This window comes from Pseudomonas profundi (genome assembly GCF_008638305.1).
In the GTDB taxonomy this organism is placed as follows: domain Bacteria; phylum Pseudomonadota; class Gammaproteobacteria; order Pseudomonadales; family Pseudomonadaceae; genus Halopseudomonas; species Halopseudomonas profundi.
On record NZ_VTPZ01000007.1, the window covers coordinates 57,672 to 172,280 of the forward strand.

Consider the following 114,609-nt stretch of genomic DNA (forward strand, 5'->3'; position numbering starts at 1 on the left):
GATCAGCACCGCCAGACCGGTCATGAAGCCGCCCGTCGGGCCCATTGCCTGGCGGGCAAAGCTGTAGCCGCCGCCCGCAGTCGGTATCGCCGCTGACATCTCCGCCAGCGACAACACCAGCGTCAGATACATCAATGCCATGAGTACCGCAGCAATCGCAAAACCGGCCCAACCCGCTTCGGCGATGCCAAAGTTCCAGCCCGCGAAATTACCCGAAATAACATAAGAAACCCCCAGACCGGCGAGTAGAATCCAGCCTGCGGTCCCGCGCTTGAGTTGCCGTTTGGCAAGGTATGCCTGATTGTCTGTTGACATAATTCCCTCTACTTTTCTGGTTTGAATGACTTCGGTTGAAAGCGCTTGATTGGCTCTGCGTGCTCGCTAACGCTGGTTCAGTTAGCGAGCAAAAAGTTTGTGCCACTGCCGTTATGCTCGATGAGTTCGTCCTGAGTCCGGTCCTTGAGCTGTATGCCGGAGAGCTGTAATCGCCGTGCTTCACGCAGCAGATACAGCACGCGCCGCGCGGCTTCGGCATAGGGCAAGCCTGCTGGACGAACGTTGGATACGCAGTTGCGCGCGGCATCGTTAAGACCGGGGTGGGGATTCCAGGTCAGGTACAGGCCAAGGCTGTCTGGCGAGCTGAGGCCGGGACGCTCGCCGATCAGTAGCAACACGGCGCGGGCATTGATCAGTTCACCGATGTCATCGCCTATCGCTACGCGGCCCTGCTCTACCACCGTGACCGGGGCCAAGCTCCAAGGCTCTTTTTCGTCGCGCAGCAGCGCCAGCAAGGGCGCGAGAAAACCCGTGGCATTCTGCTGTACTGCCAATGACGACAATCCATCAGCAATGACGATAGCCAGATCACTACGCGTGGCGGTAACCGATTCGGGCAGTGCGATCAGTTGCGCTCGGGAGGCGTCGTCAAGCAGGCGGCCCAGATCGGGACGTTGCAGGTAAGTCACCCGGTCCGCCGCCTGACTGTGCAGGCGCAGGGGCGGCGTGTCTGCAGGCAAAGCCTCCAGCGTTTGCAACTGGCCGCAAAGCGCCTCCAGATCAAGGGGCAAGTGCACTGCATCGCGGGCCTGAGCGTGGCTCAGCTGGAAGGCCAGCAGTTCGCTGGTGGGTAGGCTGATGCCGGCGCGCCCCAGGCCAATACGCGCATCGGTGAACTCGCGCAGGCTGCGCCAGGGATTGTCGACTACCTTGCCGTTCTGCAGATGCTGCCGGTCTGGCTGATTCATGCGCGACCTCCCGGCAGGGCCTTGAGCGAACGGGCAAAAGGCTCCGGCACCGTGTCGTGCAGAACGTGGCGATCGGCATCCCGCATGATCTGCATACGCGTCAGCCACTGCTCGAATTCCGGTGCCGGCCGTGAGCCCAAGACGCGGCGCACGTATAACGCATCGTGAAACGAGGTGGTCTGATAATTGAGCATGATGTCGTCGGAGCCGGGAATGCCCATAACAAACGAACAGCCCGCTACGCCGAGCAGCGTGAGCAGGTTATCCATATCGTTCTGGTCGGCCTCGGCGTGGTTGGTGTAGCAGACGTCACAGCCCATGGGTACGCCGAGCAGCTTGCCGCAAAAGTGATCTTCCAGCCCGGCGCGGGTGATCTCCTTGCCATCGAATAGATACTCCGGGCCGATAAAGCCCACCACGGTATTCACCAGCAAGGGGTTGAACTTGCGCGCCACCGCGTACGCCCGCGCTTCGCAGGTCTGCTGGTCCAGGCCGTGATGGGCATTGGCCGACAGCGCACTGCCCTGCCCGGTCTCGAAGTACATGACGTTATTACCGACGGTGCCCCGCTTGAGGCTCAGCGCTGCTTCCTGTGCCTCTGCCAGGGTATTGAGATTGAAGCCGAAGCTGCTGTTGGTTGCCTCGGTACCGCCAATCGACTGGAACACCAGATCGACCGGCGCGCCCGCTTCAATACACTCGATAGTGTTGGTGACGTGGGTCAGCACGCAGGACTGGGTCGGGATCTGGTACTTGTCGATCACCTCACCCATCAGCTTCATCAACTTGATGGCCTGGGCCACGTTGTCAGTCGCCGGATTGATACCGATGACCGCGTCACCATTGCCGTACAGCAGGCCATCGAGAATGCTCGCAGCAATGCCATTCACATCATCTGTAGGGTGATTGGGCTGTAACCGAGTGGACAGATGCCCCGGCAGGCCAATGGTGTTGCGAAAGGCCGTGGTCACCTGGCATTTTTTGCCTACCAGAATCAGGTCCTGGTTGCGCATGATCTTGCTCACCGCCGCGGCCATCTCCGGCGTGACGCCGGTGCGTATGGAGCGCAATACCTCGGGGGTGGCGTGATCGCTCAGCAACCAGTTGCGAAAATCCCCGACCGTCAGATGGGCAATGGGCGCGAAGGCTGCGGCATCGTGCTCATCCATGATCAGTCGGGTGATCTCATCCTGCTCGTAAGGCACCAGCGCTTCGTTCAAAAAGGTCTTGAGCGGCACGTCAGCCAGGGTCATCTGCGCCACGGCGCGCTCTTCCGCCGACAGCGCCATCACCCCTGCCAGCCGGTCGCCAGAGCGCTGTGGTGTAGCCTTGGCCATCAGTTCGGCCAGACTGCGGAACTGATAGGTCTTGCTACCCAATGTGTAGCGGTAAATATGGCTCATGAAATACCTCAGGCACAGATCTTGCTGCTAACATGCGGGAACGTCGCACAGCGTTAGCAATTGATATCTGTAAGCCTGCGATAACCGTTCCAGTCGACTATCAAGTTTTGGCAAAATGCATTTTTCGCAGGTAATTCAATACCTAGCACTCAAGCCAGAACACATGAAGCGCAACTGACCCTGTCGAAAAAAGCAAAAGTGCCCAATCATGCAACCACCCTCAGCGTCCAATGCACCAGAACGGAGCACTCGCGTGGCGCAGGACGCCGACGAGCACGCCCACAATCTGACCAATTGGCAACAGGAATATGACCAATTGGGCGGAGGCCGTTTCTATGGGCGCATCGATGAGCTCGCGCTGGATGGCTTTCAACTGTTCAGGGAGCACACCAACCGCTCCCTGCGCCAGCAATGCAATGTGTGGAAGGATTCAGTCTGGCTGGGTATACCCGCGCAAACGGCAGACTGCCGCATCAACGGTTTGCAGGTAGGTAGCGATCAACTGATGTGTCGCCCCGGCGCGCGTGATTTCGAACTGATTACCCCAGATGCCTTTGATATCTACGGCATAGTGGTAAAGGAAGAGGTGCTTTTGCGCGCAGCTGAACGCGAAGGACGCACGCTGGACCTTGCCAGACTGGAACAGGCCCCACGCCTGACTGTGGCGCAGCAGCAACTGGACCAGTTGCGCTATCTGCTGGAGCAGGTGGTCATTCACAGTGCCCTGGGTTTCAATAGCGAATTGAAGCAGGAGCTGGCCACCAGCGCTCTGCTAGCCCTGATCAGCGAAGATCAACTACAGACGGAAACCGCACCCAGCTTTGCCCATCGCAACCAGGTAGTGGACAAGGTCAAGTCCTACATCGCCTTACATCCGGATGCCTCCGTGAGCATTACCGAGCTGTGCGAGCTGACCCACGTCAGCCGTCGGACCCTCCAATACAGCTTTGAAAGCATTCTTGGCATCAGTCCCCTGCAGTTTCTGCGCACCACCCGCCTCAACCAGGTACGTCGTGCCCTGAATGTGCGACAGCCGGACCTCTCCATCGCCATGATCGCCGCTAACTGGGGGTTCTGGCATCCCGGCCAGTTCGCTCGGGACTACAAGGCACTGTTCGGCGAAAATCCATCTGAGACGGTGAAAAAACACCAGAGCGCCTAGCGCCCCTTCAACGTGAACTTTTCTGCCGCGGGCCGACGGGGTCGCTCGTTTCAGATCGAGGACGGGTGGCGACAGCTTCTCCAGACAAATGCGCCGGAGACAGGTCACCTGAACGTAGCCAGCCTGAACGCGCAGGTGAAGCGGATTGCTACGCCGCACTCAAACCCGCCGCCCTGCCCCGCGCCGCATGCAGCTTCTTCAGGCTCTCGATCATCCGGTGATGCCTGTCCAGTCCTTCCAGCTTCATGCTGGTGGGCGTCAAACCGAAGAAGCGCACGCTGCCCTCTACCGAACCGATGACTGCGTCCATGCGCTCGTTGCCAAATATGCGACGGAAGTTGGCCTCGTAGTCTTCCAGCGCCAGCTCATCGTCCAGCTCTACCTCCAGCACCGCATTCAGCGCCTGGTAGAACAGCCCGCGCTCGGCGGTGTTGTCGTTGAATTGCAGGAAGGTTTCGACCAGTTCTTTGGCTTCTTCAAACTGCTGCAAAACGAGGTAGATCAGCAACTTGAGTTCGAGAATAGTCAGCTGCCCCCAGGCGGTGTTGTCGTCAAACTCGATGCCGATCAGCGTGGTGATATCGGTGTAATCATCTAGCTCGCTCTCTTCCAGGCGATCGACCAGCGCTTGCAGCCTTTCTTCGTCCAGGCTGTGCAGGTTGAGGATATCCTCGCGGAAGAACAGCGCCTTGTTGGTGTTGTCCCAGATCAGATCGTCGACCGGGTATACCTCGGAATAACCCGGCACCAGGATGCGGCAGGCGGTGGCACCCAGGTCGTCATACACAGCCATGTACACTTCCTTGCCCATGTCTTCGAGGATGCCGAACAGGGTTGCGGCTTCCTCGGCGTTGGCGTGCTCGCCCTCGGCGGAGAAGTCCCATTCGACGAACTCGAAATCCGACCTGGCGCTGAAAAAGCGCCAGGACACCACACCGCTGGAGTCGATGAAGTGCTCGACAAAATTGTTCGGCTCGGTCACCGCCTGGCTTTCAAATGTCGGCGCAGGCAAGTCGTTCAGGCCTTCAAAACTACGGCCCTGCAGCAATTCCGTCAGGCTGCGTTCCAGCGCGACTTCAAAGCTCGGATGCGCGCCGAAGGAGGCAAACACGCCGCCGGTGCGCGGGTTCATCAGGGTGACGCACATCACCGGGTAGGCACCGCCCAATGAGGCATCCTTCACCAATACCGGGAAGCCCTGCTCCTCCAGCCCCTGAATGCCGGCGAGAATGCCGGGATACTTCGCCAGCACGGCCTGCGGAACATCGGGGAGCGCGAGCTCGCCTTCGAGGATCTCGCGCTTCACCGCGCGCTCGAAGATTTCCGACAGGCACTGCACCTGCGCTTCGGCCAGCGTGTTACCGGCGCTCATGCCGTTGCTGAGGAACAGGTTCTCGATCAGGTTGGAGGGGAAGTACACCGCCTCGCCATCGGACTGGCGCACATAGGGCAGCGAGCAGATACCGCGCTCCATGTTGCCGGAGTTGGTATCGTACAAATGCGAGCCATGCAGTTCGCCGTCGGGGTTGTAAATTTCAAGGCAGTACTCATCGAGGATCTCAGCTGGCAGTGCATCCTTGCGGCCAGGCTTGAACCAGCGCTCGTTCGGGTAATGTACGAAGGACGCATTGGCGAGGTCTTCGCCCCAGAACTGATCGTTATAGAAGAAGTTGCAGTTCAGCCGCTCGATAAATTCACCCAGCGCCGAAGCCAACGCGGCCTCTTTGGTCGCACCCTTGCCGTTGGTAAAGCACATGGGCGACTGCGCATCACGGACATGCAGCGACCAGACGTTGGGCACGATATTGCGCCAGGAGGCGATCTCGATCTTCATGCCCAGCTCAGCCAGAATGCCGGACATGTTGGTAATGGTCTGCTCCAGGGGCAAATCCTTGCCCAGCACACGGGTGCCCTCGCCTGTCGCAGCAAGGGGCATCAGCAGTGCCTGGGCATCGGCGTCCAGACTCTCCACCTCTTCGATGACGAACTCGGGCCCGGTTTGCACCACCTTTTTCACGGTGCAACGGTCGATGGAACGCAAAATCCCCTGGCGATCCTTGTCGGACATATCCGCTGGCAATTCGATCTGGATCTTGAAGATCTGGTTGTAGCGGTTTTCAGGGTCAACAATGTTGTTCTGCGACAGGCGGATGTTGTCGGTGGGAATATTGCGCGTGTTGCAGTACAGCTTCACAAAATAGGCTGCACACAGCGCCGATGACGCCAGAAAATAATCGAACGGACCCGGCGCCGAGCCGTCGCCCTTGTAGCGGATGGGTTGATCGGCCACCACCGTGAAGTCATCGAACTTGGCCTCAAGCCGAAGATTGTCGAGAAAGTTGACCTTGATTTCCATGGGGGGCACCAGAATGACGAGCGGGACGAATTGGCCGCCATTATCCGGCTTTTGAGTGGGAAGTCATGCGCTGGTCATCAGGTACTACATACAGGGCGCCTGGATACGCAGTGTGGAACGGACCGTCACTCGGCTGGCTTTGGGACGCCCCGCTCCGTATAGTCAAACCTCCCCTTTCAGCACGGCAGCCAAACCACGCCCGCCGCTGCAGAGACATCAGCATCTTTACATTTCCGTTTGAATTCCTGGCAATCCAGACGTCGACCCGAGCACTCAGCTATGCGTTTACACCGTTTCATTTCCAGCAACATGGAAGCAATCCTGAAGGAATGGGAAGATTTTGCTCGTGTGATTCAGCCGACCGGCGGGAACCTGGATGTAACCGATCTCAGGGATCATGCGCAGAATATGCTGGAAGTGATTGTTCTGGACATGGCGACAGAACAGACCGAATCGCAGCAAACGAGGAAGTCGCAGGGCAACAGTCCCAAAACTGGTCGCGACACCGCAGCAGAGGACCATGCCGATGAGCGCCTTGGCGCAGGCTTCTCCATACGCCTGTTGGTGGCCGAGTATCGCGCATTACGCGCCAGCGTCTTGCGTCTGTGGTTGAGAGATATCGCCACAGGCATGCATGAAGACAAACACCACGTGGATGACATGATTCGATTCAACGAAGCGATAGATCAGGCGTTGGCAGAATCCGTTGCGCGTTATTCGGAAGTGGTCACCGAGAACTCGAATATTTTTGTCGGGATGCTCAGTCATGATCTTCGCTCGCCATTGCAGGTAATGCAGTTCGGCGCGGCAAAACTGAAGAAACTGGAAGAGGCCGCCGACACCCCGAGCCGACTGGCGCCGGTGATGATTTCCAGCATATACCGCATGAAAGAAATGCTGGATAACCTGATGGACTTTACCGAAAGCCGCCTTGGAACGGGGCTGAAGATAAGTTTTGGACCAGCGGATCTGGCAGCCACCTCCCATCAGCTCGTCGAAGAATTTCGCTCTGTTCATCAGGATCATAGCTTTCTGCACCGCGTTTCGGGCGACTGCACCGGCACCTGGGACGTGCTTCGCGTCGCGCAGATCTGTCAGAACCTGATCAGTAACGCCTTGCAACATGGCGATGCGAATGGCGAGATTGAGGTGGCCTGCGAAGGCAGCGATGACAAGGTCATCCTGACCGTCAAGAATGACGGCAAACCCATACCCACATCGGATCAGAACGCGATCTTCGAAATCTCGACCCGCAAACATTATGCGCAGGGCAACCCGAATCGAAACCTTGGGCTGGGCCTGTATATCGTCAAAGAGCTGGTCACGGCTCATAACGGCAGCGTCCATGTGGCGTCCAGCCAGAGCGCCGGAACGATCTTCAGCGTCGTGTTACCGCGAAACCCTGGCGATCGCTCCGAAGGACGTTGAGCGCGCACTTTTCCCACCCTCGCGCACAGGCTCAGTGGCCACAAGCGCTATAGCACCGGTGAAGACCCCGCTGTCGTAAGCTGAGACATCAGCTTGCGACAGTACACACCCTGTCTGGGTCCTGCTCCGCTGATCTCATGCGCCTGTTTTACGCGTGGTCTTGGGTGCTGTCTCTAAGCGTTGCCGCCATTGCGACGCAGATTCGATGTCACCCACCTCCTCCGCGGCGCGCGAGGCGCCTTGCAGCGTGTTGTAACGCTGGGGCCAGGTTTGGTCCGACTGTTCGTAGGCGGCCAGCGCCTCGGTCGGGCGGTCCAGCGTAAGCAGCAAGTCGCCGAGGGCCTCATAGGGCGGCAGCAGCGCGCCTGGCGACACGGGGTGTTTTTCTACGGTCGATTCAAGCTCTCCGGCGGACTCCATCAGCTCGACGGCGCGTTCGGGATTACCTTCCGTGTTTGCGATCCACCCTGCGAGGATCCTGCGGTCTACCTCCAGATAGACCGCGAAACGTGCGTCGGCGGCTGACTTCGCCTCCTCTACCAGCGTGGCCATGCGCTCTTCGGCTTCGCGGGCGGTATCCAGATCACCGCTATGTACAGCGCCCAGGCCGCGGGCAAACCAGCTCAACCCATCGGGCCAGGCGAACTTGTCCCAGCTGATGTAGCCAGGTTCGCGGGGCGTGACCGCCGCTGCGGCATCCCAGTTACGCGCTTCGACAGCCAACCTGGCCGGGATCGACGCCAAATGGTAGGCGCCCGGAAAGTTGCCCTGATGTGGCCCGTTGGCCTGTGCCGTTTTCCAGACAGTTTCAGCTGCCTCATCCTCTCCGCGCTGGAGATGCCCGTAAACGAGGTAGTCCATAGCATGAATGTAGTGAAACGATGTGGCATCACCTTCTTTATGACCTTTTGCCACGTCAGCTGACCGGCGGTTCCATTCAATCGTGCGCGGCCAATCACCAAGCCTCACATAGATGTGAGAAGGCATATGCAAGGCGTGAGGTACTTCGGGTGCGATCTCGCCGTAGGAGTCCACGATTCTTGTGGCATTTGCGCCGCGACCATCAGCATCGGTGGCATGGATGCTGTAGTGCACCGCGCCGGGATGGGTGGGTTCGGTTTCCCAGGCTGCACGCAACACACGCTCGGCCTCGTCATGCAGGGCTTGCGGGTTATCGGCGTACAGAGCGCGCGTCAGCCGTGATAAAGCGTAAAGCGTGGCCACGTCGAGATCCTCCGGAAAGGCCTGGTAGGCCTCTTCCATCCCTGCTATCCACCCGGACAACCGTTCTCTGACTTGCCCGGTTTCCGGCTCGAAGAACGCAGCCGTTGCCTCAATCAGCAGTTTTTCCCGCTCATCCTCAACCGTTTGCCGGGCTTGCTCGATAGCCTCCCTGCCCCGTCTGATTTCTGCCTCACTCGGCGTTGTGCCCCACAGTGGCTGCAATATCGATGTGGCAACGCCCCAGTGAGCAGCAGCGCAGCCAGGGGCCTTTTGCGCAACGGCTTCGAACTCGGCAAGCGCCTGGGTATACATCATGTGGTGCATCATGCCCAAGGCGTGATCGACATCGGGACGTAAATGCTCGGCACAGTTGGCCTGGAAATTGACAGTACCGATGGCTTCCTCGGCGCTGGCAGGAAAAGCGACATTGAGGGAAGTAGCGAGAATCGCGAAGCGTAGGTAAGCGTTCATGACATCTCTCCAATAAACCGTGAAGGTATGGAGCCGGCATGTCGAAAAACCAATCAGGACCTGAATACAGTACTACCAGTGCTGGGCTCTGCATGCGCAGCTTGTACTATTAACGCTAGGCCGATTCTGCCCGCATGGCGAGACGACGATCCGCACGAAAGCATATATGCGAATAAAGCATTCTTGGATACTTCTGCACACCAACCAGGAGCTGATGACACGGCCTCGTACTTCAAGACCCGGTCCGAACTTCAGCAGCTCCCGTCGTGCGGTTTGGGTTTAAAGCTTGGTCACAAAAGTGCGCGCCTGGTACAGAGCAAAGCCGCTGAGTACGATAATGACGGCGACGGCGAGCATATCAGCCCCCGGAAAACCCCAAAAATCAGACATGGTATCTCCTTGGTTGTGGTGGGTAATGCTGGCGGTCAGGCCAGCGCGGTGTCACGCATGCGCTGCCGACCGAAGTCGTTGAGGCGAAACTTGAACAGCACTCGGCCAGCGCCGAAATAGGCCTCGTCGTCGAGCTTCTCCTCTACGCTCTCGATAATGCCGCTGGAGAACAAGTCGGTCAGCGTGACGCGAGTATTGCCGCGCCAATAGGCACCGCTGAGACCAAACTCGCTCATCAACGCATCGGTGACTTGCCAGTCCCAGATGCCATCGTCCTGCTTGGCATCGATCAGCTGCAGAATCCGGCCTTTCATGTGCAGTTTTTTCATGGGTTGCTCCTCTGATTACACGTTGGCCGAACTGGCAGCAATGGTGGACGTTTCGCTGTCGCTGGAAACGGCACGCACGACTTCGAGTACTTCGTTGTTTTCCGTGTACATGACGAACCCGCCCGTGACGAACAGGACCAGGCCTGCAAGGAAGTTCCATTCGGGAAACTTGAGGGTGAACGCCGCGAGGAAAATCACCGCAAACAGCCCGTACAGCGCCGCAATCGCTTGCCCGCGCCCTACTCCGATCAAAGGGAAGGACTTGTACCAGGAGACGTAGCAGAAGGCGAAGGTCACGCCCGCCAGCGTCAGCCAGCCCAAGGCAGCCCAGTTGAAGGTCGCGACGACCAGCTCCACCACCGGTTGGTCGGTGAAGAGGAAAATCGCGGGCAGAATCAGCACCACCCAGTAGAGGACTTCAGCCGTGAAGCGCACGGTAATGCCCACATCCGGGTCAGCCACATCCAGTCCGCGTCCGGCAATTGCGCCTTCAACACCCCAGCCCAACGCAGCCATCGCGCCACCCAGATAGCCAAGCCAGCCGGCCTCGCCAGTGCCGGTAAGCTCACCGATGATGCCGGGCGCATATACCGTTATGCCGCCTGCCAGGATGATGAAGATACCCAGCGCGGCGCGCCGTGTGATCTTCTCCTGATACCAGAGCCTGGCCAGCGTGGCGCCGATGATTGGATACATCAGCGCCGAGATGGCCGCGAAGGCGCCGCCGATATAACCCATCGCCAGATACGAGCCAAAGATAGCCATTGGGCCACCAAAGATGGCGCCTATGAAGAACCATTTGGATATATAGCGCATCTGTTTGATGGTGCGTACGTAATCGCCCCATTTGCCCAATACCCCATTCCAGACAAACAGAAAGAACAGCACGGCAATGGCATTGAACGTGGTCAGTACGGCCGCTGCCAGCAGAAACTCGGCATTGGTCTCGTAGCTCAGGTCAACGTATGGCGCTTCAAACCAGACTGCAGAGCCCGGCACATACCAGGCGCCCCAGAGCACGGCGCACCATAGCGCCCACATGAACCCCCAACGGATGCTGCTGGAGGTGAAACGCGAGCGTGCCTGGCTCAGGCTTAACTGACTCATGCACTCTCCTTGGCTGAGTGAGTCGGCTCTTCGTAGAGGAAGGCTTCCAACGAATCGTCCAGTGCATCCATCCAGCGCGTGTGATGTGCGGGCGCCAGAGTGCCGGTCAAGGTCGAGCGGTAGCTCTTGTTGCGATAACCGAGGATGTCCGCTGCCTTGTGGTGCTCCCACTCCTTGAAGATCTCGGCCACGCCGGTCACGTCGAACGCTGGGTAGTCAGTGGGCTCAAGCAGATCGAGGATGTAGGCTGCCTGGAAATCGATCGCCTGGAAGGGATCGGCCACCTGCTCTTCGCGGCTGACCCATTCGTCGCAATCGGCCTGCATCGCCGCCGTTGCTGGCAGCTTGATGCGACCGAGCATCAGGTCGCGGGCATACCAGGCCTGGGCATCGAACATGTTGAAGGTGTAGTACTGATCCTGCATGCCGAGGAACATCAGCTGCGGACAGGCCAGGGAAACGATGCCCTTGTACAGACCTTCAGGGTACAGCCGGTTGTGCGTGGTCAGCGTTAGCTCATTGGGCAGGAACGGAAAGTGATGCTGATACCCGGTACACAGGATGATCGCGTCCACTTCCTTGCTGGTGCCGTCCTTGAAGTGCGCCGTCTTGCCAACCACTTCGATCAGCAGCGGCACTTCGGCGAAGGACTCCGGCCAATCGAAGCCCATCGGCTGGGTGCGATAGCTGAAGGTGACCGACTTGGCTCCGTACTTGTGGCACTGGGTACCGATGTCTTCGGCGGAGTAGCTGCTGCCGATCAGCAGCAGATCCTTGCCTGTGAATTCGCAGGCGTCGCGGAAATCATGCGCGTGCAATACGCGGCCGGGAAACTGCTCCAGACCTTCAAAGTACGGCGCGTTGGGGGTCGAAAAGTGCCCAGTGGCGACGATCACATGGTCGAACTCTTCAGTGCTCAGTTCGTCCTGCTTGAGATCGCGCACGGTGACCGCGAACTTACCGGTCGCTTCGTCCTGCGCTACCCAGTGCACCGCCGTGTTGAAGCGAATGTACTGGCGCACGTTGCTCTTGGCCACGCGGCCCATGATGTAGTCACGCAACACAGCGCGCGGCGGGTAGGACGGGATAGGCCGGCCGAAATGTTCTTCGAAACTGTAATCGGCAAACTCGAGACCTTCCTTGGGACCGTTCGACCACAGGTAACGATACATGCTGCCGTGGACGGGCTCGCCGTAGGCATCCAGACCGGTGCGCCAGGTGTAGTTCCACATACCGCCCCAGTCGCTCTGCTTTTCATAGCAGACGATCTCGGGAATGTCAGCACCGTCACGGCGGGCAGCTTCGAAAGCACGTAGTTGGGCCAGGCCGCTCGGGCCGGCGCCTAGAATAGCGATTCTTAAGGTCATAATGACTCCAGTTAACAGCGATGCATCGTGCGCCAGGCGAGAACAGCCCGGGCGACGATTAACAGCGGAAATGAGCGCAGCGCAGACCGTCGAGGGTCCGGCCATGAGGCTCCGCAATGGGCGCACTAACGTCGGGTCTACCGATGGCGCATGTAATGAAGGCAGCATCTGTCGGATGAAACAGACGGCCGGGGGCGGGCAGGCCGCCGAGCTGAAATACGAGAAATCGAGAATACGCCGGAGGGAAGCGCTCGAACTGGTCAAGCAGAGGAAAATACTTGGTAACTCGTATGCCAGGGGCGGCACCTTAACATATTTCGGGTATCGCTGTGTTTATACCGCTGGCACACTGCCCCTATTGACGTGAATCACTTGCGGAGCCGACCCACGGCGTTGAACCGATGAATATGACACCCACCTCCACCAGCCTTTGTCCCCTTTGTGCCGGCGCAAACCAGTGCACCTCTGCCGCGGCCTCAGATACCGGCGGGCCATGCTGGTGTTTCAACGTGCCAATAAGTAAGGAAGCACTCGCCCAGGTGCCGGGCGAACAGGCCAACAAAGTCTGCCTGTGCGCTCAATGCGCCGCCGGGCTGTACCTGGACGACGAAACGGCAGGCGCGCCACCGGTCTGACAGCGCTAACCCGGCGCCCTTTGCACTCGACTCATCTTCTATGCCGGCACTGGCGCATTCTCGGCCATAAGCCCCTGTTCCTTGGCGGCTTCCCAGAATTCCTTTGGTACGGTGGCCGACATGGACGCCACGTTCTCTTTAATGTGCTCGGGTCTGCTGGCGCCGTGTAGAACGGATGAAACGACGTCCGGTGCATTGCAGAAATGTAACGCTGCGGTACGCAGATCCACTTCGTGCTGCTCGGCCAGCTGGCGATAGCGTTCCCGCTTTTCGCGTATCTCAGCAGGCACGTCCTTGCTGTAGTTGAAGTACTCATTACCGGCGAGATAGCCGGAGTTGAGCGGTGCGCCAAGCACAAAGGTCTGGCCCTGCTCGCTGGCAAGCGGAAACAGATCGTTCAGAGCGTCTTCGTGCTTGAGCAGTGAGTACTGTGTAGCCAACAGAATCACATCGGGATCGGATCGCTCTATCGCTGCGCGCGCCGGCGCCAGTTCGTTCACGCCCATGCCCCACCCCTTGATCAGTCCTTCCTCACGCATCTTGATCAGTTCGGGCATGGCGCCTTCCACCGCCTGGTCCATATATTCGGTCCAGCGCTCACCCAGATCCTTGTTGTCTGGAGAAAGGTCATGAATGAATACCATGTCCAGGCTCGGCACGCCCATGCGCTGCAGGCTGTCTTCGATCGAACGGCGCGTGGCGCTCGCACTGTAGTCATACTCGTAATTGAAGTGGTTCACGCCTTGCCAGTTGTCATGGGAATAGCCGGCTTCCGGCTTGAGTATGCGACCGGTTTTGCTCGATAGCAGATAGTCGTCCGGCATCAGCGGTGATAGCAGCATCGCGTGGCGGCGCTCACTCAGCCCCAGGCCGTACCAGGGGGAGGTGTCGTAATAACGGATGCCCTGATCCCAGGCTGTTTTCAGTAAATCCAGAGCATGCTGTTCGGACCATATTCGGCGTGAGTCACCCAGGCCGACAGCACCGCCCAGCCCGACACGGTACTCGGGCCTGTAGCGGCGCGCGTTGCCGGTATTGCGGGGCAGCGCGTTTGGTGCGGTGGCGGCTGGCGAAGATGAGGACTGGGCAGCGGTTGTGTCCGTTGCGGGAGATTGGGCACTGGCAAGCAAAGGTGCCATGGCGAGACCGGCGGTGCCGATGCCGACGGTCGAAAGAAATGCGCGGCGCTGCATGGAAAACCTCCATGGGACAGGGACATGAATGGCTGTGATAACAAAATTGTGACGTCGTCATTGGCAGGGTGGTTCCATCACCGGCTCACCGCAAAAACTCCACAATCGCGTTCTGAAAGCCTGGCTTGACCAGCACACTGGAATGGTCGCCGGGCACCACCTTCAGTCGCGCACCGCGGATTGCTCTTTGCAATTTCTGAGGGTGGCTGGCGAAGGGATCACTGTCGCCAGCGAGAATCAGGGTCGGCACAGTGATGCGTTCCAGCGGGATGCGTTTGGAGTGGAAGGCAAGGGCCTGGGCAGCCATGGCTTTGCGATCGGCCCAGACCATATCCGCGAGCAAGCGAAAGCCTGCCAACGTCGGATCACGGATACTCCAGCGGCTGGCGAGCATGGCGTTGGCTAATGCTTTCCGACCGCTCGCCCGATAACGGCTATCCAGATGCAGGGTGGCGCCGCCAATGCCCCCCGCTACCACCCGGCGGATACGCTGTTCCTGCGTAGCCGCCAGCAGTGCGACCGTAGCGCCCATGGAATAGCCAACCAGGTCGATCTCCTCCAGGCCCAGCTCATCCAGCAGGCAGCTTATGTCTTTGGCCATACGGGATTCGCCATAGGAGGCGGGATCATGTGGTTTGCCTGAACGCCCATGGCCCCGTGCGTCCAGCGCGATCACGCTGCGTCCGGCCAGGTTGAGCCGGCGCACTATGCCGGGCACCACCCAATTGACGCGCATATTGGCCACATAACCATGTTGCAACACGACTGGCGGCAAGGCCGATTTACGCAGCCAGGCCTGATAATAGATCTCTACCCCATCGAACGACTTGAAACGACTCATACGCCCCCCGGAACTTGCGCCTGTTATGGCTCGAGTATTGGACGGCGGGGCTAGAGTAAAAAACCTAATTTTGTGATTTTTGATACATAACCGGTCTTGGCGTCGGTCCCCTTGGTCCTGAGAATCGCTGCCATGACAGCGTGTCGCTACTCGCGAAGCTCCAGCCCCATGGTCCAGAAATCAATTTCCAGTCGGATCGCGTCGCTGAATATTCGCGCCAGCCGCTCGAAACGCCGGGGCGTTACATCGGCCAATTCACGGTTCAGCCAGTCGATTTCGGCACGCATGGCGTCCTGGAATTCCTCGCTTTCGTACATGGCGATCCAGGCATCATAAGGGTTCTGCTTACCGCGTAGGGTTTCCGCGCGGCTGTTGAGCCAATTGGCGATTTCCCCATAACCGACAAGGCAAGGCGCCAGCGCGACGTGCAGGTCCAACAAATCCCCACGGTTACCGGTATCCAGCACGTAGCGGGTGTAAGCCAGGGTCGCCCGCGCTTCAGGCAGCGCGTGCAATTCCTCCTCGCTGATGCCCCACTCCTTGCAATACTGAATGTGCAGCCCCAGCTCCAGGTCGACGATTGCCTCAAGCCCTGCTTTGGCCTGCCGCAGGTCATCCAGCGTCGAGCTCTTGTAGGCCGCCAGGGCAAAGGCGCGAGCAAACTGAATGAGGAACAGATAATCCTGCTTGAGATAATGACGAAACGACTCCGGTGCCAGCCTGCCCTCCCCCAGCTGACTGACGAAAGCGTGGTGGATGTAGGCATCCCATTCGCGCTGGCAGTGCTCTCTGAGGTGATCGAAGGTATAGACCATCTATTTATCTCTCTGTTTCTTATAACGAATATCGTGACAGGACGCACCCTGGCACAGCCGGCGCGAACGCAATCGCGCCGCGCACGTCGTGCCACAAACAGGGCGGCAAGCCTAGCGTCTGTTGCGCTCGTCGATGCTTAAAGCCCCTGGCCCCACGGCAGCCAGCAGCAACAACCCGCCAATCATCGAGATCTCTTTCCAGAAGCTGTTCCACTCTCCCTCGACCCAGAACGGATGGAAGATAAACGCCGTACCCAGCGTGAACAGAATCAGCAAACAGGCCGCGATCCGCGTCTGGAATCCGATCATCACCGCCAAGCCGGCGAATAGCTTGATAGCGAACCCGACCCACACGGCAACGGCCGGCAGGCCCTTCGATGCTGCATACTCGACGGGCATATCACCCGTCAGCAAAGCGAAACCACCCAGGAAGTAAATCAGCACCAGAAGCACACGGCCTATTGCCATAACGTATTGGTTGTGAAGGTTCTCAAGCATTGAAGTCACCCGTCGTGGTTGGTTGTGAGCGTTGCTACAAGCGTAGTGGTGATGACTGGTTGGTCAATGCGGTACCGCAAAACCCGGCGCTGTTACTTTTGCACCGTTAGCAAGCCGCGGACCACCGAGCCAAGGGGTGTAGCGCGCCCATGCCACACCCTGTCGGCGCGTCCGAACGCGGCCCGAGCCGGCTCGCCAACCGCAGGATCAATCCGAGTTTCCTGGGGGTGTAGCGCGCCTGCGCTACGCCATGTCCGCGAGCAGGCGCTCGCCAACCCCTGATCACCGAAGCGTATTTTTCATGGGAAAATACGCTCGTTCCGCATAAGATCACGGGCAATTTCAACTTTTTCGATTATGGCTATTCCGATGTCCTCTCCATCTGACCTCGACCGCGACGTAACACGAATCGCCAGGATCGACGCTGTCTCGCTTATCCTCAGCATGGTGAAACACACCACAGGGATGCGCTTCGCTGCCGTCGCAAGAGTGACCGATTCCCGATGGGTCGCCTGCGCGGTGGACGACTCTATCGACTTTGGGCTGGAGCCTGGCGGTGAGCTGGTACTTGAGACGACCATCTGTAACGAGATTCGCGATCACCGTCGCCCGGTGATATTCCGGCACGCCAGTGAAGACAGTGTTTACTCTGTGCATCACACGCCAAGGCTCTATCAGCTGGAAAGTTACGTATCCATCCCCATCATCACAGCCGACGGTGAGTTCTTCGGAACACTCTGCGCCATTGACACCGCTCCCGCACAATTCGATGAAATGGCCGTTCTGAATACCTTAGGCCTTTACGCACAACTAATCGGGCTCCAGCTGGACATGCAACAAGCCCAGGAAACAACACAGGTTGCGTTGATCAACGAAGAAGAGACTGGTCGTCTGCGCGAGCAGTTTATTGCCGTTCTGGGCCACGACCTGCGCTCGCCGCTCACGGCAATCGGTATGAGCTCCGAGTTACTGGAAGCCAAGCTCACCGGCGAACGCGAGCGCGAACTCGCCTCCGGTATCAAACAAAGTTCACGGCGAATGAGTTCGCTCATTGAAGATGTACTGGATTTCTCCAATGGACGCCTTGGTGACGGCATCCCCGTCAAGCGCGAAGTAACCAGTGACCTGCTCGCAGTTCTCAATTCCGTCGTAGACGAGATCACGGTCTCTCATCCTGAGGTCTCGATAAAGAGTCATTTTTCAATAGAGTCGCAGAGCTTTTGTGACGCCGGCAGAATAGGCCAGTTACTCTCGAATCTCCTGATCAATGCAGTCACCCACGGCTCTCCCGATTCGCCAGTCGACGTCACAGCAAAGACAGAGAACGGCGAGATCGCCCTGTCGGTAACCAATAGTGGCCCCGTTATTCCCCAGGAACTGATGTCGCTCTTGTTCCAACCCTTTACCCGTTCCAACGCAGGCGGTAGAGGCAAGGGACTGGGATTGGGTTTATACATTGCCTCCCAGATTGCTGCGGCGCACGATGGCACCCTCTCGGTCTCCTCTACTCCGGAGAACGGCACCCGCTTTGTGGCGAGATTGCCCAACGTTGTTGAAAGAGTAGCGCTGCAACCAATCGGTAAGTCAGCCTAGAGGCCTGCATTCCGGTTGTGTATGGCGCTATGCGCCACGCCACACCCAAATAATGCTCGCCGTTGAGCAGTCGTTCAACAACCCCTGTGGCAACCCGGACGTCCTGATGGATGTAGCGCTGCGCTACGCCATGATGCCGGTCAGTCGCCACTTGCTCTCCCCTGCGTCATCAAGGTAACTTCACCGGCAATACCATTCTGCCTCTTCTACCGCCCCGGGCCGTGCGAGATGTGAGCTGCCTCATATCTGTCGTTCAGATGCTTGGCACCCTTGGATTCATTACGCTATACGAGCATCCGGTCATGCATAACAAACATTCCTTTCTTTCAGGCGGCGGAGAAATGGGAGCGCGCATGCGTGCGCATGAGTGGGCCAGGACACCGTTCGGCCCGCCCGATACCTGGCCACAATCGCTCAAATCAGCCATTTCGACCTGTATAAATTCGCCTGTGCTCGGCGCCGTGCTGTGGGGCCCTGACATGAGAATGTTCTATAACGACGCTTATATTCAGTCCATGGCGGAACGTCATCCCCTTGCGCTGGGCTGTCCTGTGGCAGAGGTATGGGACATGTCATGGAAGGCCGTCGAATTGCCTTTCTGCAGATTGATGGAAACTGGAGAAGGATTCGGTCGTAGAAAGGTGGAGCTGCCGATGGTTCGCCATGGTCAGCTTGAGACCACGTTCTGGGACATCACCGCCAGCCCGATTCGCGGCGAAGACGGCACCATCGTAGGTCTGTATAACCAGGGCTTTGAAATCACCTCGAGAGTCATCGCCGAACGCGAGCGTGAGGCGGCGGAAACGCAACTACGTCAGCTTAATGGCAGGTTGACTGAGGAAGTGAGCATCCGCACGGAAGAGCGGAACCTGATGTGGGACACCGCTCCCGACTTGATGGTCATTATTGATTTCAAAGGCATATTCCAACGCGTCAACCCATCCTGGACACGGGTGTTGGGCTATACAGCGGTTGAATTGGTTGGACATCACATCAATGAGTTCGTGATACCGGAGGACCATTCCGCTGCAGTGAAGGCCTATGAATCTGCGGCGACGGGTCACCAGCCGCGCATCATCAACCGCTACAGACACAAGGATGGTTCAGTGCGCTGGTTTGCCTGGGCGGCAGCGCCCGCTGGCAAGCTGACCTATGCCACAGGACGGGACATCACGCTGGAAAAGGAGCGCGAGGCCGAACTGGAAATAGCCCAGGAACAGCTACGCCAATCGCAGAAAATGGAGGCGGTGGGCCAGCTTACCGGCGGGCTCGCGCACGATTTCAACAATCTGCTGACAGCCATATCTGCAAGTCTGGAGCTTATCAGTCTGCGGGTCAGCCAGAACCGTCATGACCAGCTGGACCGGTATGTCTCGGCAGCGAAGGAGGCATCCAAGCGCGCAGCATCGCTAACCCATCGTCTGCTCGCGTTCTCACGCAGGCAGACACTGGCCCCACAATCGGTCGACCCTGACCAGCTGATCAAGGGCATGCTTGAGCTTATATGCCGGACTGTCGGGCCCATGATAACGGTGGAACACATTAAAGCACCGCAGCGGTGGACCGCCCTGGTGGACGCATCCCAACTTGAAAACGCCCTGCTCAATCTCTGCATCAATGCCCGCGATGCGATGCCTGGAGGTGGCCAGATTCTTATCGAGACTAGCAGTCTTGTCTGTGGCAAAAAGCGTGCGCTTGAGCAGGGTATGCCGGCAGGAGAGTATCTGCAGCTCACGGTTAGCGACACCGGCAGTGGGATGTCTGCCGACATCGCTGCAAGGGCGTTCGACCCTTTTTTCACGACCAAGCCCACCGGAATGGGAACAGGCCTCGGGCTATCGATGATTTATGGCTTCGCCAAGCAATCCGGCGGGCAAGTACGACTCACTTCGACGCCCGGTGCAGGAACGCAGGTCGCTATCTATCTGCCTCGTTATTCCAGCATAACCGGGACTGAAGGAACACCCGCAAGCGACACAGCTCCGCCCATTGTTGCTGCAAGAGAAACTATTCTGGTCGTTGATGACGAGGCCGCCGTACGCATGCTGGTGACCGACGTTCTGCATGACCTGGGCTACAAAACCGTTGAGGCCGAAGACGGTTTGGCAGGCCTGGAGATAATGCGATCGGACCAGCGGATTGACCTGCTGGTGACGGATGTCGGCCTCCCCGGGGGAATGAATGGTCGACAGCTCGCCGATGCAGGGCGCGTGATACGGCCTAAGCTGCCAGTGCTGTTCATTACCGGTTATGCCGAGCAGGCGCTCTTCGAGGACGCCAACGCCGAAAGCGAAATGGCAGTACTGACCAAACCATTCGCCATTGCCACGCTTGCATCCGGCGTTCGTGAGCTGTTGAAGCGTTAGCGTAGCAACCCCCTTCTTCGCTATCATGTTGCCGCTAATAAGAGGCAACGTAGATGGAACTACAAAGACAACTATGGTTATTACTGCTCGTTATGTTGACATCGACTGCAGCCTGGGCGGCCCCGCAGATTGAAATCGACGAAGGCCCGGTCGATCTGACAGACTTTCGCATCGCCTATCATGTAGATGAGTCCGAGGTTTTGACCTACGAGCAGGTCAGGCATCTTCCGTTCGCGGAGATCGATAATAAAGCCTCACTCGGCACGGATGCCAAAGTGACATGGTTCAAACTTGTGCTGACCAATGCCACCGGAGTGGAGCAACGTCTGTTCGTCCACCTGCCCCATGCGTATCACGTCCAGTCGGTGGAGTTTTACGAGGAGCGCGGCGGGACGTTGCTGCGCCGGGAACGCCTGGACCTGAACGACTCGCCTGTCAGCGATCTGATGTACCGCGGCACGGCTGTTTATCCATTCACCCTGTCGGCCGATCAACCGACCGTGTTCTATCTGCGCAGCCATTCCTACTCGCACCAGTGGTTTGGCATCGAAGTTCTGGATGAATACGCATCGCGGCATACCCTGGTCAGCGTTAACTTCGATATTGCCCTGATGGTCGGCATGTTGCTCTCGCTGGTCTTCTACAACGGTTTGCTCTATTTCGCTACCAGCAGAAAAGAGAACATCTTCTATTCGCTATACCTGATCTCGGGCTTGCTGTGGATTGCGCTGTCTTATGGATTGGTAGCCAATGTCTTCGATGTTTACGGCAGTCACGTATTCAGATTGAACATCTCGTTGATCACCATGCCGATTTTTTTGCTGCTGTTCATGATGGCAATCTTCGAGACCAGGAAAATTTACCCGGCCGAACATCGCTGGCTTCAAGCTCTTATCGTTTTGCTGGTCGGCAATCTGGGCTGGGGCATCTATGACATTGCCGCCGCGCTGGAGCCGGCAAGTTCGCTAGCGGCATTGATGATGGTTGTTACTTTCTCGGTGAGCATATCGCTATATCGGAAAGGCAATCCGTTGGCGAAATATTTCCTGATCGGTCACAGCTTTTTCGTGGCATTCAACATCATTGCTGTCCTTTTCTATAAGGGCATCATTCCCGTCAGTTATCTGAGCTTTCATGGTGTGGGCATCGGTATTGTGCTCGAAGCGCTGACACTGGCCTTTATCATTTCCTATCGCATCAGAATTCTGGAAAACATCCGCTCCTCGCAAGAGGAGCTGAAAAAGCAGGCTTCAACCGACCCGCTGACCAAGCTGCACAACCGCCGATTCTTTTTCTCCGAAGCCGATTATCTGCTCGATATTGCCAAAAGCAACCAGACGCCCATGTCGCTATTGGCGCTGGACATCGACCACTTCAAAACCGTGAACGACACACACGGCCATGCCTGCGGCGACCAGGTAATCATGGCGCTGGCGCGGCTCCTGAGAGAGCACAGCCGCGAAAAGGACCTGATTGCTCGTTTCGGCGGAGAAGAGTTCGTCTTACTGCTTCCCGGTGTGGAACTGGTGGATGCACAACGCTGTGCTGAGCGTGTCCGCATCGCAGCCGAAACGCTTGAAATAAGGAGCGACACTGACAAAACAGTGCGAATAACCGTCAGCATCGGCGTTGCGGAAATCAGCATAGGACATGAGCCGATCGAAGCAGCCCTCGGCCGCGCAGACCGTGCGTTGTATGTCGCCAAACATAGCGGCCGCAATCGAGTGAGCACTGACAGACCAACGCTCGAGACGCTACAGGTGGTTTGAACTGTCGTACCTTGCTCACCGCCTGGTTTGAGGCGGTGAGCAAGGTACGACAGTATTCGCTAGGAATCAGCTTGCGCTCACGCAGCGTAGCGATCACATCGAAGTATGTATCGTCGCTGGCCTGCTAATCAATGAATCCGAGCTTCCAACCCTGGACATGTCGTGACCCCGGCCGAGGTCCGCATCGGTGCGCCAGGCGATACGAGCTTGCTGATATCGGCTTCAGCCAGCCCTTGTTTTGCGCCGATCTCCTTTCATTGCGGTCGCCTTCAGCTGTCTGCTTCTTCAGCTGAATGTAGGTGAGCAGGAGCAGAGCCTTTTTCGCCTCAGATAAGAATATGCTGATCCTTAGTGGACGCTGTTCCACCTATACAGTCGGCACGTGAATGAACTCAATCTGGTACTGGCTTCCCCTTCCCACCCGCAACTGTTCCGCTTTGCGAGACACAGGATTCCTCCAAAAGCATCCTTATCGATATTGACAACTGCTCTCTATCGCATTTGACAATCATTCTCATTGCTTTTTACTATTACGCCTTGCTGATAACGCCTGCCCGCAGGCTTTCGTAACCACGCTCAGGAAGACGCAATGAAACCCGCAACCTTCGCCACACCCCACGCCCTCGCTATTGCAGTAGCCGCCTCACTCTTACCGGCCGTCTCGTTCGCCCAGTCGGACAATGTGCTGAAAATGCCCTCCATGCAGGTAGTCGGATCCGAGCAGGATGCGATATCGCGCCAGACCGGCGCGGTGGTGATCGTCGATAGCGAAGAGATCCAGCGCATCCAGCCGACGTCTACCGAAGATGTTCTGCGCCGACAGCCGGGCATCAACACCAAGACCGAGGAAGAGTCGGCGATTGTCAGCAATATCGGTATCCGCGGTCTGTCGGCCAGCGAGTCGAAGTCTTTGGTTCTGGAGGATGGGGTACCGGTTGCACCCGGCCTGTTCATTGGGAACGACCGCTATTACAACCCCCGCATCCAGCGCATGGACGGCATCGAGATACTCAAGGGCTCCTCCTCTCTGCGTTACGGACCCTCTACCATTGGCGGCGTAATCAACTACATCACCAAGACGCCGGTTGACGGCGTCGGTGTGTCGGCGCGCGTCGGTTCGTGGAATACACGCGAGGTGACTCTGGAAGCAGGCGGACGGAATGACGCGGGGAATGCTTCCGCTGGTCTGGTCGCGACCCACGCGCGCAGCGACGGTTGGCTCGATCGGGACTATGAAATGACCGATCTGATGTTCAAGGCCGGTATCGCTCCGAATGAAAACCATAACCTGGGCGTGAAGCTTTCCTGGCACGAGAACGATGCAAATATCTCCTACCGTGGGATGTTCCTGGGCGACTACCGCGCGGGCAAAACCTACAACCCGGCGCCGGATGATTACTACCTGACCGACCGCAAGGCGATAGATGTCAATCATGAGTGGCACCTGAACGATAGGGCGACCCTGAAAACCCTGGCTTACTGGAGTGAGCTGACGCGGGACTACTGGCGCTACGGTGTTGACACTCCCGCCTCCAACGCGGCGGGCCGCTGGGTCTACACCGACGACCTGACCGGCAATAACCGTGCCTTCGAACGCTACGGCATCGAATCACGGCTGTCGCTCGACCACGACCTGTTCGGCTGGATCAACGAAGCCGAGTTCGGCGTACGAGTGATGAAGGAAGAAGCAGATGATCGCCGCATCCGGGCTACGCGGGCCAACGACCGCAGCGGCATCAATGACCGCCACAGAATCGACTCCGCCGAAAGCGTCGCAGGTTACGTACAGAACCGGATCGTCTTCAATGACCGCTTCAGCGTCACGCCAGGTGTGCGGATTGAGTCCTACGAACAGGAGCGCCGCGTCAAAACGGAGGACGATGCCTCGGCCACGACGCGCAACACCGAAGTGCTGCCCGGCATTGGCGCGACGTACCAGCTGATTCCTGAAGCGCAACTGTACGGCGGTGTATACAAGGCATTTTCTCCGGCATCCAACGGTGTAGCACTTGATGGTCTAGCCGACCAGAAGCTGGATGGCGAACGCTCAGTGAATTACGAGTTCGGGGTACGCGGCGCGAGCGGCGTGATCAATTACGAGCTGACAGCCTTCTACATGGATTTTCGCAATCAGGTGGTCACCGGCAACAGTGATCCTAATCTGTCGCAGTCCAATGCCGGCAAGACTGAGCATTACGGCCTTGAAGCCGCACTGGGCGTAGCTCTTGGCCACGGCTTCAGCGTCGACTCCAACCTGACCTGGGTACCGGTGTCCGATTTCACCACGGGTGAGTTCGAGGGCAACCGCCTGCCCTACGCACCTGAATACATCGCTAACCTTGGCCTTCATTACGTCCAGGGCCCGTTCGCCTCATCGCTCACTGCACACTATCGGGGCGAGCAGTTCGGCAGTCCCGACAACGTCAAGGCAATACCGGCGGGTGCTGAGGGCGGGATCTGGGGCGGTGAAATGTCCTCCTATACCCTGTTCGATCTGACCACGCGCTATCAGGTTAACGAGCAGTTCGGCGTGCAGGCTGCGGCCAAGAACCTTACCGACAAGCGCTATATTACTGGCCTGCGTCAGGGTGTGTACGTCGGGCCTGAGCGGTCGTTTGAAGTGGCGCTTAATTACGATTTCTAAGCGGCATTCTCCAGCAAACAGCCAGCGCACCTGTCGGCTGTTTGCTGCGCTGAGCATTCAGCTTGGTGTACCTCTATTAGAATCCTTACGAACAGCTCGGCGGTCTTGAACTTGGCAATTTAGGGCGTGTCGTAATCGCTAAGAAACCGGTAATTCGAGCATTCAGGGATAGCGTCGAGGAGACAGCAGTACGCTCCGGAAAGGGGGGCGTGAAGTGTATCCAGCGACATCGACTTGCTGATCAAGTGCGAGGAAAAACAAGGATTCTGACATGGATATCAATCGCGTATCGCCCGAGCGTATAGGGAACAAGCATTACGAACTTATCATTATTGGATCCGGGTTCGGCTCCACTTTCTTTCTGAACGAAGCGGTCAAGCACATCGCCGGCAGAGCTCTGGTGATCGAATGGGGCGATCATTATCCTTGGGCCGCCCAGGTCCGTGACCAACGAAACAGCGATATTCCCCAGGATTCCACCTACGAGAACCGCGGCGACAAGCCCTGGAACATGACCATCGGCCTGGGCGGCGGCATGAACTGCTGGTTTTCCCAGGCGCCACGCCTGCACCCCAAAGACTTTTACATGAAAACCCACTTCGGGGTGAGTAACGACTGGCCGGTCGACTATGACGAACTGAAACCTTACTACTGCCAGGTCGAGACCATGATGTCGATTGCCGGCGATCCGGCGATGGCACGAATTCTGCCTCGCAGCATGCCCTACCCTCTGCCGCCACACAGGGGCACCACAGTCGACGAAATGATGAAGGCGGCAATGCCCGAACACCATTTTATCGTCCCCACGGGGCGCGCCAGCGTGGTCAACAATAAGCGCGGAGTGTGTTGCTCCAATGCAACCTGTTATCACTGCCCGGCCAATGCCAAGTTCACGGCCGAAAATGGCTTCCCCTCCTTGTTCAGCCATCCAAAGGTGGACGTTTGCCTACGTTCGGAGGTCAAGTCGCTGGACTATCGGGGCGATACCATCACTGCGGCAGTGTTCGAGTCAAAGGGCAAGCAGTACAGGGTTTACGGAGATATGTTCGTGCTGGGGGCCAATGCCATCCAGGCGCCCGCTATTCTGTTGCGCTCGGATATTATCTACGGCGAAACGGCCCACAACCTCCACGAACAGATAGGGGCAGACGTTGAGGTCTATCTCGATGGTCTGGCTGCTCTGAACGGCAGCACCATCAGTACCGGGCTCAATTACTACTTCTACGATGGCGATTTCCGGAAGGAGCGCGGCGCCAGCGTGGTCGGGTTCGAAAATCGCTGGCCCCATGGGTTGCGGCTCGAGCCAGGCAAATGGCATCACCTCCTTCCGCTCAACATCGTAACCGAGGATTTGCCAAGCCTGGATAACAGGGTGACGGTTGATCCTGACACCGGCAAGGCCATCATCCACCACACCGGCCCATCCGAGTATGGCCGCAAGGGGCTGGACCATGTACTCAATAATCTCGACGAACTGCTGGCGGCGATACCGGTGGAATCCATCCACTTCAGGCGCTGGCGGATAACCGAGTCGCACGTGCAGGGCACGCTGCGTATGGGTGAGGACGGAGATGGCTCGGTAGTCGATCATAGCCTGATGCATCATCGCAAACGCAACCTGATGGTCGTGGGCAGCTCGACCTTCCCTACCTGTTCGGCCTCCAATCCCAGCGTAACCGTAGCGGCGATGTCCATCCGGGCGGCCGATCTGCTCTATGGCAAGGGAGCGTTAGCGTGAACAGGCGCAATTTTCTGATTTTGTCTGCAGCCACAGCAAGCGCAGCCGCAATAGGCGGGACCGTTGCCGTGCTGGATGATCCCTATGCCTATATTCACATGCTGCTGCGCGGGTACGTTGGCGAATTCACCATGGACGAAGAGCAGGCGCGTCAGTTCGTGGATGCATTCAGCGAGCATTACGGTACTGAGAAAGTGCTGGGCTTTGTTGCTCTGCACCGCCTTCGCAAGGCGACGCCACTAAGCACTGAATATACCGACGCCAAGGTTAATCTATACGAACGTCGGCTTGTGTCAGATTTCATGACCTCGACAGACTTTTTCCGCCAGTATCAACAGGGCGGCGTGCCGACAGTCAGCTTCACAGGCTTCAAGCTTCCCTGCAGCAACCCCTTCGCTCAGCGGGTTTCTTGACAGGAGCAAACAACAAGCCCCCGCTCAGCTGAGCGTTCCCGTTTTCAACAGGAAATCAATCAACAGCCGGCTGACCTCTTCCGGTCGCTCCTGCTGCACCCAGTGCCCGGCGTTGTCGATCAGGTGTTTACCCTGTAGCCGGGGCACCGTGCTGGTCATCGCCTCGATGTCCTCGCCGGTTATCTTCAGCAGGCCAATCGCCCCACCGATGACAGGATCCAGCTGTGCAGGTGCAGGTGCAGTTGAAGCCACCACGCCCGGTTGGCATTGATTCGGGATCATGGCATCATTGTGCCATCCACCTGTTAGTATCGCGCTGAAAGCTACGGGACCTTGCCGTAAGGGCCTGTACCGATCTGATTAGCGTCAAGATCGAAGCTCGCATCACAGGCGTGCGGGTGTGTACGCCTGAAGAAAATGTTTGGCCGCGCTATATCAGGGAAGATTTATCGGTTAAGGCTACAGCCGCTAATGTAGCCATATGGACATCTAGGGACTAATCAATGAAATGCGTTAAAATCGCCGGGCTTTTCTGTGCCGTAACTTTGGCAAGTGGCTGCGCCACTGGCTTGAACTCCATGCAGGAGCGCGAATACCGAGCCATGCAGTCAGAGAATGTTTTGGTAGAAGAGAAGAGCCCCACCGCGGGAGCGGTTCTGGGTATATTGCCAGGCGGCGGCTCCTTTTATGCGCGTGAACCAGCATTAGGGATAGTAAATCTATTGTTCTGGCCCTTATCCATCCTATGGGACCCTATCAGTGGGCGCGACGGCGCCATGGCGATCAACTACGATCTCAGCAAACAAAAACTCAAGCGTGATTTGGCAAGCGAGATGTCCGAACTGGACAATCAGCTGACACTGGGTCAGGTTACCAATGTCGAGTATGTGGCTGAAAAAAGAAAGGTCGAAAAGAAGTACGACTTCCAGTAATCAGATTGATATTAGCTAACCAAGCGGCCTGAATCCGGGTCGCCTGGTCATATCGTTCCGCTGTTACTTAGTGAAACCGGTTCACATGCGGGTCCGCATGCGCCGGTTCTCAGTGCCTAAAAGACAGCGGATATTCACTTCAGGAAATCGATCAACAGCCGGCTGACCTCTTCCGGTCGCTCCTGCTGCACCCAGTGCCCGGCGTTGTCGATCAGGTGTTTGCCCTGTAACCGGGGCACCGTGCTGTCCATGGCCTCGGTGTCTTCTGCGGTTATCTTCAGCACGCCGTCCAGCGCGCCGGCGATATAGATCAGCGGCTGGGTGATGCGCGCGCCGTCCCAGAACGGCGTCTGTGCCCAGTTCCGATCCATGTTGCGATACCAGTTGATGCCGCCGCGGAAGCCGGAATGCTGGAAGTGGTCGATGAAGGTGTCCAGATCCGCTTCAGACAGCCAGCCGGGGAGCTCGTCGGGGGTTGTCAGGTTGTCGACAAGCCGGGTGTTCTTGTCGAAGAACACCATATTGGTCTTCGGTTGAGCCGTATTGATGCGCGATTCGGCCGCCCCGTCATACAGGATGCCCAGCAAACTGCGGCGTACGTCCGCGTCCAGCTCCGCTTCTGCCCGACCTGGCGTTTGGAAATACGTCTGATAAAAATGCGCTTTCTGCGAGGCCATTTCGTAACGTACCGCTGGCCTGATGGACTTGCGCTGCATGAACGGAACGCTCAGCAGCCCTACCCGCTTGAACATGTCTGGACGCAGCAACGCGGCGGCGGAGGTAACAATCGAGCCCATGTCATGTCCGACAATGGCGGCCTGCTCTTCCCCCAGTGCATTGACCAGCCCTACTACGTCGCCCACCAGATCGAAAATCCCGTAATCGCTGATTTCGAGAGGCGTTTCGGTATATCCGTATCCGCGCTGGTCGGGGGCAACCACCCGGTACCCTGCCTCAGCAAGCGCCGTAATCTGATGCCGCCAGGTATACCAGGTCTCCGGCCAGCCGTGCAGCAGGAGGACCAGCGGCCCCTCCCCATGCTCGACGTAATGCATGCGGATGCCATTGGTGTGAACGTAAGCATGCTTGAAAGATGTCAATATGCGCCCCCCGGTAAAATGACGACGATGAGCGAATGCCGGCCCTGCCCGGTTACGGCAGCTTACCCCGTCCGAGCTGCTGAACCTGTTCGACCCGTTGCCGTAACTGCGCTATGGCATCGACCATGTGCTGCTTGAGATCGGTATTGCGCTCATCCTGGACTTTCAGCATAGACGCTGACATATCGAGGGTTTGCAAGGGGGTGGACAGATCGTGAGCCAATCGACGCACCGCTTGGGTATGCGCCTCTCGCGCCGCCGTCGCCTGGGCGAGGCATATTTCCAGCAAGTCGACTCGCAGGCGTTGGGCGACGGCGATATCAGCGTCTGTCCAGCGTGTCTGATCGCCGGAGGACGCATCCTGCTTGCGGAACCAGAGCAGCCAGCCTGCCTCGCTGGGGCTGAACCGCACAGCCAGTACGCTGCAGAATGTATCGTCCTCGCGCGCTTCGCGGCCTTCCGCCGCGCGCTGGATACAGACCTGTTCCTGATCGCCCGTGTCTAGCAGCGTTTCAGCCAATTGGAGAGCAAGATAATCAAGCTCTCCTGCGGTGCTGGCAGCCTCTCCGTTACGTGTTACCGCTGCGGCTTCGCACGGCAGGAGATTGGCAATGTTCAGGTCAGCTGCTGTCAGGGCTGCGAGAAGGTTGTCGTTCTGCCTCAGACGGTCGACCAATTGTCTGTACTGCGGAGATGTGTCGTGCACCCGCACGGCATTTACCAGGTTCACCTGAATCGCTTGTGCCATGAATTTTCCGATATCTATTGTTATGAGATCTGCGTTGCGGAGTGTAGCGCGAGATGATTGGTTAAGCTCAAAGCGTGCCCATATGCACAGCACAAGCGCAAGCACTCATGAATTGGAACTGACGGCTGGTCAGGTTAGAGTGTCTCGCTTTTCACCCAGTATGCAACCTGAGTGATTGTTTCAATGGAACGGCTCGGTTTCGCGAGTATCTGTATTCTAGGCAATCAGCTCAGCATCCAAGCAGCCAAGAGATCAAATGGATACTACATCCGCGCCACCGGCACCTTCGCAAGACGTATCGCAAGGGTCCACGACCAAACGCAGTCATTTGAATTTCCCAGTCGTTGGCATCGGCGCATCGGCTGGGGGACTGCAGGCGGTTTTGCGTTTTTTCGAGCACATGCCCAACGACAACGGCATGGCCTTTGTCATCATCATGCACCTCTCGCCGAACCATGAAAGCAACGCCGGCAAGATCATCCAGAATGTCACGAAAATGCCAGTAAGGCAGGTGACCGGGCCGGTACCGATCGAGAAGAATCATGTATATGTGATCTCGCCGGCACTGGATCTGACGATGCATGACGGGCATTTGCGCGTAAGCAAGCCAAAGCCCAAGCGTGGCGGCCAGATCGCCATTGATCTGTTCTTCCGGACGCTGGCTGATACACATCACGAACATGCGTTCTGTCTCGTACTGTCAGGAACGGGCAGTGACGGTGCGGTGGGTTTGTCGCGCATCAAGGAGCAAGGCGGAGTCACTTTGGCGCAACTGCCGGATGATGCGGAATACGACGATATGCCGCGCAGCGCCATCGCCACCGGAATGGTTGATCTGGTACTACCGGTCGCGGAGATGCCGCACAAGCTTCTCGAGCTCTGGCATAACTCCCGCCAGATAAAAATGCCGGCGGACCTCAGTGCTGAGGTGCGTGCACCCACCAACGAGGAAGAAGCGATTGCTGCCGAGCGCGCATTACGTGACATCCTTGCCCTGCTATACAGCCGCACCGGACATAACTTCAAGCATTACAAGCGGGCAACCGTGCTGCGGCGCGTAGAGCGACGTTTGCAGGTCAACACGCAGCCCGACCTGCAATCGTATCTGGGCTACCTGCAGGCGAACCCGCAGGAGGCTGACGCGCTGTTGGCCGATATGCTGATTGGCGTGACCAACTATTTCAGGGACCGCGAGGCTTTTGAAGCACTCGAACGGGACGTGATACCAGAGCTTTTCACAGATCAGAAAGCGCCTGCTCAGACCAGGAGCACCGAAATTCGCGTCTGGTCAGCCGGCTGTTCCACGGGAGAGGAAGCCTATTCGTTGGCGATGCTGCTGGCAGACCAGGCACGCATCGAGCAGAGTCCTGTCAAATTGCAGATTTTCGCCACCGATATCGATGAGCGTGCCATCTCGATTGCCCGGGCGGGGGTCTATCCTGAATCCATTCTCACCGATATCGCGCCCTCTCGATTACGCGAACACTTCGTCAAGCATGACAATCGTTACCACGTCAAAAAAGAGCTTCGCGAAACGGTGTTATTCGCTCCCCACAGCCTGCTGCGGGATCCTCCGTTCTCCCGCCTGGACCTTATTACCTGCCGGAACCTGCTGATCTATCTTGACCGCGACGTTCAGGAGCACATCCTCAAGACGTTCCACTTTGCGCTCAAGCCCGGCGGCTATCTGTTTCTCGGCGGCTCCGAATCGGCCGACATGTGTTCCAGCCTGTTCAGCCCGGTCGACAAGAAGAACCGAATCTTCCGCGCACGCACTGGTCAGGTGCCGAACCGCTCTATATCTGCGATGCCTGTCAACACGGCGGGAGTCACGCGCCCATCTGACGGGCGCAACGCGAGTGGCGAACAGCTGCGCAAACGATCCTACGCCGAAATCCATCAACGCGTATTGGAGGAGTACGCCCCGCCCAGCGTGATCGTTAATGCTGACGCTGAAATTGTGCATATGTCCGACAATGCAGGTCACTTCCTGCGCTACATAGGCGGCGAACCTTCACACAACCTGCTCTCGCTGATCAGGCCCGAACTGCGCGTCGAATTACGCACTGCTATTTTTCAGGCGGTCCAGTCCAGACGCAGTGTTGAAGCGCGCCGGGTGCGGTTGAAGCGCGACGGACGTGCTTTGTATGTCAACATGATTGCCCGCCCGTTTCGCGACGAGGATTCGGCTAGCGATTACATCCTGGTGCTTTTCGATGAAGTAGAAGACACCATGAGCCGCGAGAGCACCGAATCCCATGAGGAAACCAAGGACAGCGTGTTGTTGCAACTGGAAGCCGAATTGCAACGCACCCAGCTCGAACTTCAACACACCATCGAACAGTCGCGGGTATCTACCGAGGAGCTCAAGGCATCCAACGAAGAGCTGCAGGCCATCAACGAGGAGTTTCGCTCGGCGACTGAAGAGCTGGAGACCAGCAAGGAGGAGCGTCAGTCGATCAACGAAGAGCTGATCACGGTCAATCACGAGCTCAAGATAAAGGTTGAGGAAACCGACAAGATCAATGATGACCTGCAGAATCTGATTACCTCCACCGACATCGCCACGGTGTTCGTCGACAGGGGCATGCGGATCAAGTGGTTCACGCCGCGTGCCAAGGACCTGTTCAGCATGCTGCCGGTCGATGCCGGCCGACCGCTGATGGATATCACGCACCGCATGGATTATCCGGAACTGATGTCGGACGCGACCCAGGTATTCGAGTCGCTGCGACCGATAGAACGCGAAGTGCCGGCACAGGACGGCCGCTGTTATCTGGCGCGACTGCTGCCCTACCGCACCACTGAAGACCACATCGAAGGCGCGGTATTGACCTTCATTGATATCAGCGCTCGCCGCGCAGCAGAGCAGGAAGTGCGCCTGGGCGAGGAGCGTATGCGACTGGTAGCCGATAGCACCGAAGACTACGCCATCATCGTGCAGGATGCCGACGGGGTGATTACCAGCTGGAATAAAGCTGCCGAGCTGACCTTTGGCTACAGCCGGGACGAAGCCATCGGCAGTCATAGCAGTCGGCTGTTCGTGCCCGAAGATCAAGCTGCCGGCGTACCGGAGGATGAGCTACGCAGGGCCCGAGAAAGTGGCCGAGCGGAGGATGAACGCTGGCATATGCGCAAGGATGGCTCACGTTTCTATTGCAGTGGCGTAGTGACCGTACTGAACGGCGAGAGCTTTCAGGGCTACGTGAAGATCGCGCGCGACCTGACTGAACGACAGAAGCAACAGGATGAGCAGCAGGAGCAACTGGCTCAATCGCAGAACGCTATCCAGCTGAAGGATGAGTTCTTCGCAGTTATGTCACATGAGCTGAAGCATCCGCTGAACCTCATCCAGCTGAATGCGGAGCTGCTCGGCCGCTTGCCGGTCACCCGTACAATGCCGGTGGTTGGCAAGGCCGTGAGGACAATAAGCGACGCAGTGCGCAGCCAGGTGCGCATCATCGATGATCTGCTCGATGTGTCGCGGATCGCCACCGGCAAGCTGAACCTCCAGCGCGGTCCGGTGGATCTGGGCAAGATGCTCAGAGGTATCGCTGAAGTCGTCCAGGCCGATACCGAAGCAAATCCACTGGTGTTAGAGATTGACGATAAAGAAGAGCCCCTGGTGCTGCATGCCGACCCGCTCCGCGTTGAACAGATCATCTGGAATCTGATCAACAATGCGCTGAAGTTTTCCAATGCCAATGACGAAGTGCACGTCCGCGCCGCCCGGGAGCAGGGTCAGGCACGTCTCGACGTAATAGACAGCGGACATGGCATAGCGCCAGAGTTTGTCGACAAGGTATTCGACCTCTTTGGTCAGGTTGAAACGCAGCACGCGCGGCTGCACAAGGAGGGACTGGGCATCGGTTTGTCGCTGGTGCGCCAGCTGGCCGAGGCCCACGAAGGTCGGGTGCAGGTGCGCTCGGGTGGAATCGGCAAGGGCAGCCACTTCACCGTTTGGCTGCCGTTGTACACCGATGAATCCGTGGATTCGATTGCACAGGAAGCCTCCGGTTCTGATGGCAGATTGGAGGGTATGCATGTCTTGCTGGTGGACGATGCCGCAGAAGTGGTCGAGGTCATGGGCATGCTGCTGAATGCCGAAGGCGCTCAGGTAAGCAGTTTCACCGATGCCTCGCAGGCGTTGCAGGCGGCAACCAAACGCCCTCATCATTTCGATCTGATCATGTCGGATATCGGTATGCCCGGCATGGATGGTCATGAACTGATCAGGGCCCTGCGGGCCATCCCCGGTTATGCCAGCGTACCGGCAATCGCACTGACGGGTTACGGCGGAAGCGAGGATGCGAAAAAGGCACTGGCCTCAGGTTTTGACCGGCATATGGGCAAGCCAGCCACCTATGATGGGCTGATGGACACCATAAGAGAGATCAAGCTCAAGCGCTGAGAGGAGATCAAACATGGCGATGAATGATACCTACACAGCCCAGGCACCTTCCCGAGCCGAGGTTGATGCCCTGCAGGGCGCGACGGTTATCGAATTCGGCACCGGATGGTGCGGCCATTGCAGTGCTGCGCAACGGCATATTGCCTCGGCGTTCGCCGGACATCCCGTTCTGCGTCACCTGAAGATCGAGGACGGGCCGGGCCGTAAACTCGGCCGCTCGTTCAAGGTCAAGCTTTGGCCGACGTTGATATTCATGAAGGATGGGGAAGAAGTTGAGCGGTTGGTCAGGCCAACCGATGCAGAACCCATCCGCCAGGCAATGGACCGGATTGATCCATGACTGGCGGTCGTGGGGGCAGCTCTACCGGCTAAGGTATCAGCGCGGCGAACGGCGGATGGTCTTGACCAAGTCTTCCGGGGTGATGGAGCCGACAATATTCTGTCCGCTACCCGGGTTCTGTCCGCTGCCCGGCTGCGCCATGTTGAAGATGTTGCTGCGCATCTTGCCGATCACGTGCATCTCGCAGGGTTTGCAGTCGAACTTCAGGGTCAGCACATCGTCTCCATGCACCAGCTGCATCGGCGCGACCTTGGTACGCACTCCGGTAACGCCCTTGGCCTGCTTCGGGCACAGATTGAAAGAAAAGCGCAAGCAATGCTTGGTGATCATCACCGGCACTTCGCCAGGCTCTTCATGGGCCTCATAGGCCGCATCGATCAATTCGACGCCGTAACGCTGATAAAAGGTTCGCGCTCTATGGTTATAGACGTTAGCCAGAAACGTCAGGTGCGACTGCGGATACACTGGCGGTGGAACACTGACCGGCTTGCGGCCGCCGTGCGGAAACGCCGCAACGCGCGCTTCGCTCAACCGCTCGATCAACTCACGGCGTAATGCCTTGAGCTGTGAATTGGGAACAAAGGGCACAAAGTCACCGGCGATCTCGACCTGCTCGGCGTGGTACTGCGTTGTGCCAAGCTGACCGAGCAGGTCGCGTAGTTGATCCAGCGCCTTCGTCTCTTGCTTGGCGGGCTCGAAGGGTCCGCTCAGCTCACCCGAGGCGACGACGCCCTCCTCGCTTACGGCGCTCAGTTTAAAGCTGTCCGCACCGGGTTCGACCTGCCAGCGCAAACCGATACGGCGTTCCGCAGAAACCTTCTGCAAGGCCTGTTGCCAATTGTGATCCAGATTACGACTAAGGGTTTGCGGCAGCCGGCCACGGCGCAGCGGCTCGGGCAGCTCGTTCGGCTCGATGCGGTATTCCCAGCGCGGCTGCCCGTCCTCCTCGAACTGGCGCAACGGCTCAGCCACATTCGCTCGGAAGCCGACCACCTCGCGTTTGACCATCACGTTCAAGCCGTCGCCATTGGACAGCGGCGTATCGGTCACCGCCAGCAGGTCGTGCTTGCGCACCTGCTGCAGTTGACCAACGGCCAGGCCCGTAAAGGTCGGCGAATCAAAGGCACCGATATCAATCTTGCGATCGGTAACAAAGTAATCGGTGCTGCCGCGGTGGAAGGTCTTGTCCGGATCCGGCACGAAGAAATGCTCGGTGCGCCCGCTGGATGCGCGCGCCAGATCCGGGCGCTGCTCAAGAATGGCATCCAGCTGCTGCCGGTACCAGGCGGTAATGTTCTTCACATAACCCATATCCTTGTAGCGCCCTTCGATCTTGAAGGAGCGAACGCCTGCACTGACCAGGGCATCCAGATTGGCGGACTGGTTGTTGTCCTTCATCGACAACAGATGTTTTTCGTAGGCGATCACACCGCCGCTTTCATCTTTCAGGGTGTACGGCAACCGGCAGGCCTGGGAACAATCACCACGGTTGGCGCTACGGCCGGTCTGCGCATGCGAAATATTGCACTGACCGGAAAACGCCACACACAACGCGCCGTGAATGAAGAATTCGAGGGTGGAATCGACTTGCTGGTGGATCGCCCTGATCTCCTGCAGGTTGAGCTCGCGGGCCAATACCAGCTGGGAGAAGCCGGCCTTATCCAGGAACTGCGCCTTGTCCAGACTGCGGATATCGCACTGGGTGCTGGCATGGATCTCGATTGGCGGGAGATCCATTTCCATAACGCCCATGTCCTGGATGATCAGCGCATCCACGCCCGCGTCGTACAGCTGATGAATCAACTGCCGCGCCGGCTCCAGTTCATCGTCATGCAGGATGGTATTGAGCGTGACGAAGATGCGTACATGGAAAAGCTTGGCGAAACGCACCAGCTCGGCAATATCAGCCAGGCTGTTCTCGGCATTGTGCCGGGCACCGAAGCTCGGGCCGCCGATATACACCGCATCCGCGCCATGCAGGATAGCCTCACGGGCAATGGCCACATCCCGGGCCGGGCTGAGGAGTTCGAGGTGATGCTTGGGAAGGGACATGGGAGGCTACCGCGCTACGTGGAAGCCGGCAATTGTAGCTGGGTTGGTTGCGTGCTGCACGGTCGGGCGATCGTTGGGAGGACCATGGCGGGGTTGCCGCCATGGTTGGTTGGTTTAGATTGACCTCGTTATCAGAGCGGGCAGGCGCGCAAACCCGGCCGTTGCCCGACGGTGAAGTCGCAACCGTAATTGGAATCCGCTACAACGGTGGGATCCAACACTTCGTCACCATCAGGCTTGTCGGTGACTACATCGCCATTTACCCATGCCAGCCAGTCTTCGACCAGCTCTCGGTATTCACCAGCCGAGAAGTCGCAATGACTAGGCGCCCGAATTGCACGCTGAACCAGAAGATTGTCGTTGCCATTCTCCTGAGCCCCCTCACGGTAAAGTTGCTGGTGACGGAACGGCACATAGAAATCGCCCAGAGTATGCATAGTCAGTACGGGAACATCGAAGTCACCGTTAACCAGGGGGATCCAACGCACCCCGTCATCACGCAGCGGATTGGCGTCAGGATCGGCACTGACTCTGGCGATACGCTCATTGAACTCGATTTCTTCAGCGTCTGGCTCTGGATCGTTAGTCCAACGATACACCTGGTCTACGTTGCCGTAGCCATTGCCGGCCAGGATGCCGTTTACATCACCCGTTCGCCCGCCTGTAGCCAGCACGACATTCTGGAAAGAACTGGCAAATCCATTTTCGAAGATTGGCCGCTCGCCCCCGGTGAGATTGCGCGCTATTGCTATGAGCCGCTCACCTTCCTGGCCCCGGGGATCCAACCAATTAGGCGTAGTTCCATTCATCGTAAACAGCGTACTGACCATTTCCGGCAGCAGTTCCTGGAACTCTGAATAGTCTCTGTCGCCGAAACCGCTCAGCTCCATCATCACCCTCGGGTAATCACCCAGCCACTGGAACTGATTCTGCTCCGCCTGGCACAAAGGCGCAGCGCCAGCGTAGTTGACCTTGAACTGGGTCCGCTCCATGTTCTCACGGTCCACCGCTGCGGCGGCGATATGGCCACCCAAGGAAGCGCCGGAAATCAAATATTGGCTGGGCGCGGGAAGCCTCTGGCTATAATCGCGCTCAACGTACTCCATGATATTTAACGCCAGCTTGTTGGTATCCTCGATACCCGCTCGAGCATCGTACCAGTTGGCGGAATAGGAAGACGCTGCCCAGGCGTAGCCCGCGTCGATGACCGCCTGGCGCCAGGCAGCGCCCGGCATTGAAAGACCCAGCTTAAGATTTTCGCCACCGTAGCCTCGCGTCCACATGATGAGACCATCACCATCCCAGCCCTCAGGCACTTCAAATGAGTAGAGTGCAGCACCCTGCAGGCCCTCATATTCGCCGAAATAGATCCTGGCGCCCGCAAGCGCGGCAGGAAGCGTTGCTGGAAGCTCCGCTGTAAAAGAGCGCTCATCATGCTCCCGGGTAACTTCTGGCACCTCTGGTGTAACGGGTGCGGGCTCATCAGAATCACTATCACCGCTGCTCAAACAACCGCTCAATACAATCGCCGATAACGCCATGGTTACGGCGGTCAAACGCCATTGATGAATGCGCAAGGTAAACCTCCATTTTTCTTTTAGTTGTTTGCCCAGGCATGCGAGCCAGAGCGCTCTAAGAATAGTCAAGCGCTCAGTGAAGCGCGCTTCGATCAGCACGTTTGATACTTCCACTAACCCGGAAGCAATTATCCGCTTTCGGATAGAACCGAAACTCAAAAAAAGCCTCATATGCCCGCCCATTACGGTTGTGCCGACTGACTCACAGCCTTCCCCATCGCTATTCGAGACAATACGTGCCATCTAAAGGTGACGATCGAGCGCTTATCGTTAGCTCTGCAACGGACTTGCACAAGGAACAACGGATGTTTTCATCTGCAAACACCCCGCATTTCACCCTCCGCATTCAAGGTGATGACCACGACTTCAAGGTGCTGGCTTTCAATGGTCAGGAGAGCCTGTCAAAGCCCTACTCCTTCGAGGTTGAACTGGTCAGCGAACAACCTGACCTGAATATTGAAGACCTGCTGCATGTGCCGGCGTTTCTGAACTTCGCTGGCGAGAGCAAGGGCGTTCACGGGCTGATCCACAGCATCGCCCAGGGTGAAGCCGGCAAACGCCTGACCCGTTATCGCCTGACGCTCGTGCCGCACCTTGCCTATCTGCAACATGCCCGTAATCCACGCATCTTCCAGCACCAGACCGTGCCGCAGATCATCACCAGCGTTCTGCACGAGCACGGCATCCATGGCGAAGCATTTCGCTTTCAGCTCCTCAATGAAGGTCCGGTGCGCGTTTACTGCACTCAATATAACGAAACCGATCTGCACTTCATTCAGCGACTATGTGAAGAAGAAGGCATCCACTATCACTTCCAGCATGCGCCAGACGGACATCTATTGGTTTTTGGCGACAATCAAACTGTTTTCCCCACGCTGGCACCGACCGGTTTCAATCAGGGCAACGGCATGGTGGCCGACGAGCCGGTGATCAAGCGCTTCGCGCTGCGCCTGGAAACGCGCCCCAGCCGTGTCACCCGCCGCGACTACGACTTTGAAAAACCACGCCTGCTGATGCAAAGCGATGCTCGGAGCAAGACGCTGCCTGACCTGGAGGATTACGATTATCCCTGCCGGTTCACTGACCGCCAGCGCGGGAGCGAACTGGCTACGATCAGTCTGGAACGCCACCGCAGCGACTTTCGACAGGCGAGCGGTGAAAGCGATCAACCCCTGCTGGTCAGTGGCCACTTTCTCGCTCTGAACGGGCATTCGCGGCAGGATTGGAATGACCTATGGCTGCTGACCGACATTCGGCACGAGGGCAAGCAGCCGCAGGTGCTGGAAGAGTCCGTTATTAGCGACGTTAAATCCGAAGATGGTTTTACGCAGGGCTACCGCAACCATTTCGCTGCGACACCCTGGGACGCTCCCTATCGCCCGCCGCTGGTGCACGCCAAACCACGTATTCGCGGCAGCCAAAGTGCCGTGGTAACGGGTCCTGAAGACGAAGAAATACATTGCGATCAATACGGGCGCATCAAGGTGCAGTTTCATTGGGACCGCCTTGGCCAGGCCAATGACAAGACCAGCTGCTGGCTCAGGGTGGCAAGCAGCTGGGCTGGCGATCGCTACGGCAGTGTAGCCATCCCCCGGGTCGGTATGGAGGTGTTGGTCAGCTTTCTGGAGGGCGATCCGGATCAACCGCTGGTTACCGGCTGCCTGTACCACAATGAACATCAGGTTCCCTATGACCTGCCCGACAATAAAACCCGCACCGTCTTCAAAACCCTGAGCAGCCCCGGCGGTGACGGCTTCAACGAGCTGCGCATCGAAGACAAAAAGGACGAAGAACAGATCTTCATCCACGCCCAGCGCGACTGGGACCAGAACATTCAGCACGATCAAAAGATCCACGTCGGCAACGAACGTCACGACCGCGTCGAAGCCAACAGCTATGCCGAACTTCTGGCTGAACAACACCACATCACCCACGGCGACCGGAAAACCGAACTCAAGGCTGACGATCATCTCACCGCCGGCAGCAACCAGCACATCCAGCTTGGCAAAGCGCATCTGCTCAACGCCGGTCGCGAAATTCATCTCAAAGCCGGACAGAAGATGGTCATCGAAGCCGGCGCGGAGCTGACCCTGCAGGCCGGAGGGAGCTTCATAACCATTACCCCGGCCGGGGTGAGTCTGAATGGGCCGGCTATCCGCTTGAATGCGGGCGGTCATCCAGGTCAAGGCTCGGGAGCTAATGTGTTGCGTCCAGCGGTTCCTGTGCCGGCAGATACCGACAAGACAGGTGAACTGACCAGGCCAGCCGGGGCCAACGCCACGCCAATTGCACTTTCCCGACCAACTCTTGCCAGCGCTCAACGCTCCATGGCACTGACAGCGCGTGAACTGGGAGCCAGCCGCTGCCCTGTTTGCGAAGCCTGCATGGAGGGTGCATGTCCGGTATAACAAGCGTTGCCGAGCCAGCCAAGAACTGGATCACTGAACAGCACCGAATGGGTCGGGACCTGTTCATGGTGATAGACCGTCTTGCCGAACCAGACCCGATTCCAATGCTGTTCGCAGCGGGGGTTATGGTTGAGTACATCAATCTCTATCAGGGTACTGAATGGGATGAGATGGCCGAAATCGGCCCCTGGCTTGTAAAGCTGCCGGACGGGCAAGCCGGAGCCATAGCGGGCTTCTTGGAAACGCCACAGCGCAACTGGGGCTGGCTGGCCAGTGCGACAGAGCTGGAGCTCTCGACGTTTGCAGCGCACTGGCGTGAGCGGATCGTCATCAAGGAGCAGGGAATGACAGCGCTCTATCGATTGCAGGACAACCGGGTGATCGCTCACCATCTCGCTTCGTTAACACATGACCAGGTGCCCTTGCTACTGGGCCCCGCCAGTGCCGTTCTATGCTGGAACGGCCATGCCTGGCAAGCGACCAACAACAATGCCCCCGCACATTACACCTCCCCTTTCGATCGCCCATGGCAGGATGTGCCTGAACCGGCGCAGGTGCTTAGAGGTATCCGGCGCAAAAACCTGCAACAGTGGTTGTGGGAGGAACATACATTGGCGACAACGCAGCTGGCATCCACCGAGTCACTGCTGCCATGGCTGGATCGACAACTGGATACTGCTGAACAGTGGGGCTGGGAAGAAGCTGAACAAATTAAGTTTCTGCTGCACCATCAACTCGACCCCAAATTGGCACAGGCTCCGTTCTGGACAGCAAGAGATGAAGAGCCCCCTGAAAAACATTACCAGCGCTGTCAGCGGGACATCGCCAGGCAAACCCGGAGCCAGGCATGAAAAAACTTTTGTTACTGCTACCCCTCGTGTTGCTCACCGCCTGCAACGCAACAGGCTCAATGGTCAAGGAAAGCGCCTTATCTTTAACCGAGCGCGAAGGCCGCGAAAGCTTCACGCTTGCCGGCAAGTTACCCGCGAACTTTCTGATCCAGGCCACTGCCCAGTTCAACCCACTTAATCCAGAGCGCTGCCAAGTGTACAACATGGGGCAGGGGCATAACGTAACCCGGGATACACGCACGCAATACCGTACCGAATTTCAGGATGAACCGTCCTCTTTCAGTTTTGATATCCCGCTGACTTATCACATTGGGCTTTGTGATATGGAGTTGGGCGGAGTCGGGCTTCTAATACGCGGTCGTTACGGTGAGGCGAGCTGGCAGCATCACCGATCCACCGGGGGGATTGGTATCGCTGATACGCGTCCAGCGGACGCACCGGAGTTTGCTTCCAATGGAACACAGACGCTCCGAGGGATTTGCACTTGGCTATTCCAAATAAGCAAACTCCGGCTGGAGCTCAGCAAGGTCCTTAGCTGCTCGAAAACTGACGAGTCGTGGAAACTGGACCCGGACTTCGTTAAGCGTCGTTCTATCGGCACCACGCTGGGGCGCGATGAGCTGGCTGGAAAGACAGTGGTCCTGAATCTTCGTGTGAATCCCAAAGAAGAGCCATCTATGCACCGCAGATGGATACAAACCGAGGCGGGCTGGAAGCCTTGCACTGGGACAGAACAGTCCGGCAGATGCCAATCCCCACCTGTTTTCAAGCCTTTTAAGATGGGTGAGCAAAAATGCACTGTTTACCCGGCCTGCAAGGAGTAACCACGGATGGCTACTATCAGATTCGAGCAATTGGAGTGTCCCAAGCGTAAGCAATGGGTGAGCTTTCGCCTGGTAAATGAATCTGGGGACGGACAACCCTACAGCGGGCTTCGTTTCAAGCTATATGATGCACTCGGCACAGAATATCCCGGCAAGCTGGACGAGGACGGTTTTGCGCGAGTTGATGGCATATACCCAGGACCCGCCCTGCTGAGCATCTCTGAAACATATGGCGGCGGAGAGGACTGGTACGAAACTCTTATCGACCGTAAAGCCTACCCTCTTCCGATAACTGCGCTTCAGGTATTAGCAGAACAATCACCCGCCGGCCCCCGAAAAGCCAACGGATTGACCTGGATGGCCGAACAGCGCGCCGCAGAGGAAAATGCCCGATTCTTCCGCGTTGAAGTCAGCGATTTTGTATCAGCCAACAAGCATCTGCCGGCCCCCGATACGAAATGGGGACCGCGCCCCAGCGCAGCATTGAAATCTGCAGCAGGCGAGATGGAAGGTGTAGCTCTAGAGCCAAACCAGCACCACGTATTCGAGATCAAAGCATTACGCGCTTACAGCCCGCTGTTTTCTTTGGCGCCGGAGTTTAGTGCGTTGAACGCCTATCACCTGGCTGTAATGAGCGTGTTGTCATACGCGCCATTCGGCGCCAAACCAGGCTTTGTGGAGTCCTATAAACCCAGCCCGCCGCCATATGATGCCGCAGGCAGTATCGGCCATGTATTAAGCGAACAATTGGCCCGATTGGAAAAGCCTACGCAGTTCGATACCGCGAGCTATCACCTGCTTTGTGAAGAAGTACCTTACTCCAAGCGCCTTGAGGTGGTGCCCTACGATCCGGCGCGATATCCGCAGCAACAGGAAGGGAGCACTCCGGAAAGCGTGCACTTTCTTCACGATAAAGACACCGAAACACAGGCATTTGTCACCCACAATGACCAAACGATTCTGGTGTCAATCCGAGGTACTGTGGGATTTCGCGACTGGCTGAGAGATTTCGATGCGCGGCAGATATCTGCTGACGGTATGGAAGGCCAGGTCCATCGTGGCTTCTACGGCGGCTTCTTGGCAGTTCAAAAATTTCTCGAACCCTATCTGGAAGATTTTTATACCAGGGGCCAGACAATCTTGATCAGCGGCCATAGTCTCGGCGGGGCAATCGCCCTGCTCGTGGCTCAATGGCTTAAAACACTACCCGCCGCTCCGAAGGTAATTCTCTACACCTACGGTGCCCCGCGCGCCGGCACTACCGCCTTTGTTGAAAGTGCAAGAGACCTGGTTCACCATCGTCTGATCAACCACAACGATCCTATCCCCAGCGTGCCCTTTACCTGGATGGATGCCGAATGGAAGCTGGCCCTGCCCGGCACGGTCTCACTGCTGGCTTCGATCGGAGCGCCATACGCGGGCGTTGCCCTGCTGCTGGGCGGCCTGCTTAATCTGAAAGGGCATGATTATGGTCATCATGGCGAGCAGAGACATTTCATGCCCCGCAAGAGAGGCGGCGGTAGCGAAGCATCAGTCTTGTGGCAGCCGGGTGAAGCAATCGAACATATGGCCGGCGCAGAGCTTGCCGCCAAGCTGGATCTTGAGCGGGATGAAGTAAAACGTGGCAACCTTCTGCTCCAGATGGCTGGCGTCGGTCATCATTCCTCAAATACCGGCTACGCCCGAGCGGCGCTTGCCAACCTGCTGCGCTGGAATGCCAGCCTCAGCCGCAATGGCGCACTTTTCACCGAGGAGGACCTGCAGGCGTTACAGCCGCAACTGCGCGGGCTGGAAGAATATTTGAGCAACTGGGAAGCCGGTAGCTTCCAGGCGTTTGAGAAACAGGTCCGCGCCCGCCACGACACGCGGTTCTACAATATGTCAAAAACTGAGCGAGTTCAGGCCTATCACGGTGGCGTAGAGATGGCCCGAGACGAACAAATGGAACAACTGGCCGGGTTGTCGCGCGCCCAGGAACGGCTGTTACAGCAGGCCCAGCAGCCGGTAACACCGCGCTGCGTTTTCGGGGATCGGGCAAACCACGAAGCACTACCCCGATTGCTCAGCGAGTGGCGCCAGTTGGCCGATGTAAAACAGGCAGAGCAGCTGGCCGTGGAGCTGGCCCGAACGGAAGAAGCATTCGCTTGAGGTAGCCTGCCTTATCGTTAAATCGCGGCACCCGGTGCGCCTCGCTGATATTCCGATCAGCGAGGCGTTTTACATTCTGCGCAGGATTACTCGCCCCAACGCCCCGGAGCATAGGTGAACACCGGCAGCGCCAACGACCAGCGAATGGCGCTTAGCCGTAACGCCAACCCTACGCTGAAAGAGGCGAGCAGGTTGATGTCTTCGTTTACGCCCAACCGCATCAGTCCGAGATACAGCAACGCTACGAGCAAGGAAACGCTGGCATACAGCTCCTTGCGCAGTACCATCGGCGTGCGATTACACAGCAGATCCCGCAGGATGCCGCCGAATATACCAGTGGTGATACCAGCCATGATCACCACCGGTGTCGGATAGCCGAGCCTGAGCGCGACGTTGCAGCCAATGACGGTGAAGGCAATCAGGCCCATGGCATCCAGCACCAGAAACAGCGAATGGAGATGGTGCATGAAGCGGGCAATGACCATGGTCAGCAGGCCGGCAGAAATGGTCAGGTAGATATACATTGGATGCTGGGTCCAGGTAACAGGGTAGTTCCCCAACAGCATGTCGCGGACGGTGCCACCGCCCAGCGCGGTAATAAAAGCGATGAAGGCCACGCCAAACATGTCCATATTACGCCGGCCTGCGGCCAGGGCGCCGGACATGGCTTCAGCGGTGATGGCTATCAGATAGACGTAGATAAGCACACAGTACTCCTGCAGCTGTGTCGCCTCTCCCCCTGTCCGTTGTACCTGAGAGTTACACAGTCATAGACTGCTTGCCCCTTCGGTGGGTTGTCTGAACAACCTCTCTCCAGCTGGCGTTACGGAGACGTTTTCGTTTGTCTCCGGTAAGATTCGCAGTACGTCTGCCTGAGCGATTATGGGAGTTTGCGCCTTCGGCGGAGACTCGAAGCCTCTCTCTCCTGCGAGCCGGCGATTATACAGAAAGCCGAGCGCATTCATATGGTCGCTAAAACCCTGCGCCTTGGAAGATCTCAGCCAGCACCAACCGTCGATACCGGTGTCATTTGCGATAGCGGTCACCCAACAGGACAGGTAATGAATTCAACCGTCAGCATAAGTAATCAGCGTCTGGCACAAGCCCTGGAGATCCAGGCCATCGGCGTCATCTATCTGGATATGACGGGCCGGCTAGTGGGCGCTAACGATGCTTTCCTCGCTGCAACGCAATATAGCCGTGATGAATTGCAGTCGGGCCAGCTGACCTGGCAGAGGCTCACCCCGCCAGAGTGGATTGAAGCATCGGAAAAGGCATTTGCTGAACTGAGAAGCTGTGGCGAGACCACGCCATACGAGAAAGAATATATCCGCCGTGACGGCTCGCGCTGGTGGGCTTTGTTTGTCGCGAAAATGCTCGACGACGATATCGCGTTCGAATTCACCATCGATATTACCGATCGCAAGTTAGCCGAACAGGCGCTCGAGCGAAGCGAACAACGCCTGCGCTCGCTTATCAACACGATTCCACAGCTGGTCTGGCGCTCAGCGCATACCACCGACTGGGTGTGGACCAGTGAGCAGTGGACCAAACACACCGGCCTATCCAGCAAACAAAGCAAGGGCAAGGGCTGGCTGGCTGCGGTGCACCCCGATGATTATGCGCGCGTGATCGCTGGCTGGCACCCCTGCCCCAACGCCCAACGGGCCGAGTTCGATTGCCGGATACGCAACGCAGAATCAGGTACTTATCGCTGGTTTCAGGGCTGTGCTACGCCTGTCCACTCGACTAGCGGCGAGTTGCTGGAATGGGTGGGCACCTTTACTGATATCGATGACCAGGTATGCAGTCGCGAAGCGCTTGCCCAGAGTCGAGACTTGCTGGAAGCCCGCGTTGTAGAGCGTACCAGCGAGCTGCAGTCGGCTCTGGATGAACTATCCGTCGAAGTCAGCGAGCGCAAGCAGGCCGAGGAAAAGCTCGTTCAAAGCGAGAAGCTCAAGGCGATAGGACAGTTGACTGGCGGCATCGCGCACGATTTCAACAACCTGTTAGCAGGAATCAGCGCCAGCCTGGAAATCATGCAACAACGTATGGCATCGGGCAGGACAGAGAATCTGGAGCGTTACAGCAGCATGGCGTTAACCTCAGTCAAGCGGGCTGCAGCCCTCACCCATCGGTTACTCGCCTTCTCTCGACAGCAATCACTTGCCCCCCGTTCGATCTCACCAAAACAGATCATCGCTGAGCTCGAGGAGTTGATTCGTCGCACTGTGGGCCCACATATTCGCATCAGTTGCAATTTCGCGGCAGGCGGCTTTGTCATGTGCGACCCCCAGCAGCTGGAAAACGCGCTTCTCAATCTGGCGATCAATTCGCGTGACGCCATGCCAGACGGCGGCACCCTCACGATCAACACCCGCCATTGTCGATTCGATCAGCGGCTCGCTGACGAGCTGTCGCTGCAAGCCGGCGAGTACGTATGCATCTCGGTCACTGACACCGGCGAAGGAATGGATGCCAATGTGGCCGCCCACGCCTTCGACCCTTTTTATACCACCAAGAGTATTGGCGACGGCACGGGCCTGGGTCTGTCCATGGTATATGGCTTTACTCAACAATCCGGCGGATCTACCCGTATCCAAAGCGAGCCTGGGCTGGGCACCACGGTCAGTATGTTCTTCCCCAGCGATACTGGTCCGACGCCTGAGGCCAGAAAGCAGGTTCAACATGCTCTGCCAGAAGCCAATGGGGAGAACATTCTGGTGGTGGACGACGAAGCGCCGGTTCGCGTACTCGTCAGCGAGGGGTTACGCGAGCAGGGTTATCGAGTCAGGGAGGCCGAAGACAGCGAATCAGCCTACCAGTTACTTGCACAGGACGAAGCAATAGACCTGTTGATTACGGATATAGGCCTGCCGGGTGCTGTTAATGGCAGAGCACTGGCGGAAACATTCCGCTCGAAACTTCCTGGTTTGAAAGTTTTGTTCATCACCGGTTTTGCCGCTGACCCACAGCTTGAAGCAGCAGCAAGTTTACGCAGCACCGCGCTGTTGACCAAGCCATTCGCGATGGTTGATATGACTGAGCGTGTGCACAGTTTGTTGACTGAAGAGGACTAGTTGTTCACTCATCCACCCTCCGTCTGAGGCATGCCGTCAATCTGGCATGTCTTGTCCCCATGCGAAACCTTAAAGAAAAATCGGCATTACCAAAACCTGGACCACAACACCTAGGAGAGCGAATACTTGATGACCTGCAGGGACCAGCTCCGATTAGCTCATAGTACAAAATGACATCATATGAGCACTATCTTTTGACAGACCTGTTGGCGCTTATACCGCTGTGCGGGATCGCCACCCCAGATCGATAACCAAGCACTTCATTCGCATCTATAAAATCGCCCCAATGGGTTAATTTATTGATTCAGCGGCACATACATCAGACCTGCTTCAAACTTTCACCATTTATCAAGCCCACCATATCGCGTACAAATAAACTTCAAAAGACAGCCATCTCAGCTCTGTCCAGAACTTATACCCCATACGGGTGGACTTTCCTCTCAACCGTTGACGTGTGCAAATACAAAGTTAAGACTCTGATTCCGGCCGGCGGTAGTTCGATGTCCTGGCCATCATGGAACCGTAATACGTTTTGATAATCGAACAACTCAATGGAGTTACAATGAATAACAAGAAATCGCCGAAATCGGCACTTTCCCTGCTCGCTGCAGGCGCATTGTTCCTTTCTGCTTCCGCTATGGCAGCTAACCCAGTCCCACCACCGACCGATCCAGGAACTCCTGACGGTGGCTATCAGCGAGGACCGGATCCAAGCGTCTCAATGCTCGAAGCCCGAAACGGTCCCTTCTCGGTAAGGACCGAAAGTGTTTCGAGCTTCACCAGCGGTTTCGGTGGCGGCACGATTCACTACCCCACCAATACCACCGGCACCATGGCAGCTATCGTTGTCATTCCCGGGTTCGTTTCAGCTGAGTCTTCGATCGAATGGTGGGGCCCTAAACTGGCTTCCCATGGCTTCGTGGTCATGACCATTGATACCAATTCCGGATTCGATCAGCCACCGAGCCGCGCTCGCCAGATCAACGCTGCACTGGATTACATGATCGATCAGAACAACTCTCGCAGCAGCGCTGTGTCAGGCATGATCGACCCTGAGCGTCTGGGCGTCGTAGGCTGGTCCATGGGTGGCGGCGGCAGTCTGCGCGTAGCCGCTGAAGGTCGCCTGGATGCGGTTATTCCGTTGGCGCCGTGGGATACCACCAGCTTCCGCAGCGTGAATACGCCCGCTCTGATATTCGCTTGCGAGTCAGATCTCATTGCGCCGGTCAGCAGTCACGCATCGCGGTTCTACAACCAGATACCGGCCAGCACACCAAAGGCCTTTGTCGAAATCAATAACGGCACCCATTATTGCGGTAATGGCGGCGGTTTGAATGACGATGTGTTGAGTCGCCTGGGTGTCTCCTGGATGAAAGTCCATCTGGACAAGGATCAGCGTTACCAGCAGTTTATCTGCGGACCCCGTCACGAATCGGATCGTGACATATCCGAATACCGTGGCAACTGTAGCTAAGCAGCATCTTGCTAAAGTCGACCCTGAAGCTGTTATGGCTTCAGGGTTTTTTATTCAGGCATTAACCTTTTGTTTGCCCTGAAACAAATCCTCCCCGGCTTTTTAAGCTCGAAAGCTTTCCGGTTGCCATATCGATTACCAGCAGCAACAGTAAACTCGCCCCGAAGACCGGGAGTGACAATCCCAGCAATACTGCAACAAGTACTGCACCCGCTTTTCCTCTGGAGGATAACCGCACCCAGGCCTGTATCACCCCTCCCTGCCCACTGTCTCGTAACGGACGGCGGCGCCACCAAATGATATATCCCAGCGCAACCATCGTTACTACGCCTAGTGCAGACACAATAAGAATGATCTGATTAGCCAGACCAAACAGCGTCCCCATGTGAGCGTCGATCCCCCAACGCGTAAGTTTGCCGGCGACCGGGAAGTTTGCAAATTCGATTTCGTCAGTAACTGTCATACTGTGCGGGTCGATGGCAACGGCATCCACTTGCGTGGGCCAGCCGCGATCGATCTCCACGACACTCCAGGCTTGGTCCGGAGCCTTCGCCGGCGTGATTTCCAGCTTGGTTGCATCAATGCCAGCTGCCCGGGCCGACGTTAATATCGCGTCAATCAATGAGTAATCGACGGCTGCTTCGGTTCCCACTGTTTCCTGCAGATGGTGCGCATGTATATCGGCGGTGCTGTCCTCCCCCGCGAGACGTGTGGAAAGACCTGGCGTGGACATCCCGAACGCAGCACGCGCGACGCCAATATTGCCGCCTGCCCATTTTGACCAGGTCAGGCCCGTGGCGGAAAAAAACAACAAGGCTATCAAAAGGATGACACCCAACAGCCCGTGCCACCGCCTCGGGCCGGGCGCTGGCCCCGCTTCGACTGGTCTCGACTGTCTTTTACGGACCAGCCATATCGTCAATCCTCCCAGTGCAACCAGCCATAACCATGAAGCTGCCAACTCGCTGTAGACCCGACCCCATTCACCAAGGAAAAGCCGTCTGTGCATATCGCCTATCCAGTTGCGCAGCGGAAGTACCCCGGTGGTGCCGTAAACCCTGAGGTCTCCTCTCGGCTCTGCCGTAACAGGATCTATGAACACAGCGAGATGTTCGAATGCCTTGAGCCCTTCGCCTGCGAACATCACCCGGGTAGTATCTCCGGGCTCGGGTGCAGGCCGCACTGCTGCAAGCCTCACGCCGGACTCGCCAAGATGATTCTCAGCGGCCTCGATCTGAAGCTTCAATGGAACTGCCGGTCCCTGACTCTCGGTAAACAACTGTTCGGAGTAGATCCAGTTCTCGAGTTGAGGCGTTAGGGCGTAGAACAGGCCACTCAGTGCTGCGACAAGGACGAAAGGGCCTACAAGGAGTCCTGCCAAAAAATGCAAACGGGCAATCAGAGCGAATATCAATCTACCGGAGTCGGCAGTACGCGGTGTATCGATATCCGGGGCTTCAACGCGGGACACGCTGGGCATGGCTGAACGGCCTTTATCACGCAAATATTGAGCTGCATCGCGCCACACGCAACACAGGATGAAGGGAATCGACACCCAGCACCGCGAGTGCCAACAGCAGCGCGACGGCGATACAACATTCGACTCACGATTACGTCGAGCCGTAACCGGCTCCGAGTGTAGAACGCTATCGCCGCTTTGTCAGGAGATTGCTGGAGCCTGATGTCAAGGCGTCGGTGTCTCACGCAATCGGTCCGCGGCTTGCATCAGAGCCGTTTCGGTCTTGCTCCAGCCCAGACAGCCATCAGTAATCGATACGCCATACTCCAGGCGAGACGACAGTTGCTGGCAGCCCTCAAACAGGTGGCTTTCAAGCATCACACCACGCAATGACTGCTCGCCAGCCCGGCGTTGGTCGACAACCGATTCGAGCACAGCAGGCTGGCGCAGCGGGTCCTTGCCACTGTTGGCATGACTACAGTCGACAACCAGGCCGGCGTCGATGCCCTGGCGAGCCAACGCTGTACGCGCTGCCGCTATCGCATCAGGATGGTAATTAGGCCCCGCATGACCGCCACGAAGCACCAGATGCGTATCAGGATTGCCCTGGGTCTGGATCAACGCCGGCTGCCCTTGATCATTGATTCCAAAATGCCGGTGCGGGTGCTCAGCCGAACGCATCGCGTCGCAGGCAATACCGAGGCTGCCGTCCGTGCCGTTCTTGAAGCCCACCGGCAGATCAAGCCCACTGACCATCTCCCGGTGTATCTGTGACTCGCTGGTGCGCGCACCGATTGCGGCCCAGCCAAGCAGATCATCAAGGTAGCCGGCTGCCATCGGCTGCAGCAGTTCAGTTGCGATTGGCAAACCTGACTCTGCGATAGACAACATCAGCCGACGCGACAGCGCCAGCCCTTCGGTCATGTCGCCGGTGCCATCCAGACGCGGATCATATAACAGCCCTTTCCAACCAATGGTCGTCCGCGGCTTTTCGACATAGGCGCGCATTACCAGCAGCAGTTGGTCGCTTACCTGATCAGCCAGCTCAGCCAGACGCTGGGCATATTCGATGGCGGCATCCGGGTCGTGCAGCGAGCAAGGCCCAACAACCACCAGCAAGCGATTGTCTTCCCCATTCAGCACAGAGCGGATTTGGCTGCGATGCTGCTGGATTGAAGCGCCCAGCTCAGATGAAAGCGGCAAGCGGCCGCGCAACTGAGCGGGCGTGGGTAGCGGTTCGGCAGTGCGACGCTGGAGGACTGGCGAAGTCGGCGTTGCTGCGGTCAGGTCACTGGGAGTCAGGGCTGAAACATTGGCGTTCATGAATGCTTTCCTTAGCCGGGCGGCAAAGCCGCTGCGGCGCTATCGTAGTGTTCGTTCTAGGCATGGTGTTGGTGCGCGCAGAGCGCTGGTAAATCGCCAGTTGCGATAGCAAAACAGAACATTGCAGCGGTTGTTGTACATAGTCATATCCTCTTCACGTGCAAATAAAAATAAAAAACCCCGGTCGGGTTGCCGACCGGGGTTTCAGGATTTCTCTGGTGGCGACCCGTTAAATCTGGCCGCCTGGGGGTATCAGGCGCGCCAGTGGCTAAACCAATATCCGAAATAAAAATATTTGCCCGCTGCAACCGAACACCCACGCGCCAAGGCTGCGCAAAGGGCGCAGGCAGGAGCTTTGAGGTTTACGCGTTGCAGCAAAGACATGGGAATCTCCATTGAGTTGACCAGACTTTAGCCGATCAACCTTTAGGGAAGCAACCGCCGCCAGGTAATTCATTTTGTGTTCGGGGATCCCATGCTTGATCCACCAGGCATTTCTCGCCGGGTAATCCGGCGAAAAATGCTTTGCAGAGTTTCCCCAACCAGCACACAGCAGATCGGGCCTGGAACAGGCAATCTTGAGCCCTGCACTTGACACGGACGGAACGCATAACTAGTACCAGTATTGGACATACGTCCGGAACGTCTCACAAGAAGAATATTGGAGCTCCCCATGATTCGAGAAAGAATCGCTTCACCGCATGACGGGACGCAGTCCGCCCGGATTTCATTCCCCCTGCTGGCCGGTCTGGCGCTGGGCTTGTCCTGGTCGGCCAGCCTGCTCGCGGCGCCAGCGGTTGACGGCCCTATACCGGGCTCACCTCCCGGCGATCCGCTCGCAGCGGAAGTCGAGAATACCTATCCGTTCTTCGCTACCCGGGATGCGCTGGCCCGACGCGGCTATGTGGAAGAAGAGTTTTATCTATCTGGCACCGCGACCGGATATAGCGTTGAAGGCGAACAGCTCGCCGAGGATGTCCCCTATCGCACGCGCATCGTGGTACGACGACCAAAACCACCGCGCAAGTTCAATGGCACGGTCGTCATGGAATGGCAGAATGTAACGGCCGGTTATGACCTCGATGCACTCTGGCATGGTGAACAGCTGATGCGCGCCGGCTTCGCCTGGGTGGGCGTGTCAGCGCAGCGCGTCGGGGTCAACCATCTGCGCGAATGGAGTCCAACCCGCTACGGCGAACTGGACGTCACAGGCGGCGGGTCCTACAACACCGATGAACTGTCCTACGACATCTTCGCCCAGGCAGCGGAAGCAGTACGTCAGCCGGCCGATATCGATCCGATGGGCGGGCTGGATGTCGAGAAAGTACTGGCAGTGGGCGGGTCACAATCAGCTGGGCGGATGACAATCTACTACGACAACATCTTGCCTCAGGTGGAAAACCCGGTATTCGATGGATACAACTTCGTTGTGGGGACTGGCCCCTCACGCGCGGGCACCGAGCCCGTGTTCCACGTATTGTCGGAAACGGACGTGAGAACGCCTGAAGGCCGGCGGCCCGATAGCGACGTGTATCGTCGCTGGGAAGTGGCCGGGGCGGCACACTCCGGATACCAGGGGCAGGCCTACCGCGCCCCCCTGTCGGAGCGGGACCTTCCAGATGGCGCACCAGAATACGAGTGTGTGGCCGAGCCCTTCAGCCGGATCCCCCTGCATCACGTCGTAGTGGCTGCACATGATCATCTGGTCGACTGGATTGACGGAAAAGCGCCGCCCAGTGCGCCCTATCTGGAATTCGAGGGAACCACCAAAGTGCGCAACGAGCTTGGACTGGCGCAGGGCGGCATCCAGTTATCACAGCTAGCCGTTCCGACCGCAATCAATACCGGTGATAACGCAGGACAGACCTTTTGCTTCCTGTTTGGTAGCTATGAGCCGCTTGATGAAGCGCAGCTCAAGGAGCTTTATCGAAACCACGGTACTTACGTGGCCAAGGTGACCAAAGCAGCCGGCAGCAATGTATCGGACGGATATGTACTGCCGGCAGATGGATTGCTGACAATCAGGGAAGCGGCCAAGTCAGACGTCGGCAAAGGCCGTCGCAAGCATTGACGATCAGAACCGCAGGGCAAGGACGCCCTCTACCTCCGAAACGACTGCATCATTATTTTTACGCTCAACTATTTCATCAACAGTATCGCCACCCCAAGCAGATACAGCAGGACAATCGCCACACTCTCCACACCGACGCGTCCGGGCCCCTGCTCCTGGCGTCTGATAAGGCCCATCATCAGCACCGCCGCCATGACCAGGGTCAGCGAGATCCACAGGTAGATCTGTCCGGACATCACGTGATAAATCGAGCCGCCACGATAAGCGATATCTGAAGCTGCGGTGAATAGCGTGTCGAATGCATTCCCACCCACAATACCGCCGACGGCCAATGTCAGTGCGCCCCGGCGTACCGCCGCGACCGAGGTAACCAGCTCAGGGATGGAAGTGCTGATAGCCGTTAGTAGCACACCTACCGTCGTCTGGCCGATGCCGGTGAGCCGGGCGATGTTGGTGGCAGCGGGCTCAAGCAACCAGCCGGCGATCCCTAATCCGCCCATCAGGAATATGAAACTGACCCAGAGCTTTGCCAATGATGGCGTGGCCGAATCATCGTCGGGCGTATCTTCACGTGTTTCATCGGTGACCTGGGGATGCCACATGGGATGGTTGCGGGCTTTACTCACCAGATTGATGCCGTACACATACAGCGCCAGCAGTGTCGGAGTAACCGGATGAATATTCCAGAAGATAACGTCAGGTAGGTTAGGTGACAGCAATATCACGCCGAGCAAGGTAATGAGCAATGCGTTCTGCAACATGTTCGGCGCCGAGGCCGCTGCATGCTCCAGATTGGCCCGGGTGTGTGTCATATCGGCCACAACCAGAAAAAGTGTCTGGACGGCGATGCCACCCAGCGCGTTGGCCAACGCCAGTTCCGGATTGCCATTCCAGGCGGCGGTAACAGAAAGCACCGCTCCTGATAACGAGGTGGCTGCCCCCAACAGCACTGCGCCCACCACGGCTTCGCCCAATCCGGTTCGATCCGCCAATTGGTCGACGACCCGTGTTATCAAGGTACCCAGCACCGTAATGACGCCTGCACACAGGCAGAACACGAGAATGCTTACGGTCAACGACCAGGTTGAAGGGTCGAAAAGATCCAAATGTGTCTCCTTTTCCGCAGCAAAGTGGGTTCCCTGCCTTGTCTCCCCGTTTCTGCGTCAGGAGCCCCCGTCAACAATTGAACGGGTTGGGCAGTTTTCCAGTCTACTGATCGTGCATAGCGGGCATTGGCGACGTATTTTAACGCCTTGCTCGCGTAACTTTGATATTGCTATCTGACAATTACCGGCCCGAGGCCGCCTCGCACAGGTGACCGATTCGCGGCCATGTCCAGGAGACACGCTCTATGCATACTCTCAAGACACTGCTAACCGCTTCCCTTCTCGTTTCATTCAGCCTGGCCGGCCCTGCCGTGCTGGCGAACGAGAAGAATGGCGATCACAAAACGGGCCAGAATGCGACCAGCAGCCAATCGGGCAGCCAGCAGAACGATACGTCCAATAACCGCAGCGCTGAACCTGGTGAAACAGGCGACACAACGCACACCAGCCCTTACAAAAAGACCTACCCCGCTGAGGATCCGGTCACCAGCGGCGAAGCAAACGAAACTGATAACCGGGACAACCCTGACCAGCGCTAGAGACGCGAAAAACTGCTACCGCAGAACGAGCAAAGGGCCATTGGCCCTTTGTTCGTTAATGCTCACAATTCTCGGCTCACCCTTCAATCCGGTGCCTGTGCCGAGCGAGCCTAAAGACCCGGGGTCGACTTCGGATGGGTTTCGTGGCCCATCGGTGTGGTATCAGGCATCGACGTATCAGAGTCCTGGAAGTCAGGACTATGCACCTCGGAATCGAGAGGCATGTGACTGTAACGCTCTTTGGACTCGTGTTCACCGGAACGCCCTTCGACCAGCTGGCGCTTCATTTCACACTGACCGGTCACCCCGCGCAAAAGCGCCATGCCGCCCAAGGCAAGCTCAAGAACGCTACCTATCCCGCCGGTACGCATACCTCTTTTCAGCAACATCAGACCACCGGCAACCGAAGCAGCACGCTCCCAGCTCTGGACATTCTGCGGTGCGTTTGGATCGTACAGTTTGTTCATCATTTAACTGATCTCCTTGGTAAGGCACATCGTTAATAGATGACTCTGCTAATGCGCAACCGTTCCGGGCGGCGGATGGAATACATGCGAAATCGTCTTTTCCTCAACGTTAGTGCGCTGGTTCAATTACAGGGTGACGGGGCAATGCCACAGAAATCAGCGCGGCGATCAGTACGAAGGCGCTGGATGCCCAGAGACACGCTTCCAGTCCGTACGCCTGATACAGCCAACCCGAGAGCAAGGTGCCGATCAAGCGCCCCATCGCATTGGACATGTAGTAGAACCCGACATCCAGCGATACGCCGTCATCGGTGGCGTAGCTGACGATCAGGTAGCTGTGCAGCGAGGAATTGATAGCGAACAGCACACCGAAAACCAGCAAGCCACCCACCAGCACAATCGGCTCAGGCAGGTCTGTGCCCAGCCCCACTGCGATGGCTGCTGGCAGACCGGCAAGCAGCGTCGCCCAAAGCAGTGCAGCGCGGCCATCAGGTGCTCTGCCGCTGCGTGACCGTGTCAGCGTTGGCGCAACGGTCTGCACGATGCCGTAACCGATAATCCATACCGCCATAAAGCCGCCAACGCGCCAGAAGTCCCACCCAAAGGCGGTACTCAGGTAGACCGGCAAGGCGACCACGAACCAGATGTCGCGGGCGCCGAACAGAAACATGCGCGCTGCCGATAGAAGGTTGATCGCCCGGCTCTTGGACAATAGCTCGCGAAACTTTGGTTTGGCGCTGGCCTTGCCCAGATCTTTTTTCAGCATCATCACACTGAAAACCCACACCAGCGCCAGCGTACCCGCCATCCCGAACATCGCACCGCGAAACCCTGCGGTAGAGAGCAATATCGCGCCAAGGAAGAACCCGACGCCCTTGAGGGCGTTCTTCGAACCGGTCAGCAACGCGACCCATCGATACAATGCGCCCTGCTGATCAGCAGGCACAAGAAGCTTGATGGAGCTTTTGGCCGACATCTTGTTCAGATCCTTGGCGATTCCGGACAGCGCCTGAGCGGCCATGACCAGCGGCACGCTCAGCCAGGAAACCGGTGCGGTGAGCATCAGCAGCGCCACCACCTGCATTGCCAGCCCGACATTCATTGTGCGGTTCAGGCCGAGCCGCGCGCCCAGATAGCCACCGATAAGGTTGGTCAGTACCCCGAATATTTCGTAGAACAAAAACAGCGAGGCAATCTGCAGCGGCGTATACCCCAGCGCATGGAAATGCAACACCACCAGCATGCGCAGCGCGCCATCGGTAAGCGTGAACACCCAGTAATTACCGGTCACGACGAGATACTGGCGTACCTCCGGGGACAGCCCTGCCAACGTTTTCATCAAACCTCCCTGCTAACCGATCCTGCCATTGCCGAGGCGCTACCCGATACCCGCCGCCTATCAGTTCGCGGTGCCCACCAGCCGAGCCAGTTCAACCGTACGGTTTGCATAGCCCCATTCGTTGTCATACCACGCGTAAAGCTTCACTTGAGTCCCGTTGACCACCATGGTCGACAGCGCGTCGATGATGCATGAGCGTGGGTCAGTTCGATAATCAATCGAGACCAGAGGACGCTCTTCATATCCGAGGATGCCGGCAAGATAGTCCGCCGCAGCAATCTGGAACAGCGCGTTTACTTCATCGGCTGTGGTGGCCCGCCCAACTTCGAACACGCAGTCGGTCAGCGATGCATTGGCCAGCGGCACGCGCACCGCATGGCCATTCAGGCGGCCCTTGAGCTCCGGGAAGATCTCGGCAATCGCCGTCGCCGACCCGGTCGTTGTCGGAATGAGGCTCATGCCCGACGCTCGCGCCCGACGCAGATCCTTGTGCGGTTGGTCGAGAATGCTCTGCGTATTGGTCAGATCATGAATGGTGGTAATGGAGCCATGACGAATCCCCAGCTGCTCATGGATGACCTTGACCACAGGCGCGAGGCAGTTGGTCGTGCAAGAGGCTGCGGTGACGATGCGGTGAACGGCCGGATCAAACAGATGATCGTTCACGCCCATCACGATGTTCAGCGCGCCCGGCTCTTTCACCGGCGCACTGACGACCACTCGTCTGACACCTTGCTGGAGATACGCTTCGAGCAGCGCGACGGTTTTCATCCGTCCGCTGGCTTCGATAACCAGATCACATTCCGACCAGTCCGTCTCCGCAATGGCCTGGTTAGCCGTGACCCGTATCCGCTGCCCGTCGACCAGGATGGCGTCACCCTCTGCAGTGGCCTGGCGATGCCAGCGCCCGTGAACCGAATCGAAGTTCAGCAGGTGCGCGTGGGTCGGTGCATCGCCTGCGGGATCATTGATCTGGACGAATTCGACGTCAGGCCAATCGAATGCGGCGCGTAATGCGAGCCGGCCGATACGGCCAAATCCATTGATACCAATGCGGATGGTCATAGATATTTCCCGTTTTAATGAGGTCGCATGATGACGTGCAATGGTATTACGCATACCTGCAGAAATCAGCGCTGCATTACTGCTCGTTTATCGTTTGGGCACACTGTTCCAGGCCATCTAAGGTCTCACACCCGGGAATCATAAGGTGACACATAACAAGACGCTGGACGTTCTGGTTATTGGCGGAGGCCAATCGGCCCTGGCGACCGCCTATTTTCTTCGCAGGGCACGGCTCGATTATGTTCTGTTGGATGATCAGCCGCGGCCAGGTGGTGCCTGGCAACATGCCTGGGACTCCCTGCGATTATTTTCTCCGGCCACCTGGAGCTCCATTGCCGGCTGGCAAATGCCACAGACAGCCGATGACTACCCGCCTCGCGACGCCGTGATTGATTATTTGAGGCGCTATGAGCAGCGGTATCAGTTTCCGATACTAAGACCCGTTCATGTCGATTCGGTGACCAGAGAGGGAGACTGTCTGCGGGTCCAGGCCGGCGCTGACAGTTGGCTAACCCGAGCGGTTGTCAGTGCGACCGGTACCTGGTCCAAGCCTTTTATCCCGCAATACCCGGGCGCCGCAGATTTCGCCGGACAGCAGCTGCATTCATCCTGCTACCGCTCACCGAAGCCGTTTGCCGGCAAGAAGGTCATGATCGTGGGGGCCGGGAACTCCGCAGCGCAGATCCTGGCTGAAGTATCGCAATACAGTGACACGCTATGGATCGCCCTGGAGCCACCCTCGTTTCTGCCTGACCATTTCGACGGTCGCGTATTGTTCCATCGCGCCACTGCCGCATGGAAAGCACAACAGGCGGGACGGATCATAGAGGAGCCACCCGGCGGGTTAGGCGACATAGTGATGGTAGAACCAGTAATCGAAGCGCGTGAACGCGGCGTTCTGGCGTCGCAGCGGCCCTTTCAGCGGTTCACCCGCCACGGCATCGTCTGGGAAGATGGCAGGCGCGCGTCCGTCGAAGCAGTGATCTGGTGTACCGGCTTTCGCCCGGCGCTTGATCACCTCGCCAAGCTGGATATCGTCGAGGCTGATGGCAAGGTTCAGGTTGAGGGCAACCGTTCAGTCAAGCAGCCAAATCTCTGGCTGGTCGGATATGGCGACTGGACCGGCACTGCCTCCGCCACGCTGATCGGGGTGATACGTAGCGCCCGCTCCGCTGTGTCGGAGATCCAGGCGTTCATTTCGCAAACGACCGATTGCCCGTGACTCATGAGTTTACGAGTATGCGTAATCAGGCAGGCAGAAATCCCACTGTCTGCCTGATACTGGCAGCCCGGCGTTCGGCTGATGCGTTTAACTGACTACCCGATAACAGGGCTCGTAGGGCACCCCTCCGGGCAGCTTCATGCGGTGTTGTTCGACAAAGGACTCAAGAAGCTTGTCCAGCGGTTCCATGATGGCCGATTCACCGCGTATTTCGTATGGGCCATGCTCCTCGATACGCCGGATGCCGCGCGCCTTGACGTTGCCCGCTACGATCCCCGAGAAAGCCCGACGCAGGTTGGCTGCGAGTTCGTGTGCAGGGAGATCGCGGCTCAGCTGCAGGTTTGCCATGTTCTGATGTGTCGGATCAAAGGGCCGCTGAAAGCTCTCTTCGATCTTGAGTAACCAGTTGAAGTGAAAGGCATCGTTGCGTGCACGGCGGAATTCAGTGACAGCCTTCAACCCTTCGGTCATTTCCCGCGCTACCTGAGCCGGGTCATTGATGATCACCTGATAGCGACTTTGTGCAGCCTCGCCCAGCGTAGCGCCGATAAAGGCGTGAACCTGGCGGAGATAGGGCTCGGCACTGGCTGGCCCGGTAAGGATCACCGGGAAAGGAACATCGTCATTGTCCGGATGCAGCAAGATGCCCAGCAGATACAGAAACTCTTCTGCAGTGCCGACCCCGCCGGGGAAAATAATGATGCCGTGACCCACGCGGACAAAGGCCTCGAGGCGCTTTTCAATATCCGGAAGAATGACCAGCTCGTTGACGATCGGATTGGGGGCTTCGGCCGCAATAATCCCCGGCTCGGTCAGACCGAGATAACGGCCATGTCGAATCCGCTGTTTGGCGTGGGCGATGGTGGCGCCCTTCATTGGTCCCTTCATTACGCCTGGCCCACAGCCGGTGCAGATGTCGTGGTTGCGCAGTCCCAGCTCGTGGCCAACTCTCTTGGTATATTTGTATTCCTCGGTGCTGATCGAATGCCCGCCCCAGCACACCACCATGTTCGGCTCGACGCCGGCGCGCAAGGTACGGGCATTACGCAGCAGGTGGAAAACGTAATCAGTAATACCCTGGGAATTGGTCAGATCGATTCGCGGGCTGCCCAGTTCGCTCTCGGTGTATACGATGTCCCTCAACGCGCTGAACAGCATCTCCTTGGTGCTGGCGATCATTTCACCATCGACGAAGGCGTCAGCCGGCGCATTGATCAGATCAAGCCGCACGCCCCGGTCCTGCTGACGGATTCGCACTTCGAAGTCTTCATATGCTTCGAGAATGGTCTTGGCATTGTCGATCTGGGCACCGGTGTTGAGGATTGCCAGCGCACACTGGCGAAACAGTCGGTAGGTTTTCCCTGAGCCGACTTCGCTGAGCTGCTGAACTTCGAGCTGGGACAGCGTTTCCAGGCTGCCACGGGGATTTACTGAAACGTTGACTACTTGTCTTTGCATTCTGAATTCCGGCCAGATGAGGTAATGACCCAATCTTACTCCAGCCTCGCTGAGACGTCGCATAAGCGAAACATGAAAACCGCGATCTGATTTGCGAAACGTCGCAGAGCATTATGGGCTGATCTAGGACAGTAGACCGGTCGAATAGTTTGCGAGCATGGCATTCAGCGTAACGCGCAGCGAACTACACTGAAACTCTCTTCCTCGGGAGTACGATCATGCGGCTTATACGGATTGCGATATACCTGACGGCTTTGACGTGCATCAGCCAACCCCTGGCGGCTGAAAGAGCGGAGCGAGCCGAAGCGGCAATAAACAAGGCGGAGACGCTCGAGCAAATTACCGTTGATGAAGGCGACGTAAGCCGGGCCGCTTCTGCTGACGCCATCACCAAGGCCGAGGCCCGAGCTGTCGATCCAGCCGGTGAGGCGCCGCTGGATGACGCCATCACCTGCCTGGCGCGCTCAATCTATTGGGAAGCAAAAGGCGAAACGACAGCCAGTATGGAGGCGGTAGCCAGCGTGGTGATGAACCGGCTCGCCGATAGCAGCTTTCCAAAAACGGTGTGCGATGTGGTCAAACAAGGCTCCGAACAGGGTTCTTGCCAGTTCTCCTGGTGGTGTGACGGCCGCTCGGACACTGTGCAGGAGGAAGCGCCCTACCGGATCGCTACAGAGGTCGCACGCCAGGCACTAAACGGTCAGCTGAAGGACCGCACAAAAGGTGCTCTTTATTTCCATGACCGCCGCGTTGCGCCCGGCTGGGCGGATATCTTCACCAAGACCGCCGAAGCCGGTGACCTGCTCTTCTACCGGCCGGATTAGTCCCCCTCATTTACCAGAACGGAATTAACTGGCCACTATCGGGTCTGTGTAATCAGGAACACTCGATAAACGCCTCGCCATGCTTCACAAGAGGCCGGGTGATCTGCAGCCGGCCCGCTATCCCGGGTCGGGAGGTCTCACTCTGGTTCCTGGAACAGAGCTGTCCAGGTCACGCCTCAAGCTTTCTGGGCACAGGAATGCACGGTTGACCCGTGAGTAATCGCAACCGGGGTAAGCGCGTGGATCAGATTTCAGAGGTGCACTCATGACCAGACACGCCACCGAACTACCCAGTTTTGACGAACTTATGGAAATGGCGCAAAAGCGCCCTGATGAGCTGGAAAACCTCAGGCAGCGAATGACCGACGACATTCTGCGCGACGTGCCGGCGGAACGACGACGCCGCTTATTAGGCGTCGTGTTCCGTGTGGATGCCGAGCGGCGCAAGGCCAAGAACCCACTGCAGGCTTGCATCAAGATATCCCAGATGATGATGGATTCGGCCCTCGAATTGCGCGACGGCATACTCGGTCCACTGCCGGCCCGCAATGAATCCAGGCTGGCGCAGGTTGTCCCGCTACACAAGAACAAACCCGACCGCTGAGACTGCTCCAGCACCTGATGTCCGGCGACCGGGCCGGACATCAGGAAATCCCGCGCTGCAGACCGCACCCTCCTCCTCGGGTTTCGACCAAGCACAATCGACTCGGGCATCAGCTTGGGTAGACTTGATATACCCGACCGTCGATAGAGATTCCTGTATGACATCCAGCACCGAAGAGCTTTCCAGAATCAGTGCCGTGACCCTCGGCCATTACCAGCGTCAGGCTGAACAGTTCGAGGCAGGCACTCGTGATCATGATGTGCGCCAGAATATCGATGCGCTGCTGCGCCATATCAAAGCTGATGCCCCGCTGCAGATCCTCGACTTCGGATGTGGCCCGGGGCGAGACCTGCGCACCTTCGTCGAGATGGGTCACCAGGCGGTCGGGCTCGACGGCTGCCCTCGCTTCGTCGAGATGGCCCGGGCCAGCAGCGGCTGCGATGTCTGGCTTCAGGATTTCCTGGCGCTGGACTTACCTGCAGAACGATTCGACGGCATATTCGCCAATGCGGTGCTGTTTCATGTGCCAAGCGCGGCATTACCGAGTGTCCTGCGTCAGCTCAGAACCACCCTGAAGCCCGGAGGCGCGCTGTTCAGTTCCAATCCCCGCGGGCACAACGAAGAGGGCTGGAGTGGCGAGCGTTATGGCGCTTACTACGACCTTGAGACCTGGCGCAAACTGATGAATCAGGCTGACATGGCGGAACTGGAGCATTATTACCGACCCGCTGGCCTGCCCCGTGAACAGCAGCCCTGGCTGGCCAGCGTGTGGCGCAAGCCGTTCTGAATTTGTCTGGCGCCTGTACAGGCTCAGCTGAACTTCGCCGCGCTTCGTATTTCCAATCGGTACACCAGCTGAACCATTAGGAGAAACCACAATGATCGACAAAAAAACACCGGAGGACGAAAAGCCCTCAGCCCCGGAAACGTCGCAGGATGAGCCCGACATCACCATGAACGATGCAGGGGAAGGCGGCCCTGGCGAGGATCCGGACTACGACGAGGCCGGCGAAGGTGATGACGGTATTGACGACCGCCGCTGATCCGACACAACCTACGAAAAGATCAGGGTTCATCGGCACGGATCAGATGAACCCTATCCACCGGCCCGCAACGACCACCCCTAACCAGAGGCTGATGGAAGCCACTGCATGCAGACGCACGACTGGACCGGCTTCACCCACCGCCAAGGCCGCACGCCAACGATCACGCCTGTGCAGCCAGACCGCGTTAACCACGCCCAGCAATACCAGACATAGCTTGGTGAGAAACGCCGGATTGTCGAGATAGGCGAAGGGATCAACGCTGAACAACCACGCGCCGGTGAACATCGCCAGAAGCAGGCCGCATGCCGCACTGCGGGAAAGCATCGGCCCGATCGCACCCAGCGGAACGGCCCGAAAGATTCCGAGCAAACGAAGATCCAGCGTAAGAATGTTACCCACCAGATACGCCAGGGAAAGAATATGGGCGGCGTTGACCAGCAGATAGGCCGTTCCTGAATGACGTATCCAGGCTGCTGGTGGCAATTCGGATACTGCCGTCCAGAATTCCGGCATCGCCGCTACTGCTCAACACGCTCTGGATAGATATCGTAGGTTTTACCCTCGACGGTGACCTGGACAGCTTTCATCCGCAGCTCGGAACGGTCCTGACTGCGATTGCCCACGACGGTTATCTCGTCCCCGGCTTCAGCAGAGTCCTCATCAAAACCGGAACGCGCGGTTCCGGCTGGATTTCCGAGCTGGATATGCCAGCTTTCACCGTCCTGCGTTTCGATATCCAGCGAGGGGTGCGGCGGAGCAATGCTGACGCTTTTGACCGTTCCGGTAAGCTGCATCTGTTCGGGTTCGGCCCATGACCAGCCGTGGTGTGCCGCTACTCCTGACGCGAACAACATGCCTGCGGCAACCGTGGCGATGTATGGCAATCGATTGAACATTTCACTCCCTCCTCTTTTGTCCGGACCAGTCAATCTGATCACGGCATTGCTGCATTGAGTATAGGAGCTGAATGAGGACAGGTTCAGTCAGCCGAGACCGAGCAGACGCTGATATCCATCGCGGCTGAACAGCACCAGGTGATTGGTGCTGCGGTAGATCTGACCGGACGCCTTGAGCGACTCGATGAACCCGGCATGCTCGGCAGCATCCAGGTAGAAGAAATCGATCTGCTCGACCAGCTGCTCCCGCCGGCGCTTGAATACACGGAACGCAGTGCCCTTCTCAACGCCGTTAAGTTCGTCGAGCTGTTTGAAGCTCAAGGTCGCTTGCCCTGCATATTCGATCGGATTAATGCGTGCCATTTACTTCCCTCGACAGCCATGACCTGACGCTGATGCGCATGTGATAGGTTAAAGCAATTCAACCAGACCAAAGGGCAGCCTGATGGATGAGTTCCATTATTACGAGCCGGCGAAAGGCCACGGTTTACCGCACGACCCCTTCAACGCCATCGTCGGACCGCGCCCCATAGGCTGGATATCTTCCTGCGACGCTGCCGGCAATGTAAACCTGGCACCCTATAGTTTTTTCAATGCATTCAATTACGTACCGCCCATCGTTGGCTTCTCGAGTGTGGGCCGCAAGGATAGCCTGAACAATATCGAGCAGACTGGAGAGTTCGCCTGGAACCTGGTTACACAACCGCTCGCAGAAGCCATGAACCAGACCTGTGCCATGGTGCCCCCCGATGTCGATGAGTTCGACCTGGGCCAGTTAAGCAAAGCGCCATCGCGGTTGATCGCGCCGCCGCGGGTAGCGCAAAGCCCTGTGTCCTTTGAATGCAAGGTAACCCAGATCATCCAGTTACAGCGTGCCGATAAAAGTCTGGTTCCCAGCTGGCTGATTCTGGGCGAAGTCGTCGCGGTACACATAGCCAGCCGGATGCTCAGCGAAGGGGTTTACGATACCGCCGCTGCAGAACATGTATTGCGCGGGGGCGGACCGGCAGATTACTTCTCGATACATCCCGACTCGCTGTTTCGCATGACCAGGCCAACATAGCGCCTGTACCGGTTTCCGTGACACGGGCGGTTAGGGTACCCTGCTTCCTTCCATTAACAGGAGCACATTTCATGGCCCAAGCAACAGCCCGTCACATCCTGGTTCCGACCGAGGCGAAATGTATCGAATTGAAGAGCGCCATCGAAGGCGGCGCTGATTTCGCACAGGTTGCCCGCGAGAATTCCACCTGCCCGTCAAGCCGCCAGGGCGGCGACCTTGGGACTTTCGGTCCTGGTCAGATGGTCAAGGAATTCGACACGGTTGTATTCAGCGCGCCTGTGAACGAAGTTCAGGGACCGGTAAAAACGCAATTCGGATACCACCTACTGGAAGTCACCAGCCGCCAGGACTGATCAGCGCCGGCCTCTTTTTCCGGCGCGCCGGGTTCGACCGCACGACGGCGAGCCCGGACAGATCCGGGCAGCGGCATACTCCGCACGAGGCTACCTCAGCGGTGTGCCGAAAACCTGGGTCCAGACTATAGTGCCCTCTCCGTCGCCGCCCAAGGCATACGCCGCTCCCATTTCGGTATAGGACGATTCCATTATGTTGGAACAATGTCCCGGGCTGGCCAGCCATCCTTGTACAACCTGTTCGACTGCGCCCTGCCCCGCTGCGATGTTCTCGCCAATGCGGCTGTACTGGTAGCCGTGATCCCTGGCGCGCGAGTCAACCTGCCTGCCGTCTCTGCCGGTATGACTGAAATAGCCCTGCTCTGCCATATCTTCACTGTGCTCAAGGGCGGCGGCTGCCAGTTTGGCATCCCACTGCAACGCTGGCGCCGCCTGGTACTCGGTGTTTCCACAGGTCTGAGGCGAGCTGCGGGCCTCGTTCACACGGGCCAATACGGCCTTTCCGGCTTCCTGCCAGTCACCCAGGTCATCATCCAGCAACGGCTGCGCCAGGATGATTTGCCAGTTATTACCTTCCCGGCTAACGCCAATATCGGCCACGTCCGGATCAAGCAGCGCACTGCAATAGCGCTCATCTATCATGCGCATTGCCATCTCGGCGTCGGTGGGCCCTGAAAAGGCCAGTGCCTGAGCGCCAGCGGCCTGATAATCCGCCTGCTGCAGCATCGATTGCAACTGCTCGCCCTGACCCAGCCGAATCCCGGACAGCGTCTGGTCAGGCGTCAACGGGCCGACAGGACCAACCCGCTGCCCTTCACAGGTTTGTTGCGACTCACGGAACTGGTTAATCAAGCTGATCAGCTCGTCAGCTTCATCAGCAACCAAAACAGGGCTCAGCAGCGTCATAGGCAGCAAGCAAACCGAGGCTGCCTTGTGCAGAGCGCTGGACCTTCTATGTGCCGAAGCACCCGACTCTGAGAACATGAGTGTGTTCTTCCCTATCGCCCGTCTTGCGAGATTGGACAACGGGTCGTAGCCAAATACTCTCGCGCCAAAAAGCAAAAAGCCGGAAGCTTATGCTCCCGGCTTGCTCGCTTGCAGCTGACTGCAGCAGGCTTCAGGCCTTGTCGACACCTTTCTTGAGGTTGTCCTTGGCTTCACCTTTCACGCCCTGTGCTTCGCCTTTGGTTTCCTGGAGCTTGCCTTCGCCTTTGGTTTCCTGATCGTCGGTCGCTTCACCTACGCCCTGCTTGGCTTTGCCCATTGTTTCGTTAGCCTTGCCTTTGAGCTTGTCACTTGTGCTTCCCATAATCATGTCTCTCTTGTGCTGGAAATACGAGGTGTACATAGAGTCGATCCTGATAACCGACAACAGTTCACTCGCGGTGCATAAACAGTTTCAATGGTGGGGCTCATTCTCATGCAGCAAGACGTTGAGCTCATCGACCACAGGCTCCCAGTCTGCATCGTCCATGATGGATTCTTTCAGGAACGCTGCCTGGGATTCGTTCCAGAATGGCGCTTCGGAAACTTTCACGTCATCAGGTAGCGGATAGTGACTGGCAACGAATGCATCGATGCTGGCCTGGTCGGATGGCAGGCCCAGTTGTTCAAATAGCAGGCTCAGGTCTTTATTGAGCAGTTCCATGGTGACTCCTCTGTCAGGCGCCGGAACTAGCGGCTCCAGGTCGCGTGCTTGGTTAACCCAGGGCCTGCTGAGGTATTGTCGCTGCGAGCAACACATCAGCAGGCTCTAACCAGTAGAGAGTCATTCGGTGATATCGGTTCCCTTCGATCCGCCTCGCTGGAAGGAACCGAAGGCGATCTACTTGACCAGCAGGACCGGAACCGGGGAGTCGTGAACCACACGTGTGGCCACAGAGCCCATCACCAGGTTGCCCAAACTACCCATACCCCGCGTACCCATTACCACGGTGTCGCATCCGTGGCGAGCGACTGCCTCAACCAACTCGGAAGTAATCTCTCCGACGGCGGTATGTGTCACGCAGGCGATACCCGCAGCCTCCAGCTGGCTCGCCGCTTCGGCTACGATTTCCTTCGCATGATCCTCCGCTCCGGCATTCAATTGCTCGAGCATCGTGGCGGATACATAGTTGCCATAAAGCTTGGGACCAGGCTGCACGTTCAAGACATGCACTTTTATTTGCGGGTATTCCCTTGAAAAATCCACCAGATATTGAATGGCACGCTTGGCTGAAGGCGAACCGTCAAATGGCACCAGTACCGTCTGCATAACTTCTCCTCGTTCTTGTTGATCTTGGCCCTGTCACTATAGTCATTCTGGCACCGACATATCACGTTCGGGTTGACCTCAATCAATATGCCTGACGAGATTGATTGTGCGGACCAACAACACAGCAATGCAGCTTCCACAGGCTACCTCCGAAATCAGCTGTCGCGAGCCAAATATCTGAGTTGCCGGATGGCACACACCCCAATACAGGATAATGCGCCGCATCACTCCGATGGCTGATCAAGCCTGCCGGCTGGCAGGGTGGGGCAAGAATTGAAAACAGGGATGTTTTCATCAAGCCCCCAGGGAAGGGTTCACGCCGTCTTGCGGAGTCCCGGCAGGCGGTGGGCGGCCAGCAGCTGAGATACAGCCGCTACATCTCAGCGTGACGACGCCGGATGCCTATATCGACTCGCATACAGACTGCAGCGATAAACAGAAAGGCTATACCCAGCGCACCGCGGCTGACGGTAGTGCCGGCGATTGACGACACGGCGTTGGCCATCTCGTTGGGATACGCGGCCAGGAGCCCACCAAGCGGCACCATGATGAACAGGAAGCAGAAGCCCAGAGTACGGAAGATTTTCAAAGTTACCTCACACCATGCATTGTTGTTTCAACTCAGCATGGCGTGATTCGGCACGATAAACAAACTAGACGATGGTGGAAGGCCGTGCTCAGGCGCGCGGCAAAGTCACGCCGCGCTGGCCCTGATACTTTCCGCCCCGGTCCTTGTACGACACTTCGCATACTTCGTCGGACTCGAAGAACAGCATTTGCGCTACGCCTTCGTTAGCGTAGATCTTCGCCGGCAAGGTAGTAGTGTTGGAAAATTCGAGGGTGACGTGACCTTCCCATTCAGGCTCGAGCGGAGTGACGTTGACGATAATGCCGCAACGCGCATAGGTGCTCTTGCCCAGACAAATGGTCAGTACATTGCGAGGAATACGGAAGTATTCCACGGTACGCGCCAGTGCAAAGGAGTTCGGCGGAATGATGCAGACGTCGCTCTTGATATCGACGAAGCTGTCTTCATCAAAATGCTTGGGATCGACGGTAGCCGAGTGGATATTGGTGAAAACCTTGAATTCATCCGCGCAGCGCACATCGTAGCCGTAGCTGGATACACCATAGGAGATTACCCGGCTGCCTTCCTCGCCACGCACCTGGCGTTCCAGAAAGGGCTCAATCATGCCCTGCTCTTCGGACATGCGGCGAATCCAGCGGTCAGATTTAATGCTCATGGAGTGTCCTGCTTTAGACCAGAAAAGGTGCCGTATCTTAGCCGGTTATGCCTGTCGACAAAAGGTCAACAGGCAAGCCGCTATCAATCGTCGCTGACACTGATGGTCGGAGCAGCCTGAGCCTGTCCGGCGCGCTGGGCAATACGTGCCCCGACGTGCCGGGCAATGTCCTGGTAGAGCATGCTTATCTGACTGTCCGGCTCGGCAACGACGGTGGGCTTGCCGCCATCTGCCTGTTCGCGAATCATCATTGACAGGGGCATCGAGGCCAGCAGGTCGACATCGTATTCGTCCGCCAACCGCTCACCGCCACCTTCACCGAACAGATGCTCGGCATGGCCGCAATTGGAACAGACATGCACCGCCATGTTTTCCACCACGCCCAGCACCGGAATGTTCACCTTGCGGAACATCTCGACGCCCTTCTTGGCATCCAGCAAGGCCAGATCCTGTGGCGTGGTCACGATAACAGCCCCCGTGACCGGCACCTTCTGCGCCAGGGTCAGTTGAATATCCCCGGTACCCGGCGGCATATCCACGACCAAGTAATCCAGATCGTTCCAGGCAGTCTGCGTCAGTAACTGCATCAGCGCACCGGAGACCATCGGGCCACGCCATACCATGGGCGTCTTGGCATCGGCCAGAAAGGCCATGGACATCACCTGGATACCATGGGCAGTCGGCGCTATGAAAAACTTTTCTTCACGCACTTCAGGGCGGGTGCCCTCCGGCAGGCCGAGCATCAGACCCATGCTCGGGCCATAAATATCAGCATCGAGCACACCGACCCGGGCACCTTCCCTGGCCAGCGCCAGTGCCAGGTTGGCGGCAGTAGTGGACTTGCCCACACCGCCCTTGCCTGACGCAACGGCAATAATATTCTTCACGTTGTGCAGAGCTTCCACTGAACCCTGCGCAGGCGCGGCGGCGATATCGCAACGCACATTGATAGTGGCCGATTCGACGCCGTCCACGTTTTCAACGGCGACCCTGAGCATTTCGGCAATTCCGCTAATGATGCCGGCCGCCGCATAACCCAACACCACCTCCGCCGTGACCTTGCCACTTTCTATATCCAGCTGCTTGAGGCAACCCGAACTCACGAGATCCGTACGTGTATAGGGATCCTGATACTGAGCAAGGGCACGTTTGATGGCGGGACGATCTATAGCGGTCATGGGGTATCCAATGCTGTGACGTTTCAGATTTGTATGCTACTGACTGAACATTAGCCAGGGAAGCGCTGTGCCGAATATGACAGCGCACATCAATGCTTTACTCATGAAAAAGGCCGGAGCACGAGAAAGTGCGCCGGCCTTGATCGAACACCTGCGAAGCTACGCAGATCTAAACGCTTCAAGCCGCTTCAGGCTGCTCTTCTGTTGCCTCTTCAGGCTGATCGCCCGCTTCAGCTTCAGGTTCAGGTTCTTGAGCGGCCTCGGGCTGCTCGTCCTGTGGCTCTTCGCCGACTTGCTCGAGCAGTGCGTTAAGCAGTGTTTCACCACGCTCGCCGACCATCTCAACGAAGACATCGCGGACCGGCAAGCTACGCTCGCGGAATGCTGCTCGTTCTTCGGCGGTGAGGTAAATCAGCTCGATATCGCTGTTCTCGGTAATGATATCCAGGCGCTCGGTGTTCAGACGCGTCTGCACGTCATGAATATATGGCACCAGTTCAACCACTACTTCTTCGATAAGATCCTTGCGCTCATCAGACAGATTCTCGTACCACGACTGATTGGCCATGAAGGTGGCAATAAACTGCGCCTGGTTGGCGAAGATCATGTAATCCTGGACCTGATAGAAGTCCATTTCCTGGTGAGCGAATACCGGCTGAATATTGCCGTCAAGCTGGCCCAACTGCAGGCCGCTATATAGCTCGCCATATTCCATGGTGGTCGGGTCGGCCCCATAAGCGCTGTATGTTTCGTTCAGCAAACGGTTATCCATGGTGCGAATGGCCAGGCCCTGGAAATCTTCAGGCGTACGGATTGCCGTGTTCGCAGTCCAGACCTGCCAGCCTTCCGGCACGATTGCTAAAGGGTGCAGATCACGTTCATTGAACGCTTCGATAAGAGCGGGATGCTTGCGAAAATCGGGATGATTGAGCACTTCAGCATTTTTCTTTTCGTCATCGGTCAGCACGAAGTTCAGGCTGAACAACTGCGATTCAGGAACAGTACCACCGAGAAAGCCCGAGCCAAATGCCATTTCGATCGAGCCTGCCTGGACCTGATCATAAATATCAGTCAAACCGCCAAGCTGACCATAAGGAAACAGTTCCACCTCGACTTCGCCGTTTGTTTTCTCACTGATCAGTTCCGCGAACTGCGCGCCGTATTCGTATTGGACACTGCCTTCGATCTCTTCCAGACCAATTCGCCACACCTCGACCTGGCCGGGTTCCGGTTGTGCCTCAGGGCCCGTTTCGGCTGTTTCTTGCTCATCTGAGCCACACGCCGCCAATACCAGGGCTGCTGCCCCAACTACTCCATTACGCCAGTTCATGGAACGCTCCTTATCGATTGTTCTGCTTAACCATTTTTAACCTTATCACAAGGTCGTCATATGTCCACGTCGTGCAAAAACCCGAATCATGAGTTAAGGTCAAAAAAGGAAACTGGACGCGAAGTCGGTGCAACGTGGCCAGTTACCACTGCATTGACTACAGAATGAAAGTAAATATCCCGACGTTAATATTTACGCCCGGGTAGTGCCTGACCAGGCCATGGAGAGGATCAACAGATGCCCGAGCCTGCCGACAGGTCGGACAACCACTCGTTCAAGGCGTTGCTGAGCAAAGCTCTGCGCGCCCCGGATCGAATTGCAGAACACATCGAGAAAACCATACTGGGTTGCAGCGTGCTGTTTCTGGCGGGTCTGTTGATTGCTCATGTTCTCGGGCGCCAGCTGCTGGGAACCGGCGTAACCGGTCAGGTGGAACTGACGCAGATGAGTCTGATCATCATGACCTTCGCCGGATTGGGCTATGCCGTTCGACGCGCCCGGCATATCTCTATGTCAGCCTTCTACGACCAGCTCAAGGGCACGCCCCGCAAGATTCTGCTGGTCACCATTTCCTTGTCGACCGGCGCACTGATGTTCTTCTTCGCCTGGCACGCCTGGGACTATGTTATGGCCATTCACGGTCGCGGCCGCACCTCTTCCGCCTTACAAATCCCGTTGTGGATCCCCTACCTCATGGCGCCGGTGGGCTTTGCTCTGGCGGGCATTCAGTATTGGCTCACTGCGATACGCAACATGATCTCCAAGGGCATCTACCGGTCATTCAATGAGAAAGAAGCTTACGATGAAGTACCCGACTCAGCCCTCTAGACGGGTGATCAATCCATGCTGACCCTTACTGTCATCGTTATGGTGGTGTTGCTGCTGCTTGGCTTCCCCATGCTGGTTCCGCTGCTCGCAGCGAGTCTGATGCTGCTGTTCCTCGAGCTGGACATGAACAACGTAAGCCTGCTGATGGGCCAGATGATCAGTGGCGTTCAGTCCTGGGCACTGGCCGCCGTTCCGCTGTTCATCTTCGCTGCCGATGTAATGACCCGAGGCCACACTTCCCAGCGCCTGCTTGATCTGGTGCAAAGCTTCGTTGGCCATTTGCGTGGCGGCTTGCCCATTACCACTGCTGCCAGCTGTACATTGTTTGGAGCAGTCTCGGGTTCGACCCAGGCCACCGTCGTTGCAATGGGTGGACCGATGCGGCCAAAGTTGCTCGAAAAAGGCTATTCCGACAGTTTCTCCCTGGCTCTGATCATCAATGCCAGCGATATCGCCCTGCTGATTCCACCCAGTATCGGCATGATCATCTATGGCGTGGTGTCCGGCGCGTCGATCGGCAACCTGTTCATTGCCGGCATCCTGCCCGGCTTGCTGATTCTGCTGATGTTCTCTGTCTATTGCTGGGCAGCCTCTATACGCATGGGTATTGCGCCTGAGCCCCGTTCCGGCTGGGCGGTGCGCTGGGCAGCGATGAAAAAGGCCATACTGCCCCTGGGCTTTCCGCTGGTTGTGGTCGGCGGCATTTACGGAGGCATTTTCAGTCCCACTGAGGCGGCGGCTATTGCCGTGCTCTATGCGCTGGTGCTGGAGATCGTCATTCTGCGTGCGGTCAAGATCAGCGAGATCTGGGATGTAGCGCTTTCGACCGGTCTGATCACGGCCGTGGTCTTCATTCTGGTAGCAGCCGGGACGGCATTTACCTACACCATCTCCTTCGCTGGCATTCCCCAGGCGATACTCGGGCCGATAATCGAGGCGATCGGTGACAGTCAGCTGTTGGTGCTTGGCCTGATAGCTATCTCCTTCTTTATTGGCTGCATGTTTGTCGACCCCATCGTGGTCATCCTGATTCTCACCCCTCTGTTCAAGCCCGCTGTGGACGCAGCCGGACTCGACCCAGTGCATGTAGGTGTTATCGTGACCCTGCAGGCGGCGATCGGCTCTGCCACGCCCCCGTTCGGCTGCGATATCTTCACTGCAATGGCCATCTTCCGGCGCCCGTACTTCGATGTTATCAAGGGCACTCCACCCTTCATTTTCATCCTGCTGTTGGCAACCGCACTGTTGATATTCTTCCCTCAGATATCACTCTGGCTGCCCTCATTGTCTGATTCATGAGGGCGCGTTAACCAGAGCCCGGCATTGCCCTCAGGTCTCGTAGCGCATAACAAAAAAATCACGCTCTCTCCCCTTCGGTTATTTCCTGGCCTGCCGATATGTCTATATAGTGGCGAAACCCAATCAGCGGTATCGCTTGCTTGATAGGCAGAAAACGCAACCCATGATGCGTTATGAGGAAATTATGAACGCGACGGAAACCGCACCCAAGAACGGCCTTGCACCGAATCCTCCCCGTATGTCCCGAGCGGGCATTTGTCTGGCGTTGTGTCTCTGCCAACTCTTCTTCACCGGCACACTGATATGGCTAGCCGATGGTGTGCTATTGGTGATGGCCGTTCTTCTTACCCCGGTAGCTCTCTATCTGATTCTGCAGTCGCGCTCAAACCAGGACGATGCAGGTAATATGGTGGGCCGTCTGGCCGTAACCAACAGCAAGCAGATCGACCTGCGCCAGCTCGAGTCGAGCGGTTCGCAGGAGCACGAAGCTACCCGCATGTTCAATGCTCTGAACGAGCGGTTACGCACGGTTATGCTCGACCTGCAAACCAGCAGCTTGCGAACCGCTCTGGCATCGGCGAACAGTCGCCTGCTGGCAGAAAAAGCTGCGAAGGATGCGGGTCTCCAGCAGCAGCTATCCGAACTGATATTCCACGCCAGCGAGCAGACGACCGTCGCGCTGCAGGATATTTCCTCTCGCGCGTCCGACATTACCGCAGCCAACAGGCGCAACCTTGAGCTGGCCCGCGAATCGAAACAGCAGATGGGCGATGCGCGGCAGAACATGCAGCTGGTCAGCGAGTCGATGAATGGCTTTAAAGGCAACATCAACGCGTTGACTGCCACCTCGACCAAAATTCGGGAAATCCTGAATACGGTTCAGGACTTCTCCGCACAAACCAATATGCTGGCGCTGAACGCGGCCATCGAAGCGGCGCGCGCCGGCGAACAGGGCCGCGGCTTCGCCGTGGTTGCGGACGAGGTGCGCAGTCTCTCGTTCAAGGTGGGCAGTGCCGCCGAGCAGATCACGCAGCTCATGGAGCAGATGACCAAAGCCATGTCAGGAGCGGAGCAGCAGACCCTCGGCATGCTCGAACAGACCGAAACCACCGGACTGGCCGTCAGCACCGCAGCCGACCAGTTCAATGCCATGGTGGAAGATTTCCAGCAAGCCAATGATGACCTGCTGATGGTCAGCAGCGCCCTCGAAGAACTTACCGCGACAAATGCCGAGACACTGAAGCACGGCGGCGAAATTCGCGAGCTTAGCGTCACCATCAGCAAATGCATGGAAGACACCTTCAGCCAGGCCGACGCTCTGCGCGACAACACTCACTTCACCCTGCGATCGCTGGCGGGCTTCCGTCTCGGTGAAGGTAATATGGAGGGAGTTACCCAGCGGCTTATGCAGCGCAGGGACGAACTGCAGGGCCGGCTGAATGATCTGGCTCGTGCAGGCGTCGACCTGTTCGATCAGCGTTACACACCAATTGCCGGCACCAACCCGCCCAAGCATGACGTGAGCTGGGCAGACGCCTTCATCAAACAGGTCCGTCCGCTGCTGGACGAATGGGACCAGGGCGGCAAGGACGGCATCGTGTATATGGCGGCGGTCAATGACAAGGGTTATCTGGCGACCAGCCGCAGCGCGTCGTCACAGCCCGCTACCGGAGACCCGAAGGTTGATGCTGCGCGCAGCAACTTCAAACGCTTCGCTGTCACCAACGCTGCCGATCTGCACTTCCTGACGTCGTGCACCTATATGAATATGGGCACCTTCGTACTGCCCGGCACTTCCACCATTGTGTTTGTGCTGTATGTACCGATCGAGGTGAACGGGCGGCGTTGGGGAACCATGTCGGCGGCCGTTCTGCCCACGGCGCTGGGGATCTAGCCGCTACCCGCGTCCTTCAACAAACTGCAAGCAGGCCGTCGCGGCCTGGCCGATCATCGCCTGCTGCGTCTGGCCGCTGGCTTTCAGAGGCTTGAAGTCATGGTCGCCAGTGTCCAGCCAGTGGATCGCGACCTGGTTGCCCAGCGCATATCGGCTGACTTCGTCAGGCTTGCCAAAGGGGTCGCGGGCACCCTGAATTATAAGGGTAGGTGTCGCGATCGTGCGCAAATGGTCGACGCGGGTCTTTTCCGGCTTACCCGGCGGGTGAAAGGGATAGCCGAAGCACAACAGCCCATCGGCACCCAGTTCATCGGCCAGCATGCTGGCCACACGTCCGCCCATCGACTTGCCAGCGACATATACCGGTCCGTCAGTATCGGCTCGGCACTCCCTGTAAGCCCCCCGAAACGCATCAAGCAGGACCGGCATAGGATTCGGCGGTCGCTTGCGGCCGTCTTCTCGACGAACCGCCATGTAGGGAAACTCGAAACGCGCTACCTTTAGTCCAACGCCTGCTATGCCCTGCGCCAACAGCTCCATGAACAGGCTGTCCATCGGCGCTCCGGCACCATGGGCCAGTAACAGGGTTCCAGAAAGCTGTGGCACTTCAGGCTGATTGAATATGAAGGAGGCGGACATAAGGATTCCGGATTGTCAGTAATGCGACAAGATGTCACAGCTGCATAACCATCGAAGGGTTCACATGCGGATCGTGCGGGATTACCCTTTAGTCCGTCCAGAGCATCTAGAAAAACTAATACGGGCGAGGTACCAACGAGCCCCGAAACCATACGGGCCGGCCTGCTGGCTCCATTCTGTACGATCTCGTTTGATCCAGGCAAGGCCGCTTTCGAGGACGCAGTAAAACCCCGGTTTTATGCGCTTCCGGCACCGCGCCAGAGAGGTCGCGGACAACCGCCAACGTTGACCTGCGTCATTGCAAAGAGTTCAGCGTTTCCTCATACTTGCGGCCGCTTCGCCCCCCCCTTAACCCATTGCTATCCGTGGAATCTCGCATGAGCACAGCTACCACTCCGACAGCTTATAACTACAAGGTAGTACGCCAGTTCGCCATCATGACGGTGGTCTGGGGTATTGTAGGTATGGCATTAGGCGTTTTTATCGCCGCACAACTGGTCTGGCCTCAACTCAGCTTTGACCTGCCCTGGTTGAGTTTCGGACGCTTGCGTCCATTGCACACTAACGCGGTCATTTTCGCGTTTGGTGGCTGCGCCCTCATGGCCACCTCCTATTATGTGGTTCAGCGCACCTCCCAGGCACGGATATTCTCCGACGGCCTGGCTGCGTTCACATTCTGGGGCTGGCAGGCAGTGATCGTGCTTGCGGTCATTACCCTCCCTATGGGCATGACGTCCACCAAGGAGTACGCTGAACTTGAGTGGCCGATCGACATCCTGATTGCGCTGGTCTGGGTCTCGTACGGAGTGGTGTTCTTCGGCACCATCATGAAGCGCAAGATGAAGCACATCTACGTAGGCAACTGGTTCTACGGCGCTTTCATCATCACTGTTGCGATACTGCACATCGTTAACAGCGCAGCCATGCCTGTCAGCCTGTTCAAATCCTACTCTGCCTACGCCGGCGCGACCGATGCGATGGTGCAGTGGTGGTACGGACACAACGCGGTTGGTTTCTTCCTGACTGCAGGCTTCCTGGGCATGATGTACTACTTCGTACCCAAGCAGGCCAATCGTCCGATCTACTCCTATCGTCTGTCGATCGTGCACTTCTGGGCACTGATCGCACTGTACATCTGGGCCGGCCCGCACCACCTGCACTACACCGCTCTGCCTGACTGGGCACAGTCGCTGGGCATGGTGATGTCGCTTATTCTGCTGGCTCCAAGCTGGGGCGGCATGATCAACGGCATGATGACCCTGTCAGGTGCCTGGCACAAACTGCGTACCGATCCGATTCTTCGTTTCCTGGTAGTAGCGCTGGCGTTCTACGGCATGTCCACCTTTGAAGGCCCGATGATGGCTATCAAAACGGTCAACGCCCTGTCTCACTACACCGACTGGACCATCGGCCACGTACACGCCGGCGCTTTGGGCTGGGTAGCCATGATCTCTATCGGCGCGCTGTACCACATGATTCCGAAGCTGTTTGGCCGTGAACAGATGTATAGCGTGGGCCTGATCAACGCGCATTTCTGGCTGGCAACCATCGGTACCGTTCTGTACATCGTATCGATGTGGGTAAACGGTATTACCCAGGGCTTGATGTGGCGCGCTGTCAACGTTGACGGCACGCTGACCTACTCCTTTGTAGAAGCACTGGAAGCCAGTCACCCCGGCTTCGTGGTTCGCATGATTGGTGGCGCGTTCTTCCTGATCGGCATGCTGGCAATGGCTTACAACGTCTGGCGCACTGTTCGCCAGTCCGAGTCGGCCGAAGCTGAAGCCGCAGCGCAGATGGTCTGAGGATTAAATAGATGAAACACGACATTATCGAAAAGAATGTTGGGCTGCTGGTAGTGCTGATCGTTTTCGCGATCAGCTTCGGCGGCCTGACTCAGATCGTACCCCTGTTCTTCCAGAAAGAGACCACCGAGCCGGTTGAAGGACTCCGTCCTTACACCGCGGTAGAACTTGAAGGCCGGGACGTATATATCCGCGAAGGCTGTGTGGGTTGTCACTCGCAGATGGTTCGCCCGTTCCGCTCAGAAACCGAGCGCTACGGTCACTACTCGGTAGCCGGCGAGAGCGTCTGGGAGCACCCCTTCCTGTGGGGCTCCAAGCGTACCGGTCCTGACCTGGCCCGCGTAGGCGGTCGTTACTCCGATGACTGGCACCGTGCTCACCTGATCAACCCGCGTGATGTTGTTCCCGAGTCCAAGATGCCGTCCTATCCATGGCTTCAGGATAACGTTCTGGACGGCGAGCACACCGCCCGCAAGATGGAAGTTCTGCGTACCCTGGGCGTGCCATACACCGATGAAGACATTGCCGGTGCAGAGGAAGCGGTTCAGGGCGTCGCCGAAATTGACGCTGTGATCGCCTATCTGCAGCATCTCGGCACTGTTCTGTCCGACCGCAGGTAATCAACCAATGGATATCAACACTCTCCGCGGCATAGCCACCATCTTCGCAATGGTGGCCTTCATCGGCATCGTGATATGGGCCTACAGCTCATACAAGAAAAAGGATTTCGACGAAGCGGCCAACCTGCCCTTCGCCGATGAAGAAAACGATGAGAAAACGGCCCGTGAGCAGCATGACACCAGGAGCAATGACAAATGAGTAATTTCTGGAGTGGGTATATCATCGCCCTCACCACGGTCTTTCTTATCCTTATCACCTGGCTGCTGTTCGCCACGCGCAAGGGTCAGAAGGCAGACCAGACTGATCAGACCACAGGCCACTCGTTTGACGGTATCGAAGAGTACGACAACCCCCTGCCCCGCTGGTGGTTCATGCTGTTCATTGCCACTATCGTGTTCAGCGTCGTGTATCTGGTGCTGTATCCCGGTATGGGCAAATGGAAAGGCCTCCTCGGCTGGACCCAGATTGAGCAGTACCAGGACGAAGTAGTACGCGCAGAGGAACAGTTCGCGCCAATCTTCGCCCGCTATGTCGATATGCCGGTCGAGGACGTTGCCCGCGACGAAGATGCGGTACGCATCGGTCAGCGTCTGTTCGCTACCAACTGCTCCGTCTGCCATGGCTCTGATGCGCGCGGTGCCTTTGGTTTCCCGAACCTGGCTGATAATGACTGGATCTGGGGCGGCAGCGTCGATCAGATCAAAACTACTCTGCGTGAGGGCCGCCAGGCGGCGATGCCGGCATGGTTGGCAGTAATTGGCGAAGCCGGCGTACGCAATACTGCAGGTTATGTGCGCAGCCTGGCCGGCCTGGAAACCGAAAACGTCGACCTCGAAGCAGGCCAGAAAGTGTTCCAGACCAATTGCGTCGCTTGTCACGGTCCGGAAGGTAAGGGTAACCCGATGCTTGGCGCGCCCAACCTGACTGACGATATCTGGCTGTACGGCTCGAGCATGCTCCAGGTTCAACACACGCTACGCTACGGCCGCAACGGCAACATGCCTGCTCAAGCGCATCTGGGTGAAGACAAGATCCACATGCTTGCCTCTTACGTCTATAGCCTGTCCCAGGAAGACGGTGAAGTAACTGACACTGGCCGCCCCAAAGGCCGGTAAGCGGTTGCGACTTCTGGTCGCATAGTACGTCGCGCCTCCCCGCATTACCCTATGCGTGCGGAAAGCCATCCCGGCCGGATCCTCTTCCGGCCGGGTTTCCCCCCCTCCCATACGACCAAGGCTCAGATGACTCAAAAGATCCCAGTCAAAGATGTAACCTCGGGCAAGGTGGAAACGTACGACTTGTATGCCAAGCGCCCGAAAATCCATGCTCGCTCCTATACTGGCCTGTTCAAAAAGGTACGTCAGGCGGGTATCGCAGCGCTGTTCATGCTGTATTTCGGTACGGCCTGGCTTGAATGGAACGGGCGTCAGGCCGTGCTGTTCGATCTGCCGGCCCGACAGTTCCACATCTTTGGCGCGACCTTCCAGCCAGAGGATTTCTTTCTGCTGTCGTTTCTGCTGATCATCTGCGCCTTCGGCTTGTTTTTCATTACCGTATTTGCTGGACGGGTCTGGTGTGGCTATACCTGCCCGCAGACCGTCTGGACCTGGATTTTCATGTGGGCCGAGCGGGTCACCGAAGGTGAACGCAACGCGCGCATCAAGCTCGACAAGGCGCCGATGAGTGCCGACAAATTTGCACGACGAACAGCCAAACACAGCATATGGCTGGCCGTCTCCATCGCCACCGCCATTACCTTCGTCGGCTATTTCACCCCGATCCGTGAATTGGTGATCGATACCTTCACGCTGGAGATCGGCGGCTGGGCGGCTTTCTGGGTGTTCTTTTTCACCGCCGCCACCTATATCAACGCCGGCTGGCTGCGTGAGCAGGTGTGTTTTCACATGTGCCCCTACGCCCGCTTTCAGAGCGTGATGTTCGACAAGGACACGCTGATCGTCTCCTACGACCCCAATCGTGGCGAGCAACGTGGTCCACGCAAGAAAGGGGTGGACCCGGCCTCCGTGGGCCTCGGCGACTGTATCGACTGCAGCATGTGCGTGCAGGTGTGCCCGACCGGCATCGATATCCGCGACGGCCTGCAATTCGAGTGCATCAGCTGCGCCGCTTGTGTGGACGCCTGTGATGAAGTCATGGACAAGATGGAGTATCCGCGCGGCCTGATCCGCTATACGACCGAGCACAACCTTGCCGGCGAAAAGACCAAGATATTGCGTCCGCGGTTGTTCGGCTACGGTGCCGCTCTGCTGATCATGATCGGCCTGTTTATTGCCACCGTGGCCAGCATGGCTGAGGTATCGCTGGACGTTGAACGCGACCGTAACGTTCTGTTTCGAGAGGCACGAGGCGGAAACATCGAGAACGTGTATATCATCAAGCTGTTCAACAAGAGCCAGGAAGAGCAGACCTATACGCTGGCAGTTGAAGGGCAACCTGGGCTGACGCTCGAGCTGGCAGAGAACCGCCTGACTGTTCAGCCAAGTTCGATGCTCCAGCTTCCAGTCAGTGTGCAGCTGGATCCCGCCTCCATGGAAGGCACCAATATGCCGGTGACTTTTCAGGTAACCGCATTGAACGATCCGGACATCAGCGCTGAAGCAGAAAGCCGCTTCATGGGCCCCACTTTAAGGTAAACCGATGCACGAAGACGACGATATTCAACCCTGGTACAAGCAGTTCTGGCCCTGGTTCATCATTAGCATTCTCGGCCTCTCGGTCGTGCTCGGGCTCGGCCTGCTGTACGTGTCGATCATCAACCAGGACAGCATGGTTCGAGACAACTATTACAAGGAAGGTCGCGCAATCAACATGCATCTGGGGCGCGACCATATGGCCGAAGAACTGAACCTGTCAGCAGAGTTCAGCATTGACGAGCTTACCCGCGAGATCAGCCTGGAGCTGGACGGCGACCTCGATGTGGCGCCCTCCGAGCTGAAGTTCGACATCATGTCGCCCACCCATGCAGAGCGCGACCGCACCGTCACGCTTAGACGCGTCGGCGCACGCCAGTACGCCGGTCAGCTCGAGAGCCCGCTTGAAGGGCGACACTACGTCGATCTGAGTGATCCGCTTCTGGCCGGGGACGATGGTTGGCGCCTCACAGATGAACTTACCCTCGCGGCCGGCCAGTCCTACACATTGTCCCCCCGATAGTTCATGACCCGCCCCCTCTCCTGTTATCACTGCGGTGAGCCGGTTCCTGCCGGCTCATCCTGGAGCAGCGATATCCTCGGCGAAAAGCGCGCCATGTGCTGCCCGGGCTGCCAGGCGGTCGCTGATGCGATCGTCGCTGGTGGCCTTGAGTCCTATTACCGCCATCGCACCGACAACTCTCTCAATCCTGAAGCGCTTCCCGAAGCGCTGCAGGACGAGCTGGAAATGCTTGATCGCGCCGACGTGCAAACGCGATACGTACGCACCGACGGCGATACCCAACAGATTCAGCTGCTGGTCGAAGGCATCACCTGCGCCGCCTGCGGCTGGCTGATCGAGAAGCGGCTGAGGCAGATTCCGGGCGTCAGCGAGGCGCTGATCAATCTCGGCAATCACCGCCTGACCGTTAACTGGCACCCGGAGCAGACTCAGCTATCGGCCATTCTGGCCGAGCTCAAGCGTATCGGCTACGCCGCTCATCCCTACGAATCCGACAAGGCCAGCGAGCAGATCGCTACAGAAAACAAGCGCTATCTGCGTCGCCTCGGTCTGGCGGGCCTGATGTTCATGCAGGTCATGATGGCCAACATGGCACTCTATGAGGAGTTCAATCAGGACCTCAGCGAGAGCATGGCGATCATGCTGAGATGGATCAGCCTGCTGATGACCACGCCGGTGGTGTTTTACAGCTGCGCCCCGTTTTTCCAGGGTGCCTGGCGGGATCTGCGAAACCGCCGCCTGACCATGGACGTCTCGGTCTCGCTCGCTATTGGCGGCGCTTACCTGGCCGGCATCTGGGCGACGGTCACCAATACCGGCGAAATCTATTTCGACTCGGTGACCATGTTCGCCTTCTTTCTGCTCGCCGGCCGTTATCTCGAACGTCGTGCCAGGCAGCGTACCGTTGAAAGCACCGCGCGGCTGGTCAACCTTCTCCCCCCAAGCGCAGTACGCGTGGATGCCTCCGGCAAGCCCAGCCGCATCATGCTCGAAGAGGTGAAAGAAGGCGATCTGCTGGCAGTGAAGCCCGGCGAGAGCATTCCAGCCGACGGCGTCATCATCGAAGGCATCAGCAGCATCGATGAGTCCGCCCTGTCCGGTGAGTACTTGCCGCTGACCAAGCGCAGCGGAGACCAGGTAGTAGCCGGAACACTGAATGTGGAAGGGCCTGTTCGCATCAGGGTAACCGCCATAGGCGAAGGAACCCGGCTTTCGGCAATCGTGCGCTTGCTTGAGCGCGCCCAGACAGATAAACCGAAACTGGCGCGCATCGCCGATACCGTCGCACAGTATTTTCTGCTGACGGTTCTGCTTGCCGTCGTGCTGGTAGGCGGGCTCTGGTGGTGGCAGGTCAACGGTGAGACGGCGTTCTGGATTGTCCTTGCCATGCTGGTCGCCACCTGCCCTTGCGCCCTTTCGCTGGCTACTCCCACCGCGCTCACCACCGCCACAGGCAGCCTGCACAAACTTGGCATGCTTGTTACCCGCGGCCACGTACTCGAGGGCCTGACCAAGGTAGACACGGTCATTCTGGACAAGACCGGCACGCTGACCGAGGGCCGCATGACGCTGGAACGGATCGATGCCTTCCCCGGCCAGGATGGGGATCAGGCGCTACATCTGGCGCGCATGCTCGAAGCCCGTTCGGAACACCCTATCGCACGTGCCTTCGGGCGTGCCACGGAGCAGGCCGAGCACGTCAGCAATCATCCGGGTCTCGGCCTGGAAGGCACCTGCAACGGCCGACAGCTGCGTATCGGCAAGCCTGATTTCGTTGCTCAGCTCGGCAGCTATCCCGCCCCTGCCCTGCCCGATGCGGCCGGGCAGTGGTTGCTGCTTGGCGATGCCGCAGGCCCCATCGCCTGGTTTATCCTGAACGACCGCCTGCGCACTGAAGCTAGCGGCATGGTGGCTGGCTTGCATGCACGTGGCATGCGCGTCGTCCTGTTATCTGGTGATCACAGCGGCGTTGTCCAGCGCATGGCTCGCAAACTGGGGATCAGCGAAGCAATAGGCAACGCCAGCCCCGATGACAAACTGGCCTTTGTGCAGACACTGCAAGCCGAAGGCGCAACGGTGTTAATGCTTGGTGATGGCGTCAACGATGTGCCGGTTCTGGCCAGCGCCAATGTATCTATCGCCATGGGGCAGGCTTCCGATCTGGCCAAGACCAGCGCTGATGCCGTCCTGCTGAGTGGGCATCTGAGTGTTATCCTGCACGCATTGAACGGGGCCCGGCGCACCCGTCGGATCATGCTGCAGAACCTGTTCTGGGCCAGCGTATATAACGCCGGGGTGTTACCCCTGGCCGCATTGGGGATGGTTACGCCCGCCTGGGCTGCGATAGGCATGTCGGCCAGCTCATTGCTGGTGGTACTCAATGCGCTGCGACTGACGCGCCTGGGCAACCCGGTTTACGCAGCGCCCCGCCACTCAATTGTCGTGGAGGAACTCGCATGACCGTTCTCTATATTCTGGTGCCCGTCGCTGTAGTGCTGGTCATTGTCGCCATATGGGTTTTCAACTGGGCTGTGAACAGCGGACAGTACGATGATCTGGATAGTCCCGCCCACAGCATTCTGTTCGATGAAGATGACCCCGCTCACCTAGCTGCCCAGAAGAAGACATCGACCGAAGACGACACGCAAACACCGGATTCCGATGATCCGGAGCGCAAAACGTGACAGCAGAACTCCTTCCCCTGATCCTGACGGCGCTGGCGCTGGGCCTGCTTGGCGGGGGCCATTGCATCGGTATGTGCGGCGGCTTGATGGGGGCGCTGACCCTGGCGATTCCGCTAGAGCAACGACGCGGTTGGGCGATGTGGCGCATCCTGCTTGGCTACAATGCCGGCCGTATCGCCAGCTATTCTGCCGCTGGCGCATTGCTTGGCAGCGTAGGCTGGCTGCTGCGTGACCTGGGGCTGGACCTGGTGTTGCGCGCCCTGGCCGGGTTACTGATGATTGCCATGGGCCTATATCTGGCCAACTGGTGGTCCGGGCTGACCCGCATCGAAAGAGTCGGCCGGGGGCTCTGGAAGCATATCGAACCCCACGCCCGGGCGTTGCTTCCGGTCGAACGATTGCCGCAGGCCATGGCACTCGGCGCATTATGGGGCTGGCTACCCTGCGGACTGGTATATAGCACCCTGGTATGGGCCAGCAGCCAGGGCAGTACCGGACTTTCGGCGGGACTGATGTTGGCGTTCGGCATAGGTACCTTGCCCACCCTGCTCGCCACCGGCCTCGCGGCGGAACGGCTGATGGCATTGCTGCGCAAGCGCGCAGTACGTGTGAGCGCTGCGGTAATGGTCATCCTGTTCGGCATCTGGACGCTGCCCGGTCCCCATAAGGCCATGATCATGGGTCATGGCTCCAGCCACAGCAGTGATCACCAGACACAGCCGCATCACTGACGCTTCATTGGTGCGCCATGGAACAGGCTACCCAGTTGGTGGTACGCTTGCGCTTCTCAAAACGCCTGCTTCGGGATTGAACGGCATGACTGACCCACTCAAACTTCGCCCCCTGCCTGGAGCACATTGCAAGGACTGCACCCTGTCCGGATTGTGTTTGCCACTGGCTCTGCAGGATGACGAGATGGATCTGCTTGACGATATCGTCAAGCGTGGACGTCCGCTGAAGAAAGGCGAGATGCTGTTCCGTCAGGGTGAGCCGTTTACCTCTATCTATGCCCTGCGGTCCGGCGCGGTAAAGACCTACAGTCTCTCCGACACGGGCGAAGAGCAGATTACCGGCTTTCATCTGGCCAGCGAAATGATTGGCCTGTCTGGAATGGACGCCGACAGTTACCCCTTGTCCGCCATGGCGCTGGAAACCACATCTGTCTGTGAGATCCCCTTCGAGCGTCTGGACGACCTCACCGCTTCCATGCCACAGTTGCGCAAGCAGGTGATGCGGCTGATGAGCCGTGAGATCCGCGAAGACCAACAGATGATGTTGTTGCTTTCGCGCAAGACCGCCGATGAACGGATCGCGACCTTGCTGATCAACCTGTCGGCACGCTTCCGTGCCCGCGGCTACTCAGCCAAAGCGTTCCGGCTGGCCATGTCGCGTAATGAAATCGGCAACTATCTCGGGCTGGCAGTTGAAACCGTGTCACGGGTATTTACCCGCTTTCAGCAGCAGGGCCTGATCGCTGCCGATGGCAAGCAGATAGAGATACTTGAACATACCCAGCTTTGCGCGCTGGCCGGTGGCCAGAGCGAATAATGATTGCGAGTGCAGCATGATATTTGACGAGTACAGCATCAAGACCCTGATCAGACCCGTGCCGGACTTCCCCAAGCCCGGCATCATTTTCAGGGACATCACGCCGCTCTACCGCTCCCCGCGCGCCATGCGCATGGTTGCGGACAGCCTGATTCAGCGTTATGTCGAGTCGCCGATCACCCACATCGGTGCAATCGATGCGCGCGGTTTCCTGCTCGGTGCCGTGCTGGCGTATGAACTGAACAAGCCGCTGGTGTTATTCCGCAAGCCCGGCAAGCTACCCTGCGACACGCTTTGCGAATCCTACGAAACCGAGTACGGCGAAGCGCAGGTTGAGGTGCACCGCGACGCATTGAAGGCGGGCGACCAGGTATTGCTGCTGGATGATCTCATCGCTACCGGTGGAACTCTGCTCGCCGCAGCGCGTTTGATAAAGCAGCTCGGCGCAGAAATCTATGAAGCCGCTGCCATCATCGATCTTCCTGATCTGGGTGGCTCCCGTAAAATGCAGAACGCGGACATTCCCACGTTCACCCTGTGCGCGTTCGAAGCTGACGAATAACTTGCCCGTGCCGGACGTTGCGTCCGGCCGGCCTTACACCTACCTATACTGAATCGATGAACTCTACCCTTGAAGCAACCCAGCCCTGGCGCCTGCGCCTTGCCGAGCTGATTGAACGTCCGCGTACCCAGTTCCTGGTCATGGCACTGATCCTGATCAACGCCGTAATCCTCGGCCTGGAAACCTCTTCGGCAGTCATGCAGGAATGGGGCGACCTGTTGATACGCCTCGACCAGATCATCCTCGGACTCTTTGTGCTGGAGATCGCGCTGCGCTTTGTTGCCCATGGCTGGAAGCTGCTGCGTGACCCCTGGGGGCTATTCGACACGCTGGTAATCACCATCGCACTGGTACCGGCCAGTGGCCCGCTTGCGGTACTGCGAGCGTTGCGCGTGCTACGAGTGCTGCGGCTGATATCGATCGTACCCAGCATGAAGATGGTGGTTCAGTCCTTGCTGTCTTCGCTACCCGGAATGGGCAGTATCGTCGCCTTGCTGGGACTGGTCTTCTACGTGGCCGCCGTCATCGCCACGCAGCTGTTCGGTTCGGCGTTTCCGGAGTGGTTCGGCAGTCTGGGCGCTACGCTTTACACCCTGTTCCAGGTCATGACCCTGGAAAGCTGGTCGATGGGGATCGTCCGTCCGGTGATGGAGGAATATCCCTACGCCTGGCTGTACTTTGTGCCGTTCATCCTCATCGCGACCTTCATGATGCTCAACCTCTTCATTGCCGTGATTGTCGATGCGATACAGACCAACCGCGAACGTGTTGCAGCGGGCAAAGCCGAGGGCCAGGAAGAAACCAGCAAATCGACAACCAGCCTCTCGGGCACCAACCAGGAACTGCTACTACAGGAAGTACGTCAGTTGCGGGCCGAAATACGCGCCCTGCAAGACCGTATCGATGAGCGCTGAACCGCTTATTGAGCGCGGCACGCCGGCCTACCGGCGTGCCTGTCTGGCTCTGGTAGTCGCCTCGCTGGTTATCTTTGCCAATCTTTATGCGATTCATCCGCTCCTCCCGCTGATTGCCAAGCAATTCCAGGTCTCCACGCTACAGGCCGGTAACGCCTTTACCATTACCAGCCTTACGCTGGGACTGTCGTTGCTGGCCCACGGTCCGGTTTCCGATGCCATCGGCCGCCGGGCGCCGTTACTTGTCGGTCTTGGCGTGACAGCCTTGCTCACCTTCAGCATGGCTTTTACTACCCACTTCAGCACCCTGGTCTGGTTACGTGCGGCGTTGGGTATAGCGCTAGGGGTCTTGCCGGCCGTAGCCATTGCCTATCTGGGCGATACCATGACACGCACCGCTCTGGTCGGGGCTGTCGGTTTGTATATTGGCGGCAATACCCTGGGCGGAGCCGGAGGCCGGCTGGTCGGCGGTTTCATTGCCGAACACTCGGATCTGCAGACGGTCTTTCTTAGCCTCGGAGTGTTGAGCCTGAGCGGGCTAGCCGTAGTTGCCAGGCTGTTGCCGCCGGCTACTGGATTTGTCTCGCGACCGCTATCACTGGGCGGCAGTCTCAAGGGGTTTGTCGCCCACCTGACCAACCCTGCCCTGCTGCCAGCGTTTGCAGTGGGTGGGTTGAACTTCATGATCTTCATCAACCTGTATACCTATCTGACGTTCCGCCTGAGTGACGGCCCATGGCAGCTCGGTGCCGGCAGCCTGGGCTTGCTGTTTCTGACCTATCTTGCCGGTACGGTTTCTGCGACCTTCTCGGGGCGCGTGCCATTCAACCGCGCGTTGCACGGCATGATGACTGGCGTCGCCTTGCTGATATTCGGCACGCTGCTACTGCTTAGCGACCGTGTCTGGTTGATCATCCTGGCGTTGCTGTGTAATGCCTTCGGGTTCTTTCTGACGCATTCATTGGCCAATACATGGGTCAATCAGCAAGCCAAATTCGGCAAGGCGAGCGCGTCATCGCTGTACTCGGTGTTCTACTACATGGGAGCCGCCGCCGGCGTTTACTATCTGGGCTATTTCTGGGAGACAGCCGGCTGGCACGCGGTGGTAATAGCCAGCCTGTTCGTTCTGTTCTTGAATGCCGGATTAATCAGAACTCTTTACCGACATTTGTGACGCATTACCGGTTTCCGCCCCGTTTGGATGCCTTATATTCAGGGATATAATAAATTACGCCTGTAGCCCGACCTGCGCTGCAGCCAGGCGTAAACAAGAGGGAAAAATAGATGGGAATTATGACTTTGCCGCCGGACACGCGGTTGCTGTTGATCGATGACCATCAGATCTATCTCGACGGACTCAGCCTTACCCTCACCAACCTCTGCAAGGATGTGACCCTGGATCACGCGCACAATGCGGCAGAGGCGGAAGCATTGGTGAGAACCAACACCTTTGATCTGATCCTCCTGGACCTTCAGCTACCCGACAGTAGCGGTCTGGCTCTGCTGCAGAAATTACGGGCGATCGACTCCCTGGTGCCCATCGCCATCCTGACTGCCAGCAACAGCCCCAGCGATCTTGACGCAGCGCTGCAGATGGGCGCGGCAGGTTTCATCAGCAAGACCGCAGATGGCCAGACGCTACTTGATGCAGCGACCCGTCTGCTGTTTGGTCAACAGGTTGTGATCGCTTCGGAGTGCCCACCCCTCGACCGCCAGGGCAACGCCCGCGATCTGGGCGTCACGCCTCGGCAACTGGAAATTCTTGATCTGCTCTCGGAAGGTCTGCCGAACAAGGTGATCTGCCAACGCCTGAACCTTTCCGAGGATACGGTGAAGACGCATCTCAAGGCGCTATTTTCCACCTTGAACTGTCACAACCGCACCGAATGCGTGAACAACGCGCGCAAACTGGGGCTGGTCAGCCTGTAATACGGCCCGGCCCCGCTACGTTTGGCGCAGCACCTACAAAACGTCAGCAGACGCCAGCGGCAACAGGCGTTGCACGGTTCGCCGCAGGCGAGCCGGCAACACCGGCTTATAGATAACCGCCACGTCAGCCTGGCGCGCTTCGATCAGCAGCTCCTCACTGGTATCAGCAGTAATTAACGCCGCGGCGCCTGCATGGATGCGCTGCGAGCGTAATTCGCGTATCAGCTCCAGCCCGTCCATCGACCCTTCGAGCCGAAAATCCGACAACAGCAGATCCACTGTGGTTTTCTGCAGCCCCAGCAGCGCCTGTTCCGCCGTTTCATAACTGATGACACTGCAGCCCCACTGGCGCAACAGAGTTTCAGTGGCCAGACGATTGATCTCGTCATTTTCCACGACGGCAATCAGACCGTTGAGCAGCTGTCCATCAGGCATGGGCGCAACCTGACTGTCCGCGACCCAGTCCGCTGCCGGCACTTCAAGCCAGAACCGCGAACCCTGGCCAGGGGTAGATTCGACGCCGGAGGGGTACTCAAGCAGATGCAACAACTGTCGACAGATCGATAGGCCGAGTCCTACCCCCTTTTCCAATGTTCGGGCCGGGTTTCGTAACTGTGTGAACTCCTCGAATATGCGCTCTTGTTCTTCCTCGGTCAGACCGCAGCCGTTGTCCACCACCGCCAGCCGGGTGCGCTCACCACAGCGAGTGACCTCGATCCAGACGTCGGTTGCCTGGGCATGCACCAATGCGTTGTTCAGATAGTTGCGCATGAGCCGCTCCAGCAGGAGCGAATCCGCCGAGACGGCGCAATATCGCGGGCAGCTGAGTTTCAGTGTAACGCCCCGTTCCTGAGCGCTGGATTCGAGGGTACCCAGTAACTGTTGCAGCCAGGGCTGAAGATTGATTGATCGCAATTGTGGCTTGACCATGCCCACGCTCAGACGCGAGATATCCAGCAATGAGTTGAGCATGGCTTGCAGGAGGTGGGTGGAATCAGCTAAACGCCTGACCGTTATCCTTGCCTCGGGCTCCTTCACTCTTTCGTCCAGATGCTGAATGAACAACGACATGGCGTGCAGCGGCTGACGCAGATCGTGGCTTGCGGTAGCAAGGAAGCGCGTCTTGCTCTGGCTTTCGCGTTCGGCGCGCTTGCGTGCGGCGTCTAACAGACGCTCATTGAGATAGGCGCGGCGCATCATATACTCATAAACATAGGCGCCAAGACTGCCCATCGCGGCAAAACAGCCCAGGAACAGCGCTCCAGAAATGATCAGATAGCGCGAAGCGCCTACCCAGTATTCGGCAAACAGATAAGCGGCAACTATGAACCAGGAGCCTATCACGGCATGCCGCATCGGCAGGCCCAGCAGAAAGAAGCCGGATAACAACACCAGATAGAGTCCGTCATGGGTTACGGGCACCGGCACGACCGTGAGCCGGCTACTGGCAATCACCAGCACCACCATCAGACCGACACTGACGTAACACACCGTGGCTGCGATGAAAGCGCGCGACGGAGCCACTCGTCCAGGACGATTGGCATACCACAACGTGGCCGCTATCAACAGCAGTGCCGCGCCGCGAATGGGCACGGTATAGCGATGGATGACTTCAGGAAGGTAGGCAACGTCCACCCACATGAACAACAACATGAAACTGATGCTGGAGAAGCCGACAATACCGACGCGCCCGCACATCTTGCCGTGTAGATACTCACGAAACGCTGGCTCAAACTGCGGACTGAATCGTAACGCTGCGAAGCGCCGTTGCTGCGCCAGCAGAGCGGGCTCATCTAACGCTGGGGGTGAAACAGGCGTATCGGTCGCTTGCATGTGCCATCATCCAATCTGATGTCGGGGCATTTGGGTGATATATCCCATGGATATATCTCAGCCTACCACTGCGTTTAAATAGTTTAAAAAACAGGCTTTTACTTTGAATATTCAGCGCTATGCTTTAACTAAACATAAGCGCAGGATGCCATTGTGACAGTAAGTGCTATCAATCCAGCCTTGAGTTGTCTGAACGACCTTCAACCAGCCAGTCAGGTCAAACTTCGGCCGACACTTGCTCTCGCCTCGACGAGCACTATCCGGCTAGCGGTGTTGGGCCCCACACTGGGATTTCTGGGCGTTGACAGCCCCGCCGCCGAAGACCTGATGCTGGGCACGCTGCTGGTTATGTCCAGTCTGCCGCAAGCTATGTGCCCGGTCGATGGTATCGGCCCTTATGCGATACCGCCAGCCCTACATATCGAGCTCTGGGACAACCATCTCGCACAGTCTCCTGACCAGGCAAGTCTGGTTCGCGGACTGGCCAGTCAGCACTGCTTTCTGAAAAACCCTCATGCCGAACTCGGATTCAATCTCGGCTACGCTACCGCCATCGCCTGGGCGGTATATGAATACCGCGGCGTCACACCAAAAGGTCATACCGAGCTGGCGGATCTGGCGCGCATCTGGCAAACAGCGTACCCGCATCGAAACGGCCGGGCCAACGACTTTATCCAGGCCTGGAACCAAGTTTTACGCACCCCTCATATTGGGTGATAGCGGACTATAAGGCCGGCTCAGATGGCTTGACCGAAACCAGCACCACACCCATGCTGACTTTTTGTCTCATTCATTGAACCGGAGCCAGACATGCCACAGTCCTCGTCCGTCAACCGCCAGATACTGCTCGCCTCGCGCCCCGTCGGCGCGCCAAACGATGACAATTTCAAACTGGTGGAGACCCCGATTCCCAAGCCGGCACAGGGACAGATGCTGCTACGTAATACCTGGATGTCGCTCGATCCCTACATGCGAGGCCGAATGAGCGATGCCAAATCCTATTCCGAGCCCACCGAAGTGGGGGATGTCATGCCATGCGGCGCGGTGAGCCGGGTAGTTGAATCCGATCTGGAGGGCTATCAGCCGGGCGATCTGGTGATGGCCTACACCGCAGGCTGGCAGGATTACGCCATCTCGGACGGCTCCATGATCTTCAAACTCGATCCCAATATGGAACACCCATCGCATGCACTCGGCGTGCTGGGCATGCCCGGATTCACCGGCTATATGGGCCTGACGGACATTGGTCAACCCAAAGCAGGCGAAACCGTTGTAGTGGCTGCGGCAACCGGGCCAGTTGGCGCGGTAGTGGGTCAGGTGGCCAAGCTGAAGGGATGCCGGGTGGTCGGCATCGCTGGTGGCAAACAGAAATGTGATTATGCCGTTAATGAGCTTGGCTTCGACGCCTGTCTGGATCATCACCTCGACAGCCTGGAAAGTGATCTGCAACAGGCCTGCCCGGACGGCATCGACATTTACTTCGAGAATGTAGGCGGCAAGGTATTTGACGCGGTCATGCCTCTGCTCAATCCTCACTCGCGCGTGCCAGTGTGCGGCCTGATCGCCCAATACAACGCAACCTCACTGCCGGAAGGTCCCGACCGGCTTCCGCAGTTGATGCGACTGTTGCTGAGTCAGCGTATCCGTATGCAGGCCTTTATCATCTTTGATAACTACGGTCCGCATTACCCCGAGTTCCTGAAGGTCATGACGCCCTGGGTCAAGGAAGGCAAAGTGAAGGTCAAGGAAGATGTGGTTGAAGGACTCGAAAACGCGCCGCGCGCGTTCATGGGCCTCCTTGATGGCAAGAATTTCGGCAAGCTGGTGGTGAAGATCGCCGACGCCTGAGGCCGCAGCACGTTGCTATCGCAGATAACGGATGGGGGCAAAGGTCGGATCAGTTGGTCGATCCCGGCCCCATCCGCTGCGATTCAAGATATTCGCCAAGTCGCTGCTGTTGCGCTGCGCCGAGGTGCAGGCCCAACTTGGTTCGGCGCCAGAGGATGTCCTCGCTGGTGATAGCCCATTCCCGATCGCATAGATAGCTGACCTCGCGCTCGCTCAATCCGCCACCGAAGTCCTCGCCCAGATCCTCTGACCTCTGGGCCTCGTCCAAGAACTCCCGGCACAACGTACCGTAACTGCGCACATAGCGGGCTATCTGCAGCGGGGTCAGCCAGGGAAACAGAGTCGCCAATTCGTTATGCAGGGCAGCTTGCGTCTCGAAGTTTCCACCAGGCAATGCGTGCGAAGCGGTCCAGGCCGGCCCGCCATCCAACCAGGGGACGAGTTTTTCCAGGGCGGCTTCGGCCAGGCGCCTGTAGGTGGTGAGCTTGCCGCCGAAAACCGACAGCAACGGGGGCTCGTTCTCTGGCGCGTCCACGGTGAGGGTGTAGTCCCGCGTCACTGCAGACGGATTGTCGTCCTCGTCATCCAGCAAAGGTCTGACGCCGGCGTAGCGGTGGTGGATATCCTGGAGGGTTAGCTGGCGTTTGAAATGTGCGTTGACCACGTCCAGCAGATAACGCTCCTCCCCCGGCGTCGGAGATATATCAGCAGGGTCACCCTGGTAGTCGAGATCGGTCGTACCGATCAGCGAAAAGTGTTGCTCATAGGGTATGACAAATACGATGCGCTGATCCTCATTCTGCAGAATGTACGACTGGGGACCCGGATGCAGTTGCGGTACTACGATGTGGCTGCCCTGGACCAGCCTGACCCCATGCGGTGACCGGCCTGCAACTACCTGTTCGATAACCTCCGCAGCCCAAGGACCGGACGCGTTCACCAGCGTCCTGGCCTGGACGAGTTCGCTAATGCCCCCGGCGTTTTGCAGTTTCACCTGCCAGAGCCCACCCTCACGCCGGGCGCTGACGCAGCGCGTTCGGGTGCGTATATCCGCACCCAGAGCCCGGGCCTGAATGGCATTGAGCACCACCAGGCGGGCATCGTCTGCCCAACAATCGGAATATTCAAAGGCGTGGGTAAAACGAGACTGTAGCGGCCCCCGAGCATCCAGCCGCAGCGCAGTGGACCCGGGCAAGGTCGTGCGGGCGCCGAGATGATCATAAAGAAACAGACCTGCCCTGAGCATCCAGCGCGGCCTGAGATGACTCCGATGCGGCAACACGAAGCGCAACGGCCAGATGATGTGTGGTGCCTTGCGCAACAGCACTTCCCGCTCGCCCAGTGCTTCATGCACCAGACGAAACTCGAAATGCTCGAGATAGCGCAAGCCGCCATGAATCAGTTTGCTGCTCGCCGAGGAAGTATGTGCCGCCAGATCGTGTTGTTCGCAGAGCAATACCGAGAGCCCCCGACCTGCCGCGTCATTCGCGATGCCGACGCCGTTAATGCCGCCGCCAATCACCACTAGATCTAAGGGTGCCTGACCATTCTTCGGCGTAGCTTTCCCCATCTCACCCGGATGCGCTTCGAGCACTCGCCCTACTCCACTGACCTGTCTGACTTGATTAGAGCATAGAACCACGGCCAGAATCGCTGACTAATCCAACACGAAGCCGCAGCATGACACCAGCCACCAAACAACTCGACAAAGCCAGGGTAAGCTACCGACTGCACCGTTACGATCACGACCCAAAGGCCGATTCCTACGGCACGGAGGCGGCAGAATGCCTCCAACTCGAACCCGCCCAGGTGTTCAAGACCTTACTGGCCGCCACGGATGGCGCAGAGCTGCTGGTCGCCATTGTTCCGGTTGACCGCATGTTGGATCTGAAGGAGCTGGCCCAGGCGGCGGGCACCAAGAAAGCGATCATGGCCGATCCGGCAGCAGCGCAGCGCAGTACCGGCTATCTTGTTGGAGGTATCAGCCCGCTCGGCCAGAAAAAAACTCTGCGCACTTTTATCGATGCCAGTGCAGAAGCATTGCCACAGATATTTGTCAGCGGAGGCCGCCGCGGCCTGGAGATCGAGCTGGCTCCGACCGATCTGGCCAGCCAGACAGGGGGCCAGTTCGCCCCGATTGCTCGTTAGCTACTATAGGATGCACATGCATGGGCAACCACATACTCGCGATTGACCAGGGAACGACCAGCACTCGGGCCATCATCTTCAATGACGAGGCGCAGCCCATCGCCACAGCGCAGCGCGAGTTTGCGCAATATTTCCCGCAGGATGGATGGGTCGAACACGACGGCGAGGAGATCTGGGACAGCACGCTCGAGGTATGCCGCGAGGCGCTGAAGTCAGCACTGCTCGAGGCAAAGGATATTACCGCTATCGGCATCACCAACCAGCGCGAGACCACCCTGATGTGGGACGCCGAAACGGGTGAACTGCTGCATAACGCCATCGTCTGGCAGGACCGCCGTACCGCGGGCTACTGCGCGAAACTGCAGGCCGCCGGACATGAGCCGACGGTAACCGAACGCACCGGACTGCTTATCGATCCGTATTTTTCTGGCACCAAGCTCAGCTGGATGCTGGACAACGTTCCTGGCGTCCGCGAGCGCGCCGAGCAAGGCAAGCTGCGCTTCGGTACAGTGGATTGCTTTCTGTTATGGCGGCTGACCGGCGGCCAGGTACATCGCACCGATGCCACCAACGCCTCACGTACGCTGTTGTTCAATATCCATACCCAGCAATGGGATCAGCACATGCTCGAACTGCTGAATATACCCGCGAGCCTGCTGCCGGAGATCATGGACAACGCCGCGGACTTTGGCGTGACCGACCCGGATGTGCTCGGCGCAGCCATTCCGGTTGCGGCGATGGCGGGCGATCAGCAGGCTGCCCTGTTCGGGCAGGTGTGCTTTGAGCCAGGCATGGTGAAGAGCACATACGGCACCGGTTGTTTCATGATCATGAATACGGGCGAGACGCCGGTCAGTTCCGACAATCGCTTGCTGACAACCGTCGCCTACCGGCTCGATGGCCAGACCACCTACGCGCTGGAAGGAAGCATCTTTGTCGCGGGCGCGGCAATCCAATGGCTACGTGACGGGCTCAAACTGATTCAGCATGCAGGCGAAACCGAAGCGCTGGCCGAGCAAACCGGCGATCAATGCGGCGTGTATCTGGTGCCGGCCTTTACCGGCCTCGGTGCGCCCTACTGGGACCCCAAGGCACGCGGCGCCATTTTCGGGCTGACCCGCGACACCGGCATTGCCGAAATCGTCACCGCCGGGCTGCAGTCAGTGTGCTTCCAGTCCCGCGACCTGCTCGATGCGATGCTCCGGGACAGCAACCAATCGATCTCCACCCTTCGGGTCGACGGCGGTATGGTGGTGAACAACTGGGTCGTGCAGGCCCTGGCCAACATACTTGGCGTGGCCGTAGACCGCCCGCAAATCACCGAGACCACGGCCCTTGGCGTGGCCTATCTGGCTGGGCTGCACACCGGGGTTTTTCATGACCTGAACGCACTTACCGAACGCTGGAGCTGCGAACGCACCTTCAAGGCCGCCATGCCTGAAGCCAAGCGTGAAGAACTCTATAAAGGATGGCTGGACGCGGTGAGTCGCGTCAGAGGACAAAACTGAGGCGACTGATGGTGTGTCTGGCGGGAGGGGGTCGCTCAGTCAATCCGCAGACCCGGCACTAGCCCACCACCGCGAAGGGCTCTATTACGGTACTTTCAGGGAACCGACAGAGGATGGAGTGTGTCAGTACTGATACATTTCGCCCCTCGGCTTTACTGAAACAGGACGGTAGATGATTGCCTTTATCGCCGCAGTGTCCTTTTTTGTCCTCGCCAGCGAGACCTACCTCAAAAATCACCGGTTCGCTTTGATACCCCATGCAGAGCTGGGAGAGTTGAGATATGTATGCTCCATCCTGGGTGGATTTCTCGCCCCAGGAGCCGCGCTTGGCATGACCTTCTGGGGCTTCTACCGATTCAGATGGTGGCTGCCGGTCGCCGCGCTACTCTTCGGTTCCTTCCTGTGCACGCTTTTTCACAAGCGCATGACCGCCTCGCCCGTCTGCACCATGTTATGCGCTAGCGGGTCTGGCTCTGCCTGCGCCGGATATGTTCTGACGTTGCCGCACTGAGGTTCTGCTGAGCGAGAGCGCCAGGCGCACCAGCTACAGATGAAACGCCCGTCAGCTAATGCTGTCATATCCGTTACCCCGCGGGGTTTATCCGCAACGGCAGGCCAGTTCGTCTGGCCCAGCCAAAGCCATACTGCCACGAGGATCCGTCATGAAATCCACTACGCTTCTGGCGACCGCAGTGCTGCTGGTCAGCCCAGCCATTCACGCCAATCAGTCACCCGATTCCTGTGAGAACAACATGCAGGAGCTGGAGGGCCTCGAAGCGACCGATCTGAACTATCTGGGCGACGCCGCTGAAAAACAGATACAGGATCATATCCGCCAGGCCAAAGCCGCCCAGGAGGCGGGTGACATGGACGCCTGCTTCATCCATTCCAGCAAGGCACTGCGCGAAATACGGGGCGTGGGTGAAGAAGAAGGCATGGAGCCCAACACTTCGGAAAACTCCCAAGATCAGTAAAACCGGCGCACAAAAAAGCCCTGCTCGGACGAAGCAGGGCTTTTTGATTTGGTCGGAGAGACTGGATTCGAACCAGCGACCTTCTCGTCCCGAACGAGACGCGCTACCAGGCTGCGCTACACTCCGTTAGTGGCCGGCATTTTACCGCATCGCTTTGTTTTGACAAGGCCCTTGCCTACATTTTGTGGCCCTAAACAAGCCCAGGCCGCCGGCACGCGCGGGCGGAACCTTCAACCGTTCCAATCCTTTAACTGGTTTGCATTGAAGAATCGCTGGTCGGCTTCTGGCAGGTGAAATACCTGATGAGAGCGGGCAGCAAGCCAGCGCATCGGGCTACGTACGCCTTCTTCCCAGGCCGCCTGTAACTCAGCCGTAAGGGCGACAGGCACTATCGATACTAACGGCTGCCAGCGGTCACCGGTGCGGGTGATACAGGGCTCGTTCGGTTGAGCCTGCGCCAGCGCAATGAGCTCGCAAAGTAAAGCGGCATTCATTTTCGGGACGTCGCATGGCAATACCAGCAGATGCGTGCCGGAGCAGGCTTTCAGGCCGCTGAGTATGCCCGCTAGCGGGCCCGGAAAGTCGGGTTGAGGGTCGCTGACCAGCACGTCAGCCCACTTTCGGTATTGCTCATGATTGCGGTTGCAACTGATGATCAGCTCAGCTGATACCTGACGCAGCAATATTGCCAGATGCTCGGCCACGGGCCGCCCTTGCCAGGCGATCAGTCCCTTGTCGCGCCCATCAACCCGGCTGCCCTGCCCGCCAGCCAATAGTAATGCGCTAAGGTGAAACCCGGTGTGGTCAACCATGTCCAACTCCAGTCATGCGGCTCTGTGTTATAACACTGGCCTGCTTTTTCAGCCAAAGGAACCCAGCCATGGCCCATAACGCCAGCGAATTTCGCCCCCTGAATATTGCCGTCCTCACCGTTAGCGATACGCGTTCAACCGACACTGATACGTCAGGCCAATTGTTGGTGGAGAGTGCGAGCGCAGCCGGCCACTTGATTGCTGATCGCCAATTGCATCCAGACGATATTTACCGCATCCGCGCCGTAGTGTCCGACTGGATTGTGCGCGATGACGTTCAGGTAATCCTGATTACCGGGGGCACCGGCTTTACCGGACGTGACAGTACGCCCGAGGCGGTAGCTCCGTTGCTCGACAAGATAGTCGATGGCTTCGGCGAACTGTTCCGTCATCTGTCATGGGAAGAGATCGGCGCCTCGACGGTGCAATCGCGGGCGCTGGCTGGCCTGGCAAATCGTACGCTGGTGGTTTGCATGCCCGGATCGACCGGCGCTTGCCGTACCGCCTGGGAACGCATTCTCAGGGAACAACTCGACAGCCGCACGCGCCCCTGCAATTTCGTTCAGCACTTAGGTGCCGGCCCGGCTTGTGAGACGCGCGCATGAGTTTGCTGCCAGTCAGGGAGGCGCTGGATAAGCTGCTGAGCGCCGCCGCCTCCGAAGCAACGACCGGAGCCGAACGGGTGCCGCTGCAGCAGGCTCTCGGTCGAGTACTGGCCAACCCGGTGCAGGCCGCCCATGACGTTCCGCCATGGGACAACAGTGCCATGGATGGCTATGCCTTCAATGGCGCTGACACGGCGTTGGGGCAATCCCACGGCCTGGCTATCAGCCAACGCATCACCGCCGGCATGGCTCCGTCACCCCTTGCGTCTGGCACCTGCGCCCGGATTTTTACCGGTGCGCCTATACCGCCCGGTGCGAACACGGTCGAAATGCAGGAGAACGTCGAAGAGAAAGATGGCGTTGCGCGCTTGCTCCAGCCCGTGCAACCAGGGAGCAACGTTCGGCCACAGGGCCAGGATATCTCCAAGGGCGCCGTGTTGTTTGATGCCGGACAGGTGTTGCGACCGCAGGATCTGGGAGTGATTGCGTCGGTTGGCATTGCTACGCTTGAGGTAAGGCTCCCCTTGCGCGTCGCAGTGCTCTCCACCGGTGACGAACTGGTGGAGCCTGGTCAACCGCTTGGAAACGGGCAGATATTCAACAGTAACCGCTTTACCCTGATCGGAGCGCTACAGCGCCTCGGTCAAAACGTCATCGATGCGGGCATATTACCCGACGACCCCGAGCAGACCCGCGTGCGCTTGCGAGAACTGTCACAGCAGGCCGACGTTATCCTGACTTCCGGTGGTGTGTCGGTAGGCGAAGCAGATTGTCTCGGCCAGGTGCTGCGTGAATCCGGCCGTGTCGAACTCTGGAAACTGGCGATCAAGCCCGGCAAGCCCTTCACTCTGGGTCGTTTCGGCGATACCCCGGTGCTGGGTTTGCCTGGCAACCCGGCCGCCTCGCTGGTGACCTTCCTGTTACTGGTAAAGCCCTACCTGCTGCGCCGCCTGGGATGCAGCGAAACCGAACCGCTCAGTGTCGCGTTAGCCGCAGGGTTCGAGCGCAGCAAATCAGGGGGGCGTGATGAGTATCTGCGCGCCCGACTTGAAAACGGTTGCGTTGTCCCCGCAGGTAATCAGAGCTCCGGTGTGCTCAGCAGCGCCAGTCAGGCAAGTGGTCTCTTATTGATCCCTGCGGGTATAACAGTCAACAAGGGTCAACTTCTTTCGTTTCTACCCTTCGAGGGTTTGCTGGGCTGATATCAGACATAAAAAAGCCCGCATGGATTTTCATCCGTGCGGGCTTTGGCTGATTCAGGCTTCAGGCCGTCTTGGCTGCAGCCGCCTTGACCATATTCTCAAGCTCACCGGATTCGTGCAGCTCAATAATGATGTCGCTACCACCCACCAGCTCGCCATCAACCCAAAGCTGCGGAAAAGTCGGCCAGTTCGCATATTTCGGCAATTCGCTGCGGATGTCGGGGTTCTGCAGAATATCCACGTAGGCGAACTTTTCCCCACAGCTCATGAGCGCCTGAACAGCCCGTGCCGAAAAACCGCACTGGGGAGCATTGGGTGCACCCTTCATATAAATCAGAACAGGGTTTTTGGTGATCTGTTCTTTAATGGTTTCGATAGTGTCCATGACAACTCCTCGTAGCGTGCGCAGGCATGGATGGGGCCCGCAGAAAGACGTTTAGTGTACAGCAAAAGCTGCGGGCTATGCCGCTCCCCTCAGCTCACTCGGCGTCGTCATGGCAGCAATCCGTCCGCTTTTTTGGCGCAGAGAACTGCAATTCATGGGATTCGGGCAGCCTGCCAGGAGGATCGGCAAGATTACCGCGCAGCAAACATCCCTCGGCGTTACGGCCGGGGCATTTGCCATTGGACGGATTTTACCGATAAGATCGCTGCTTCTCTTTTTTCGGATATGGCTCTACTGGGCTTAACAGCTACGGTAAGGCCCACTGTTTCCGGTCGATAGCCGACCGAGGTTACCGGGTAGCTCAACATGACAGCACGGCACTTCCTTTCGTTGATGGATTGTTCACAGGCAGAGCTGATCAGCCTGATCAAGCGCGGCATAGAGCTAAAGGCGCTACATCGGCAGGGCGGGATCTACGAGCCACTGAAGAACCGCGTGCTGGGCATGATCTTCGAGAAAGCCTCGACCCGTACTCGCGTTTCGTTTGAAGCCGGTATGATCCAGCTCGGCGGTCAGGCAATTTTCCTTTCTCCGCGTGATACCCAACTGGGTCGGGGTGAGCCGATCGAAGACAGCGCGCGGGTGCTTTCGAGCATGGTAGATGCGGTCATGATCCGCACCTTCGCCCACACTGATATCGAAACCTTCGCACAGCATTCCAGCGTGCCGGTAATCAACGGGCTGACCGATGATCTGCACCCGTGCCAACTATTGGCAGACATGCAGACCTACCAGGAGCACCGTGGCTCGATCCAGGGCAAGACTGTCGCCTGGATCGGCGATGGCAACAATATGTGTAACACCTTCATCCAAGCAGCAATCCAGTTTGATTTCCAGCTGCGCATCGCCTGCCCTGAAGGGTACGAGCCCGATCAGCGCTTTCTCGATCAGGCCGGTGACCGTGTGACCGTCACCCGCGATCCGAACGAAGCAGTCGCCGGTGCGCATCTGGTCAATACGGACGTGTGGGCCTCGATGGGTCAGGAAGACGAAGCTGAGGCGCGGATGAAGCGCTTCGCCCCCTATCAGGTATCACCGGCCATGCTTGACCTTGCCAACGAGCATGTCCTGTTCATGCATTGCCTGCCCGCCCACCGCGGGGAAGAAGTGACCACGGAATTGATGGATGACCCGCGCAGCGTGGTCTGGGATCAGGCTGAAAACCGGCTACACGCGCAGAAAGCGTTGGTCGAATTTCTGCTGGTCGATTAGGTTCAGTCGCCATGACCGACTCGCCCGGCATCATTCTGGAACTGAACCAGCTGGCTTGCGGGTACGCCGGCCACAAGGTCGTCGCCGATCTGGATATTCACCTGCGCGCCGGAGACATAGGCTGCCTGCTCGGGCCTTCGGGCTGCGGCAAGACCACAACACTGCGGGCCATCGCAGGGTTCGAACCTATCACCGGCGGCGAGATCAAGCTGGACGGCCAGGTAATCTCCTCTCCCGCTCACCGGGTTCCGCCGGAGCATCGAAGAATAGGGATGGTGTTCCAGGATTATGCGCTGTTTCCGCATTTGACGGTCCGGCAGAACGTCGGCTTCGGTATCGAAAAGCATCCCGAACGGGAGCGCATTGTCGACGAGTTACTCGAGCTGGTGAAACTGTCCCAGCTCGGCCGTCGCTATCCGCATGAACTGTCCGGCGGCCAGCAGCAGCGCGTCGCACTGGCCCGGGCATTGGCGCCGGATCCAAAACTCTTGTTGCTAGACGAGCCCTTCTCCAATCTGGACGGTGAGCTGCGTCGACGCCTGTCCGGTGAGGTTCGTGAGATTCTCAAGCTGCGCGGCACCAGCGCTCTGCTGGTTACCCATGATCAGAACGAAGCCTTTGCTGTTTCGGATCATGTCGGCGTACTGAAGGAAGGTTCGTTGCAACAGTGGGATACACCTTACAACCTCTACCATGAGCCGGTGACGCCCTTCGTGGCGAGCTTTATCGGCCAGGGATATTTCATACGTGGCCAGCTGCTGACGCCTGACACGGTTCAGACCGAGCTCGGCGTGATACGGGGTAACCGGGCCTACCAATTGCCTGCCGGCAGCGCTGTGGACGTGCTGCTGCGTCCGGATGACATTGTCAGCCAGGATGATACTGGGCTGTACGGCACTATTATCGGCAAGACCTTTCTCGGCGCGACCACCCTATATCGTTTGCGCTTACCTACCGGCAGTACACTGGAGGCAATATTTCCCAGCCATGATGACCACTTCATGGGTGAGAAAGTAAGCATACGGGTGGCGGCCGACCACTTGGTCATTTTTGCCGCGCAGGGCAGTGTTAACGTCCACGCCCAGTTGCCGCTTGAACAGGTACTCGATGTAGGCACCTCAGACTCCGCCTGAAGTGCCTCGTCAGATCAGATCTCGTCGCCGTACAGGATTTTCGCGATGGCGCGGTGTACGCCTATTGAATGACGGTAATCGGTGTTCTGCATCATCCCCAGGGTAATGATGCCGTTTGCCGGATCGATCCAGGCCCAGGGTCCCTGCACGCCCCACCACCAGAACGTCCCTTCGGGCAGGACCGCCTCGTCGGCGTCGGTAACGACGGCCACGTTCAGGCCAAACTGATTTCCAGGATAGATCGGGCTGATGGCGTCTACCCCTTCAGGCAACTGGTTGCTGCGCATCGCCTGCACCGTTTCGGGCTTGAGCAGGCGCACTCCATCCAGTTCTCCGCCGTTAAGTAGCATGCGCGCGAAACGCAGATAATCGTCCATGCTGGAAATCAAACCGCCCCCGCCATTCAGCATCTTCGGTTTGGTGAAATGCTGCGTATTCGGCAGCGGAACCAGACCACCCTCCTCTTCGGGCTGGTAAGACACTGCAAGCCGTTCTGCTTTGTCCTGCGGAACATAAAAATCGGTGTCATTCATCCCCAGCGGGACAAAGATGCGCTCCTTGAGAAACGTATCAAAACTCATCCCCGACAACACCTCCACCAACCGCGCCTGGACGTCCACCGAAACGCTGTAATGCCACTCCGTGCCAGGCTGCTGACGTAGCGGGATTTTTGAGAGCTTGTCGACGGTTTCCGCCAGCGTCGACTCACGGTCAAAGATATTGGCTTGCTTGTACAGATCATCCACCTGGGATTCAGAGAAGAACCCATAGGTAAAACCGGCTGTGTGGGTCATCAGCTCACGAATGGTCACTGGATGATCAGCCGGCTCGGTAATGGGCTGGCCGTTCGGCCCCTCTTCTTTCGCCACTTTCAGGCCCTTCAGTTCCGGCAGGTATTTTTCTACCGGATCATCCAGCTGGAATTTACCCTCTTCATACAGCATGAGCATTGCCGTACCGGTAACAGGCTTGGTCAGTGAAAATATCTTGTACAACGTGTCCTCGGACAACGGCACCTTGTTCTCGACGTCCTGATAACCATGCTGCTTACGGTGGATCACTTTGCCGTCCTGATATACCAGCGTGGCGATACCGGCCAGCTTGCCCTTGTCGACCTGCGCCTGGGCGGCTTGAGTCAGCATCTCGAGCCGCTCGGCGCTCACATTATGAGAGGCGGGCTGATCCGCAAACAATGGCAGACTGAAAAGAGCGCTGCCGAGTAGGCAACAGGCAAAACGAAGCCGTCTGGCGGCCGACTGCTGGGTCCGAAGCATGGTCACATATCCTTGGTATTGTTTGAGGATGGATACACTAATGGTATTTGTACCCCTTCGCCATCACCACAATGTGGCTTGAATGTCTCGCAATAGCCGTGGCGCAGGGGCCGCTGGCATGGCAATACTGAGCGCAAATCTGGATAATGCGCTCAGTCAAATAGCCCTATCGGAATCCATCCATATATGCAGATTACAAAGAACGCCGTTGTAGAGTTTCACTACAGTCTGTCCGACGCCAATGGCGAAATCGAAAACTCCCGCAAACACGAACCGGTGCTTTATCTTCACGGCCAGCCCGGCCTGATCGACAGCCTGGTTGAAGCCCTCGAAGGACATGAGACCGGTGACCGCTTCACTGTAGAGCTGACCGCGGAGCAGGCCTATGGACCGAAGCGGGAAAATGCGATCCAGAAGGTCCAGGTCAAACACTTGCAGGGCGCCAAGAAATGGAAGCCCGGCATGGTCGCTGTGATCCAGACAGAAGACGGTCCACGTCAGGTCACCATCGTCAAAGTTGGCCTCTCACAGGCCGAAGTCGACTCCAACCACCCGTTGGCTGGCAAGGATCTGACGTTCGACATCGAGATTCTGTCGGTCCGTGAGGCGACCGAAGAAGAACTGGCCCATGGGCATGCGCATGGCGTAGGTGGACACCAGCACTGAACTGATCAACTATCGATCGCCCGCCGGCTGCCAGGGCCGTGCAAGACGCCGTAAACCCGCCCTGGGGGCTTGGTGAAAACATTCCTGTTTTCAACACTTGCTCCACCCCGTCAACCGGCGGGCTTGATCAGGCATCGGTGTGACGAATACAAAGCATTTGGGCTTCCGACGTCTCGCGGCAGCTGACCACAAGCTCAGCCAGTCATCCGATTTCGACCAAGCCCATATTAAAAGCGCACTTTATGTCAAGCAAAGTTTGGCAAAAAGGTGTAAGATGGCTGCCCTTTCCTTATACAAGGCAGCCGTCCATGTCCGCGAAGACCACCACCAGCAAGCGCAAGGCAGATGCTGCCATAGCCACCAGCAGCTCTATCGATAGCCAGATAGAGAGTTTCCTGGCCTCCGGCGGCGAAATTCAGAAAATCCCGAATGGCAAGAGCGGCCAGGTATATGGTGCGCCTCGCCCAGGCAAACCTGCCAAATAACCTAGCCCGCCTCAGAAGGCCTGCGCCGCAGGTCGTATCACTATCTCGTTCACGTCTACTTCCGGTGGTTGTTCGATGGCATAGGCCATTGCCCTGGCAATGGTTTCAGCCGGAAGTGCGGTTCGATACATCTCTTCGAGCGTCGCCACCGTCGTTTGATCTGAACTGCCCTTCGGCAATTCTGTCTTGACTCCGCCCGGGGAGATCATTGTGCAGCGAATCGCCCCACCTTCCTGTCTGAGCCCTTCACTGATAGCTCTCACCGCAAATTTGGTTCCGCTATAAACAGCGCCCCCTGGGGCAACCTTGTGGGAAGCAATGGATCCGACATTGATGAAATGTCCGACTTTCTGCTTTTGGAATACCGGGAGTGCAGCCGCGATGCCGTACAGCACGCCTTTGATATTGATATCCACCATGCGCTCCCACTCCTCTACCCGCACTTTATGGATGCTTGCGATAGCCATCAGACCCGCATTGTTTATCATCACATCCACACGGCCATAACGTTCAAGGGCAAGGTCCACCAATGCCTGTACCTGCGTTGCACTGGTGACATCTGTCGCCTGGCAAACCGCTTCGCCGCCGCTGGCCTCTGTACCAGCTGCAGTAATCTCCGCAACAAGAGCCTCCAGACGCTCTATCCGCCGTGCTCCTAATACGACTTTCGCACCTCGCGCCGCCAGCAGCCTCGCTGCCGCCTCGCCTATGCCGCTACTGGCGCCGGTGATGATGATTACTTTGCCTTCGATTGTGCATGCCATGTTCAGCCTCACTTGATTGTTAATTATCCGGAATCTCCTAAGGAAACATACCGATTAAAGCGACAAACGCGAGCAAAACCGACCTTCAGGAATGATCATTCATTATCTGCATGGATAGCTGCGCCGAGCGCAAACGTCTCGCCTCCAGGCAAGGTCACGTTGCAATGACTATGCTGAAGGTGCAGTCAGCCGACCCGCAGCTGCTCCGATTCAAGCGAGGAAATTGCACATGTCTGTACCCGCACGTTTGATATTCCGCTACGCCCTGCTGATGCCTGTCCTTGGCGCCGCCACGCTTTGTTATGCGCAGCCTCCGGCGGTAGAAACAGACTCACCCGGTTATTCAGCCGAGCAGGCGCGTCTGGAAGGATCCCAACTTGAACCCGATCTACACGAGGAAGAAGCCGCCATACGCCGGCTGTACACGGAATACAGCGCATACGTCGAGCCTGTCGAAAAACTCTCACCCGACCTGAGCAGGAATATTACGAAGGGCAAGGAGCTTCCGGCGGGCGCTGGCCGCAACGTAAACCCGCGACTACTGGCCAAGCTACCGGATTTCTCCGGTTATGAATGGCGTGAAGCCGGTCCCGACCTGGTTTTGATCAGATCGGCTGACGGAGTCGTTGCCGAGGTGGTAAGCGATGTCGTGGTTGATGAAGGCGAAACCCCGGCTGGCCCATAAGCTTGCCCCGTCGTGAGCGACGGGGGCGCTTCCGTTGGACTAAGTCGTGCGGGCAGCCATTTCTACCCGGGCGTTACGCCGTATCACCCATTGATTGATACGTTCCTGGCGCTCGGAGGTGAGCGGGTAGCGCCAGGCAATAGCGAACGCCGCCATGTATAGCGATACCGGACCAAGGATGTAGAGCACGCGAAGAGCAAGTAGCTGATCCGCGGAATGGGTTGTAGCCTGGGCATCAAAACCCACCAGCGCTAACAGCCCGAGCGACAAGCCCAGCCCGATCGCCATTGCCAGCTTTTGCGCCATACCTGACATCGCGAAGAACAGACCGGTACGGTGTTCCTTGCTACGCGCAGTATCCAGATCCACGATATCGGCCAGCATTGAAAGCGGCAGGAACTGAAAGGCAGCGAAGCAGAATCCTTTCAGCGCGAACATGATCGCAAAGGGCACCAATTGTCCTGCCTGCAAGAAAAACATTCCCAGAATACTGGCACTTGATACGCCCACCGCTACACAGAATGCTTTGTGTTTGCCGATTCGCTTACCCAGAAGCAGCCAGAACGGAATACCCAGAATCCCGACCCCGAAATACAGCAGGTACATCATGCCGATCTGCGCCTGGATCTGGATCACGTGCTGCATGAAGAACACGGACAACGCGTTGCGGAACGACTCCCCGGTAATGACGATGAGCAACATCAGCATCATGCGCTTGAACGGACCGTTATTCTTGAGCACCCGCAGGCCTTTCTTCCACTCGGTGCGCTGAATGGATCGCGCCGGCGCCTCCTTGACGAACAGCACGACCAGCAACACGGTAACCGGCAACATCAGCAGCAACATCCAGCCCATGCCTGCCAATATCGGTCCATAACCCATACTCAGCTGGCCGTCTGATCCGACCAGCCAGATCATAAAGCTCATCAGCACGCCGTCCGTTTCTCCAGCAGCAAACCGAGCAGCCATCGACTGCACGATTGCCGGAGCCAGTGCGGCGAGAAACAGGCCGATAAGCACATAACCTTCGCGCGATGCCGTGACACGGCTGCGTTGATGATACAGCGGAGAGAGCTCGGCGCCCCAGGCGCCATAGGGCAGCGTCACCATCGTCCAGCCGAGATACATCAGGACGGTCCAGAGCAAAAGATGACCAAGGCCCGCTCCGTCCGGCGGCATGAATATCATTACTGTGCCCAGCAACATCAAGGGTGTGCCCATCAACAGCCAGGGCTTGCGGCGTCCCAAACGGGTCTGCCAGCGGTCGCTCAGCGTACCGATAAGCGGATCAGTGATTACATCCGACATTCTTGCCAGAACCAGAACCAGGGCCATCAAGCCCATGTTCAGGCCGATCTCCTGAGCGTAGAACGGTGGGAGATAGACCACTAACGGGTAGCCAATGATGGCCAGCGGCATACCGACGGAGCCGTGGATCAGGATTGTAGAACGCTTCAATACGCCAGATTGAGTCATGCATGTTCTCCGCGGAGGACCGTTATTCTAGTTATCGTCTCCAGGGTCACTGCCGACCGATCAGCAGTGGTTGACCTAGCGAAGCGATGGGCTTCTGAGGCCGATTCTATGACAGTCGATGCCCTTTACAAGCTGCGATGAACCGCAGCGCCCTGCAAGCCGATCGTTGTTCGCTCCTGATTCGGAACAAAGGTTCGGCAACCCGGCAGGCATGCGGCTTCGCGGCGCCATCAGGCCGTACGCACTGCCCACATTCAGAATTCTTATTTCTTTGAGTAGGTTCGGAACGGGATGAAACGGGGTTCATCTCCGCAACAACGAAACAGCCAGCAGCGTTTGACAAGCATTCTCATTAGCATTAGCATGATTTCCAAGTCCACGGGGTTGGGGGTTGTGCATGTATATCTGTCTTTGCAAGGGTGTAACTGACCGCCAGATCCGAGAAGCGATCAGCGAAGGGGCCAGCAGCATGCGGGATTTGCGCGCAACACTCGACGTCGCCAGTCAGTGCGGAAAATGTGGACGCGAATGCAAGTCCCTGCTCGCCGAGAACCTTGTAGGCAGCCAAGTGGCGTTCCAGAGCGCTCAATTCGTGGCAGCCTGAACAGAGCATCAGCCAGCAACGCCAAAACTATTGCGAATCGTTCGTAATTCCTTTTTATATCAGTCAGTTATAGTTTGACAGCACCGGGACTCCGGACCAGACTTGCTGTCTGATATACCCTGAGGAATAGAGTCATGAAAGGCGATAGCGTAGTTATCCAGCACCTCAATACTGTATTGGGAAATGAACTGGTCGCGATCAACCAGTATTTCCTGCACGCCCGAATGCTCCAGGATTGGGGCTTGGAAAAACTGGGCGAATATGAATACAAGGAATCCATCGACGAGATGAAGCACGCCGACATGCTGATAAAGCGGGTGCTGTTTCTCGAAGGCCTCCCCAACCTGCAAGACCTTGGCAAACTGCTTATCGGCGAGAATGTCCGAGAAATCCTGGAATGCGATCTGCGCCTGGAAATGGCTGGTATCCCTGACCTGAAGACAGCCATAGCCTATTGCGAAACAGTCGCTGACTACGGAAGTCGCGAATTGTTTGAAGATATTCTGGAATCAGAAGAAGAACATATCGACTGGCTGGAAACCCAGCTTGGCCTGATCGACAGGGTTGGGCTGGAAAATTATCAGCAGTCGCAAATGAGCTGATTAGCTGTAAGCGTCGCGGCTGCCCCGAACAGGGCGCAGCCGCTTCAGCATTGATCTCTCACAGGTTTCGCTATTCAGGCGCTCAGCTCCATCCTTGCCGCCCTACCCTTCTCGTCAGCCTTCCAGACCCGCCAGAATCGACCTCAACGCGTTCATTGGCTGATCCGAGCGCGTTATAGGTCGCCCTATCACCATATAGCTGCTGCCGTTCTCAAGGGCCTGACGCGGCGTAACGATACGCTTCTGGTCATCAGCGCTGCTGTCGGCTGGACGGATCCCCGGTGTGACCAGCAAGAACTCATCTCCCAACGCACCACGCAACGCCCGCGCTTCCCGCGCCGAGCACACAACGCCATCCAGACCACATTCCTGTGTTAGCCGCGCCAGACGCTGGACCTGCACCATGGGTTCGATATCGATACCAACTTCCTGCAGATCCTCCTGCTCCAGACTGGTCAACACCGTGACCGCCGTCAGCAGCGGCCTGGCACCGGACGCGCGTCGCTCGAGGGTCTCTCTGCAGGCTTCCATCATGCGCCGTCCACCACCGGCATGGACGTTGACCATCCAGACACCCAGCTCGGCCGCCGCCTGAACGGCGCAAGCGGTGGTATTGGGGATGTCGTGAAATTTCAGGTCCAGAAATACTTCGAAGCCTTTGGCTTGAAGCGCTTCGACCACGGCTGGCCCGGAACTGGTAAACAGCTCCTTGCCGACTTTCACGCGGCACAGCTTGGGCTCAAGCTGATCCGCCATAGCCAGAGCAGACGGCGCATCGGGATAATCCAGCGCAACGATTACGGATGTATTACAAGGCATGCTTGGTTCCTGTTGCAAATCGGAATGGTTCAAATGGCTTTATGCCCCTTGAGCGGTCTGATAGTTGACCAGCCATGACAGGTAGGACACTGCCAATGGAGTTGTCGAGTGGAAAAGCCGCACGCCTGGCAACGGTACTGATGAGCGTCCGAGATCAGCGCTTCGATAACGCCCCGTAGTGCAAGCAGATTTTCCCGGCCTTTAGGCTCAACGGCGTTCTCGTGCAGATCCATCAGGTAGATCAGACCGCGCAATGAGGGCTCAGCTTGGAGATGAGCCACCATGTATCGGCTGGCTGGAGCAGTTCCTGAGTGTTTTTTTATCTCGTCGGCACGTTCCATGACGGTAGCAATCGGCGAGCTTCTAGCCTGGCCAATTACCTTGTCGAGATAGCCGGATAAATTCAGAGCGCCATTATCTGCGCAGCGCCTCGCCAACGGCAAGGCTTGAGGCACAAAATCCGGATCGGTTTCGGCCAGTTGATTCAGCCATTTAACGCACTCTCGATGGTTACCCTGCTGCTCTTCAAGCTCTGCAAGCATCAGGATCGCCCGCACATTCGCCCTGTTGGCTCCTAATGCGCTGCCCAGATGCGTAATGGCCTGCTGCCAGTCGCGCTTGCGCTGTGCTGTCAAGGCCCGCTCGCAGTGATAGTGCGCAAGTGTTGCGGCAAAGGCCGGGCGCTCAGTGACGAGCTTCTCGCCCACCTCCACCGCCTGTTCCCAGTCCCGCTCGCGTTCGTGGATTCTCACCAGATCGACGAGAGCGTCGGCGCGCATCGGAGACTGGTTACTGATCAGCTCGTCCAATAAGCGCTCTGCTCGCGGGTACATGCCGACCGTCAGATAGTCCCGCGCCAGTTCGTACTGTACCCGGTCGCCCTGCTCACGGGTCAGGTTAGGGCGTGCCAGCAAGTTTTGATGGACCTTGATCGCACGCTCAACATCGCCCCGCTGGCAAAACAGCCGGCCAATGGCAATGTGGGTTTCCACCGTTTCAGGATTGACTTCCAAAGCACGAATGAAGGTCTCGATGGCCTCATCGGGTTGTTCGTTCAGCAGATAATTGAGGCCAATGAAATAGTGTCGATCGATAGCGCTTCCGTGCGGCTCTACCAGGAACCGTACCTTGATTGCCTCGCGCCGGCCCAGATACCAACCGATAGCCAGAGCCGCCATGAACAGTCCAAGGAACAGCAGTTCCCGCATATCACCCCTTGATCGCCTGCGTGCGCAGCTTGTCTATTTCTTTACGGTGACGGTTCAGCTCATTGTTCTGCACCATGAGACGCAGCCGCAGTCGGGTTGTGACCAACCAACCGATAAAAATACCCAGCAGACTACCGAGGATGAACGCCAACACGATGAAGAGCGAAAGAGGAAATTCCGGGGATTGCAGTTCAAGAAACTGCAAGGTGACTCCCTGCTGATTTTCCAGCACGAAATCAAGGGTCGCCAGGGCGACCAGCAAGGAAACGATGATAAGCGCCACGCGCTTCAGCCACTGCATTGCCGCCACTCCCTTTCTGAATATTGAGCGGAGTATAGCGCAGCGCCAAGTGCGGTTGATATGACTCAGGCGTTTTCGAGCGACTCGTTAACGCGGTCGCGTAACTCCTTGCCTGGTTTGAAATGCGGCACGAACTTGCCATCAAGCTCTACAGCATCGCCCGTTTTCGGGTTTCGCCCCAGTCGAGGGGCGCGATAGTGCAGCGAGAAACTGCCAAATCCGCGTATTTCGATTCGCTCGCCCGTCGACAGCGCCTGGGACATGTGTTCCAACATTGTCTTGATCGCCAGCTCCACATCCTTTGCCGACAACTGTCCCTGCTGTTCGACTATGCGCTCGATCAACTCCGACTTGGTCATGGTTTTTCCTTTTTTATCAAGCGGCTAGATCCGTTTTCAACGGTTTTACCATGCTTGACGCCGTTTGAACAGCCTGATAAAGGACAAAATCAGGCGGGACGGCTACTGATTTCCTGCGCGCACAAAAAAGGGCGACCGAAGTCGCCCTTTTTCAGGGATTACAAAGGCTTGCTTAGTTGCCCTTGTTTTCCATCTGCTGCTTGATCAGATCACCGATGGTGGTCGGACCAGCTGCCAGCATTTCCTGCTTGCGCAGGTCCTGGATGGCTTCTTTCTCGTCTTCAACGTCCTTGGCCTTGATCGACAGGCTGATGACGCGGCTCTTGCGATCGATGCTGATGACCTTGGCTTCAACTTCGTCGCCAACATTCAGAACGTTGCGAGCATCTTCAACGCGATCACGGCTGATTTCGGAGGCTTTCAAAGTACCTTCGATATCGTCAGCCAGGGTAATTACAGCACCCTTGGCGTCAACTTCCTTGACCGTACCGTTGATGATGCTGCCCTTCTCGTTCAAGGATACGAAGTTGGAGAACGGATCGTCTTCCAGCTGCTTGATACCCAAAGAGATACGCTCGCGCTCAGGATCAACGGACAGGATGACTGTTTCGATCTCGTCGCCCTTCTTGAAACGGCGTACGGCTTCTTCACCGACTTCGTTCCAGGAGATATCGGACAGATGAACCAGGCCGTCGATGCCGCCGTCCAGACCAATGAAGATACCGAAATCGGTGATCGACTTGATCGAACCGGAGATCTTGTCGCCCTTGTTGAACTTGCTGGAGAACTCTTCCCACGGGTTCATCTTGCACTGCTTGATGCCCAGGGAGATACGACGACGATCTTCGTCGATATCCAGAACCATGACTTCCACTTCATCGCCAACCTGAACGACTTTGGAAGGATGGATGTTCTTGTTGGTCCAATCCATTTCGGAAACGTGCACCAGGCCTTCAACGCCCTCTTCCAGCTCGGCAAAGCAGCCGTAGTCGGTAAGGTTGGTGACCTTCGCGTTAACACGCGTGCCTTCTGGATAACGGCCAGTGATGGCGACCCATGGATCTTCGCCCAGCTGCTTCAGACCCAGGGAAACGCGGTTGCGCTCGCGGTCGAATTTCAGCACCTTGACGTCGATCTCGTCGCCGACATTGACGATCTCGGAAGGATGCTTGATACGCTTCCAGGCCATATCGGTGATGTGCAGCAGGCCATCTACGCCGCCCAGATCAACGAAAGCGCCGTAATCGGTGAGGTTCTTGACGATACCTTTGACGACCTGGCCTTCCTGCAAGGTTTCCAGCAGAGCTTCACGCTCGGCACTGTTCTCGGCTTCGAGGACGGCACGACGGGAAACGACAACGTTGTTGCGCTTCTGGTCCAGCTTGATGACCTTGAATTCCAGCTCTTTGCCTTCCAGGTGCGTGGTATCGCGGACCGGACGGACATCGACCAGGGAACCCGGCAGGAACGCGCGGATGGTGTTGACGTCGACGGTAAAGCCACCTTTGACCTTGCCGTTGATAACACCCTTGACGATTTCTTCTGCGGCGAAAGCTGCTTCGAGGACTTTCCAGGATTCGGCGCGCTTGGCCTTTTCACGGGACAGCTTGGTCTCACCGAAACCGTCTTCAACGGCTTCCAGTGCTACGTGCACCTCATCACCCACGTTGATGGTCAGTTCGCCCTGATCGTTCAGGAACTGCTCACGCGGAATGACACCCTCGGATTTCAGACCGGCGTGAACGGTGACCCAATCGGAGTCGATGTCCACAACAATACCGGTGATGATGGAGCCTGGCTCCATATCGAGGGTTACTAGGCTTTCTTCAAAAAGTTCGGCAAAGCTTTCGCTCATTTGGATTCCTGTAAATGTTTATTAAGGCAGTAACCGCCTGGCCGCTCTAATGCGGGCCCTGCAGCAAACATACCCGCCACGCCACCAGCTTGCGTGGGTTGATTATTTAAACCCTTTTACCG

General features: G+C 57.6%; 108 protein-coding genes, 1 tRNA gene and 2 riboswitches (1 of these 111 cut by a window edge). Of the genes, 59 read left to right on the forward strand and 50 right to left on the reverse strand.

The genetic code is table 11. The features are described 5' to 3' along the window. The 3 genes from eat to FZE95_RS11010 form a co-directional block, all read right to left on the reverse strand. Positions 1–315: the beginning of an ethanolamine permease gene (gene eat, locus FZE95_RS11000; protein WP_150300904.1), read on the reverse strand. Its footprint begins 1,092 nt before the window's first position; the window shows 315 of its 1,407 coding nt (coding positions 1–315); it begins with the start codon at positions 313–315; the stop codon falls past the left edge of the window. 77 nt (positions 316–392) lie between these two features. Continuing rightward, on the reverse strand, positions 393–1,244 hold the full coding sequence (gene eutC, locus FZE95_RS11005) for an ethanolamine ammonia-lyase subunit EutC (protein WP_150300905.1): 852 nt from the start codon (positions 1,242–1,244) through the stop codon (positions 393–395). Beyond that, positions 1,241–2,647, reverse strand: a complete 1,407-nt coding sequence (locus FZE95_RS11010; protein WP_150300906.1) for an ethanolamine ammonia-lyase subunit EutB — start codon at positions 2,645–2,647, stop codon at positions 1,241–1,243. Before FZE95_RS11010 ends, eutC begins: the two co-directional genes overlap by 4 nt. A gap of 208 nt (positions 2,648–2,855) precedes the next feature. Between FZE95_RS11010 and FZE95_RS11015 the strand changes: the two genes are divergently transcribed. Next, complete coding sequence (locus FZE95_RS11015; RefSeq protein WP_150300907.1) at positions 2,856–3,809, forward strand: helix-turn-helix domain-containing protein; 954 nt, start codon at positions 2,856–2,858, stop codon at positions 3,807–3,809. 148 nt (positions 3,810–3,957) lie between these two features. Here FZE95_RS11015 and FZE95_RS11020 read toward each other — a convergent pair whose 3' ends face one another. Continuing rightward, on the reverse strand, positions 3,958–6,165 hold the full coding sequence (locus tag FZE95_RS11020) for an OsmC domain/YcaO domain-containing protein (RefSeq protein WP_150300908.1): 2,208 nt from the start codon (positions 6,163–6,165) through the stop codon (positions 3,958–3,960). A 279-nt stretch (positions 6,166–6,444) separates the two neighbouring features. On the opposite strand from FZE95_RS11020, the gene FZE95_RS11025 reads away from it, so the two are divergent. Next, on the forward strand, positions 6,445–7,593 hold the full coding sequence (locus FZE95_RS11025) for a sensor histidine kinase (RefSeq protein ID WP_150300909.1): 1,149 nt from the start codon (positions 6,445–6,447) through the stop codon (positions 7,591–7,593). Between the two features lie 135 nt (positions 7,594–7,728). Here the strand turns inward: FZE95_RS11025 and FZE95_RS11030 are convergent, their stop codons facing one another. The 4 genes from FZE95_RS11030 to FZE95_RS11045 all read right to left on the reverse strand — a co-directional run bounded on the left by FZE95_RS11030 (position 7,729) and on the right by FZE95_RS11045 (position 12,481). Then, positions 7,729–9,288 carry a tetratricopeptide repeat protein gene (locus FZE95_RS11030; protein WP_150300910.1) on the reverse strand — a complete coding sequence of 520 codons (1,560 nt, stop codon included), beginning with the start codon at positions 9,286–9,288 and terminating at the stop codon, positions 7,729–7,731. Between the two features lie 425 nt (positions 9,289–9,713). Next, a complete protein-coding gene (locus tag FZE95_RS11035; RefSeq protein ID WP_150300911.1) occupies positions 9,714–10,007 on the reverse strand; it encodes a hypothetical protein in 294 nt (97 codons plus the stop codon). 15 nt (positions 10,008–10,022) lie between these two features. Beyond that, positions 10,023–11,114, reverse strand: coding sequence for a DMT family transporter (locus FZE95_RS11040; protein ID WP_150300912.1), 1,092 nt, complete (start codon positions 11,112–11,114; stop codon positions 10,023–10,025). Continuing rightward, positions 11,111–12,481: an NAD(P)-binding domain-containing protein gene (locus FZE95_RS11045; RefSeq protein ID WP_150300913.1), complete on the reverse strand. Its 1,371-nt coding sequence runs from the start codon at positions 12,479–12,481 to the stop codon at positions 11,111–11,113. Before FZE95_RS11045 ends, FZE95_RS11040 begins: the two co-directional genes overlap by 4 nt. Before the next feature lie 407 nt (positions 12,482–12,888). On the opposite strand from FZE95_RS11045, the gene FZE95_RS11050 reads away from it, so the two are divergent. Next, complete coding sequence (locus FZE95_RS11050) at positions 12,889–13,116, forward strand: cysteine-rich CWC family protein (RefSeq protein WP_223825045.1); 228 nt, start codon at positions 12,889–12,891, stop codon at positions 13,114–13,116. A 38-nt stretch (positions 13,117–13,154) separates the two neighbouring features. Here the strand turns inward: FZE95_RS11050 and FZE95_RS11055 are convergent, their stop codons facing one another. The 4 genes from FZE95_RS11055 to FZE95_RS11070 all read right to left on the reverse strand — a co-directional run bounded on the left by FZE95_RS11055 (position 13,155) and on the right by FZE95_RS11070 (position 16,463). Then, positions 13,155–14,309: an aldo/keto reductase gene (locus FZE95_RS11055; protein WP_150300915.1), complete on the reverse strand. Its 1,155-nt coding sequence runs from the start codon at positions 14,307–14,309 to the stop codon at positions 13,155–13,157. A gap of 85 nt (positions 14,310–14,394) precedes the next feature. Then, positions 14,395–15,150, reverse strand: coding sequence for an alpha/beta fold hydrolase (locus FZE95_RS11060; RefSeq protein ID WP_150300916.1), 756 nt, complete (start codon positions 15,148–15,150; stop codon positions 14,395–14,397). A 146-nt stretch (positions 15,151–15,296) separates the two neighbouring features. Further along, on the reverse strand, positions 15,297–15,965 hold the full coding sequence (gene tenA / locus FZE95_RS11065) for a thiaminase II (protein WP_150300917.1): 669 nt from the start codon (positions 15,963–15,965) through the stop codon (positions 15,297–15,299). A 111-nt stretch (positions 15,966–16,076) separates the two neighbouring features. Continuing rightward, positions 16,077–16,463 carry a DoxX family protein gene (locus FZE95_RS11070; RefSeq protein ID WP_150300918.1) on the reverse strand — a complete coding sequence of 129 codons (387 nt, stop codon included), beginning with the start codon at positions 16,461–16,463 and terminating at the stop codon, positions 16,077–16,079. 369 nt (positions 16,464–16,832) lie between these two features. Between FZE95_RS11070 and FZE95_RS11075 the strand changes: the two genes are divergently transcribed. From FZE95_RS11075 to FZE95_RS11100, 6 genes are all read left to right on the forward strand, one after another. After that, complete coding sequence (locus FZE95_RS11075; RefSeq protein ID WP_150300919.1) at positions 16,833–18,056, forward strand: GAF domain-containing sensor histidine kinase; 1,224 nt, start codon at positions 16,833–16,835, stop codon at positions 18,054–18,056. Between the two features lie 302 nt (positions 18,057–18,358). Then, positions 18,359–20,422, forward strand: a complete 2,064-nt coding sequence (locus FZE95_RS11080; RefSeq protein WP_150300920.1) for a hybrid sensor histidine kinase/response regulator — start codon at positions 18,359–18,361, stop codon at positions 20,420–20,422. A gap of 53 nt (positions 20,423–20,475) precedes the next feature. Next, a complete protein-coding gene (locus FZE95_RS11085) occupies positions 20,476–22,191 on the forward strand; it encodes a sensor domain-containing diguanylate cyclase (RefSeq protein ID WP_150300921.1) in 1,716 nt (571 codons plus the stop codon). Between the two features lie 589 nt (positions 22,192–22,780). Further along, a complete protein-coding gene (locus tag FZE95_RS11090; protein WP_150300922.1) occupies positions 22,781–24,835 on the forward strand; it encodes a TonB-dependent receptor family protein in 2,055 nt (684 codons plus the stop codon). Between the two features lie 271 nt (positions 24,836–25,106). Further along, positions 25,107–26,573 (forward strand): GMC oxidoreductase, encoded by a 1,467-nt coding sequence (locus tag FZE95_RS11095; protein ID WP_150300923.1) that lies wholly within the window; start codon positions 25,107–25,109, stop codon positions 26,571–26,573. Further along, the gene (locus FZE95_RS11100; RefSeq protein ID WP_150300924.1) at positions 26,570–26,986 is read left to right on the forward strand and encodes a hypothetical protein; all 417 of its coding nucleotides are present in this window, start codon (positions 26,570–26,572) and stop codon (positions 26,984–26,986) included. The genes FZE95_RS11095 and FZE95_RS11100 overlap by 4 nt, the downstream gene beginning before the upstream one ends. A gap of 24 nt (positions 26,987–27,010) precedes the next feature. Here the strand turns inward: FZE95_RS11100 and FZE95_RS11105 are convergent, their stop codons facing one another. Continuing rightward, positions 27,011–27,268 carry an alpha/beta fold hydrolase gene (locus FZE95_RS11105; protein WP_150300925.1) on the reverse strand — a complete coding sequence of 86 codons (258 nt, stop codon included), beginning with the start codon at positions 27,266–27,268 and terminating at the stop codon, positions 27,011–27,013. Positions 27,269–27,489: 221 nt separating this feature from the next. On the opposite strand from FZE95_RS11105, the gene FZE95_RS11110 reads away from it, so the two are divergent. Further along, entirely contained in the window at positions 27,490–27,918 is a 429-nt protein-coding gene (locus FZE95_RS11110; protein WP_150300926.1) for a hypothetical protein, read from the forward strand. A 134-nt stretch (positions 27,919–28,052) separates the two neighbouring features. Here FZE95_RS11110 and FZE95_RS11115 read toward each other — a convergent pair whose 3' ends face one another. Both FZE95_RS11115 and FZE95_RS11120 read right to left on the reverse strand, forming a co-directional pair. Then, positions 28,053–29,018 carry an alpha/beta fold hydrolase gene (locus tag FZE95_RS11115; RefSeq protein ID WP_223825037.1) on the reverse strand — a complete coding sequence of 322 codons (966 nt, stop codon included), beginning with the start codon at positions 29,016–29,018 and terminating at the stop codon, positions 28,053–28,055. A 52-nt stretch (positions 29,019–29,070) separates the two neighbouring features. Beyond that, positions 29,071–29,766 carry a phytochrome family protein gene (locus FZE95_RS11120; RefSeq protein WP_150300927.1) on the reverse strand — a complete coding sequence of 232 codons (696 nt, stop codon included), beginning with the start codon at positions 29,764–29,766 and terminating at the stop codon, positions 29,071–29,073. A gap of 256 nt (positions 29,767–30,022) precedes the next feature. On the opposite strand from FZE95_RS11120, the gene FZE95_RS11125 reads away from it, so the two are divergent. Together FZE95_RS11125 and FZE95_RS11130 are read left to right on the forward strand one after the other, a co-directional pair. After that, positions 30,023–34,177, forward strand: coding sequence for a CheR family methyltransferase (locus tag FZE95_RS11125; RefSeq protein WP_150300928.1), 4,155 nt, complete (start codon positions 30,023–30,025; stop codon positions 34,175–34,177). Between the two features lie 13 nt (positions 34,178–34,190). Beyond that, the gene (locus FZE95_RS11130) at positions 34,191–34,517 is read left to right on the forward strand and encodes a thioredoxin family protein (RefSeq protein WP_150300929.1); all 327 of its coding nucleotides are present in this window, start codon (positions 34,191–34,193) and stop codon (positions 34,515–34,517) included. Between the two features lie 36 nt (positions 34,518–34,553). Here the strand turns inward: FZE95_RS11130 and FZE95_RS11135 are convergent, their stop codons facing one another. Both FZE95_RS11135 and FZE95_RS11140 read right to left on the reverse strand, forming a co-directional pair. Next, complete coding sequence (locus FZE95_RS11135; protein ID WP_150300930.1) at positions 34,554–36,569, reverse strand: peptidase U32 family protein; 2,016 nt, start codon at positions 36,567–36,569, stop codon at positions 34,554–34,556. Positions 36,570–36,700: 131 nt separating this feature from the next. Then, positions 36,701–38,146: an alpha/beta hydrolase gene (locus FZE95_RS11140; protein ID WP_223825038.1), complete on the reverse strand. Its 1,446-nt coding sequence runs from the start codon at positions 38,144–38,146 to the stop codon at positions 36,701–36,703. Between the two features lie 305 nt (positions 38,147–38,451). On the opposite strand from FZE95_RS11140, the gene tssI reads away from it, so the two are divergent. The 4 genes from tssI to FZE95_RS11160 are packed head-to-tail and all read left to right on the forward strand — an operon-like array spanning position 38,452 to position 44,377. Then, positions 38,452–40,554, forward strand: coding sequence for a type VI secretion system Vgr family protein (gene tssI, locus FZE95_RS11145; protein WP_150300931.1), 2,103 nt, complete (start codon positions 38,452–38,454; stop codon positions 40,552–40,554). Further along, positions 40,542–41,405 carry a DUF4123 domain-containing protein gene (locus FZE95_RS11150; protein WP_150300932.1) on the forward strand — a complete coding sequence of 288 codons (864 nt, stop codon included), beginning with the start codon at positions 40,542–40,544 and terminating at the stop codon, positions 41,403–41,405. The genes tssI and FZE95_RS11150 overlap by 13 nt, the downstream gene beginning before the upstream one ends. Next, on the forward strand, positions 41,402–42,229 hold the full coding sequence (locus FZE95_RS11155) for a hypothetical protein (protein ID WP_150300933.1): 828 nt from the start codon (positions 41,402–41,404) through the stop codon (positions 42,227–42,229). Before FZE95_RS11150 ends, FZE95_RS11155 begins: the two co-directional genes overlap by 4 nt. 6 nt (positions 42,230–42,235) lie before the next feature. Then, on the forward strand, positions 42,236–44,377 hold the full coding sequence (locus tag FZE95_RS11160; protein ID WP_190324551.1) for a lipase family protein: 2,142 nt from the start codon (positions 42,236–42,238) through the stop codon (positions 44,375–44,377). A gap of 86 nt (positions 44,378–44,463) precedes the next feature. On the opposite strand, the gene FZE95_RS11165 is transcribed toward FZE95_RS11160, so the two are convergent. Continuing rightward, positions 44,464–45,084: a trimeric intracellular cation channel family protein gene (locus FZE95_RS11165; protein WP_150300934.1), complete on the reverse strand. Its 621-nt coding sequence runs from the start codon at positions 45,082–45,084 to the stop codon at positions 44,464–44,466. A 22-nt stretch (positions 45,085–45,106) separates the two neighbouring features. Then, positions 45,107–45,204: riboswitch (glycine riboswitch) on the reverse strand. A gap of 23 nt (positions 45,205–45,227) precedes the next feature. After that, positions 45,228–45,315, reverse strand: a riboswitch (glycine riboswitch). Between the two features lie 123 nt (positions 45,316–45,438). Here FZE95_RS11165 and FZE95_RS11170 point away from each other — a divergent pair. Both FZE95_RS11170 and FZE95_RS11175 read left to right on the forward strand, forming a co-directional pair. Continuing rightward, positions 45,439–47,457: a hybrid sensor histidine kinase/response regulator gene (locus FZE95_RS11170; protein ID WP_190324552.1), complete on the forward strand. Its 2,019-nt coding sequence runs from the start codon at positions 45,439–45,441 to the stop codon at positions 47,455–47,457. A 562-nt stretch (positions 47,458–48,019) separates the two neighbouring features. After that, positions 48,020–48,931 (forward strand): alpha/beta hydrolase family protein, encoded by a 912-nt coding sequence (locus tag FZE95_RS11175; protein WP_150300936.1) that lies wholly within the window; start codon positions 48,020–48,022, stop codon positions 48,929–48,931. 61 nt (positions 48,932–48,992) lie between these two features. On the opposite strand, the gene FZE95_RS11180 is transcribed toward FZE95_RS11175, so the two are convergent. Together FZE95_RS11180 and FZE95_RS11185 are read right to left on the reverse strand one after the other, a co-directional pair. Further along, positions 48,993–50,486 (reverse strand): PepSY-associated TM helix domain-containing protein, encoded by a 1,494-nt coding sequence (locus tag FZE95_RS11180; RefSeq protein ID WP_223825039.1) that lies wholly within the window; start codon positions 50,484–50,486, stop codon positions 48,993–48,995. Between the two features lie 129 nt (positions 50,487–50,615). Continuing rightward, positions 50,616–51,713 (reverse strand): 3-deoxy-7-phosphoheptulonate synthase, encoded by a 1,098-nt coding sequence (locus FZE95_RS11185; RefSeq protein WP_150300937.1) that lies wholly within the window; start codon positions 51,711–51,713, stop codon positions 50,616–50,618. Between the two features lie 673 nt (positions 51,714–52,386). Between FZE95_RS11185 and FZE95_RS11190 the strand changes: the two genes are divergently transcribed. Then, positions 52,387–53,784: an alpha/beta hydrolase domain-containing protein gene (locus FZE95_RS11190; RefSeq protein ID WP_223825040.1), complete on the forward strand. Its 1,398-nt coding sequence runs from the start codon at positions 52,387–52,389 to the stop codon at positions 53,782–53,784. Between the two features lie 68 nt (positions 53,785–53,852). On the opposite strand, the gene FZE95_RS11195 is transcribed toward FZE95_RS11190, so the two are convergent. After that, positions 53,853–54,890, reverse strand: coding sequence for a sodium:calcium antiporter (locus FZE95_RS11195; protein WP_150300938.1), 1,038 nt, complete (start codon positions 54,888–54,890; stop codon positions 53,853–53,855). Positions 54,891–55,135: 245 nt separating this feature from the next. Here FZE95_RS11195 and FZE95_RS11200 point away from each other — a divergent pair, with 245 nt between their 5' ends. Next, on the forward strand, positions 55,136–55,429 hold the full coding sequence (locus tag FZE95_RS11200) for a hypothetical protein (RefSeq protein WP_150300939.1): 294 nt from the start codon (positions 55,136–55,138) through the stop codon (positions 55,427–55,429). Positions 55,430–55,539: 110 nt separating this feature from the next. Here FZE95_RS11200 and FZE95_RS11205 read toward each other — a convergent pair whose 3' ends face one another. From FZE95_RS11205 to FZE95_RS11215, 3 genes are all read right to left on the reverse strand, one after another. Then, the gene (locus FZE95_RS11205; protein ID WP_150300940.1) at positions 55,540–55,899 is read right to left on the reverse strand and encodes a YgaP family membrane protein; all 360 of its coding nucleotides are present in this window, start codon (positions 55,897–55,899) and stop codon (positions 55,540–55,542) included. A 106-nt stretch (positions 55,900–56,005) separates the two neighbouring features. Continuing rightward, positions 56,006–57,235, reverse strand: a complete 1,230-nt coding sequence (gene arsJ, locus FZE95_RS11210; protein ID WP_150300941.1) for an organoarsenical effux MFS transporter ArsJ — start codon at positions 57,233–57,235, stop codon at positions 56,006–56,008. Between the two features lie 60 nt (positions 57,236–57,295). Continuing rightward, positions 57,296–58,300: an ArsJ-associated glyceraldehyde-3-phosphate dehydrogenase gene (locus FZE95_RS11215; protein WP_150300942.1), complete on the reverse strand. Its 1,005-nt coding sequence runs from the start codon at positions 58,298–58,300 to the stop codon at positions 57,296–57,298. A gap of 145 nt (positions 58,301–58,445) precedes the next feature. Here FZE95_RS11215 and FZE95_RS11220 point away from each other — a divergent pair, with 145 nt between their 5' ends. Then, positions 58,446–59,522 (forward strand): ArsO family NAD(P)H-dependent flavin-containing monooxygenase, encoded by a 1,077-nt coding sequence (locus tag FZE95_RS11220; RefSeq protein WP_150300943.1) that lies wholly within the window; start codon positions 58,446–58,448, stop codon positions 59,520–59,522. A gap of 87 nt (positions 59,523–59,609) precedes the next feature. Here the strand turns inward: FZE95_RS11220 and ppnN are convergent, their stop codons facing one another. Next, a complete protein-coding gene (ppnN, locus tag FZE95_RS11225; protein ID WP_150300944.1) occupies positions 59,610–60,980 on the reverse strand; it encodes a nucleotide 5'-monophosphate nucleosidase PpnN in 1,371 nt (456 codons plus the stop codon). A gap of 218 nt (positions 60,981–61,198) precedes the next feature. Here ppnN and FZE95_RS11230 point away from each other — a divergent pair, with 218 nt between their 5' ends. The 4 genes from FZE95_RS11230 to FZE95_RS19615 all read left to right on the forward strand — a co-directional run bounded on the left by FZE95_RS11230 (position 61,199) and on the right by FZE95_RS19615 (position 63,451). Continuing rightward, complete coding sequence (locus FZE95_RS11230) at positions 61,199–61,804, forward strand: cell wall hydrolase (RefSeq protein ID WP_150300945.1); 606 nt, start codon at positions 61,199–61,201, stop codon at positions 61,802–61,804. Positions 61,805–62,069: 265 nt separating this feature from the next. Continuing rightward, the gene (locus FZE95_RS11235) at positions 62,070–62,408 is read left to right on the forward strand and encodes a DUF3135 domain-containing protein (protein ID WP_150300946.1); all 339 of its coding nucleotides are present in this window, start codon (positions 62,070–62,072) and stop codon (positions 62,406–62,408) included. Positions 62,409–62,565: 157 nt separating this feature from the next. Next, positions 62,566–63,195 carry a class I SAM-dependent methyltransferase gene (locus tag FZE95_RS11240; protein WP_150300947.1) on the forward strand — a complete coding sequence of 210 codons (630 nt, stop codon included), beginning with the start codon at positions 62,566–62,568 and terminating at the stop codon, positions 63,193–63,195. A gap of 91 nt (positions 63,196–63,286) precedes the next feature. After that, positions 63,287–63,451: a hypothetical protein gene (locus FZE95_RS19615; protein ID WP_190324553.1), complete on the forward strand. Its 165-nt coding sequence runs from the start codon at positions 63,287–63,289 to the stop codon at positions 63,449–63,451. Positions 63,452–63,493: 42 nt separating this feature from the next. On the opposite strand, the gene FZE95_RS11245 is transcribed toward FZE95_RS19615, so the two are convergent. From FZE95_RS11245 to FZE95_RS11255, 3 genes are all read right to left on the reverse strand, one after another. Then, on the reverse strand, positions 63,494–63,967 hold the full coding sequence (locus FZE95_RS11245) for a DUF6644 family protein (protein WP_150300948.1): 474 nt from the start codon (positions 63,965–63,967) through the stop codon (positions 63,494–63,496). Between the two features lie 5 nt (positions 63,968–63,972). Beyond that, on the reverse strand, positions 63,973–64,350 hold the full coding sequence (locus FZE95_RS11250; protein ID WP_150300949.1) for a DUF6152 family protein: 378 nt from the start codon (positions 64,348–64,350) through the stop codon (positions 63,973–63,975). An 87-nt stretch (positions 64,351–64,437) separates the two neighbouring features. Continuing rightward, positions 64,438–64,713 carry an ORF6N domain-containing protein gene (locus FZE95_RS11255; RefSeq protein ID WP_150300950.1) on the reverse strand — a complete coding sequence of 92 codons (276 nt, stop codon included), beginning with the start codon at positions 64,711–64,713 and terminating at the stop codon, positions 64,438–64,440. Positions 64,714–64,792: 79 nt separating this feature from the next. Between FZE95_RS11255 and FZE95_RS11260 the strand changes: the two genes are divergently transcribed. Next, on the forward strand, positions 64,793–65,413 hold the full coding sequence (locus FZE95_RS11260; protein WP_150300951.1) for a flavin reductase family protein: 621 nt from the start codon (positions 64,793–64,795) through the stop codon (positions 65,411–65,413). 71 nt (positions 65,414–65,484) lie between these two features. Next, on the forward strand, positions 65,485–65,766 hold the full coding sequence (locus FZE95_RS11265; RefSeq protein WP_150300952.1) for a peptidylprolyl isomerase: 282 nt from the start codon (positions 65,485–65,487) through the stop codon (positions 65,764–65,766). Positions 65,767–65,856: 90 nt separating this feature from the next. Here the strand turns inward: FZE95_RS11265 and FZE95_RS11270 are convergent, their stop codons facing one another. The 8 genes from FZE95_RS11270 to dctP all read right to left on the reverse strand — a co-directional run bounded on the left by FZE95_RS11270 (position 65,857) and on the right by dctP (position 71,772). Further along, entirely contained in the window at positions 65,857–66,651 is a 795-nt protein-coding gene (locus FZE95_RS11270; protein WP_223825041.1) for a CAP domain-containing protein, read from the reverse strand. A 232-nt stretch (positions 66,652–66,883) separates the two neighbouring features. Then, a complete protein-coding gene (locus FZE95_RS11275; protein ID WP_150300954.1) occupies positions 66,884–67,075 on the reverse strand; it encodes a CsbD family protein in 192 nt (63 codons plus the stop codon). 90 nt (positions 67,076–67,165) lie between these two features. Next, positions 67,166–67,414, reverse strand: a complete 249-nt coding sequence (locus tag FZE95_RS11280; protein WP_150300955.1) for a DUF2789 domain-containing protein — start codon at positions 67,412–67,414, stop codon at positions 67,166–67,168. A 177-nt stretch (positions 67,415–67,591) separates the two neighbouring features. Next, positions 67,592–68,020, reverse strand: a complete 429-nt coding sequence (locus FZE95_RS11285) for a universal stress protein (protein ID WP_150300956.1) — start codon at positions 68,018–68,020, stop codon at positions 67,592–67,594. A gap of 373 nt (positions 68,021–68,393) precedes the next feature. Continuing rightward, positions 68,394–68,609 carry a hypothetical protein gene (locus FZE95_RS11290; protein ID WP_150300957.1) on the reverse strand — a complete coding sequence of 72 codons (216 nt, stop codon included), beginning with the start codon at positions 68,607–68,609 and terminating at the stop codon, positions 68,394–68,396. Between the two features lie 88 nt (positions 68,610–68,697). Then, complete coding sequence (gene dcd, locus FZE95_RS11295) at positions 68,698–69,264, reverse strand: dCTP deaminase (RefSeq protein ID WP_150300958.1); 567 nt, start codon at positions 69,262–69,264, stop codon at positions 68,698–68,700. A gap of 83 nt (positions 69,265–69,347) precedes the next feature. Then, positions 69,348–70,442 (reverse strand): iron-sulfur cluster carrier protein ApbC, encoded by a 1,095-nt coding sequence (apbC, locus tag FZE95_RS11300; protein ID WP_150300959.1) that lies wholly within the window; start codon positions 70,440–70,442, stop codon positions 69,348–69,350. A gap of 178 nt (positions 70,443–70,620) precedes the next feature. Then, positions 70,621–71,772: a TRAP transporter substrate-binding protein DctP gene (gene dctP, locus FZE95_RS11305; RefSeq protein ID WP_150300960.1), complete on the reverse strand. Its 1,152-nt coding sequence runs from the start codon at positions 71,770–71,772 to the stop codon at positions 70,621–70,623. Positions 71,773–72,009: 237 nt separating this feature from the next. Here dctP and FZE95_RS11310 point away from each other — a divergent pair, with 237 nt between their 5' ends. The 3 genes from FZE95_RS11310 to FZE95_RS20080 all read left to right on the forward strand — a co-directional run bounded on the left by FZE95_RS11310 (position 72,010) and on the right by FZE95_RS20080 (position 75,793). Next, positions 72,010–72,600 carry a TRAP transporter small permease gene (locus FZE95_RS11310; protein WP_150300961.1) on the forward strand — a complete coding sequence of 197 codons (591 nt, stop codon included), beginning with the start codon at positions 72,010–72,012 and terminating at the stop codon, positions 72,598–72,600. A 15-nt stretch (positions 72,601–72,615) separates the two neighbouring features. Beyond that, positions 72,616–73,899, forward strand: a complete 1,284-nt coding sequence (locus FZE95_RS11315; protein WP_150300962.1) for a TRAP transporter large permease — start codon at positions 72,616–72,618, stop codon at positions 73,897–73,899. Positions 73,900–74,683: 784 nt separating this feature from the next. Next, the gene (locus FZE95_RS20080; protein WP_397387132.1) at positions 74,684–75,793 is read left to right on the forward strand and encodes a methyl-accepting chemotaxis protein; all 1,110 of its coding nucleotides are present in this window, start codon (positions 74,684–74,686) and stop codon (positions 75,791–75,793) included. Positions 75,794–75,796: 3 nt separating this feature from the next. On the opposite strand, the gene FZE95_RS11325 is transcribed toward FZE95_RS20080, so the two are convergent. Further along, positions 75,797–76,432: an alpha/beta family hydrolase gene (locus FZE95_RS11325; protein WP_150300964.1), complete on the reverse strand. Its 636-nt coding sequence runs from the start codon at positions 76,430–76,432 to the stop codon at positions 75,797–75,799. 377 nt (positions 76,433–76,809) lie between these two features. Between FZE95_RS11325 and ccoN the strand changes: the two genes are divergently transcribed. From ccoN to FZE95_RS11395, 14 genes are all read left to right on the forward strand, one after another. Next, complete coding sequence (gene ccoN, locus FZE95_RS11330; protein ID WP_150300965.1) at positions 76,810–78,237, forward strand: cytochrome-c oxidase, cbb3-type subunit I; 1,428 nt, start codon at positions 76,810–76,812, stop codon at positions 78,235–78,237. 11 nt (positions 78,238–78,248) lie between these two features. After that, positions 78,249–78,857: a cytochrome-c oxidase, cbb3-type subunit II gene (gene ccoO, locus FZE95_RS11335; RefSeq protein WP_150300966.1), complete on the forward strand. Its 609-nt coding sequence runs from the start codon at positions 78,249–78,251 to the stop codon at positions 78,855–78,857. Positions 78,858–78,864: 7 nt separating this feature from the next. After that, positions 78,865–79,056, forward strand: coding sequence for a cbb3-type cytochrome oxidase subunit 3 (locus tag FZE95_RS11340; RefSeq protein ID WP_150300967.1), 192 nt, complete (start codon positions 78,865–78,867; stop codon positions 79,054–79,056). After that, a complete protein-coding gene (gene ccoP / locus FZE95_RS11345; RefSeq protein WP_150300968.1) occupies positions 79,053–79,973 on the forward strand; it encodes a cytochrome-c oxidase, cbb3-type subunit III in 921 nt (306 codons plus the stop codon). Before FZE95_RS11340 ends, ccoP begins: the two co-directional genes overlap by 4 nt. Before the next feature lie 126 nt (positions 79,974–80,099). Further along, on the forward strand, positions 80,100–81,512 hold the full coding sequence (gene ccoG, locus FZE95_RS11350; protein WP_150300969.1) for a cytochrome c oxidase accessory protein CcoG: 1,413 nt from the start codon (positions 80,100–80,102) through the stop codon (positions 81,510–81,512). 4 nt (positions 81,513–81,516) lie between these two features. Continuing rightward, positions 81,517–82,032 carry a FixH family protein gene (locus FZE95_RS11355; protein WP_150300970.1) on the forward strand — a complete coding sequence of 172 codons (516 nt, stop codon included), beginning with the start codon at positions 81,517–81,519 and terminating at the stop codon, positions 82,030–82,032. A gap of 3 nt (positions 82,033–82,035) precedes the next feature. Continuing rightward, positions 82,036–84,492: a heavy metal translocating P-type ATPase gene (locus FZE95_RS11360; protein ID WP_150300971.1), complete on the forward strand. Its 2,457-nt coding sequence runs from the start codon at positions 82,036–82,038 to the stop codon at positions 84,490–84,492. Continuing rightward, positions 84,489–84,716: a cbb3-type cytochrome oxidase assembly protein CcoS gene (gene ccoS / locus FZE95_RS11365; RefSeq protein ID WP_150300972.1), complete on the forward strand. Its 228-nt coding sequence runs from the start codon at positions 84,489–84,491 to the stop codon at positions 84,714–84,716. The genes FZE95_RS11360 and ccoS overlap by 4 nt, the downstream gene beginning before the upstream one ends. Next, a complete protein-coding gene (locus FZE95_RS11370; RefSeq protein ID WP_223825042.1) occupies positions 84,713–85,447 on the forward strand; it encodes a sulfite exporter TauE/SafE family protein in 735 nt (244 codons plus the stop codon). The genes ccoS and FZE95_RS11370 overlap by 4 nt, the downstream gene beginning before the upstream one ends. Positions 85,448–85,532: 85 nt before the next feature. After that, positions 85,533–86,264, forward strand: coding sequence for a fumarate/nitrate reduction transcriptional regulator Fnr (gene fnr, locus FZE95_RS11375; RefSeq protein WP_150300973.1), 732 nt, complete (start codon positions 85,533–85,535; stop codon positions 86,262–86,264). 16 nt (positions 86,265–86,280) lie between these two features. Next, on the forward strand, positions 86,281–86,826 hold the full coding sequence (locus tag FZE95_RS11380; protein ID WP_150300974.1) for an adenine phosphoribosyltransferase: 546 nt from the start codon (positions 86,281–86,283) through the stop codon (positions 86,824–86,826). Positions 86,827–86,882: 56 nt separating this feature from the next. Continuing rightward, entirely contained in the window at positions 86,883–87,740 is an 858-nt protein-coding gene (locus FZE95_RS11385; protein ID WP_150300975.1) for an ion transporter, read from the forward strand. Continuing rightward, positions 87,730–88,914: an MFS transporter gene (locus FZE95_RS11390; RefSeq protein ID WP_150300976.1), complete on the forward strand. Its 1,185-nt coding sequence runs from the start codon at positions 87,730–87,732 to the stop codon at positions 88,912–88,914. The genes FZE95_RS11385 and FZE95_RS11390 overlap by 11 nt, the downstream gene beginning before the upstream one ends. A gap of 110 nt (positions 88,915–89,024) precedes the next feature. Next, positions 89,025–89,669, forward strand: a complete 645-nt coding sequence (locus FZE95_RS11395; RefSeq protein WP_150300977.1) for a response regulator — start codon at positions 89,025–89,027, stop codon at positions 89,667–89,669. A 33-nt stretch (positions 89,670–89,702) separates the two neighbouring features. Here the strand turns inward: FZE95_RS11395 and FZE95_RS11400 are convergent, their stop codons facing one another. Continuing rightward, on the reverse strand, positions 89,703–91,502 hold the full coding sequence (locus tag FZE95_RS11400) for a hybrid sensor histidine kinase/response regulator (RefSeq protein ID WP_150300978.1): 1,800 nt from the start codon (positions 91,500–91,502) through the stop codon (positions 89,703–89,705). Between the two features lie 153 nt (positions 91,503–91,655). On the opposite strand from FZE95_RS11400, the gene FZE95_RS11405 reads away from it, so the two are divergent. Continuing rightward, positions 91,656–92,219, forward strand: a complete 564-nt coding sequence (locus FZE95_RS11405) for a hypothetical protein (RefSeq protein WP_223825043.1) — start codon at positions 91,656–91,658, stop codon at positions 92,217–92,219. Positions 92,220–92,312: 93 nt separating this feature from the next. Continuing rightward, complete coding sequence (locus FZE95_RS11410; RefSeq protein WP_150300979.1) at positions 92,313–93,350, forward strand: NADP-dependent oxidoreductase; 1,038 nt, start codon at positions 92,313–92,315, stop codon at positions 93,348–93,350. 49 nt (positions 93,351–93,399) lie between these two features. Here FZE95_RS11410 and glpD read toward each other — a convergent pair whose 3' ends face one another. Then, entirely contained in the window at positions 93,400–94,920 is a 1,521-nt protein-coding gene (gene glpD / locus FZE95_RS11415) for a glycerol-3-phosphate dehydrogenase (protein WP_150301050.1), read from the reverse strand. A 110-nt stretch (positions 94,921–95,030) separates the two neighbouring features. On the opposite strand from glpD, the gene ybaK reads away from it, so the two are divergent. The 4 genes from ybaK to FZE95_RS11435 all read left to right on the forward strand — a co-directional run bounded on the left by ybaK (position 95,031) and on the right by FZE95_RS11435 (position 97,980). After that, positions 95,031–95,498: a Cys-tRNA(Pro) deacylase gene (ybaK, locus tag FZE95_RS11420; protein ID WP_150300980.1), complete on the forward strand. Its 468-nt coding sequence runs from the start codon at positions 95,031–95,033 to the stop codon at positions 95,496–95,498. Between the two features lie 20 nt (positions 95,499–95,518). Then, positions 95,519–97,006, forward strand: a complete 1,488-nt coding sequence (gene glpK, locus FZE95_RS11425) for a glycerol kinase GlpK (RefSeq protein ID WP_150300981.1) — start codon at positions 95,519–95,521, stop codon at positions 97,004–97,006. 172 nt (positions 97,007–97,178) lie between these two features. Then, positions 97,179–97,517, forward strand: coding sequence for a hypothetical protein (locus FZE95_RS11430; protein WP_150300982.1), 339 nt, complete (start codon positions 97,179–97,181; stop codon positions 97,515–97,517). 151 nt (positions 97,518–97,668) lie between these two features. Then, positions 97,669–97,980: a hypothetical protein gene (locus FZE95_RS11435; RefSeq protein WP_150300983.1), complete on the forward strand. Its 312-nt coding sequence runs from the start codon at positions 97,669–97,671 to the stop codon at positions 97,978–97,980. Positions 97,981–98,029: 49 nt separating this feature from the next. Here FZE95_RS11435 and FZE95_RS11440 read toward each other — a convergent pair. Both FZE95_RS11440 and mobA read right to left on the reverse strand, forming a co-directional pair. Further along, positions 98,030–98,106, reverse strand: a tRNA-Pro gene (locus FZE95_RS11440). A 104-nt stretch (positions 98,107–98,210) separates the two neighbouring features. Continuing rightward, positions 98,211–98,792, reverse strand: a complete 582-nt coding sequence (mobA, locus tag FZE95_RS11445) for a molybdenum cofactor guanylyltransferase MobA (protein WP_150300984.1) — start codon at positions 98,790–98,792, stop codon at positions 98,211–98,213. Between the two features lie 68 nt (positions 98,793–98,860). Here mobA and moaB point away from each other — a divergent pair, with 68 nt between their 5' ends. Continuing rightward, positions 98,861–99,397: a molybdenum cofactor biosynthesis protein B gene (moaB, locus tag FZE95_RS11450; RefSeq protein WP_150300985.1), complete on the forward strand. Its 537-nt coding sequence runs from the start codon at positions 98,861–98,863 to the stop codon at positions 99,395–99,397. Next, positions 99,394–100,599 carry a molybdopterin molybdotransferase MoeA gene (locus FZE95_RS11455; RefSeq protein ID WP_150300986.1) on the forward strand — a complete coding sequence of 402 codons (1,206 nt, stop codon included), beginning with the start codon at positions 99,394–99,396 and terminating at the stop codon, positions 100,597–100,599. Before moaB ends, FZE95_RS11455 begins: the two co-directional genes overlap by 4 nt. Positions 100,600–100,660: 61 nt before the next feature. Here the strand turns inward: FZE95_RS11455 and grxD are convergent, their stop codons facing one another. Next, positions 100,661–100,984, reverse strand: coding sequence for a Grx4 family monothiol glutaredoxin (grxD, locus tag FZE95_RS11460; RefSeq protein WP_150300987.1), 324 nt, complete (start codon positions 100,982–100,984; stop codon positions 100,661–100,663). Positions 100,985–101,350: 366 nt separating this feature from the next. Here grxD and argF point away from each other — a divergent pair, with 366 nt between their 5' ends. Together argF and FZE95_RS11470 are read left to right on the forward strand one after the other, a co-directional pair. Then, on the forward strand, positions 101,351–102,256 hold the full coding sequence (gene argF / locus FZE95_RS11465) for an ornithine carbamoyltransferase (RefSeq protein WP_150300988.1): 906 nt from the start codon (positions 101,351–101,353) through the stop codon (positions 102,254–102,256). A gap of 11 nt (positions 102,257–102,267) precedes the next feature. Next, on the forward strand, positions 102,268–103,389 hold the full coding sequence (locus FZE95_RS11470) for an ABC transporter ATP-binding protein (protein ID WP_150300989.1): 1,122 nt from the start codon (positions 102,268–102,270) through the stop codon (positions 103,387–103,389). Positions 103,390–103,403: 14 nt separating this feature from the next. Here the strand turns inward: FZE95_RS11470 and FZE95_RS11475 are convergent, their stop codons facing one another. After that, complete coding sequence (locus tag FZE95_RS11475) at positions 103,404–104,663, reverse strand: serine hydrolase domain-containing protein (protein WP_150300990.1); 1,260 nt, start codon at positions 104,661–104,663, stop codon at positions 103,404–103,406. Positions 104,664–104,849: 186 nt separating this feature from the next. Here FZE95_RS11475 and FZE95_RS11480 point away from each other — a divergent pair, with 186 nt between their 5' ends. Further along, complete coding sequence (locus FZE95_RS11480; protein ID WP_150300991.1) at positions 104,850–105,329, forward strand: FKBP-type peptidyl-prolyl cis-trans isomerase; 480 nt, start codon at positions 104,850–104,852, stop codon at positions 105,327–105,329. A gap of 308 nt (positions 105,330–105,637) precedes the next feature. Further along, positions 105,638–105,814 (forward strand): hypothetical protein, encoded by a 177-nt coding sequence (locus FZE95_RS19620; protein ID WP_178100974.1) that lies wholly within the window; start codon positions 105,638–105,640, stop codon positions 105,812–105,814. 11 nt (positions 105,815–105,825) lie between these two features. On the opposite strand, the gene FZE95_RS11485 is transcribed toward FZE95_RS19620, so the two are convergent. Next, the gene (locus FZE95_RS11485; protein WP_150301051.1) at positions 105,826–106,578 is read right to left on the reverse strand and encodes an SDR family oxidoreductase; all 753 of its coding nucleotides are present in this window, start codon (positions 106,576–106,578) and stop codon (positions 105,826–105,828) included. 229 nt (positions 106,579–106,807) lie between these two features. Between FZE95_RS11485 and FZE95_RS11490 the strand changes: the two genes are divergently transcribed. Continuing rightward, positions 106,808–107,263 (forward strand): hypothetical protein, encoded by a 456-nt coding sequence (locus FZE95_RS11490; RefSeq protein WP_150300992.1) that lies wholly within the window; start codon positions 106,808–106,810, stop codon positions 107,261–107,263. A gap of 39 nt (positions 107,264–107,302) precedes the next feature. Here the strand turns inward: FZE95_RS11490 and FZE95_RS11495 are convergent, their stop codons facing one another. Then, a complete protein-coding gene (locus FZE95_RS11495) occupies positions 107,303–108,739 on the reverse strand; it encodes an MFS transporter (protein WP_150300993.1) in 1,437 nt (478 codons plus the stop codon). Positions 108,740–109,136: 397 nt separating this feature from the next. Between FZE95_RS11495 and FZE95_RS11500 the strand changes: the two genes are divergently transcribed. Beyond that, on the forward strand, positions 109,137–109,343 hold the full coding sequence (locus FZE95_RS11500) for a bacterioferritin-associated ferredoxin (RefSeq protein ID WP_150300994.1): 207 nt from the start codon (positions 109,137–109,139) through the stop codon (positions 109,341–109,343). Positions 109,344–109,477: 134 nt separating this feature from the next. After that, the gene (gene bfr, locus FZE95_RS11505; protein WP_150300995.1) at positions 109,478–109,945 is read left to right on the forward strand and encodes a bacterioferritin; all 468 of its coding nucleotides are present in this window, start codon (positions 109,478–109,480) and stop codon (positions 109,943–109,945) included. A gap of 114 nt (positions 109,946–110,059) precedes the next feature. Here bfr and pyrF read toward each other — a convergent pair whose 3' ends face one another. The 5 genes from pyrF to rpsA all read right to left on the reverse strand — a co-directional run bounded on the left by pyrF (position 110,060) and on the right by rpsA (position 114,487). Continuing rightward, complete coding sequence (gene pyrF / locus FZE95_RS11510) at positions 110,060–110,764, reverse strand: orotidine-5'-phosphate decarboxylase (protein WP_150300996.1); 705 nt, start codon at positions 110,762–110,764, stop codon at positions 110,060–110,062. A 29-nt stretch (positions 110,765–110,793) separates the two neighbouring features. Then, entirely contained in the window at positions 110,794–111,972 is a 1,179-nt protein-coding gene (gene lapB / locus FZE95_RS11515) for a lipopolysaccharide assembly protein LapB (protein WP_150300997.1), read from the reverse strand. A gap of 1 nt (position 111,973) precedes the next feature. Beyond that, positions 111,974–112,273 (reverse strand): lipopolysaccharide assembly protein LapA domain-containing protein, encoded by a 300-nt coding sequence (locus tag FZE95_RS11520; protein ID WP_150300998.1) that lies wholly within the window; start codon positions 112,271–112,273, stop codon positions 111,974–111,976. Between the two features lie 65 nt (positions 112,274–112,338). Further along, positions 112,339–112,632, reverse strand: coding sequence for an integration host factor subunit beta (ihfB, locus tag FZE95_RS11525; RefSeq protein ID WP_150300999.1), 294 nt, complete (start codon positions 112,630–112,632; stop codon positions 112,339–112,341). Between the two features lie 172 nt (positions 112,633–112,804). Continuing rightward, on the reverse strand, positions 112,805–114,487 hold the full coding sequence (gene rpsA, locus FZE95_RS11530; RefSeq protein ID WP_150301000.1) for a 30S ribosomal protein S1: 1,683 nt from the start codon (positions 114,485–114,487) through the stop codon (positions 112,805–112,807). Between the last annotated feature and the right edge of the window lie 122 nt (positions 114,488–114,609).

Excerpts from the sequence above, each read along its gene's own strand:
- eutC (WP_150300905.1), bottom strand. The coding sequence starts at position 1,244 with ATGAATCAGCCAGACCGGCAGCATCTGCAGAACGGCAAGGTAGTCGAC.
- FZE95_RS11010 (WP_150300906.1), bottom strand. The coding sequence starts at position 2,647 with ATGAGCCATATTTACCGCTACACATTGGGTAGCAAGACCTATCAGTTC.
- FZE95_RS11015 (WP_150300907.1), top strand. The coding sequence starts at position 2,856 with ATGCAACCACCCTCAGCGTCCAATGCACCAGAACGGAGCACTCGCGTG.
- FZE95_RS11020 (WP_150300908.1), bottom strand. The coding sequence starts at position 6,165 with ATGGAAATCAAGGTCAACTTTCTCGACAATCTTCGGCTTGAGGCCAAG.
- FZE95_RS11025 (WP_150300909.1), top strand. The coding sequence starts at position 6,445 with ATGCGTTTACACCGTTTCATTTCCAGCAACATGGAAGCAATCCTGAAG.
- FZE95_RS11030 (WP_150300910.1), bottom strand. The coding sequence starts at position 9,288 with ATGAACGCTTACCTACGCTTCGCGATTCTCGCTACTTCCCTCAATGTC.
- FZE95_RS11035 (WP_150300911.1), bottom strand. The coding sequence starts at position 10,007 with ATGAAAAAACTGCACATGAAAGGCCGGATTCTGCAGCTGATCGATGCC.
- FZE95_RS11040 (WP_150300912.1), bottom strand. The coding sequence starts at position 11,114 with ATGAGTCAGTTAAGCCTGAGCCAGGCACGCTCGCGTTTCACCTCCAGC.
- FZE95_RS11045 (WP_150300913.1), bottom strand. The coding sequence starts at position 12,481 with ATGACCTTAAGAATCGCTATTCTAGGCGCCGGCCCGAGCGGCCTGGCC.
- FZE95_RS11050 (WP_223825045.1), top strand. The coding sequence starts at position 12,889 with ATGACACCCACCTCCACCAGCCTTTGTCCCCTTTGTGCCGGCGCAAAC.
- FZE95_RS11055 (WP_150300915.1), bottom strand. The coding sequence starts at position 14,309 with ATGCAGCGCCGCGCATTTCTTTCGACCGTCGGCATCGGCACCGCCGGT.
- FZE95_RS11060 (WP_150300916.1), bottom strand. The coding sequence starts at position 15,150 with ATGAGTCGTTTCAAGTCGTTCGATGGGGTAGAGATCTATTATCAGGCC.
- tenA (WP_150300917.1), bottom strand. The coding sequence starts at position 15,965 with ATGGTCTATACCTTCGATCACCTCAGAGAGCACTGCCAGCGCGAATGG.
- FZE95_RS11070 (WP_150300918.1), bottom strand. The coding sequence starts at position 16,463 with ATGCTTGAGAACCTTCACAACCAATACGTTATGGCAATAGGCCGTGTG.
- FZE95_RS11075 (WP_150300919.1), top strand. The coding sequence starts at position 16,833 with ATGTCCTCTCCATCTGACCTCGACCGCGACGTAACACGAATCGCCAGG.
- FZE95_RS11080 (WP_150300920.1), top strand. The coding sequence starts at position 18,359 with ATGCATAACAAACATTCCTTTCTTTCAGGCGGCGGAGAAATGGGAGCG.
- FZE95_RS11085 (WP_150300921.1), top strand. The coding sequence starts at position 20,476 with ATGGAACTACAAAGACAACTATGGTTATTACTGCTCGTTATGTTGACA.
- FZE95_RS11090 (WP_150300922.1), top strand. The coding sequence starts at position 22,781 with ATGAAACCCGCAACCTTCGCCACACCCCACGCCCTCGCTATTGCAGTA.
- FZE95_RS11095 (WP_150300923.1), top strand. The coding sequence starts at position 25,107 with ATGGATATCAATCGCGTATCGCCCGAGCGTATAGGGAACAAGCATTAC.
- FZE95_RS11105 (WP_150300925.1), bottom strand. The coding sequence starts at position 27,268 with ATGATCCCGAATCAATGCCAACCGGGCGTGGTGGCTTCAACTGCACCT.
- FZE95_RS11110 (WP_150300926.1), top strand. The coding sequence starts at position 27,490 with ATGAAATGCGTTAAAATCGCCGGGCTTTTCTGTGCCGTAACTTTGGCA.
- FZE95_RS11120 (WP_150300927.1), bottom strand. The coding sequence starts at position 29,766 with ATGGCACAAGCGATTCAGGTGAACCTGGTAAATGCCGTGCGGGTGCAC.
- FZE95_RS11125 (WP_150300928.1), top strand. The coding sequence starts at position 30,023 with ATGGATACTACATCCGCGCCACCGGCACCTTCGCAAGACGTATCGCAA.
- FZE95_RS11130 (WP_150300929.1), top strand. The coding sequence starts at position 34,191 with ATGGCGATGAATGATACCTACACAGCCCAGGCACCTTCCCGAGCCGAG.
- FZE95_RS11135 (WP_150300930.1), bottom strand. The coding sequence starts at position 36,569 with ATGTCCCTTCCCAAGCATCACCTCGAACTCCTCAGCCCGGCCCGGGAT.
- tssI (WP_150300931.1), top strand. The coding sequence starts at position 38,452 with ATGTTTTCATCTGCAAACACCCCGCATTTCACCCTCCGCATTCAAGGT.
- FZE95_RS11150 (WP_150300932.1), top strand. The coding sequence starts at position 40,542 with ATGTCCGGTATAACAAGCGTTGCCGAGCCAGCCAAGAACTGGATCACT.
- FZE95_RS11155 (WP_150300933.1), top strand. The coding sequence starts at position 41,402 with ATGAAAAAACTTTTGTTACTGCTACCCCTCGTGTTGCTCACCGCCTGC.
- FZE95_RS11160 (WP_190324551.1), top strand. The coding sequence starts at position 42,236 with ATGGCTACTATCAGATTCGAGCAATTGGAGTGTCCCAAGCGTAAGCAA.
- FZE95_RS11170 (WP_190324552.1), top strand. The coding sequence starts at position 45,439 with ATGAATTCAACCGTCAGCATAAGTAATCAGCGTCTGGCACAAGCCCTG.
- FZE95_RS11175 (WP_150300936.1), top strand. The coding sequence starts at position 48,020 with ATGAATAACAAGAAATCGCCGAAATCGGCACTTTCCCTGCTCGCTGCA.
- FZE95_RS11185 (WP_150300937.1), bottom strand. The coding sequence starts at position 51,713 with ATGAACGCCAATGTTTCAGCCCTGACTCCCAGTGACCTGACCGCAGCA.
- FZE95_RS11190 (WP_223825040.1), top strand. The coding sequence starts at position 52,387 with ATGATTCGAGAAAGAATCGCTTCACCGCATGACGGGACGCAGTCCGCC.
- FZE95_RS11200 (WP_150300939.1), top strand. The coding sequence starts at position 55,136 with ATGCATACTCTCAAGACACTGCTAACCGCTTCCCTTCTCGTTTCATTC.
- FZE95_RS11205 (WP_150300940.1), bottom strand. The coding sequence starts at position 55,899 with ATGATGAACAAACTGTACGATCCAAACGCACCGCAGAATGTCCAGAGC.
- arsJ (WP_150300941.1), bottom strand. The coding sequence starts at position 57,235 with ATGAAAACGTTGGCAGGGCTGTCCCCGGAGGTACGCCAGTATCTCGTC.
- FZE95_RS11215 (WP_150300942.1), bottom strand. The coding sequence starts at position 58,300 with ATGACCATCCGCATTGGTATCAATGGATTTGGCCGTATCGGCCGGCTC.
- ppnN (WP_150300944.1), bottom strand. The coding sequence starts at position 60,980 with ATGCAAAGACAAGTAGTCAACGTTTCAGTAAATCCCCGTGGCAGCCTG.
- FZE95_RS11230 (WP_150300945.1), top strand. The coding sequence starts at position 61,199 with ATGCGGCTTATACGGATTGCGATATACCTGACGGCTTTGACGTGCATC.
- FZE95_RS11235 (WP_150300946.1), top strand. The coding sequence starts at position 62,070 with ATGACCAGACACGCCACCGAACTACCCAGTTTTGACGAACTTATGGAA.
- FZE95_RS11240 (WP_150300947.1), top strand. The coding sequence starts at position 62,566 with ATGACATCCAGCACCGAAGAGCTTTCCAGAATCAGTGCCGTGACCCTC.
- FZE95_RS19615 (WP_190324553.1), top strand. The coding sequence starts at position 63,287 with ATGATCGACAAAAAAACACCGGAGGACGAAAAGCCCTCAGCCCCGGAA.
- FZE95_RS11245 (WP_150300948.1), bottom strand. The coding sequence starts at position 63,967 with ATGCCGGAATTCTGGACGGCAGTATCCGAATTGCCACCAGCAGCCTGG.
- FZE95_RS11250 (WP_150300949.1), bottom strand. The coding sequence starts at position 64,350 with ATGTTCAATCGATTGCCATACATCGCCACGGTTGCCGCAGGCATGTTG.
- FZE95_RS11255 (WP_150300950.1), bottom strand. The coding sequence starts at position 64,713 with ATGGCACGCATTAATCCGATCGAATATGCAGGGCAAGCGACCTTGAGC.
- FZE95_RS11265 (WP_150300952.1), top strand. The coding sequence starts at position 65,485 with ATGGCCCAAGCAACAGCCCGTCACATCCTGGTTCCGACCGAGGCGAAA.
- FZE95_RS11275 (WP_150300954.1), bottom strand. The coding sequence starts at position 67,075 with ATGGGAAGCACAAGTGACAAGCTCAAAGGCAAGGCTAACGAAACAATG.
- FZE95_RS11280 (WP_150300955.1), bottom strand. The coding sequence starts at position 67,414 with ATGGAACTGCTCAATAAAGACCTGAGCCTGCTATTTGAACAACTGGGC.
- FZE95_RS11285 (WP_150300956.1), bottom strand. The coding sequence starts at position 68,020 with ATGCAGACGGTACTGGTGCCATTTGACGGTTCGCCTTCAGCCAAGCGT.
- dcd (WP_150300958.1), bottom strand. The coding sequence starts at position 69,264 with ATGAGCATTAAATCTGACCGCTGGATTCGCCGCATGTCCGAAGAGCAG.
- apbC (WP_150300959.1), bottom strand. The coding sequence starts at position 70,442 with ATGACCGCTATAGATCGTCCCGCCATCAAACGTGCCCTTGCTCAGTAT.
- dctP (WP_150300960.1), bottom strand. The coding sequence starts at position 71,772 with ATGAACTGGCGTAATGGAGTAGTTGGGGCAGCAGCCCTGGTATTGGCG.
- FZE95_RS11310 (WP_150300961.1), top strand. The coding sequence starts at position 72,010 with ATGCCCGAGCCTGCCGACAGGTCGGACAACCACTCGTTCAAGGCGTTG.
- FZE95_RS11315 (WP_150300962.1), top strand. The coding sequence starts at position 72,616 with ATGCTGACCCTTACTGTCATCGTTATGGTGGTGTTGCTGCTGCTTGGC.
- FZE95_RS20080 (WP_397387132.1), top strand. The coding sequence starts at position 74,684 with ATGCAGCTGGTCAGCGAGTCGATGAATGGCTTTAAAGGCAACATCAAC.
- FZE95_RS11325 (WP_150300964.1), bottom strand. The coding sequence starts at position 76,432 with ATGTCCGCCTCCTTCATATTCAATCAGCCTGAAGTGCCACAGCTTTCT.
- ccoN (WP_150300965.1), top strand. The coding sequence starts at position 76,810 with ATGAGCACAGCTACCACTCCGACAGCTTATAACTACAAGGTAGTACGC.
- ccoO (WP_150300966.1), top strand. The coding sequence starts at position 78,249 with ATGAAACACGACATTATCGAAAAGAATGTTGGGCTGCTGGTAGTGCTG.
- FZE95_RS11340 (WP_150300967.1), top strand. The coding sequence starts at position 78,865 with ATGGATATCAACACTCTCCGCGGCATAGCCACCATCTTCGCAATGGTG.
- ccoP (WP_150300968.1), top strand. The coding sequence starts at position 79,053 with ATGAGTAATTTCTGGAGTGGGTATATCATCGCCCTCACCACGGTCTTT.
- ccoG (WP_150300969.1), top strand. The coding sequence starts at position 80,100 with ATGACTCAAAAGATCCCAGTCAAAGATGTAACCTCGGGCAAGGTGGAA.
- FZE95_RS11355 (WP_150300970.1), top strand. The coding sequence starts at position 81,517 with ATGCACGAAGACGACGATATTCAACCCTGGTACAAGCAGTTCTGGCCC.
- FZE95_RS11360 (WP_150300971.1), top strand. The coding sequence starts at position 82,036 with ATGACCCGCCCCCTCTCCTGTTATCACTGCGGTGAGCCGGTTCCTGCC.
- ccoS (WP_150300972.1), top strand. The coding sequence starts at position 84,489 with ATGACCGTTCTCTATATTCTGGTGCCCGTCGCTGTAGTGCTGGTCATT.
- fnr (WP_150300973.1), top strand. The coding sequence starts at position 85,533 with ATGACTGACCCACTCAAACTTCGCCCCCTGCCTGGAGCACATTGCAAG.
- FZE95_RS11380 (WP_150300974.1), top strand. The coding sequence starts at position 86,281 with ATGATATTTGACGAGTACAGCATCAAGACCCTGATCAGACCCGTGCCG.
- FZE95_RS11385 (WP_150300975.1), top strand. The coding sequence starts at position 86,883 with ATGAACTCTACCCTTGAAGCAACCCAGCCCTGGCGCCTGCGCCTTGCC.
- FZE95_RS11390 (WP_150300976.1), top strand. The coding sequence starts at position 87,730 with ATGAGCGCTGAACCGCTTATTGAGCGCGGCACGCCGGCCTACCGGCGT.
- FZE95_RS11395 (WP_150300977.1), top strand. The coding sequence starts at position 89,025 with ATGGGAATTATGACTTTGCCGCCGGACACGCGGTTGCTGTTGATCGAT.
- FZE95_RS11400 (WP_150300978.1), bottom strand. The coding sequence starts at position 91,502 with ATGCAAGCGACCGATACGCCTGTTTCACCCCCAGCGTTAGATGAGCCC.
- FZE95_RS11410 (WP_150300979.1), top strand. The coding sequence starts at position 92,313 with ATGCCACAGTCCTCGTCCGTCAACCGCCAGATACTGCTCGCCTCGCGC.
- glpD (WP_150301050.1), bottom strand. The coding sequence starts at position 94,920 with ATGGGGAAAGCTACGCCGAAGAATGGTCAGGCACCCTTAGATCTAGTG.
- ybaK (WP_150300980.1), top strand. The coding sequence starts at position 95,031 with ATGACACCAGCCACCAAACAACTCGACAAAGCCAGGGTAAGCTACCGA.
- glpK (WP_150300981.1), top strand. The coding sequence starts at position 95,519 with ATGGGCAACCACATACTCGCGATTGACCAGGGAACGACCAGCACTCGG.
- FZE95_RS11430 (WP_150300982.1), top strand. The coding sequence starts at position 97,179 with ATGATTGCCTTTATCGCCGCAGTGTCCTTTTTTGTCCTCGCCAGCGAG.
- FZE95_RS11435 (WP_150300983.1), top strand. The coding sequence starts at position 97,669 with ATGAAATCCACTACGCTTCTGGCGACCGCAGTGCTGCTGGTCAGCCCA.
- mobA (WP_150300984.1), bottom strand. The coding sequence starts at position 98,792 with ATGGTTGACCACACCGGGTTTCACCTTAGCGCATTACTATTGGCTGGC.
- moaB (WP_150300985.1), top strand. The coding sequence starts at position 98,861 with ATGGCCCATAACGCCAGCGAATTTCGCCCCCTGAATATTGCCGTCCTC.
- FZE95_RS11455 (WP_150300986.1), top strand. The coding sequence starts at position 99,394 with ATGAGTTTGCTGCCAGTCAGGGAGGCGCTGGATAAGCTGCTGAGCGCC.
- grxD (WP_150300987.1), bottom strand. The coding sequence starts at position 100,984 with ATGGACACTATCGAAACCATTAAAGAACAGATCACCAAAAACCCTGTT.
- argF (WP_150300988.1), top strand. The coding sequence starts at position 101,351 with ATGACAGCACGGCACTTCCTTTCGTTGATGGATTGTTCACAGGCAGAG.
- FZE95_RS11470 (WP_150300989.1), top strand. The coding sequence starts at position 102,268 with ATGACCGACTCGCCCGGCATCATTCTGGAACTGAACCAGCTGGCTTGC.
- FZE95_RS11475 (WP_150300990.1), bottom strand. The coding sequence starts at position 104,663 with ATGCTTCGGACCCAGCAGTCGGCCGCCAGACGGCTTCGTTTTGCCTGT.
- FZE95_RS11480 (WP_150300991.1), top strand. The coding sequence starts at position 104,850 with ATGCAGATTACAAAGAACGCCGTTGTAGAGTTTCACTACAGTCTGTCC.
- FZE95_RS19620 (WP_178100974.1), top strand. The coding sequence starts at position 105,638 with ATGTCCGCGAAGACCACCACCAGCAAGCGCAAGGCAGATGCTGCCATA.
- FZE95_RS11485 (WP_150301051.1), bottom strand. The coding sequence starts at position 106,578 with ATGGCATGCACAATCGAAGGCAAAGTAATCATCATCACCGGCGCCAGT.
- FZE95_RS11490 (WP_150300992.1), top strand. The coding sequence starts at position 106,808 with ATGTCTGTACCCGCACGTTTGATATTCCGCTACGCCCTGCTGATGCCT.
- FZE95_RS11495 (WP_150300993.1), bottom strand. The coding sequence starts at position 108,739 with ATGACTCAATCTGGCGTATTGAAGCGTTCTACAATCCTGATCCACGGC.
- FZE95_RS11500 (WP_150300994.1), top strand. The coding sequence starts at position 109,137 with ATGTATATCTGTCTTTGCAAGGGTGTAACTGACCGCCAGATCCGAGAA.
- bfr (WP_150300995.1), top strand. The coding sequence starts at position 109,478 with ATGAAAGGCGATAGCGTAGTTATCCAGCACCTCAATACTGTATTGGGA.
- pyrF (WP_150300996.1), bottom strand. The coding sequence starts at position 110,764 with ATGCCTTGTAATACATCCGTAATCGTTGCGCTGGATTATCCCGATGCG.
- lapB (WP_150300997.1), bottom strand. The coding sequence starts at position 111,972 with ATGCGGGAACTGCTGTTCCTTGGACTGTTCATGGCGGCTCTGGCTATC.
- FZE95_RS11520 (WP_150300998.1), bottom strand. The coding sequence starts at position 112,273 with ATGCAGTGGCTGAAGCGCGTGGCGCTTATCATCGTTTCCTTGCTGGTC.
- ihfB (WP_150300999.1), bottom strand. The coding sequence starts at position 112,632 with ATGACCAAGTCGGAGTTGATCGAGCGCATAGTCGAACAGCAGGGACAG.
- rpsA (WP_150301000.1), bottom strand. The coding sequence starts at position 114,487 with ATGAGCGAAAGCTTTGCCGAACTTTTTGAAGAAAGCCTAGTAACCCTC.